Origin of the sequence: Sphingomonas sp. (assembly GCF_041661885.1) — a bacterium.
Classification (GTDB): Bacteria; Pseudomonadota; Alphaproteobacteria; order Sphingomonadales; family Sphingomonadaceae; genus Sphingomonas.
In genome coordinates this window covers 168374-283716 of the sequence record NZ_JBAZTL010000002.1, presented here as the reverse complement: position 1 = coordinate 283716, position 115343 = coordinate 168374, and the positions used below count along the sequence as shown (strand labels likewise).

Annotated in this window: 89 protein-coding genes and 1 pseudogene (2 of these 90 running past the window's edge); 46 read left to right on the top strand and 44 right to left on the bottom strand. The window is 63.9% G+C overall.

Translation table 11 applies throughout. The annotated features are described in order from the left end of the window. The 12 genes and pseudogenes from WC704_RS05380 to WC704_RS05325 form a co-directional block, all read left to right on the top strand. Positions 1 to 36 (top strand): annotated as a pseudogene (locus WC704_RS05380) (DUF2285 domain-containing protein); its annotated part reaches 78 nt to the left of the window's first position; the annotation flags it as partial. Between the two features lie 63 nt (positions 37 to 99). After that, positions 100 to 477, top strand: coding sequence for a DUF2285 domain-containing protein (locus tag WC704_RS05375; protein WP_372888912.1), 378 nt, complete (start codon positions 100 to 102; stop codon positions 475 to 477). A 90-nt stretch (positions 478 to 567) separates the two neighbouring features. Next, entirely contained in the window at positions 568 to 825 is a 258-nt protein-coding gene (locus WC704_RS05370; RefSeq protein ID WP_371421260.1) for a helix-turn-helix transcriptional regulator, read from the top strand. A gap of 24 nt (positions 826 to 849) precedes the next feature. After that, positions 850 to 1716, top strand: a complete 867-nt coding sequence (locus WC704_RS05365) for a replication initiator protein A (RefSeq protein WP_310066601.1) — start codon at positions 850 to 852, stop codon at positions 1714 to 1716. A 211-nt stretch (positions 1717 to 1927) separates the two neighbouring features. Further along, the gene (locus tag WC704_RS05360) at positions 1928 to 2698 is read left to right on the top strand and encodes a site-specific DNA-methyltransferase (RefSeq protein ID WP_209516647.1); all 771 of its coding nucleotides are present in this window, start codon (positions 1928 to 1930) and stop codon (positions 2696 to 2698) included. Then, a complete protein-coding gene (locus tag WC704_RS05355; protein WP_310066599.1) occupies positions 2695 to 3213 on the top strand; it encodes a DUF2840 domain-containing protein in 519 nt (172 codons plus the stop codon). The genes WC704_RS05360 and WC704_RS05355 overlap by 4 nt, the downstream gene beginning before the upstream one ends. Beyond that, complete coding sequence (locus WC704_RS05350) at positions 3210 to 3794, top strand: S26 family signal peptidase (RefSeq protein ID WP_209516644.1); 585 nt, start codon at positions 3210 to 3212, stop codon at positions 3792 to 3794. Before WC704_RS05355 ends, WC704_RS05350 begins: the two co-directional genes overlap by 4 nt. 2 nt (positions 3795 to 3796) lie before the next feature. After that, complete coding sequence (locus WC704_RS05345; protein ID WP_209516641.1) at positions 3797 to 4132, top strand: DUF736 family protein; 336 nt, start codon at positions 3797 to 3799, stop codon at positions 4130 to 4132. Between the two features lie 48 nt (positions 4133 to 4180). Continuing rightward, on the top strand, positions 4181 to 4894 hold the full coding sequence (locus WC704_RS05340) for a lytic transglycosylase domain-containing protein (protein WP_209516760.1): 714 nt from the start codon (positions 4181 to 4183) through the stop codon (positions 4892 to 4894). 244 nt (positions 4895 to 5138) lie between these two features. Further along, complete coding sequence (locus WC704_RS05335; protein ID WP_209516638.1) at positions 5139 to 6884, top strand: DUF3363 domain-containing protein; 1746 nt, start codon at positions 5139 to 5141, stop codon at positions 6882 to 6884. Between the two features lie 34 nt (positions 6885 to 6918). Then, positions 6919 to 8964, top strand: a complete 2046-nt coding sequence (locus tag WC704_RS05330; protein ID WP_209516635.1) for a conjugal transfer protein TraG — start codon at positions 6919 to 6921, stop codon at positions 8962 to 8964. Then, positions 8961 to 9392, top strand: coding sequence for a ribbon-helix-helix protein, CopG family (locus WC704_RS05325; protein WP_209516632.1), 432 nt, complete (start codon positions 8961 to 8963; stop codon positions 9390 to 9392). The genes WC704_RS05330 and WC704_RS05325 overlap by 4 nt, the downstream gene beginning before the upstream one ends. Positions 9393 to 9440: 48 nt before the next feature. On the opposite strand, the gene WC704_RS05320 is transcribed toward WC704_RS05325, so the two are convergent. After that, a complete protein-coding gene (locus WC704_RS05320; protein ID WP_371421261.1) occupies positions 9441 to 10097 on the bottom strand; it encodes a hypothetical protein in 657 nt (218 codons plus the stop codon). A 208-nt stretch (positions 10098 to 10305) separates the two neighbouring features. On the opposite strand from WC704_RS05320, the gene trbB reads away from it, so the two are divergent. The 14 genes from trbB (at position 10306) to WC704_RS05250 (ending at position 22758) form a co-directional block, all read left to right on the top strand. Next, positions 10306 to 11292: a P-type conjugative transfer ATPase TrbB gene (gene trbB, locus WC704_RS05315; protein ID WP_209516625.1), complete on the top strand. Its 987-nt coding sequence runs from the start codon at positions 10306 to 10308 to the stop codon at positions 11290 to 11292. Continuing rightward, on the top strand, positions 11289 to 11624 hold the full coding sequence (locus WC704_RS05310) for a TrbC/VirB2 family protein (RefSeq protein WP_209516622.1): 336 nt from the start codon (positions 11289 to 11291) through the stop codon (positions 11622 to 11624). Before trbB ends, WC704_RS05310 begins: the two co-directional genes overlap by 4 nt. Further along, positions 11624 to 11896: a VirB3 family type IV secretion system protein gene (locus tag WC704_RS05305; RefSeq protein ID WP_209516619.1), complete on the top strand. Its 273-nt coding sequence runs from the start codon at positions 11624 to 11626 to the stop codon at positions 11894 to 11896. The genes WC704_RS05310 and WC704_RS05305 overlap by 1 nt, the downstream gene beginning before the upstream one ends. After that, positions 11893 to 14358, top strand: coding sequence for a conjugal transfer protein TrbE (trbE, locus tag WC704_RS05300; RefSeq protein ID WP_209516616.1), 2466 nt, complete (start codon positions 11893 to 11895; stop codon positions 14356 to 14358). The genes WC704_RS05305 and trbE overlap by 4 nt, the downstream gene beginning before the upstream one ends. After that, a complete protein-coding gene (trbJ, locus tag WC704_RS05295) occupies positions 14355 to 15077 on the top strand; it encodes a P-type conjugative transfer protein TrbJ (protein WP_209516614.1) in 723 nt (240 codons plus the stop codon). Before trbE ends, trbJ begins: the two co-directional genes overlap by 4 nt. A gap of 1 nt (position 15078) precedes the next feature. Continuing rightward, entirely contained in the window at positions 15079 to 15321 is a 243-nt protein-coding gene (gene trbK-alt / locus WC704_RS05290; RefSeq protein WP_209516611.1) for a putative entry exclusion protein TrbK-alt, read from the top strand. Beyond that, entirely contained in the window at positions 15318 to 16619 is a 1302-nt protein-coding gene (trbL, locus tag WC704_RS05285; protein WP_209516608.1) for a P-type conjugative transfer protein TrbL, read from the top strand. The genes trbK-alt and trbL overlap by 4 nt, the downstream gene beginning before the upstream one ends. A gap of 3 nt (positions 16620 to 16622) precedes the next feature. Further along, complete coding sequence (gene trbF, locus WC704_RS05280) at positions 16623 to 17306, top strand: conjugal transfer protein TrbF (RefSeq protein WP_209516606.1); 684 nt, start codon at positions 16623 to 16625, stop codon at positions 17304 to 17306. Beyond that, a complete protein-coding gene (gene trbG / locus WC704_RS05275; protein ID WP_209516604.1) occupies positions 17303 to 18322 on the top strand; it encodes a P-type conjugative transfer protein TrbG in 1020 nt (339 codons plus the stop codon). Before trbF ends, trbG begins: the two co-directional genes overlap by 4 nt. Further along, positions 18319 to 19563: a TrbI/VirB10 family protein gene (locus WC704_RS05270; RefSeq protein WP_209516601.1), complete on the top strand. Its 1245-nt coding sequence runs from the start codon at positions 18319 to 18321 to the stop codon at positions 19561 to 19563. The genes trbG and WC704_RS05270 overlap by 4 nt, the downstream gene beginning before the upstream one ends. Continuing rightward, positions 19560 to 19784 carry a DUF2274 domain-containing protein gene (locus tag WC704_RS05265; protein ID WP_209516598.1) on the top strand — a complete coding sequence of 75 codons (225 nt, stop codon included), beginning with the start codon at positions 19560 to 19562 and terminating at the stop codon, positions 19782 to 19784. Before WC704_RS05270 ends, WC704_RS05265 begins: the two co-directional genes overlap by 4 nt. A gap of 314 nt (positions 19785 to 20098) precedes the next feature. Further along, complete coding sequence (locus WC704_RS05260; RefSeq protein ID WP_209516595.1) at positions 20099 to 20233, top strand: benenodin family lasso peptide; 135 nt, start codon at positions 20099 to 20101, stop codon at positions 20231 to 20233. A gap of 108 nt (positions 20234 to 20341) precedes the next feature. Beyond that, positions 20342 to 20920: a lasso peptide biosynthesis B2 protein gene (locus WC704_RS05255; protein ID WP_209516591.1), complete on the top strand. Its 579-nt coding sequence runs from the start codon at positions 20342 to 20344 to the stop codon at positions 20918 to 20920. 68 nt (positions 20921 to 20988) lie between these two features. Continuing rightward, positions 20989 to 22758 carry an asparagine synthase-related protein gene (locus tag WC704_RS05250; protein WP_209516588.1) on the top strand — a complete coding sequence of 590 codons (1770 nt, stop codon included), beginning with the start codon at positions 20989 to 20991 and terminating at the stop codon, positions 22756 to 22758. Here WC704_RS05250 and WC704_RS05245 read toward each other — a convergent pair. The 4 genes from WC704_RS05245 to WC704_RS05230 form a co-directional block, all read right to left on the bottom strand. Further along, entirely contained in the window at positions 22664 to 24727 is a 2064-nt protein-coding gene (locus WC704_RS05245; protein WP_371421263.1) for an Atxe2 family lasso peptide isopeptidase, read from the bottom strand. The two genes, WC704_RS05250 and WC704_RS05245, sit on opposite strands and share 95 nt — an antisense overlap. A 3-nt stretch (positions 24728 to 24730) precedes the next feature. Continuing rightward, entirely contained in the window at positions 24731 to 27304 is a 2574-nt protein-coding gene (locus tag WC704_RS05240; RefSeq protein WP_372888911.1) for a TonB-dependent receptor plug domain-containing protein, read from the bottom strand. Between the two features lie 126 nt (positions 27305 to 27430). Continuing rightward, the gene (locus tag WC704_RS05235; RefSeq protein ID WP_209516579.1) at positions 27431 to 28423 is read right to left on the bottom strand and encodes a FecR domain-containing protein; all 993 of its coding nucleotides are present in this window, start codon (positions 28421 to 28423) and stop codon (positions 27431 to 27433) included. Beyond that, on the bottom strand, positions 28420 to 29025 hold the full coding sequence (locus WC704_RS05230; protein ID WP_209516576.1) for an RNA polymerase sigma factor: 606 nt from the start codon (positions 29023 to 29025) through the stop codon (positions 28420 to 28422). Before WC704_RS05230 ends, WC704_RS05235 begins: the two co-directional genes overlap by 4 nt. 444 nt (positions 29026 to 29469) lie before the next feature. Here WC704_RS05230 and WC704_RS05225 point away from each other — a divergent pair, with 444 nt between their 5' ends. Beyond that, a complete protein-coding gene (locus tag WC704_RS05225; RefSeq protein WP_209516574.1) occupies positions 29470 to 29742 on the top strand; it encodes a hypothetical protein in 273 nt (90 codons plus the stop codon). A gap of 212 nt (positions 29743 to 29954) precedes the next feature. On the opposite strand, the gene WC704_RS05220 is transcribed toward WC704_RS05225, so the two are convergent. Next, positions 29955 to 31340: a M48 family metalloprotease gene (locus WC704_RS05220; protein WP_209516572.1), complete on the bottom strand. Its 1386-nt coding sequence runs from the start codon at positions 31338 to 31340 to the stop codon at positions 29955 to 29957. Between the two features lie 21 nt (positions 31341 to 31361). After that, positions 31362 to 31946, bottom strand: coding sequence for a LemA family protein (locus tag WC704_RS05215; protein WP_209516569.1), 585 nt, complete (start codon positions 31944 to 31946; stop codon positions 31362 to 31364). A gap of 197 nt (positions 31947 to 32143) precedes the next feature. Between WC704_RS05215 and WC704_RS05210 the strand changes: the two genes are divergently transcribed. After that, positions 32144 to 33160 (top strand): hypothetical protein, encoded by a 1017-nt coding sequence (locus WC704_RS05210; protein WP_371421264.1) that lies wholly within the window; start codon positions 32144 to 32146, stop codon positions 33158 to 33160. Positions 33161 to 33487: 327 nt separating this feature from the next. On the opposite strand, the gene WC704_RS05205 is transcribed toward WC704_RS05210, so the two are convergent. The 11 genes from WC704_RS05205 to WC704_RS05155 all read right to left on the bottom strand — a co-directional run bounded on the left by WC704_RS05205 (position 33488) and on the right by WC704_RS05155 (position 44605). Further along, complete coding sequence (locus tag WC704_RS05205) at positions 33488 to 34420, bottom strand: HEPN domain-containing protein (RefSeq protein WP_372888910.1); 933 nt, start codon at positions 34418 to 34420, stop codon at positions 33488 to 33490. A 55-nt stretch (positions 34421 to 34475) separates the two neighbouring features. Further along, a complete protein-coding gene (locus WC704_RS05200; protein WP_371421266.1) occupies positions 34476 to 34703 on the bottom strand; it encodes an EexN family lipoprotein in 228 nt (75 codons plus the stop codon). Between the two features lie 52 nt (positions 34704 to 34755). Then, on the bottom strand, positions 34756 to 35361 hold the full coding sequence (locus WC704_RS05195; protein ID WP_372888909.1) for a GntR family transcriptional regulator: 606 nt from the start codon (positions 35359 to 35361) through the stop codon (positions 34756 to 34758). After that, positions 35358 to 36242 (bottom strand): phytanoyl-CoA dioxygenase family protein, encoded by an 885-nt coding sequence (locus WC704_RS05190; RefSeq protein WP_372888908.1) that lies wholly within the window; start codon positions 36240 to 36242, stop codon positions 35358 to 35360. The genes WC704_RS05195 and WC704_RS05190 overlap by 4 nt, the downstream gene beginning before the upstream one ends. Further along, on the bottom strand, positions 36239 to 36862 hold the full coding sequence (locus tag WC704_RS05185; RefSeq protein WP_371421269.1) for an acyl-homoserine-lactone synthase: 624 nt from the start codon (positions 36860 to 36862) through the stop codon (positions 36239 to 36241). The genes WC704_RS05190 and WC704_RS05185 overlap by 4 nt, the downstream gene beginning before the upstream one ends. Before the next feature lie 86 nt (positions 36863 to 36948). Continuing rightward, a complete protein-coding gene (locus tag WC704_RS05180; protein WP_371421270.1) occupies positions 36949 to 37710 on the bottom strand; it encodes a LuxR family transcriptional regulator in 762 nt (253 codons plus the stop codon). Between the two features lie 371 nt (positions 37711 to 38081). Then, positions 38082 to 39638, bottom strand: a complete 1557-nt coding sequence (locus WC704_RS05175) for a TolC family outer membrane protein (RefSeq protein WP_371421271.1) — start codon at positions 39636 to 39638, stop codon at positions 38082 to 38084. Positions 39639 to 39641: 3 nt separating this feature from the next. Next, positions 39642 to 40148: a hypothetical protein gene (locus WC704_RS05170; protein ID WP_371421272.1), complete on the bottom strand. Its 507-nt coding sequence runs from the start codon at positions 40146 to 40148 to the stop codon at positions 39642 to 39644. Positions 40149 to 40192: 44 nt separating this feature from the next. Further along, on the bottom strand, positions 40193 to 41656 hold the full coding sequence (locus tag WC704_RS05165) for an HlyD family type I secretion periplasmic adaptor subunit (protein WP_371421273.1): 1464 nt from the start codon (positions 41654 to 41656) through the stop codon (positions 40193 to 40195). Further along, positions 41653 to 43836 carry a type I secretion system permease/ATPase gene (locus tag WC704_RS05160; protein WP_371421274.1) on the bottom strand — a complete coding sequence of 728 codons (2184 nt, stop codon included), beginning with the start codon at positions 43834 to 43836 and terminating at the stop codon, positions 41653 to 41655. The genes WC704_RS05165 and WC704_RS05160 overlap by 4 nt, the downstream gene beginning before the upstream one ends. Before the next feature lie 142 nt (positions 43837 to 43978). Continuing rightward, positions 43979 to 44605, bottom strand: a complete 627-nt coding sequence (locus tag WC704_RS05155) for a toxin-activating lysine-acyltransferase (RefSeq protein ID WP_372888907.1) — start codon at positions 44603 to 44605, stop codon at positions 43979 to 43981. A gap of 770 nt (positions 44606 to 45375) precedes the next feature. Between WC704_RS05155 and WC704_RS05150 the strand changes: the two genes are divergently transcribed. Continuing rightward, a complete protein-coding gene (locus WC704_RS05150) occupies positions 45376 to 45690 on the top strand; it encodes a hypothetical protein (RefSeq protein ID WP_371421276.1) in 315 nt (104 codons plus the stop codon). Beyond that, positions 45677 to 46414, top strand: a complete 738-nt coding sequence (locus WC704_RS05145; protein WP_371421277.1) for a hypothetical protein — start codon at positions 45677 to 45679, stop codon at positions 46412 to 46414. The genes WC704_RS05150 and WC704_RS05145 overlap by 14 nt, the downstream gene beginning before the upstream one ends. 391 nt (positions 46415 to 46805) lie before the next feature. Here WC704_RS05145 and WC704_RS05140 read toward each other — a convergent pair whose 3' ends face one another. Further along, positions 46806 to 47144: a hypothetical protein gene (locus WC704_RS05140; protein WP_372888906.1), complete on the bottom strand. Its 339-nt coding sequence runs from the start codon at positions 47142 to 47144 to the stop codon at positions 46806 to 46808. A 3-nt stretch (positions 47145 to 47147) separates the two neighbouring features. Here WC704_RS05140 and WC704_RS05135 point away from each other — a divergent pair, with 3 nt between their 5' ends. From WC704_RS05135 to WC704_RS05115, 5 genes are all read left to right on the top strand, one after another. Next, a complete protein-coding gene (locus WC704_RS05135; RefSeq protein ID WP_372888905.1) occupies positions 47148 to 80042 on the top strand; it encodes a tandem-95 repeat protein in 32895 nt (10964 codons plus the stop codon). A gap of 168 nt (positions 80043 to 80210) precedes the next feature. Further along, on the top strand, positions 80211 to 80681 hold the full coding sequence (locus tag WC704_RS05130) for a helix-turn-helix transcriptional regulator (RefSeq protein ID WP_371421280.1): 471 nt from the start codon (positions 80211 to 80213) through the stop codon (positions 80679 to 80681). A 51-nt stretch (positions 80682 to 80732) separates the two neighbouring features. After that, on the top strand, positions 80733 to 81116 hold the full coding sequence (locus tag WC704_RS05125; RefSeq protein WP_371421281.1) for a hypothetical protein: 384 nt from the start codon (positions 80733 to 80735) through the stop codon (positions 81114 to 81116). A gap of 27 nt (positions 81117 to 81143) precedes the next feature. Continuing rightward, the gene (locus tag WC704_RS05120; RefSeq protein WP_371421282.1) at positions 81144 to 81671 is read left to right on the top strand and encodes a hypothetical protein; all 528 of its coding nucleotides are present in this window, start codon (positions 81144 to 81146) and stop codon (positions 81669 to 81671) included. Next, positions 81622 to 82077 carry a winged helix DNA-binding protein gene (locus WC704_RS05115; RefSeq protein ID WP_371421283.1) on the top strand — a complete coding sequence of 152 codons (456 nt, stop codon included), beginning with the start codon at positions 81622 to 81624 and terminating at the stop codon, positions 82075 to 82077. The genes WC704_RS05120 and WC704_RS05115 overlap by 50 nt, the downstream gene beginning before the upstream one ends. A gap of 233 nt (positions 82078 to 82310) precedes the next feature. Here WC704_RS05115 and WC704_RS05110 read toward each other — a convergent pair whose 3' ends face one another. From WC704_RS05110 to WC704_RS05100, 3 genes are all read right to left on the bottom strand, one after another. After that, positions 82311 to 83576, bottom strand: a complete 1266-nt coding sequence (locus tag WC704_RS05110; RefSeq protein ID WP_371421284.1) for a tyrosine-type recombinase/integrase — start codon at positions 83574 to 83576, stop codon at positions 82311 to 82313. Between the two features lie 110 nt (positions 83577 to 83686). Then, complete coding sequence (gene trmB / locus WC704_RS05105) at positions 83687 to 84385, bottom strand: tRNA (guanosine(46)-N7)-methyltransferase TrmB (protein ID WP_372888904.1); 699 nt, start codon at positions 84383 to 84385, stop codon at positions 83687 to 83689. 77 nt (positions 84386 to 84462) lie between these two features. After that, positions 84463 to 85158 (bottom strand): EAL domain-containing protein, encoded by a 696-nt coding sequence (locus WC704_RS05100; protein ID WP_372888903.1) that lies wholly within the window; start codon positions 85156 to 85158, stop codon positions 84463 to 84465. A 511-nt stretch (positions 85159 to 85669) separates the two neighbouring features. Between WC704_RS05100 and WC704_RS05095 the strand changes: the two genes are divergently transcribed. Continuing rightward, positions 85670 to 86185: a hypothetical protein gene (locus tag WC704_RS05095; protein WP_372888902.1), complete on the top strand. Its 516-nt coding sequence runs from the start codon at positions 85670 to 85672 to the stop codon at positions 86183 to 86185. A gap of 18 nt (positions 86186 to 86203) precedes the next feature. On the opposite strand, the gene WC704_RS05090 is transcribed toward WC704_RS05095, so the two are convergent. The 5 genes from WC704_RS05090 to WC704_RS05070 all read right to left on the bottom strand — a co-directional run bounded on the left by WC704_RS05090 (position 86204) and on the right by WC704_RS05070 (position 93058). After that, entirely contained in the window at positions 86204 to 87283 is a 1080-nt protein-coding gene (locus WC704_RS05090) for a hypothetical protein (protein WP_372888901.1), read from the bottom strand. A 69-nt stretch (positions 87284 to 87352) separates the two neighbouring features. Continuing rightward, positions 87353 to 88570: a methionine adenosyltransferase gene (gene metK, locus WC704_RS05085; protein ID WP_372888900.1), complete on the bottom strand. Its 1218-nt coding sequence runs from the start codon at positions 88568 to 88570 to the stop codon at positions 87353 to 87355. A 76-nt stretch (positions 88571 to 88646) separates the two neighbouring features. Then, a complete protein-coding gene (gene lnt, locus WC704_RS05080) occupies positions 88647 to 90203 on the bottom strand; it encodes an apolipoprotein N-acyltransferase (RefSeq protein ID WP_372889106.1) in 1557 nt (518 codons plus the stop codon). A 154-nt stretch (positions 90204 to 90357) separates the two neighbouring features. Beyond that, the gene (locus WC704_RS05075) at positions 90358 to 91362 is read right to left on the bottom strand and encodes a LacI family DNA-binding transcriptional regulator (protein WP_372888899.1); all 1005 of its coding nucleotides are present in this window, start codon (positions 91360 to 91362) and stop codon (positions 90358 to 90360) included. A 70-nt stretch (positions 91363 to 91432) separates the two neighbouring features. Further along, positions 91433 to 93058, bottom strand: coding sequence for an alkaline phosphatase (locus tag WC704_RS05070; RefSeq protein WP_372888898.1), 1626 nt, complete (start codon positions 93056 to 93058; stop codon positions 91433 to 91435). A gap of 86 nt (positions 93059 to 93144) precedes the next feature. Between WC704_RS05070 and WC704_RS05065 the strand changes: the two genes are divergently transcribed. Next, on the top strand, positions 93145 to 94593 hold the full coding sequence (locus WC704_RS05065; RefSeq protein WP_372888897.1) for an ArnT family glycosyltransferase: 1449 nt from the start codon (positions 93145 to 93147) through the stop codon (positions 94591 to 94593). Here WC704_RS05065 and WC704_RS05060 read toward each other — a convergent pair. The 13 genes from WC704_RS05060 to coxB form a co-directional block, all read right to left on the bottom strand. Further along, complete coding sequence (locus tag WC704_RS05060) at positions 94580 to 95782, bottom strand: glycosyltransferase (protein ID WP_372888896.1); 1203 nt, start codon at positions 95780 to 95782, stop codon at positions 94580 to 94582. The genes WC704_RS05065 and WC704_RS05060 overlap by 14 nt on opposite strands. A 4-nt stretch (positions 95783 to 95786) precedes the next feature. Continuing rightward, complete coding sequence (locus WC704_RS05055) at positions 95787 to 96314, bottom strand: DUF2141 domain-containing protein (RefSeq protein WP_372888895.1); 528 nt, start codon at positions 96312 to 96314, stop codon at positions 95787 to 95789. A 2-nt stretch (positions 96315 to 96316) separates the two neighbouring features. Continuing rightward, positions 96317 to 97291 carry a hypothetical protein gene (locus WC704_RS05050; RefSeq protein WP_372888894.1) on the bottom strand — a complete coding sequence of 325 codons (975 nt, stop codon included), beginning with the start codon at positions 97289 to 97291 and terminating at the stop codon, positions 96317 to 96319. Between the two features lie 146 nt (positions 97292 to 97437). Beyond that, on the bottom strand, positions 97438 to 98304 hold the full coding sequence (locus tag WC704_RS05045; protein ID WP_372888893.1) for a class I SAM-dependent methyltransferase: 867 nt from the start codon (positions 98302 to 98304) through the stop codon (positions 97438 to 97440). Then, the gene (thrC, locus tag WC704_RS05040; RefSeq protein ID WP_372888892.1) at positions 98301 to 99701 is read right to left on the bottom strand and encodes a threonine synthase; all 1401 of its coding nucleotides are present in this window, start codon (positions 99699 to 99701) and stop codon (positions 98301 to 98303) included. The genes WC704_RS05045 and thrC overlap by 4 nt, the downstream gene beginning before the upstream one ends. Before the next feature lie 11 nt (positions 99702 to 99712). Then, a complete protein-coding gene (locus WC704_RS05035; protein ID WP_372888891.1) occupies positions 99713 to 100351 on the bottom strand; it encodes an SURF1 family protein in 639 nt (212 codons plus the stop codon). After that, entirely contained in the window at positions 100348 to 100755 is a 408-nt protein-coding gene (locus tag WC704_RS05030; protein WP_372888890.1) for a DUF983 domain-containing protein, read from the bottom strand. The genes WC704_RS05035 and WC704_RS05030 overlap by 4 nt, the downstream gene beginning before the upstream one ends. 10 nt (positions 100756 to 100765) lie before the next feature. Then, complete coding sequence (locus WC704_RS05025; RefSeq protein ID WP_372888889.1) at positions 100766 to 101623, bottom strand: cytochrome c oxidase subunit 3; 858 nt, start codon at positions 101621 to 101623, stop codon at positions 100766 to 100768. Between the two features lie 32 nt (positions 101624 to 101655). Continuing rightward, positions 101656 to 102195 carry a cytochrome c oxidase assembly protein gene (locus WC704_RS05020; RefSeq protein WP_372888888.1) on the bottom strand — a complete coding sequence of 180 codons (540 nt, stop codon included), beginning with the start codon at positions 102193 to 102195 and terminating at the stop codon, positions 101656 to 101658. Continuing rightward, entirely contained in the window at positions 102195 to 102335 is a 141-nt protein-coding gene (locus tag WC704_RS05015) for a hypothetical protein (protein ID WP_372888887.1), read from the bottom strand. Before WC704_RS05015 ends, WC704_RS05020 begins: the two co-directional genes overlap by 1 nt. Beyond that, on the bottom strand, positions 102332 to 103237 hold the full coding sequence (locus tag WC704_RS05010; protein ID WP_372888886.1) for a heme o synthase: 906 nt from the start codon (positions 103235 to 103237) through the stop codon (positions 102332 to 102334). The genes WC704_RS05015 and WC704_RS05010 overlap by 4 nt, the downstream gene beginning before the upstream one ends. Positions 103238 to 103381: 144 nt before the next feature. Further along, the gene (ctaD, locus tag WC704_RS05005; protein ID WP_372888885.1) at positions 103382 to 105043 is read right to left on the bottom strand and encodes a cytochrome c oxidase subunit I; all 1662 of its coding nucleotides are present in this window, start codon (positions 105041 to 105043) and stop codon (positions 103382 to 103384) included. A gap of 3 nt (positions 105044 to 105046) precedes the next feature. After that, entirely contained in the window at positions 105047 to 106075 is a 1029-nt protein-coding gene (gene coxB / locus WC704_RS05000) for a cytochrome c oxidase subunit II (RefSeq protein ID WP_372888884.1), read from the bottom strand. Positions 106076 to 106281: 206 nt separating this feature from the next. Here coxB and pyrE point away from each other — a divergent pair, with 206 nt between their 5' ends. The 6 genes from pyrE (at position 106282) to maiA (ending at position 110838) form a co-directional block, all read left to right on the top strand. Then, on the top strand, positions 106282 to 106863 hold the full coding sequence (gene pyrE, locus WC704_RS04995) for an orotate phosphoribosyltransferase (RefSeq protein WP_372889105.1): 582 nt from the start codon (positions 106282 to 106284) through the stop codon (positions 106861 to 106863). Continuing rightward, on the top strand, positions 106860 to 107588 hold the full coding sequence (locus WC704_RS04990) for a pyridoxine 5'-phosphate synthase (RefSeq protein WP_372888883.1): 729 nt from the start codon (positions 106860 to 106862) through the stop codon (positions 107586 to 107588). The genes pyrE and WC704_RS04990 overlap by 4 nt, the downstream gene beginning before the upstream one ends. A 208-nt stretch (positions 107589 to 107796) precedes the next feature. Further along, positions 107797 to 108222 carry a holo-ACP synthase gene (acpS, locus tag WC704_RS04985; RefSeq protein ID WP_372888882.1) on the top strand — a complete coding sequence of 142 codons (426 nt, stop codon included), beginning with the start codon at positions 107797 to 107799 and terminating at the stop codon, positions 108220 to 108222. After that, positions 108219 to 109133: a signal peptidase I gene (lepB, locus tag WC704_RS04980; protein WP_372888881.1), complete on the top strand. Its 915-nt coding sequence runs from the start codon at positions 108219 to 108221 to the stop codon at positions 109131 to 109133. Before acpS ends, lepB begins: the two co-directional genes overlap by 4 nt. Continuing rightward, positions 109130 to 110203, top strand: coding sequence for an AI-2E family transporter (locus tag WC704_RS04975; RefSeq protein ID WP_372888880.1), 1074 nt, complete (start codon positions 109130 to 109132; stop codon positions 110201 to 110203). The genes lepB and WC704_RS04975 overlap by 4 nt, the downstream gene beginning before the upstream one ends. Continuing rightward, on the top strand, positions 110200 to 110838 hold the full coding sequence (maiA, locus tag WC704_RS04970) for a maleylacetoacetate isomerase (protein ID WP_372888879.1): 639 nt from the start codon (positions 110200 to 110202) through the stop codon (positions 110836 to 110838). The genes WC704_RS04975 and maiA overlap by 4 nt, the downstream gene beginning before the upstream one ends. On the opposite strand, the gene WC704_RS04965 is transcribed toward maiA, so the two are convergent. The 3 genes from WC704_RS04965 to ccmA all read right to left on the bottom strand — a co-directional run bounded on the left by WC704_RS04965 (position 110822) and on the right by ccmA (position 113334). After that, positions 110822 to 111925, bottom strand: coding sequence for a glycosyltransferase (locus WC704_RS04965; protein ID WP_372888878.1), 1104 nt, complete (start codon positions 111923 to 111925; stop codon positions 110822 to 110824). The two genes, maiA and WC704_RS04965, sit on opposite strands and share 17 nt — an antisense overlap. A gap of 111 nt (positions 111926 to 112036) precedes the next feature. Beyond that, on the bottom strand, positions 112037 to 112681 hold the full coding sequence (locus WC704_RS04960; protein WP_372888877.1) for a heme exporter protein CcmB: 645 nt from the start codon (positions 112679 to 112681) through the stop codon (positions 112037 to 112039). After that, positions 112678 to 113334 carry a heme ABC exporter ATP-binding protein CcmA gene (ccmA, locus tag WC704_RS04955; protein ID WP_372888876.1) on the bottom strand — a complete coding sequence of 219 codons (657 nt, stop codon included), beginning with the start codon at positions 113332 to 113334 and terminating at the stop codon, positions 112678 to 112680. The genes WC704_RS04960 and ccmA overlap by 4 nt, the downstream gene beginning before the upstream one ends. A gap of 51 nt (positions 113335 to 113385) precedes the next feature. Between ccmA and WC704_RS04950 the strand changes: the two genes are divergently transcribed. Next, entirely contained in the window at positions 113386 to 113679 is a 294-nt protein-coding gene (locus WC704_RS04950; protein WP_372888875.1) for a 4a-hydroxytetrahydrobiopterin dehydratase, read from the top strand. On the opposite strand, the gene WC704_RS04945 is transcribed toward WC704_RS04950, so the two are convergent. Further along, the gene (locus tag WC704_RS04945; protein WP_372888874.1) at positions 113668 to 114468 is read right to left on the bottom strand and encodes an SDR family oxidoreductase; all 801 of its coding nucleotides are present in this window, start codon (positions 114466 to 114468) and stop codon (positions 113668 to 113670) included. The two genes, WC704_RS04950 and WC704_RS04945, sit on opposite strands and share 12 nt — an antisense overlap. Positions 114469 to 114519: 51 nt before the next feature. Between WC704_RS04945 and WC704_RS04940 the strand changes: the two genes are divergently transcribed. Next, complete coding sequence (locus WC704_RS04940) at positions 114520 to 115302, top strand: ATP-binding cassette domain-containing protein (RefSeq protein WP_372889104.1); 783 nt, start codon at positions 114520 to 114522, stop codon at positions 115300 to 115302. Further along, a protein-coding gene (locus WC704_RS04935) for an ABC transporter permease/substrate-binding protein (RefSeq protein ID WP_372888873.1) crosses the window boundary here: on the top strand, positions 115299 to 115343 show its 5' end (the start). 1488 nt of this gene lie beyond the right edge of the window; the window shows 45 of its 1533 coding nt (coding positions 1-45); the start codon lies at positions 115299 to 115301; its stop codon lies beyond the right edge, outside the window. The genes WC704_RS04940 and WC704_RS04935 overlap by 4 nt, the downstream gene beginning before the upstream one ends.

Genomic DNA, 115343 nt, shown 5'->3' with positions numbered 1-115343 from the left:
CGCGCGCTGTCGGATGGGCGCCACCTCGTGTTGGGCGACGTCGATGGTCCGCATCATCTCTGGCTTCGCGACACTCTTCCCGGGCAACCGCTGGCCTTTATGATCGTGCGCGACGCAGCCATCGAAACCCGCCGGAGCGCCGCCTCGCGGCTCGACCGGCGCCTGGCCGGCGCACCGCCATCGCGCAAGCTGCGCGGTTTCCGACCCACCGCGTTCCAGCGCCAGCGTCTCAACCTCCTGCTTGATATCCTCGACGCGCTCGAAGGCGCGCATCGCGCGCCGACCTCGCACGAGATCGCCCGCCGCCTGGTCTATCCCGGCATGACGCTCGGGCGCGGCATGGAGTGGAAATCCTCGACCGAGCGCCGTCGCACCCAACGCCTGATCGGCGAGGCGCTCGCGCTCATGCACCGCGGATATCGAAACCTGCTCCGCGGAACGCTCGGGGGGGCGACAAAAACCAGCGCGCCAAAATAGCCGCTCCGGGGCGCCGGTTGTTCTCCGCCACGGTCCTCCCAATGGCTCTGCAAAAGCCGGGGCCGGCACCGTCAAGCAAGGAGGACGATCGTGCAGCCTGACCTATCCGCCGTGCGCCCGCGCTATCTCAAGACACCCGACGCTGCGACCCACCTCGGACTCAGCCCGCGGACACTCGAAAAGCACCGCTGCTACGGCACTGGCCCGGTCTATCGCCGGCTCGGCGGTCGAATCGTCTACGCGATCGATGACCTCGACGCCTGGGCAACGCGGGGCACGCGCAAATCGACGTCCGATCCGGGCATCGGCGTCGTCTATCCGGCCCGGCGCCGCCCTACCGAAGACTGAGCGCCCCCCGTGCGAAACACTTCCTTGCGCATCGGCGAGCGCGCGCAGCTCGACCTGTTCAGGTCAGTGCCCGGCGACATCGCGCCGCGCGATGCGCAGGATCTGATGACGTGGCCCTTCTTCAGCCTCGCAAAGTCGCGGCGCATCGCGCCAATCGACTTCCGCATGGGCGAAACATGGATCTCGGTAGAGGCCGTGCCTGAGCATGGCATGGCCACCATCTGGGATGCCGACGTCCTCATATGGGCGGCGAGCCAGCTCATCCAGGCACGCGACGCCGGCCGGCCGACCTCACGGCTGATGGCGACTACGCCACACGAAATTCTCGCTTTCACCGAGCGCGGCACCGGCAAGGCGAGCTATGATCGCCTTAAGGCGGCGCTCGACCGGCTGCAGTCGACCACGGTCGCCACGTCGATTCGTCAGCAGCATCAGCGCCGTCGCCACCGCTTTTCCTGGATCAACGAATGGCGCGAACTCGCCGACCATAACGGCCGCGCATTCGGCATCGAGTTGATCTTGCCCGACTGGTTCTATGCCGGCGTCCTCGATCGCGCGCTCGTGCTGACGATCGACCGCGCCTACTTCGCGTTGACCGGCGGACTGGAGCGCTGGCTCTATCGCCTCGTTCGCAAGCACGGCGGCCGCCAGTCAGGCGGCTGGAGCTTCGATGTCGAGCACCTCCATCTCAAGTCCGGCGTGCTGTCGCCGTATCGGCGGTTCGCGTTCGAGCTGCGCGGCATCGTCCAGCGTCAGCCGCTTCCCGGTTATGCGCTCAGCATCGAGCACCAGCTCGGCCGCGAGCGGCTGATCTTCGCGCCATTGCCGGCTGATTCGTTCGACCGTGCGATGCGCCGCGTGCGTCTTGCGTCTGTGGATAACCGGCGATGAGACACGGACTATCGGGAACAGCCGGGTTCGGACCATCGGGAACGCGATGTTCGGACTATCGGGAACGCGGGGGCCGTGTAACCTCAAGAAAACGCTCGGCGAATCCTGCTCTCTCTAACTGTCCTAATAGAGAAGAATCCTTCGGATTCTTGCTAACGGATGGTGCGTCTGTGGACAGCGCCGCTCGGCTGCTCGACGCGCGGAGGTCGCGATGAGCGTGCTCATTGGTGACTGCCGCGCTGTCATGCCGGCGCATGCGCCGTTCGACATGATCCTTGCCGATCCGCCCTATGGCGACACGTCGCTGGGATGGGATCGCCGCGTCGAAGGATGGCTCGCGCTGGCACGCCAGGCGCTCGCGCCGACCGGCTCGATCTGGCTATTCGGTTCTCTGCGGAGCTTTCTCGGTATCGCCGGCGACATTCGCGCGGCGGGTTTGCGCTACGCCCAGGAAATCGTCTGGGAGAAGCAGAACGGTAGCGCGTTCCACGCCGATCGGTTCAAGCGCGTCCACGAACTGATTGTTCAACTCTACCGCACCGATGCGCGCTGGGACGATGTCTATAACGACGTTCAGACCACGCCCGATGCCACCGCGCGCACCGTTAGACGCAAACGCCGCCCGCCGCATACCGGCCATATCGAACGGGGGCATTATGCCAGCGAGGATGGCGGGCCGCGGCTGATGCGCTCAGTCATCTACGCGCCGAATTGTCATGGCCGAGCGACCCACCCGACCGAAAAGCCGGTCGGTATTCTCGAAATCCTGATCCGCACCAGTTGCCCGCCTGACGGCCTGGTCGGCGATTGGTTCGCGGGTTCAGGTGCTGCGGGCGAAGCCGCCCGCGCGACCGGAAGGCGCTATCTTGGGTGCGAGATCGACGCCGATATGGCCGCGCGCGCCGACGCCCGCATCGCGGCCGTCCTGCCGTTCGGCGGGGTGCCTCTCGCATCGGACCCTCATTTTGGAGACCTACCATGAAGCAGCCGCCGCCCGGCGAGCGCGTGAGCACTGGCGTCGTTCCACCGCTCCGCGACGCCATGACCGACGTCGAACTGATCTGGATCGAGAAGCGTCTTGAGCATTGGATCCGCTTCGGGCGGATAGCCGCCGAACGAATCGTCAGCCGTCGAACCCGCGTCGTCTCGTTCCGCGCCAATGCGGTGTTCTCGTTCGTTCGCTGGGCTTCGAACGACTATGGCACGGTCCATTCACGGATCGACGTTCTGCGCGCCGTTGGCGCGCAAGAGGGCTATACGACGGTGCCGTTCGTGCGGCCGGGCGGCGAACTCCTGCTTTCGATCCAGGGCTGGCCGAAGGTCCGCGCCGTGCTCGCCGCGATCGACGCGGTGGAAGCCGCCGGCGTCGATCCGTGCGACGCCTCGCCTGATCACTGGCGCCATATCCAGAACCGTCTCTCCGCAGGCGAGCGGCCGAGACTCTATACCGCCCAACGCCATGCGGCATGGCTCAAGCGCAAGGCGATCGAGTCATGAGCCGGCTCGGTTATGTGCTGGTGACGCTGCTCGTCGCCGAACTTTTCACGACGCTGTTCGTCGGCGTCGCGTTGCTCGCGCCGCGTCCCCGGCTCATCTGGAACGCGAGCGCCAGCGCGCCGATCGGCCTCTATCGCCTGACGGCCACAGCGCATCCCGCTACCGGCGACCTGGTTGCGATCAAGTTGCCCCACGCGCTCGCGCGCTACATGGCGGACCGCAATTATCTCGCGATCGGCGTGCCGCTATTGAAGCATGTCGCGGCACGCCCCGGCGCGCGCGTTTGCCGCACCGGCCCGCGCGTGACCGTTGACGGCCGATTGACGGCGACGGCCTTGCCTCGCGACAGCCATGGCCGGCCGCTGCCGGTCTGGCATGGCTGTCACATCGTCGGCGGCGACCAGCTCTTCCTGCTGAACGACACGCCGGACAGCATGGACGCCCGATATTTCGGCCCGATCCCGGCCGCCGGCCTGCTCGGTCGCGCGACGCCGGTCCTCACCCGCGATGCTCCCGACAAGCCACTACACTGGCGCGGCCTTGGCGGCAGCGCGGCTTCCACCCCCAGCAAAGGACATTGATCATGCAGATTGGCCGCTTTCACCGTGTCGGCGACGTCTATGTCGGCCGGCTCCAGACCGCGCTTCTCGACGTGCCGCTCCGGCTTGTTCCCATCGCCGAACGTGCAAGCGACAAAGCCCCTGACTGGCGTGTTCATCTTGATGGCGACGAACCGGCGCTGGAGGTCGGTTCGGGCTGGACACACCCGCGCGAGGGCGGCGGCAGCTTCATCACCGTGCAGATCGACTGCCCGAGCCTTGCCCAACCACTGCGCGCGAATCTGCTCCCGTCTCGCGACGGGGAGGATCAGTATCTTCTGCTCTGGTCACGCGTGCCGCGCCGCGCGCGGGAGCAGTGAGCGATGACTCCGGTACGCGGGCGTCGGCGTGCGTGCTTGCTCCGCTCGATGCTGCCGATGCTCCTTGCCTGCGCCGCTACTGCGTTTGTCCCGGCAGGAGTCATGGCAAGGACCGGACCATCGGCAGCCGCAGACGCGCCGTCCTACGTCGCCATCGTTGCCGAAGCGGCGCGGCGCTTCGGCCTATCCGAAGCCTCGATCTGGGCGGTGATGCGCGCCGAAAGCGGCGGCAACCCGCGCGCGATCTCCGCAGCCGGTGCGATGGGTCTGATGCAGCTTATGCCGGCGACCTGGCGCAGCCTCACGGCGCGCTATGGTCTCGCTGCAGACCCCTTCGATGTCCATGCGAACATCCTGGCCGGCGCGGCCTATCTTCGCGAGATGCTCGATCGCTACGGCGATCTGCCGACCGCGCTGGCCGCCTATAACGCGGGACCGGGCCGCGTCGACCAATGGCGGTCGGGGACGAAAACGCTTCCGGCGGAAACGCTTTCCTACGTCGCGCGCATCACCCCATCGCTGGGCGCATCGGACACCGCATCGCTCGCTGCATCGACCGTACGCGCTCTTCCGATCGCCCCTACTTGGCGCACCTCCGTCATCTTCGTTGCGCGCAACGACCGGACTTCCGTCTCTGCAGCGCCCTCCTTCGGCGCCCAACCTGGCAGCGGCGAAACCGCGCCCCCGTCCAGCGCTCGCACCCCCTCCATCCCTTCAGCAGGCTCCCTCTTCATCCCGCTTTCCGGTCGGAGCGAACAATGAACGTCCACAGCGTCTTTTCGCGCGAGATGGGACGTGGCGGCGTAGTGCAGCATAGGGAGCAGGCGATTGATTCCGAAGGCAAAAATCGATGGCGAGATAAAAGGCGCGCCAGCCTGTGGGGCGCATGTGGTTGTGAGATAAAGGTTTTTTCGTCTGGCTCGCGGGAAGGCCGTCTGGCACGATTTTCACTTTATCCCGTCTTTTCAATGCGTCGCCGTCTGGCATCGGCCATGGGAGGCCGGCGGTGACCTCCGACGACAACGATTTCACGATCCGGCCGGGAAGGAGCGGGGATGCCGGACAGGCATCCGGGCGTCGGGCGCAAAGCCTCGCCGCACAGGTGCGGCGGGCCGCGGCCAGGGCAGGTCACGCCCGGCGAGGACCGTCGAGAGGCCGAGGCACCGGCAGTCGAGGACGCGGCCGCATTGCCCGGCTGCGCACGACGGGCAGCGTCACCAACCGTCGCGTCGTCATCAAGGCACGGGTCGTTCGTCACACGGGCGCACGGTTTCGCGCAGCACCGCTCGCCCGGCATGTCGCCTATCTGAAGCGCGATGGCGTCACACGCGACGGGCGCGATGCCGACCTGTTCGACGTGCGCTCGGACCATGCCGATGGCGATAGCTTTGCCGGACGCTGCGAGGATGACCGGCACCATTTCCGCTTCATCGTCAGCCCCGAGGATGCCGGCGACCTCGCCGACCTCAGGACCTTCACCCGCGAGCTGATGGCCGATGTCGCGCGTGATCTCGGCACCGAGCTTGATTGGGTCGCCGTCGATCACTGGAACACCGACAACCCCCATGTCCATGTCCTCGTGCGCGGTGTCGCCAGCGACGGATCGGACCTTGTTATCGACCGCGACTATATCCGGGAAGGCATGCGTGCCCGCGCCGAGGAGCGGGCCACGATCGAGCTGGGGCCGCGCAACGAGCGGGATATCCATCAGGCAATCGAACGGGAGGTTGAGGCCGAACGCTGGACCAGCCTGGATCGATCTCTCCAGCGCCTCGCCGACGAACTGACGGGCACCATCGACCTCCGTCCCGATACCGGCGACGATCCCCAAATGCGCCGGCTGCTGGTCGGGCGGGCCGCCAAGCTCGAGAGGCTCGGACTGGCCGATCAACAAGGGCCGGGGGTATGGGCGATCCGACCGGACGCCGAGCAGGTCCTACGTGACCTTTCGATCCGCACCGACATCATCAAGACCATGCACCGCGCCATGGCGGGCGAAGGCCGCGCGCCGGATCCTGGCGCGTTCGCGCTCCATCGCGATGCGCCCCCCGAACCGATCATCGGGCGGCTGGTTGAGCGCGGTCTGCACGATGAACTCGCCGGCACCGCCTATGCCGTGATCGACGGTGCCGACGGCCGACTGCATCACCTGACCTTCGACGATATCGACATGACCGGCGACGCCCGGCCAGGCGCCATCGTCGAACTCCGGTCGTGGCAGGACGCGCGCGGGCGTCATCGTCTCTCGCTGGCGACACGGTCGGATCTGCCATTGACCGCACAGGTCGAGGCACAGGGCGCAACCTGGCTCGATCGCCAGTTGATCGCGCGCGATCCGGTCGCGATCGACAACGGGTTCGGGATCGAGATCCGCGACGCGATGGAGGCCCGATCGCGACATCTCGAAGGCGCTGGCCTCGCGCGCCGGCAAGGACAGGGCTTCCTGTTCGCCCGCGACCTGATCGACACCCTCAGGACGCGGGAACTTGAGGCCGCGACCGAAGCGATCGCCGCCCGCACCGGCCTTGCGCACCGTCCGTCCGCAGCCGGCGACTATGTGAGCGGCATCTATCGCGAGCGCGTGACGCTCTCGTCCGGCCGCTTCGCCATGATCGACGATGGCTTGGGCTTCCAGCTCGTGCCCTGGCGACCGGCGCTCGATTCGCATCTTGGCCAACACATCGCCGGCACCATGGGACCCGGCGGCGGCATCGACTGGTCGCTCGGCCGCGGCAGGGGGCTTGGCCTGTGACGCCCACCCATCAATCCGAACCGGAGATCACCGCATGAACGCTACCAAGATACTCTGGGGCCAGGTCCTGACCGTCATCACGATCGTGCTCGGCACGGTCTGGGGCGCCACCCAATGGACCGCCCACGCGCTTGCCTACCAGCCCGAACTCGGGCCGCCCTGGTTCGTGCTTGCCGGCATCCCCGTTTATCCGCCACCCGCCTTCTTCTGGTGGTGGTTCGCCTATGACGCCTATGCGCCGAAGATCTTCGTGCGCGGGGCGTTCATCGCCGCCTCGGGCGGCATCCTTGCGATCATCGTGGCGATCGCCATGTCGGTGTGGCGCGCCCGCGAGGCGAAGAAGGCCGAGACCTATGGCTCGGCACGATGGGCAACAGCGGCCGAGGCTAATCGTGCCGGACTGCTTGGCGATCGCGGAGCGGTGCTGGGTCTTCTAGGACCACATTACCTCCGTCACGACGGGCCCGAGCATGTGCTGTGCTTCGCGCCGACGCGATCGGGCAAGGGTGTGGGGCTCGTCGTGCCCACGTTGCTCGCTTGGCCGGAAAGCTGCATCGTCCATGACATCAAGGGGGAGAATTGGCAGCTCACCGCCGGCTTCCGTGCTCGCCACGGCAGGGTGCTGCTGTTCGATCCGACCAATCCGGCGTCGGCGGCCTACAACCCGCTGCTCGAGGTCCGGCGCGGCGAGTGGGAGGTGCGCGACGTGCAGAACGTCGCCGACGTATTGGTCGACCCGGAAGGCAGCCTCGAGAAGCGTAACCACTGGGAGAAAACCAGCCACGCATTGTTGGTCGGTGCGATTCTCCATGTCCTTTACGCCGAGGCCGACAAGACGTTGGCCGGGGTCGCTTCCTTCCTTTCCGATCCCCGGCGGCCGATCGAGACGACGTTGCGCGCCATGATGACCACACCGCATCTGGGCGAAGCCGGCGTGCATCCGGTGGTCGCTTCGGCCGCGCGCGAGCTGCTCAACAAGTCGGAGAACGAACGCTCGGGCGTGCTATCGACCGCAATGTCCTTCCTCGGACTCTACCGCGATCCGGTCGTGGCGCGGGTGACGAGGGCTTGCGACTGGCGGATCTCCGACCTGGTCAGCGGCCCGCAGGCCGTGACGCTCTATCTGGTCGTACCGCCCTCCGACATTAGCCGGACCAAGCCGCTCATCCGTCTGGTCCTCAATCAGATCGGCCGACGCCTGACAGAGGAACTTCATCCGAAAGGCAATAGGCACCGGGTGCTGCTGATGCTCGACGAGTTTCCGGCGCTCGGCCGGCTCGACTTCTTCGAGAGCGCGCTCGCCTTCATGGCGGGCTATGGGCTGAAGGCTTTCCTGATCGCGCAGAGCCTCAACCAGATCGAGAAGGCCTATGGGCAGAACAACGCGATCCTCGACAATTGCCATGTCCGGGTGAGCTTTGCGACCAACGATGAGCGCACCGCCAAGCGGATCTCCGACGCGCTCGGCACCGCGACCGAGATGCGCGCGATGAAGAACTATGCTGGCCATCGGCTTTCGCCGTGGCTCGGACATCTGATGGTGTCGCGTACCGAGACCGCGCGGCCTTTGCTCACGCCCGGCGAGGTCATGCAGCTCCCTAGCGATCAGGAAATCGTCATGGTGTCGGGCGTGGCGCCCATTCGGGGAACCAAGGCGCGCTACTATCTTGATCCACGGTTTTGCGAGCGGCTATTGCCTCCACCAGCACCACAGGCCATCGTGCCGAAATATCGCGCGCGCGACGACTGGTCCGACATGGTGCCCGTTGCCGCACCGCCAGCCCCCGAGCCGGCGCCGCAGCAGCCGTCCCCTCCGGGAACGGAAGCTTCTGCTTCGGACGGGGCCACAAAACCCACCGACACGATCACCGACAATGCCAATGCCGGCATCAGGCGGGAGCCGGAGCTTGGCGTCCATGAGGACATCGCGCCAACACCTAAAGCCCCCGAAGGTGAGTTCGATTTCGATGGCGACGCGGCGCAAGAGGATGCGGCGCAGGCTCGTCGCGCCGCGGACCGCCTCGCGGCAGGCAACGCCAGGCGGGCGTCGCTCGATCCCAATGATGGTATCGAGCTATGAGCGGGCCGCGGGTCAAATATACCGTCCGGCTTCCGGCGGATCTGACGCGACAGCTTGCCGATCATGCGCGATCTCGCCGGGCCTCGCAGACCGCGATCATCGAGGCCGCATTGCAATCATTCCTCTCGCCCGATGGCGCCGACCGGCTCGAAGCCGCGGTCAGCCGCCGGCTCGATCGACTGACCCGGCAACTCGAGAGACTGGAATGGCATGTGGAGCTGTCGAACGAGACGTTGGCGCTGTTCATTCGCTTCTGGCTGACGAGCACGGCACCGTTGCCTGATACGGCGATGAAAGCCGCCCAGGCGATGGGCAGGGAGCGGTGGGAACGGTTCGTGGAATCGCTCAACCGACGAATGGAGAATGGCCCGCGCCTGAAGACCGAGCTGTCAGTGGATGTAGCCCGTTCAAACGGTGACGGTATCTGACTCGAATCAGAACGGCCGATCTGGCGTTACCGAGGCTCCCGGGCGAGCTCAAGATATCGGCGTCCAGAACAGATATTTGTGCAAGATATCGGTGGCGGACATCAGGACGTCCAAGTCGGACCGCCGATCAATATAGCACTCGCGAAGTTTGGACAGCGCAAGCGATATCTGGTCGGTGAAATAGCGCGGATTGACCAGGGTGAGAGTATCGTCGCCGAGGTCGCCCGATGAACCATCCCAGGGTCGCTTGGCGAGCTTGATCGAGGCTGCCATCTCTCTGTCATATCGGAAAATATACCAGTCGCCAGACTTGGTACGACTGGTCAACGATGCGTCATGAACCAGTCCGTTGCGGAGCGCGTAGAGTGCCTTCACCTCATCGCTCATCGGTGCGAGACTCATGAAATAATAGAGCGCCCGATGAATTGACGCTCCGCCGATAGGGTGGTGCGGTTTGCTCTTGTCGCGATAACAGGAGCCGATTTGGTCCAAAATGGCGAAGCCTGCCAGGAGTGGAGCATAATTGGACGTGAGCTGGATGCCGCGGGACTGTCGCATCTCGTGCTCAATCCCTTCGAGACACGACGTCACTCGAAAGTCCTTGGTCCTCTCCGGCTGTCGCGAGGAGAGATGGCAATACACGATGTCGTCCAGCATCAAACTCTGAAGGCGCTTGGCCGACAAGTCGCGAACTCGATTCGACACGACAAACTCCCCTTCAACAATCCATTGTCATTGCCGCGCGGAAGGGGTTGACGCAATCACCGTTGAAGCAGGCGCCTACGCCATCCCCTGTATTACTTCGCCACGCTGCTACGCCGCTAAATATCTGTTGAACTTCGACTTTTCCTGCGTCTCTTAATCATCCCCATCGCGCCAACGGCATCGTGCCTGCGCCGGAACGGGGATCAAGATGGGCGCGGAGCCAGTCCGATCGGAAGCTACCTTGCGCGGCGCGCGTATGCTGCGCACGGCGATGGGTGCGTCGATCTCCGCCTGGCTCGCCGAGCCTGACGTCATCGAGGTGATGCTCAATCCCGACGGCCGCCTCTGGGTTGATCGCCTGGGCCAGGGTATCACCGATACTGCCGAACGTCTCGCGCCCGCCGACGGTGAGCGCATTATCCGGCTTGTCGCCCACCATGTCGGTGTCGAGGTTCATTCCCGATCGCCGCGCGTGTCGGCCGAACTGCCCGAGACAGGTGAACGGTTTGAGGGGCTGTTGCCTCCGGTGGTGACGGCGCCGGCCTTTGCCATTCGCAAGCCCGCTGTCGCTGTGTTCAGTCTGGAGGACTATGCGCGCAACCAGATAATGTCCCGGCTGCAGGCCGCGGTCTTGCGCAAGGCCGTCGCCGATCGCGCGAATATCCTGGTCGCGGGCGGCACCGGTACCGGCAAGACCACGCTCACCAACGCGCTGCTCGCTGAGGTCGCCAAGACCGGCGATCGCGTCGTGCTGATCGAGGACACGCGAGAGCTGCAATGCGCGGCACCCAATCTTGTCGCGATGCGCACCAGGGATGGCGTCGCCTCGCTGTCCGATCTGGTCCGCTCCAGTCTCCGCCTGCGTCCTGACCGCATTCCGATCGGCGAGGTGCGTGGTGCCGAGGCGCTCGATCTCCTGAAGGCCTGGGGCACCGGCCATCCCGGCGGTGTGGGCACGATCCATGCCGGCAGCGCGATCGGAACGCTCCGGCGCATGGAACAGCTTATCCAGGAGGCGGTGGTGACGGTGCCCCGCGCGCTTATCGCTGAGACGATCAACCTCGTCGCGGTCCTGGTTCGTGATGGCTCCGGTCGCCGTCTCGCCGAACTGGCGCGCGTCGACGGGATCGACCCGGCGACCGGCGATTACCGCCTGACTTTGCTTCCCGCCTTTCAAGAAGGAGACGTTTCATGATCGCTGTTCTTCGGCGTCGCCTCGTGCGCGCCCGTCATTTGGGAATCGGCCTGGCGCTTTGCGCCCCGCTGTGGACGAGCCCGGCTTATGCTTCGGGTTCCTCGATGCCGTGGGAATCGCCGCTCAACTCGATCCTTGAATCGATCGAGGGGCCGGTCGCCAAGATCATCGCGGTGATTATCATCATCGTGACGGGCCTGAGCCTTGCCTTCGGCGAGACCTCGGGCGGCTTCCGCCGGCTGATCCAGATCGTGTTCGGCCTGTCGATCGCGTTTGCGGCCTCGTCCTTCTTCCTCTCCTTCTTCTCGTTCAGCGGCGGAGCGCTGATCTGATGGAGGGCAGCGGCGACATCGTGCCGGGCTATTACGCCCCGGTTCACCGCGCGCTGAGCGAGCCGATTTTGCTGGGCGGGGCGCCGCGCGCGGTGGCGATCCTGAACGGGACGCTTGCCGGCGCGATCGGCCTCGGACTGCGGCTTTGGTTCGCAGGGCTCGCGATCTGGGCCATCGGTCACGCGCTCGGCGTATGGGCGGCGCGGCGCGATCCGCGCTTCGTCGATGTCGCTCGCCGCCATCTGCGGTATCCGACCTGGGTGCGGCCATGATGAGCTTGCGCGAATATCGCAGCCACGCCGCCTGCCTTGCGGATTTCCTTCCCTGGGCAGCCCTTGTCGCGCCGGGGATTATCCTCAACAAGGACGGCAGCTTCCAGCGCACCGCGCATTTCCGCGGCCCCGACCTCGACAGCGCGACGCCGGCCGAGCTGGTCGCGGTGACTGCCCGCCTCAACAACGCGCTGCGGCGGCTCGGCACGGGCTGGGCGATTTTCGTCGAGGCGCAGCGAACGCCGGCGCTTGACTATCCCGGCGGCGACTTTCCCGATCCGACATCGGAGCTGGTCGATCTCGAACGGCAGGAGCAGTTCCGCGAGGAGGGCGCGCATTTCGAGAGCCGCTATTATCTGACGCTGCTGTGGATGCCGCCTGCTGAGGATGCGGCGCGCGCCGAGAATTGGCTCTATGAGGGCCGCTCCAGCACCGGCATCGATCCGAAGGAATTGCTGCGCGCGTTCGACGATCGAACCGACCGCCTGCTGCACCTGGTCGAAGGATTCATGCCCGAGATCGGCTGGCTCGATGATGCCGCTACACTGACCTATCTGCACAGCACGGTCTCGACCCGGCGCCAGCGCGTTCGCGTGCCGGAAACACCGATGCACCTCGACGCGCTGCTCACCGACGAGCCGCTGACCGGCGGCCTCGAGCCGAAGCTTGGCGCGCACCACCTGCGCACGCTCACGATCACCGGCTTCCCGACCGAAACCTTTCCGGGCCTTCTAGACGAGCTCAACCGCCAGGCCTTTTCCTACCGCTGGTCGACCCGGGCAATCATGCTCGACAAGACCGATGCGACCAAGCTGCTCGGCAAGATCCGGCGGCAGTGGTTCGCCAAGCGCAAGTCGGTCGCGGCCATCCTCAAGGAGGTGATGACCAACGAAGCGTCGGTCCTCACCGACAGCGACGCCGCAAACAAGGCGGCCGATGCAGATCTCGCGCTTCAGGAGCTGGGCGCCGACCAGGCCGGCATCGCCTATGTGACGGCCACCATGACCGTCTGGGACCGCGACCCCGCGCTCGCGGCGGAAAAGCTGCGGCAAGTCGAGAAGGTCATCCAGGGCCGCGATTTCACCTGCATGGCCGAGGGGCTGAATGCGGTCGAAGCCTGGCTCGGCAGCTTGCCAGGGCAGGTCTACGCCAATGTCCGCCAGCCCCCGATCTCGACCCTCAATCTCGCCCACCTGATCCCCCTGTCAGCTGTATGGGCGGGGCCGGAACGGGACGAGCATTTCGGTATGCCCCCCTTGCTCCATGCACGGACCGAAGGCTCGACCCCGTTCCGGTTTTCCCTTCATGTCGGCGATGTCGGCCACACGCTGATTGTCGGGCCAACCGGCGCCGGAAAATCGGTATTGCTGGCGCTGATGGCGCTTCAGTTTCGGCGCTACCCCGACAATCAGATCTTCGCGTTCGACTTCGGGGGCTCGATCCGCGCCTCGACCATCGCCATGGGCGGGGACTGGCAGGATCTTGGCGACGCCCTTGGCGACAGCGAGGCACAGGCACCGGTCGCCCTTCAGCCGCTTGCCCGCATCGACGAAGCCGGCGAACGCGCGTGGGCCGCGGAGTGGCTTGCAGCGATCCTCGCCGGCGAAGGCATCCGCATCGATCCCCAGGTCAAGGAGCATCTCTGGTCGACGCTGACGTCGCTCGCGACAGCGCCGACGGCCGAACGGACACTGACCGGCCTTGCGGTCCTGCTCCAGTCGAACGACCTGAAGCAGGCGCTGGCACCCTATTGTGTCGGAGGGCCTTGGGGCCGGCTGCTCGACGCCGAGTCCGAGCATCTGGGGGCCGCCACGGTCCAGGCTTTCGAGACTGAAGGGCTGGTCGGCGCGGCATCGGCCGCGGCGGTGCTCGCCTATCTCTTCCATCGCATCGAAGGCCGCCTTGATGGCCGGCCGACGATGATCATCATCGACGAGGGCTGGCTGGTGCTCGATAGCCCGGCGTTCGCTGCCCAACTGCGCGAGTGGCTGAAGACACTGCGCAAGAAGAATGCAAGCGTGGTCTTTGCGACCCAGAGCCTCGCCGACATCGAGACGAGCAGCATCGCCCCGGCGATCATCGAGAGCTGCCCGACGCGCATATTCCTGCCCAACGAGCGCGCTGCGGAGCCCCAGATCGCCCGGATCTACGAGCGCTTCGGGCTCAATGCCCGACAGATCGAGATCCTCGGACGCGCCACGCCCAAGCGCGATTATTATTGCCAGTCGCGTCGCGGCAACCGGTTGTTCGATCTGGGACTCGGCGAGATCGCTCTCGCATTCGCCGCTGCCTCTTCCAAATCGGATCAGCGGCGTATCGCCGAGCTGGTCGCCGAGCACGGCCATGCCGGCTTCGCCCGCGCCTGGCTCCAGCATCGCGGGCTCGAGTGGGCCGCACGGCTCCTTGCCGAGATCCCGGACACGGCATCCGACCACCCCCAACACGAGGAGAATTACCCATGACCATCTTTCGCACGCCCCGACGCCTGAGGATCGTCGCGCTCGTCTTTGCTTCCGCCAGCGCGCTATCGTTCAGTCTGCCGGCCCACGCCCAGTTCGGCTTCGGTGGGATCGTCTATGATCCGACCAACTACGCCCAGAATGTGCTGACCGCGGCGCGTAGCCTCCAGCAGATCAACAACCAGATCCGGCAGATCGAGAACCAGGCGCAGTCTCTGATCAACGAGGCGAAGAACCTCACGAGCCTGCCGGTATCGACCCTCTCGACGCTGCAATCCCAGATTCAGCAGACCCGTCAGCTTCTCACCCAGGCCCAGCGCATCGCCTATAGTGTGCAGGACATCCAGAGCGCGTTCACCCAGCGCTACAATGGCGCCAATCTGACCGCGTCGCAGTCCCAGATGGTGTCCAATGCCAATGATCGCTGGCAGGACAGCGTCGGTGCGCTCGAAGATGCGCTGCGGGTCCAGGCCGGTGTGGTCGGCAACATCGACGGGGCAAAGGCATCGATCGACACGCTGGTATCGGCCAGCCAGTCGGCAAGCGGCGCGCTCCAGGCCTCGCAGGCTGGCAATCAGCTTCTCGCGCTTCAGTCGCAGCAACTTGCTGACCTGACTGCGGCGATCGCCGCTCAAGGGCGGGCTCAAGCGCTACAGGCAGCGAACAACGCCGCCACCGAGGCCGAGGGGCGCGAGCGTTTCCGGCGGTTTCGCGGCAACTGACATGAAGCCGGGGCGCAAGATAATGTTCGGCGTGGGGCTAGGCGGGATCATGCTCGCCCTAGCTGTCGCATCGGCGCTGCGGCCTCCATCGGGCGCCCCTCCGCATGTCGCCAGGCGGGCGGTAAACGCCATGCCGGCTGATGCGATCCCTGACCGATGCCGCAGCATTACCATGCCCGATAGCGGTTGCGATGCCGCCTGGGAGGCGCGTCGGCGCCATTTCTTCACCGGAGAGAACCGATGAACGATACAGGGGTGATCGACACCTTCCTGTCGGTCTTCACCAGCTATATCGACAGCGGCTTCGGCCTGCTCGGCGGCGAGGTCGGATTCCTGTCCTCCACCCTGATCGCGATCGACGTGACGATCGCAGCATTGTTCTGGGCATGGGGTGCGGACGAAGACGTGCTCCAGCGCTTGGTCAAGAAGACGCTCTATATCGGGGTCTTCGCCTATATCATCGGCAACTTCTCGAACCTCGCCAACATCCTGTTCCAGAGCTTCGCCGGCCTTGGTCTCAAGGCGGCCGGCAGCCCAATGTCAATCGGCGATTTTCTCAAGCCCGGCACGGTCGCCGCGACGGGGCTCGATGCGGCCAAGCCGTTGCTCGACGCCACGGCTGATCTGCTTGGCCCGATCGGGCTGTTCACCAATTTCGCCCAGATCCTGATCCTGCTGCTCGCCTGGGTGATCGTCGTGCTCGCCTTTTTCGTACTCGCGATCCAGGTCTTCATCACCATCATCGAGTTCAAGCTGGTGACGCTCGCCGGCTTCGTGCTGCTGCCCTTCGCCTTCTTCGGCCGTACCGCGTTCATGGCCGAACGCGTGCTGGGGCACATCATCTCGTCCGGCATCAAGCTCATGACCCTCGCGGTCATCACCGGTATCGGCACGACGCTGTTCAACCAGTTCACCAATGCCGGGCTCGGCACCGAGCCGACGATCGAGCAAGCGATGTCGATCGCGCTCGCAGCGCTCACGCTTCTCGGCCTTGGCATCTTCGGACCTGGTATCGCCAACGGCATCGTCAGCGGCGGCCCCCAACTCGGCGCTGGTGCGGCGGCCGGAACCGCACTCGCCGCCGGCGCGACCATTGCGGGGGGTGCTGCGGTCGTCGGTATTGCCGGGGGGGCGGCCGCTGGCGCAATCGGCGGGGCTGCCATGGGCGGCGCCCGCACGGCCGGCGCCGCATCCGCCGCCTATCGGGCCGGTGCCGCCGGCAAGAGTGGCGGCGCTGCTGTTGCCAGCGGCCTTGCCAATGTGGGCAGGAACGCAGGCGGCGCCGCGATCTCACCGCTACGTCGGGCGGCCGGCGCGATGCGATCGAGCTTCGCCAGCGGCGAGGCTGGCGGCTCTGCGACTGCCGGTGCACCCCAGGGTGCAGGCGCCAGTGCTGGCGGCACCGATGGCGCACCGTCCTGGGCAAAGGCGATGAAGCGGCGGCAAGCGATCAGCCACGGCGCGACCATTGCCTCCCAAACCCTCAAGTCCGGCGACAGCCATGGTGGTGGTGCCGGCCCCGACGTTTCCGACAGGAGCTGAGCCATGTTCCGACGACCCTCGACCCGTTACGGGAAGACGCCCGAGCCCGTTACGCCCTATCAGCGCGCGCAACAGATCTGGGATGACCGGATCGGCTCCGCGCGCGTACAGGCGAAGAACTGGCGCCTGGCCTTTTTCGGTTGCCTGGCGCTGTCCGCCGGGCTTGCCGGTGGCTTGGTCTGGCAATCGGCACGTGGAACGATCGTGCCCTGGGTGATCGAAGTCGACAAGCTAGGCGAAGCACAGGCGGTAGCGCCGGCGAGCGCCGATTACCGGCCGAGCGATCCCCAGGTAGCGTTCCATCTGGCGCGCTTCATCGAAAATGTGCGCTCAATCCCGGCCGATCCGATCGTGCTGCGCCAGAACTGGCTGCGGGCCTACGACTTCGCAAGCGATCGGGGTGCCCTCGCGCTCAACGATTATGCCCGTAACAACGATCCATTTCCCCAGGTCGGCAAGGTGCAGGTGGCTGTGGACGTAGCGAGCGTCATTCGCGCCTCGCCCGACAGCTTCCAGGTCAACTGGACCGAGCGCCGCTATCAAGACGGCTCCCTCGCTTCGACCACACGCTGGTCGGCGATCATGACCGTAACGATCCACACGCCCCGCACGCCCGATGAGCTTCGCAAGAATCCCCTCGGCCTCTTCGTCGACGCCCTCAACTGGTCAAAGGAACTCAGCCAATGACACCGTTTCATCCGCCTGGCCGCGCCCGCTCAGCTCCCCTTTCCCTGCTTGCCGCCATTCTCGCCACGGCGGCCTCGACATCATCGCTCGCACAGAGCGCGCCGTCGACATCCTCGCCGGCATCGCCGACGCCATCGGACCAGCCATCGCCCAGGATTCAGATCGTCGCGATCCCGACGCCGCTCCCGTTGCCCGGCCAGCTGAAGCCGATCGATCCGCCTGCAGCGCAGCCCGCTCCGCCCGGCGACCCGAAGGATCGGGTCGGTCGCGCCAACGCCGCCGCGCGGGTCGAACCCGACCGAAGCGCCTGGCTGAACGCGATCCAGCAATTTCCCTATGCGGACGGCGCGCTCTACCAGATCTACACCGCTCCCGGTCGCGTCACTGACATCGCACTCCAGCCGGGCGAGCAACTGGTTGGCCCTGGGCCAGTCGCAGCCGGCGATACCGTGCGATGGATCATCGGCGATACGGTGAGCGGCAGCGACTCGGCGAGGCAGGTCCATATCCTCGCGAAGCCCACCCGCGCCGATCTGGTCACGAATCTCGTCATCAATACCGACCGGCGGACCTATCATCTCGAATTGAGGGCCACATCCGGGGTCTATATGGCGGCGATCTCCTGGACCTATCCGCAGGACATGCTTGTCGCGTTGCGCACCGCCCGGGCCGAGAGCGAGCGCGTCGCACCGGTCGCCACTGGCATCGACCCCGCCGCGCTGAACTTTCGCTATCGCATAGAAGGCGACACGCCAGCCTGGCGCCCGGTTCGGGCATTCGATGACGGCCGCCAGACCTATGTGGAATTTCCGGAAGGGATCGCCACGACGGAGATGCCGCCGCTGTTCGTCGTCGGTGCCGACGGCAAGGACGAGCTGGTCAATTTCCGGGTGCAAGGCCGCTATCTGGTGGTCGATCGCCTGTTCGGCGCCGCCGAACTGCGGCTGGGTGCCAGGAAGCGGATTCAGCGCGTCCGGATCACGCGCGATGATACACGCCGCCGGAGGCAATCATGACCGACGGGCAGGACAAGACCCCCCCGGAGCAGCCCGCCTCTCCCGAGCGCGACGATACATCCAATATGGAGGCATTTCAGCTGCGCGGCCCGACGCCGCGCGTGACACGGTTATCCCGAAAGACGCTGGCCGTGATCGGCGCAGCCGCCGGCATGGGGATCGGCGGGTCGCTCATCTATGCGTTGCAGCACCAGAAGCCCGCCTCGCTGCCACCAAACCTCTACAGCAACGAGCACAGCGCCAAGGCTGCCGCAGTCACCGGTGCACCGGCCGATTATTCCAGCGCGCCGAAACTCGGCCAACCTCTTCCGGGCGACCTCGGCAGACCCATCCTGAACGCGCAGACCAACGGCCAGCCAGTCTCAGCTCCGCCGATGGGCGCCGGTGGCTCCGACCCTCGCGCCGTCGCTGCCGAACAGGCCCGCCAGCATCTAATGCAGGAACGAGATTCAGCACGCACCAGCACGCTCTTTCTCGCTGGACAGAATGCCAGCGCTGTAGCCGGTCCAGCCACATCCGCAGCAGCCGTCCAGCCAGCGGCTCTCACCGGCTCGGTCGGCCTGGCCACGTCGGGAGATACGCCGCCCACCACCGGGCAAGCCGGTAACCGGGCGTTTCTTGCGGCGTCGCCGAACCGCGTGAGCGTAAGCGCCGAGCGTTTGTCGGCGCCTGTTTCACCCAATGTCCTACAAGCCGGCAGCATCATCCCGGCTGCACTGATCACCGGCATCCGGTCCGATCTTCCCGGCCAGATTACCGCGCAAGTGACCCAGAATGTCTTTGACAGCCCAACCGGCCGCATCCTGCTTATCCCGCAGGGATCGCGACTGATCGGCGAATATAGCAGTGAGGTGTCGGCCGGGCAGAACCGTGTGCTGCTTGCTTGGGATCGCCTGATCCTTCCCGATGGCCGCTCGATCCTGCTCGATCGCCAGCCCGGTGCCGACACCGCTGGTATGGCCGGTTTGCAGGACCGGACGAACTACCATTGGGGCAACATGCTGCGCGCGGCGCTCATCTCGACATTGCTGGGGGTCGGGAGCGAGTTCGCGACCGATAGCGACGACGAGCTGACGCGCGCGCTTCGCTACGGGACGCAGGACACGATCAATCAGACCGGGCGGCAACTCGTCCAGCGCGAGGTCGGTGTTCCACCGACCCTCACAATCCGCGCCGGTTTTCCATTGCGCGTGATCGTGACGCGCGACCTTGTCCTCGAAGACGTGGGAGGCAGGCAATGACCAAGCTGCGGCTGGGACGCATCGAGGATGACAGACCCGTCAAACTGACGATCGAGCTTCCGGGAGCCGTCCATCGTGAACTGCTTCGCTATGCCCAGGAGCATGCCCGCGAAACCGGGCTGGACCGGCCACTTGCGATCGAGCGGCTTGTGCCCCCTATGCTGGAGCGTTTTATGGACGCGGATCGTGGATTCGTCAGGCGCAAGCGCGGCCAGGCTTGATCTTTCGCGCAAATGACACATTCGGCCCCTTGAAGCGGCAAGGCACTCTTAACACATGGAATCCGGTCTGCGGGCTACGTCCAAAACGGCGCGACCGGGCGACTGGTGCGTATGTCCAGGCCCAAAGCTAAAGGTGCCAGTGCGTGCCCCAATGCACGTTCTCACTGCTCGGTCACCCAGGACCATTTTGCAGATAATGATCGCGCGGATGAGCGCCCAAGCGATTATAATTGGATTATAAAATAGTCGGCGCGGTGCGCCGTTCATAGCCTTCCAAAGCGGCAATCGAGTCGCGTATTCGGAAGGACGTCATCATGACACAGCGCAATGAAGTGAGCGAGGAACTCATCGACCTCGGCGACGTCGTCGTCGAGACCAAGGGGCCGGTCGGCATCGTCGCCGATAGCCTGACGTCGCTGCAGCAGCCGTTCGGCATCTCCAACGACTGACGGCAACGGGCGCGCGTGGCTTGGCCGCGCGCGCTTCGCCGAGGCATTATGTCCTTAGGAATCCGCGAGGGACTCTCATACTGCCTGTGCGACGGGCGCCCGATCTTCATGGATCTGGATTCGCGTCGCTATTCGACGCTGCCTGCGCAACTTTGCGGTCCGTTCGTGGCGTTCATGGCTGGCGAACAGGCGATTCCCCAAACCGACGTTGATCGGCTGATCGCATTGCGGGTGATCCAGCCGGGAACGGGGACGCATCAACCGCGCGAGATCCTTCCTCTCCCTACTCACGAGATAATGCCCGCGAGGCAGGCCAGCTCTACGGTTGTAGCACTGGCCGCGCAGGGTGTCGCTACCTGGCAGGTTCGGAGTATCTCCCTTCGCCGCCTTCTTACTGACGAAGCAGCACGACGGCCCAGCGATCACCAGGATGCCAATGAACAGGATCTTGGACGGTTGCGCAGAGCCTTCGAGCGTATCGCGAGTTTGTTCGGCGAGGCGAACGAATGTCTCCCACGATCGCTGGCGTTTCGGCGTCTGGCGCTCCGCTACGGCCACCGGCCGTCGCTAGTGATCGGGGTCAAGATCAATCCATTCGGCGCGCATTGCTGGGTGCAGTCCGGAGCACGTGTCGATAACGACAGCCTTGAGCGCGTCCGCCTGTTCACGCCTATCCACGTCGTCTAATGGGACTGAGATACCTCCTTGTTGTCGCGAGGGCCGGGCAAGTCTGCCCGGCCTCTCTGGACGCTATCATGGCGACCGCTGGACTGGTCGCGGCGGTACGGACTTCCCGATATTGTCTTTATCTCAGCGAGCCGGATCATTGGGCTCGGCTCGACGGCGGGCGCGGTATCGTTGTCGGCGATCTCTTCGCGCGTGATGATGTAGCGGACGTTGCGGCACTTTCGGGCGGCCGGGTGGCCGCCTCTGCCGGCGACTTTGCCGGGCTCTTGCGAAACTATTGGGGTGGCTATGTCGCTATGTCCCAGGAGGATCGGCATATCCAGGTCTTGCGCGACCCATCGGGCGCGCTTCCGGCCTATTATGTCGAGCGCGACGATGGCTGGTATGTGGCATCTGACGCGCCGCTCCTGGCGGAGGCGGGGTGCTACTCGCCTGTGATCGACTGGGATGAGATCGCGTGGTTCTTCTACACCAACGGGTTCCCGGGCGAATCCACCGCGCTCGCCGGGCTTCGGCAAATTATTCCCGGTACGGCGGTTTCGTTGCCGCCTGATAAGCAGGGCACCAGCCTGTTGTGGTCTCCCTGGACGCATATCGCCGCGCCCGACAGAGGGCCGGACGCCCTGCGATATGTCGCGACGCAGTGCATGCGGGCCTGGCAGATTCGCCATGGCCGCATCGTTGCCGGCGTTTCCGGCGGACTCGACTCGTCGATCGTCGCCTGCGGCCTTGACCGGGAAGAGGTGACGGCGCTGACGATCTCGACCGGGGACGCGCAGGGCGATGAAACACCGTATGCGGAAGCTCTTTGCAGCGTGCTCGACATTCCGCTCGAGCGCGCCCGCTACGCATTAGAGGCGATCGACATTGCTCGTCCGAGCCTTGCACATCGCCCTTTTCCAGGCGGCATGGCGCAACTGCAAGCCTATGACGCCGTCGTGATCGAGAGCGTGCGCCGACAAGGCGCGGCGGCATTCTTTTCGGGCGTAGGCGGGGACAATATATTTCAACTAACCCAGTCGGCTCGGCCTCTGGTCGACCGCCTGATGACCGACGGGCTGACTAGCGGGCTTTTCTCGACCCTTCAGGATATCTGCAAGCTGACCGGCGCCAGGACGACAACGGTGCTGCGAGAGGCTGCTCGCGTGCCGCGGCGACCCGGCCCGAAGTACCGATGGCCAACCGATCGGCGATTGCTGACACCTGAAATCACCGCGCGCCTCAATGCGCGTCCATTCGATCACCCATGGCTGGAGGCGCCGCAAGACTGCCTTCCCGGCAAGCACGCGCACGTCGCGATGATCCTTCGCGCGCATGCCTATCTGGAATGCCACGACCGCCGCTGGCCATTTGCGTCCGTACACCCGTTGATGTCGCAGCCTATCCTCGAACTGGCGCTTGCCACGCCAAGCTGGGTGGCCTGTGAAGGCGGCGTCGATCGGGCCCGCGCAAGGCGCGCGTTCATGGACGTCATTCCCGCCTCAGTGCTGCATAGGCGTCTCAAGGGCGGCCCAGATGGTTTTGCATCGCAGATCATGCAAATCCATCGCGAGGCCATTCGTGAGATCCTGCTGGATGGCCGATTGGTCCGCGAGCATCTGGTCGACCGCGATTCTCTGGAGCAAGCATTGACGGAAAGTGCCCTGATGCGGGGCCACAATTATGCCCGCCTGCTCCAACTTCTCGATGCCGAGGCTTGGGCACACCATTGGCTGTCAGTGGCGAACCGATCGAAGGCCATGTTCAGCGCGTGGCCCCCGATTTCATCGCCGCCCATCGCTTCACCTCAGCCTCGCGCCGCGGATCCTCCGGTCGCTTGTCCCGTAACCAGAACATGAACCAGTCGAGACCACGCTGATACGCGGCAAGCCGGTGCGCGGGTTGCCATTTGAGGTGGAACTCGCCCGGAAATACGAAAAGGTCGGCGGGCTTGCCGGCCTCGCGAAGGGCCGTGACGCTGTCGACTGCCGCGCGCAATTCGTCATCCGCCGCCTCGAATAATAGCGGCATATGCACGCGGTGCGCGTTCTGGATGAGCGACATCTGCCGCCAGAAGGCCGGCACCTCTGTCGAGACGCCTGGCCAGCCGATCGCGGCGAAGCGGGCGGTGTAAGCGGGACCGACCCAGCCGCTCTGCTGGGGCTCCCAACAACAGCCGCTCAGGATACCCGCCGAAAACCGGCTGCTGTTGACCGCCGCATATTGCACGGTCGAGGAGCCGTCGCTCAGCCCGGTAATGCCGATCGCACTGGGTTCGACGACCCCGCGCGCAATCAGTGCATCGATTCCTTTATCGATAACGGAGAGCACGTTGCGGCGATCGGCGAAGCCGATGAGATTGCGGCGATCGATGTCGATGGGGTCGGTCGCGTCGGCGACGGCCCCGGCCGGGGCCGGGCGTTGAAGGCTGAGTACCGCAAAGCCGTTGTTCGCGAAGAGCTGGATCGGGAATTCATCACCCACCCCGCCGCGCAGGAATCCGCGTGACTGATATTGGACGACGATAAGCGGATAACGCTGGCCGGGCTGGTAGTCGGTCGGCAGGACCGTATCGACATAGGCTGGGATACCGAGGCTGCTGGTGAGCTTGATCCGCTCGACTGCGCCCAAAGTGAGCTGGGCGAATTCGGGATTCGGGTCGGCGATTTCGCGCACTCGGCCCCGCGCAAGGTCGATGGCGACCAGATACCGCGGGCGTAGGGACGTCTCGCGCAGACAGATCAGGTCCTGCGTCTGGCGTGGCTGACAATCGATCAGGGCGTCGCCGGTCGAATAGAGGCGGCGAACGTGAGCGGTTCCCGGCCACCACTCATAGATAGCTGTGGTCATATGCGCCCAGCCTTCGCGTCGAATGAACCGCACGCGCTTGCCCGAAAGCCAGAGTGGACCATAGCTATCCTGACATGCTGTTGCATCGCACAGGAGCGGCGATGCACCACCGCAGCGCAGCTCGATCCGGGTAGGCGCGATGAATCCTTGGCCCGCAGGCGACCGGAACGGTGTGCAGGGTTCCCCGGTTGAGACACTGCCTACGCGTGCATCAAACAGCGCAATATCCGACTTGCCTGCCTCGCTCTGCCGTCCTGTTGCACTGTCGAACACCGCAAAGTGGGCCTCGGTCTTGCCAAGGATCGGCACGCTGGCGCGCATGGGCACGAAGCGCTCGTCATAATGATAGCCGGTGCGGCTTTCCGCATCGAACTCGGTCGTCACGGCAGGCGGAAGCGTCACGAACCGAACGACAATCCTCGCATTGTCGATGATGCGGAAATCCGCGACATCGAGCCCTTCGGGCGTGACCGGCGCGCTGCGTGCGCCTGCGATATCCGTGCGCCAGACGCGATCGCCACCCTTGGTCCGCTTGAGGAAGGCGATGGCGCGTCCATCCGGGAACCAGCGCGGCGTGATCGTTCTGGCCGTGCCGATGGCGGTTGCGGGGACCGTCGGCACACCGTCGGGCGCGAGCATGAAATCGCCGCCCTCATCGACGAACCGCGCCTCGCCACCGTCAAGCGGCTGAACGACCATCGCCAGGCAATAACGATTGGCGACGGGGTCAGCCTGACGAATCTGGAACGCGACCCATCGTTCGTCGGGCGACAGCGTCATGACGTGCTCGGCCGGTTCCATGTCGCCGGCCTGGCCGATATCGCGAAGCCGGACGAGGTCTTCGGCCGTCAGGGCGCGCTTGACGATGGATTGCTGTGCACGGCGCCAGTCGAGATCTTGGCACGCATCCGTTGCGTGCGCAGACGCGATAGGTGCGGCAAGGCCTGCCAGTGCGAGGGCAATGCGAAGATTGCGCATGGCTCACCAGCGCTTGGCGACAGTGAGGGACAAAGCCCGGCCGACCGCGGAATAGTTGGTTGAATCATAGGTCGGGTCGATAACCGTCGACTGCCGGATCGCCGCGGGTTTCTCATTCAGGAGGTTCGTCGCGGCGATCGTGAATTCGAGGTTGCGCATGAAGCCTAATCTGCCCGGCGGAGCGAAGCGCAGTGCGAGATCGACGGAGGTGAAGGAGCCAATATGCGTGAAGGGCAGCGCCCGCTGGTCTTCGACCCCGCCGACATAGTTCACGAAGGCGGACAGCGACGTCGAGTCCGTGTCCCAGGTGACACCGCCCCGCGCACGCCAGTGCGGCGGCATGAAGATGACACCAGAGGCCGGCGTGGTCGGCTGGCCAGCGATGAGGCGCCGGTTGCTGTCGAGATAGCTGCCAGCGGCATTGATCAGGATGCGATCGCCATCGCCCAGATCGAACCGATACTGGCCGGAAAGGTCGACGCCCTCGATCGTCTGATAGGCAGTATTCTGCGACCGCGCGTCCACAACCGCATAGACCCTGGACGGGTCGTAGGGTTGGCCCGTGACGTTCTGAAGCCCAAAAGCGCCGACGGCCGGGGCAATCAGTTGATCGAGCAGCGCCGGGCTTGGATTCACCGTGATCAGGCTGCTGTAGATCGGGTTGGTGAAGAGCCCGAGGACCGACGTGATCGGGTTCACAACGCGGTTGCGATAGCGGATGTTGAAGTAATTGGCCTCCAGCTTGAGTGCCGGAATCGAGGGCGGCGCATAGGCGACCGAGATATTCCAGTTGGTGGAGCGCTCGGGCTTCAGGTCCGGATTGCCGCCGGCGAGATAAAGAACCGGACTGGCGGCTATGGCACCGGTCCCGCCCAAAGCCCCGGCGGGCAGCAGGATCGCCTGATATACCTTGTAGCGCTGGTAGAAGGTCGGCGCCTTGAACGATTTGCCCCAGCCGCCCTTGATCGTAATCGAGGGGATCGGCCGATAGATCATTCCCAGCTTGGGCGAGGCGACGTCGGCGAGGCCCTGATAGCGCTCGTAGCGCACGGCAGCGGAGAACTGGAGCAGATCGGCGAACGGCTGGTGGTTGCCTTGGCCGAAGACCGGCAACGAGAGTTCGCCATAGGCAAAGGATACATTCTCGGTGTGATCGATGTTGAGCAGCGTCGTGCTCGTCCCGGCCGCGTTGATGAAGGATTTGGCGCGAAGCGAGAAGCCGCGATATCCTGCGCCGACTGCAATCCCGAGATTGCCGCCCGGCAGGGTCAGGAGCGAGCCGTCGCCCCGAAGCTCGACCGCGCGCAGGCGATTGTCGTAGAAGCCCCCGGTCGTCGAGGACAGGGCGCCAACGGTATAGCCTTGGGACGTCACGCCGGTTTTGCTCCGGCCCGCCGTGCCGGAGAGTTCGACACGCCAGTCGCCGGCGAGGTCGAGTTTCGCCGAAGACGTGATCGACCAGCTCGTCACCCGCTGCTGATAGAGCGACCCGTTGATCCGAACATCCGAGGTCGCTGTGGTGGGCAAGGCCGTGTCGCTGTTGCGCCGGCTATATTGCGCATCGAGATTGAAGCTGAGCCGCGACGACACATCCTGATGGCCGCTCAGCACTCCGCTGATCTGGCGCTGGGCCGGAATGAGGCTGGTCGAGCCGTCGATCGTCTGCGTATAGGAGCGGTCGCGCGCCAGAAGCGCGCTGGAGCGATTATAGTCGCCGGCGACCATGACGCCGCCGCCCTGCCATTTGCCGCCGGTGACGGCGTTATATTCCTGCTGGAAATCGCCGCCATCGGTCGTTCCGGCGATCCGGGCCGACGTCCATAGGCCAGTATAGTCCTTGCGCAGAAGGACGTTGGCGACACCGCCGACCGCGTCAGAACCATAAAGCGCCGACGAGCCATCCGCGACGATCTCGATACGATCGAGCGCGGCGAGCGGTATCGCGGAAATATCGACGCCCTGGACCGCGCCGTCATAAGCGACGCGGTGGCCATTGATCAGCGTCAGGGTCGCATCAGGGCCCAGCCCGCGCAGGTTGAGCGCGGAGGTCGATCCCAGATTCTCGTTGCCGCCCTGCGAGCCGCCGCCGGCGATCCCCGGATTCTGGCCCCCGCCGAAGTTCTGCGGCAAATCGCGGATATAATCGCCGAGATTCGAGAGACCGCTCCTCTCGATGTCTTCGCGCGAGGCGCTGATCACCGGTGTCGTAGGCTGGCTATGGCGAATGTGCGTGCCGGTCACCACGATGTCGGCTTGGACGTTGTCCGGGCTGCTTGTCGTCGCCACGGATGATCGCCCCCGGATGATGACCGCTCCCTTCGCGAAGTGCGCCGAGAGGTTGGTGCGGGCGAGGAGTTGTTCGATGGCCTGGCGCGCGGTCAGCGCCCCTCGCAAACGCGGTGCGGCGATGCCGTTGATGTCGTCCGCGGATGCATAGAGTTCCCAGCCTGCTCTTGCCGCGACGGCCCGCAGCGCATCGCCCAGATCCTGCGCCGGCAGGTCGAATTGATAGACCTCACGATCCTGTGCCCAAGCTGGCGATGGTGCCACGGCGACCACCGCGCATGCCAGCACCATGGACGCCCCGAGATTCCGCTTCCCCACCATCTTGCCCCCAATGTCGTTCAACGGCGGGCCTGGCTGGCTCGCTCATGGGGTGCTGCTGACGAGGAAGAAGGGGCGACCTTAGTCGCCCCGGCAAAATTATTTGCGCCTGAGGTGAATTCCGTCCGGACGGCGCTCAATCTTGAGGTCGAACAATTCGGCAATGCGGGAGACAAACGATGCGGTGTCGGTCAGCTTGAAGCGGCCGGATACGGTCAGGTCGCCGACATCATCGCCATCGATGAGGATCGGGCGACCGGCATAGCGGTTGGCCTCCGCCACCAGGTCTCGCAGCGCGATCGATCGATACTCGACCCAGCCGCTCGGCCAGTCTTTCCGGTCGATGCTGCTATCGGAGACGGTTTCCGGGCCATAGTCCGTGGCGGAATATCGAACCGGCGCGCCGGTCAGAAGTGGTTTCGTCGTGACCGTGAAGACGGCCGGTTGCAGATTGGACCGGATATCGGCGGTTCCCGACAACAGCCGCACCTGGATCACCCGTTGCGGGGAGGAACTGACGTCGAAGACGGCCTGATTGGCGCGGATCGCGCCGGCACCGGCCTCGACGACGAATGGCCTGGGATCGGTCGCCACCGCGAAGCGGGCATTGCCCTTGCGCAGTTTTACCCGGCGCTCGACCTCGGACATTGCCACCTCGACGCGACTGTCCGAATCCAGCGTGACATCGGAACCGTCCGACAGGCGGTATGTATGGATCTCCCCATGACGGGTTGCCAAAGGCGTGCCCGCCATGACTTTCGTGCCGGGTGGTCCAATACCGACCAAATCTGGTCGCAGCGCGACCCCGGCTATTGCGGCTGCCGCGGCAACGGCAGCGGCGAGTGCCCACCTGTTTGGCGCCGCGCGCCGCCAGCGCGGCATGTGGCGAGAATTCCTGACAATCCCGGCGTTGGCGAAATTCCGCTCGACCCGCCGATACGCTTCGGCATGGGCCGGAGACGCGGCAATCCATGCGTCGAACTCATGTTTAAGCGACGCATCATCCTGGCGGCGCAATCGGATGAACCACGAGATCGCCTGTTCCTCGATCGCATCGCGAGCGCCGAAATCACCATATTCATTGTCGTTCATCGGGAGCTGTCCACCGCGCGCGCGATGTGGGCGAGTGCCTTCATCATATGATATTCCACGGTCGCGACACTGATCCCCAGTTGCTCATGGATCTCGCGATAGCTCAATTCGTCGATGCGGTGCATCAGGAACACGCGCCGTGTCTTCTCGGGCAGCGTGTCGACCGCCTTCTCATAAACCCCGTGCAGATCCTCGGCCTCCAATCCCCATTCCTGCTGTGGTGCGGTCGGAATGTCGCGATGCTGATCGATCGGGAACAGCATGACATTGTTCTTCTCGCGCCAGCGCGCGCGGTCGATCAGCAAGTTACGCGCGATCCGACGCAGAAAGCCCGCGGGATTGGCGAGGCTCGCCACCTGTGGGCTTCCGGCCGCTCGTGCGAACACTTCCTGCACCAGGTCCTGCGCCTGATCGTGCCCGGCGCGCCGGCCGAGATAGGCCATCAGGTCGCGCCGTTCGGTCCGATAGGCATCTTCGAGCGTCGGCGCCGGGAGCGGATCTGCCTCGAGCAGAATGACCGGCGAGGGGCTATTGTGACAGCCGGACGAGACCGACAGCGGTGGTCGGCCAAGCGGGAAAGGCGGGTTCGAAGAGGACGACACGCATCAACCTCGCGCGGCATCGCAATCGCACTGGCAAGCCAGCCCGACGCGTTTTCCAGCGCTACGCCGCCGTCAGGCTGCCTGACGGCTTGCCCTTGTCCGGTACGGCCGCCTGTCCCTCATGGACCGGCGCTCATAATGCCTGGCGGATCATTCCGATCGCGCGGCTGCCAGATAATCACCGCGCAGGTCGAATCATGGCCGTAACGGCAAGCGATGACAAGGGGAGGGCGGATCCTGAGGTGCTGATTTGAAGCATTCGACCGCCAGCGGCGCTACTCGACGGTGACGGTCGGCAGTCGACCCACTTCCCGACGATTATGAACCAATGCGCGATGCTCAGAAGCGGACACTCGCAAAAAAGACACCTGATGGGTGTGCCGCCCTCCGTTGCGTTCGATTGGAGGAACAAGATTTTAACTCCGCCATTTTACGCCGCTAGTCATGATGCGCCTTCTCGCCATAGTCGAAGGTCTCTTCCTGTTCGCAGCGGCGGCCACATACGGCTCGGGTTCGCTCGGGATAGGGTTTATTCTTATGCTCGGTGCATATCATTGGACAACTTTTGCACTCATCGGCGTCTTCGCCGCTGCCGCCGTGGCTTGCATTGTGATTGCAGTTCAACTCCTGATTAAACCGCATCAAAACTTGATGATCGCCGGTCTGCTTTTTCTGATGCCAGCTGTTATAATCAGTTCGAAATTGGTGAAAATCTGATAGATTTCAGGTTCCCATCGATCTCAAATTAGCATCTTTCCAACAGGATTTTTCTACGCGGTGAAGTGATCGCTATCGCCTAGGCGGTCCTGTGAGGATCCGGCCCCTTTCCCACCAGATTTCACTATCCATGCGAGCTTTTGTATTTCTCGAAAATCAACATTCGTTCTTGGATCGGCACGAGATCTATCAAGATCGCCGCTGCTCCGACACTATTTCACCGGAGACCCGGCGGCCCCATCCTGGTTATTCTGATCCTTGTTCACGCTGGCGAGCCAGCCAGCGAGGGTATTCTTCTGTCCTTCGAAGTCGCGATAGCTTCTGCTATCCAGGCTTTTCGTGCAGGTTTCTCCCTTTGGGAAATACTGGCAGGCGAACGGCATCCCCAGCACGAGACCGAGTGGTCGAACGTCGAACTTCGCCGCGATCGCGCGAGGATTGTCGAGTTCAGAGGCATGGATGCACATCAAACTGAAAAGCGTAGCCGCCGCCAACAGTACGCCGTTGCGCGTCAGTCCCGTGAAGTTCTCTCGCGCCTGAGCTTGCACGCGGGAGATCGCCCGTGTCGGCGGCAACCGGCGCAGCAACGCCGCGGCCTCCGCTTGTTCCAGCGTTGCAGAACGCGCCACGCGACCGAATCCCCGCGAGGCGGATGGAGCATTGAACACCATCGATCCCGTCGTGCGCGCAAGTGCTGTGACGCGCTGGACGACCGTCGGGTGGGTCGCATTGCTTCCCTCGGTATCACCGGCGATCATCATCGCATCGTCTTCAGTCCGGGCACCCTCGACGTGATAGTCATGCTCGACCTTGACCAATGCCGCCGCGAGCGCGGCCGGATTCTTGGTGAGCTGGACAGCCTCCGCATCGGCGATGAATTCGCGCGATGACGCGATGAGTAATCGCGAGACCTGCCCTACTCGCAGCGCCAGATGGCCGACGAACGTCGCGGCGAGAGCGAGTGGCAGGATCGCCGGCACGGCGATCGCCATGAGCGCATGGACGACGGTGAGCTTGAGCGGGTTGTTTTGATGAAGCCGCGTCAGCGCCGACATGAAGATGTTGGCCGCCGCCATCAGTCGGATATCGCCGTTCTTGATATGGCTGAGCTCGTGCGCGAGGACGGCGGAAAGCTCGTCGTCGTCGAGGCTGTCGATCAGGCCTCGCGTCACCACGACTACGGCTTTCTTGCGCCCGATGCCGCAAGCGAAGGCATTCAGAGCCGGAGACGCGATCACCCCTACATAGGGGATGGGCAATCCCAGCATCATGATCAGCGGCTCGATCAGCCGGCATAAGCGCGGCTCCTCGCTGTCGTCGATAAATTCGAAGCCAATGGCGCGCTTTACGGTCTCGATATGCCAGAACATCTGGCAAGCGAACCAGATGACCGACGCCAGCGCGACCAGGAGCATGTAGCGCGTCGCATAGCCAGTCCAGTCGAGGAATGGCGCATGTTCCGGGTCGACGAGAGCCAAAGGCAGGAACAGCGCGAGTGCCGCGATCGGCTGGATCGCGAGAAGGAAGCCGACGAACAATGTCGTCGACCGACCATCGTTGCTCCGGATCCAGCCATAAAGCCCTGTCGGCTCGCTCACGCGAATTGCCCTGGCATCAGATCAGAAAGCGATCGCGACGGGCTTGTCGACCGTAGTTCGTTCGACGCCCAGGCCAAAGGCTTGGCGGCCGCTCATGCTGCGCCTCTGCGCGACAAAACTGCCGGGGAACTGGCGCATCACGGTATTATATTCCTCGATCGCCAGATTGTAGAACCGCCGAGCCGCCGTAATCCGGTTTTCGCAGTCCACAAGCTGCTGACGGAGCTGCGTGAATTCCGGGAGCGCGCGCAGGTCTGGATACTTCTCGACTGCGGACAAGAGCGTGCTGATCTGCGCGGTGAGATTGCCTTCTGCTTCCAGGCGCACGGCCGGCGCTACCATGCCGAGCGCCTGGGCCCGTGCGGTCGTGATGCCGAGGATGATCTCCTGCTCGTGCTTGGCGACGCCCTTCGTTACCTCCACCAGACCGGGGATCAAATTATGGCGATGCTTCAGATGGACGTCGACGTCCGCCAGAGCGGTGTCACACCGCTGATCCAGAGCGATCAGCGTGTTGCCCGTCCTCGTATACACCCGGAAGATGATATAGGCCGCGAGACCGATCACGACGAATGTGCCGCCTAGCACCCACCAAAGCATATCCATATTTGGTTTCCTCCCTTTGATATGGGAGGACCGATAAGGCGCGTTGCTTTATAAAACTTTGACGGGAAGACGCTTAACGGTTTTACGTCATTTTAAGTCTCGCCGACGAAACCGATCCCAAGTCGATTTGTGCAAGCATCGTGTTCGAACCGGTTTTCCAGCGGATGCGGCACCGCGATCCGACAGGGAGAGTGCCAATGATCCGCAAGCCGACAGAGAAAGACTTCCGCGAGGGAGCTGCCGTCACCGCCCTTCGCGAGACCAGAAAGGTTGCCATCGAGGGCAGCAAGGGGATCGGTCAGGGCGCAAGGAAGGTCCTCCACACCTACCTGATGATCATCTTCGGGTTTGGTCTTCTGATGTCACTGCTCCCCTATCTCGCGGGCAACCGTTGGATGTGGGTCCTGGGACTGATCGCCTTGGTCGCTGTCGGATGGAACCGGCGGGCTCGTGGTCCCGAGAAGCGAGAAAGCCTGCTTCACGACCGCAAACCCCAACCAGCCCAGCCATTGCGGGGTGTGGGCTTGCAATCAGGCACCTATGAATGCTCCATCGAGGCTCTTGGGCGGCATGCAGCGACGCTCGCGATCCCGGCATTGCTCATGTTCGTGTTCGCAAACGCCTTCGGCGGTCTCCACGTCCCCGTGACGGTCATCGGCATCATCCTCTTCGCGCAAGCCGTGCTGCTTGTCGCGCGGATCTTCGGCGACCGGACCGTGGTTCGTTTCGATGCGGAGGCGGTCGTCGTTCAAGGCCTCCTAGGCGAAAGCCGGATGCTCTGGAACGATGCCGACGACATTTACGTCCACACGAGTTCGATGTTCGATCTCAAGGTGCGCTTCGCGGCGGGGACGCGGCAAAACGTCGTGATTGAGGCGACGCGGAACAGCATGGGTGGTCCGACGCGTCTGCTCGTCCCCATCGGACTGCTCGGACTCGACGAGGAAGAACTCACGGCGCTCATCACCAAGCTGGTCAGTTGTCGAGCCGCCGGCGGGGTCACCGTGCCTTCATGGCGGCAACAGGCGGCGCCTGCCCCATCGCCAATTCTGCCCAAGGTCACGCCGGGGGGAGATCCACGCGACGGATTCGATCCGGACGCGATAATCGCCCGTCACCTGGCCGAACGAGAACAGATCGTTGCAGTGACCCGTCCCGACTTGCAGTCCGACCAATCGCCGCGCAAAGGGTTCGGACGCAAGGTCTCACGATAGGGGAACTTGCTACCGGGAATCACGTCCCGTGAAATTTTTGGAATCGCGCTAACGCCCATCGGATGCCGAGCGTTTCAGGACGAGGCGCAGTACGGCCCAGACCCCCGCGCGCCTTGCGGATCTGGCAGCTATTGTCATCGATCTCCCGAAACCTGCCCGACCGCACCCCACCAGCTATCGCCATTTGCTCCGTTGGTTGTCCCCCAGTACGTGGAGGGTCAGGATCGTTAAATCGTCGCGAGGATGAGTCGTCACCTTGTTGAAAACCACCTCAATTTGAAGGCGCATTCAAACGGGATCGGGCTGTTTCCGCATCCCAGCCGAAGCCTACGGTCCCTTCTCCGCGACCGCCTGCTCGAGCGCGGCAAGGCGCTCGGTGCAGATCGCAAGGACGATCCCGCCCAGCATTTCCACGCGGCTGGTGAGCCACTCGAGTTGCTCGGTCGTGATTTGATAGTGCCGGAAATAGCGGGCTTTCACATAGGCTTCCTGCAACTTTCCGAACAGCAGCTCGTCCGCCTTTGTTTCCCTCGGCCACGCCTCTACGAGACGCCGATCAAGGGTCTCGGCCCGGCCGCGTAGCGCCTCAATGTTGTGAACGTGCGGCGTATAGAAGGTCACCGTCAGCAAGACGCAGTGATACAGGCGTTCGGCAGTCTGGTGCAGGTCGAAGGCGGCGTCTCGCAGATATTCTTTATCGAGATAAAATTTTGCGCCTTCGAAGCGCTTCATTGCCGAAGGAAACCACACGTCGAAATACTCCCGTGCCATGTCGAACGCCTGCTGGGGCGTCTTGGGCTTGGGGGTATGCAGTTCGCTATCGTCAATCTGATAAAGCGCGATCCCGTCCTGCCGCACGTCCATGAAGAAATAGCGGCCATGCGCGAGGCCGTCATTCACCTCCTGGAGTGTGTGAACGATGAAATTGACCGGCGTGCGCAGGCTGTGTGTGATCGTCAGCTCGCGGATCAGCCGGTCCTGCAGCTTCAGCCAGTAATCGACGCGGGACGTGAGCCTCTTGTCGTTTACGATGATCAGGATGTCGAAATCGGATTGATAGCCTTGGCGGCTCGTCGGCTCGTCGCGGAACTCGCCCCGCGCATAGCTCCCGTACAGGATGATCTTCTCAATCCGCCCACGCTTCTTCCACTGGTGCTTGGCCAGCGCCAGCGCGTCCTCGAACTCCTCGAAGATCATCCGAACGACGCGTTCGAGCTCGCGCTGTTTGTCAGCCGACAGATGGTCAAGGTCAGTTCGCATCGGGAACAGCCTAGCAACCCTTGTCGGTCGATGCATCCGCCAATGAGGACCCGCATCACTTTCCAACGAAGCGCTTGAACCGTTCTTTCGCGTCCGCTTCCTGGACGGCAATGCTCGCATTGCCGCACTCGTCACCACCTGCCGAGCCACTTCTGCACGCGGCGTCCACCCGCCGCGCCTCATCGATATGAGCCTCGAAAAATTGCGTGCTGCGCGAAGCCGGCTTGGCGCATCCAGCAAGACCTGCGGCGCAGATAAGCCCGATCCACAGAACGGATTTCATTTCTTCTCTCCCAAATGCGGGTCCACCGCAGCCGATGCCGGTCGACCCGGCGTCAAATGATCTGGCCGCCACGTGACGCCGCGATAAGCTGATCGACTGCCGATCGGCGGCGATCATGATGATAATCGATGGCCGCGCGCAAGCCGGGACTATCCGCCTCATCCATCATTCGCTCGATTGCACCGACATCCTTGTCCGCCTCGGCAAGCACCGCCGCCTCGTGGTGGCGAAAACGCCCCAGCCTCGCGGCGGCATTCTCGATCGCCCAGTCAAGCTCCTCGTCCCTCGCCCGGGCAACCAGCGAGGCGAACAGGTGGGCACTGCGCTCCGGCAGATCACCGCCTGTGAGCTGAAATTCGTCCGGACGCCCGGCCCGTTCACGGCCGAGCGCCATCGTCACGATCGCATGGTGCCAGTCGAGCAATCCGCGCAGGCCGGCTTCGTCCAGCCTCGGCACATGGAAGCCATCACCCGGCTGGGAGACGATCAGCCGTTCCCCGGTCAGGCGGTTAAGGCTGTCGCGAACGGGTGTGATGCTCACGCCCAGATCAGCCGCCAGGCGCGCGGCTTCGAGCCGCTGCCCGGCGGGCCATGCCCCCATCAGGAGACGGCGGCGCAGCGTGTCATAGGTGGGCTCCAGCACATGGGCGGGGCTCATCCGGATTGCTCCGCGACGACATCGGCGTAGTCCGCCAGCATTGCTTCCTGATCCGGGCGCAACGCATCGACGGCACCGATATGCTGGGGGACGTCGTCCCGGAGCAGCAGCGACGGGCACTGGCCTTCATAATTGCCGAGATTGGGGCGATGCTGTCGATACCCCGCCAGCCCCGCGATCTCCGGCGGGAACGATCGTGCGATGTCGGGCGGATAGGCCAGCCATTGATTCTCATAGGGTTTGAGCCATCCGAGACAATAGCCGACGACGATGCCACGTCGTGCGAGCGGCGTTTCATTGGCGCCGGCACCATGCGCTGTGGACCCGAGGAAGCAGATGGCCGACCCCGGCCCGCATTCGGCCGCGACCGGCGCCCCCAGATCGTCCTTCGCCATCCCGTCTCGACCATGGCTGCCGGGGTAGATCTGCGTCGCGCCATTCTCGCGCGAGAATGGTGTGAGCGGCCAGATGACATTGATCAGATACTCGTGGTCGCCCTTTGCGCCCTGCCACATATCATGATCGCGATGAGGAAATTGCCGGACCTCGCCGGGATGGATCTCGATTGCCTGGGCGACATTGAGCTGAAGGCAGTCGCACGCGTCTCCGAGCAATTGCTCGGCCAGCGCGATGATCGTCGGGTTCGCGATCAAGGCCGCCGCATGGGGCGACCGGCGCAGCAGGCTCGCAAAGCGCTTCGTTCGCGCGCCGTAAAAGCGGCCCTGGCAGAAGGGCGTTGCGGCGAAATCCGGCTCCAGATCCCGTTCAAGTTCCCGGATCGTATCGCCGGGTACCAGATCCGGGATGATGCAATATCCTTCCTCCCTCAATGCTTCAGCCCACGACCGCGTCGCGCTAGCGCCAGTCTCTCGGCCGGTCATTGCATCGCGCCTTCGGTGGCGAAGAGCGTGAGGGTCGCCGGCTCATAGATGCCGGTTTGGCGAAGCCGATCCGGCGTATCGTCACCGATCACGATGTGCAGGGCAATCAGCCACTGGCCGCCATGCAATAGAGGCTTTCCGAGTGGTTCGCAGTCCCATCCGAACTGTTGGATCTGCTCGAACCAGCCAATATCGGCGACGCCGGTATAGTCCGTGATGTCATTGCGGAGCGCGTGGTCGGTGAGTGCGGAGACCAGCTGATTGCGAGCGATGCGTCGCTCCCCGGCACGCTGATGCCGGTCGAGGCAGAAACGCGTGATCTCTCGAATGGTTGGGCCACTCGGCACCGCATTGGCGCAGAGATAGGGATAGATGCCGCCCAGGAGGTGCTCGCGATCGGTGTGCAATAGCCGGGCCGATGCGCGATGCGCCCCATCGGGCGACGTCAGGATAAGATAATCGGCCCAAGGGTCGTCGAACTGATCAACTTCGAACTCGCCGGCCAGTACCGGCAGGTCCCAGCCTAGCAGATCGACGAACACCTCCTTCCGGGCCTTGAACATGGCGCGGATCGCCGTCGCCTCGCTCAGCGCATCATGCTCGCGGGTCGCTAAGAGCATCTGATTTCTCCCGTTGGAAACGACGGGAGAAAATCACGAACACGCGAGCTGTACCCCTACCAAGAAATGGGGAGGGGGTGACGCCTTCAGCCGCCGCCCTGAGTGTACCACCATCGGAAAATGTCGGAGAAACTGATCAACCCGTCAAAAAGCGCGCACACGACCAGCGAAGCGCGCTTACGCGTATTATAGCGCTCGCGCGCCTCCTTGAGGTGCTGGATCACCGTGCCGTGGCTGATGCCCAGGATCCGCGATATCTCCCAATCGGTCTTGCCGCGTGCGGCCCACAGGATGCAATCACGCTGGCGGTCGGTTGGTCGTCGCCAGCGTGGGACGAAACCGTGACGAGCGAGGCGCCAGGTTGCCGCCAGAGCCGCCGCACCCACCAATTCCGCGACATCCAGCATGGCAACGGGCAGCCGGCCATCGGGACCGAGCGCGAACGTGCAGGTGCCGGAGGCCTGACCCGGCAAATGTCTGGGGATCGTGTAGCCGTCGACCAGGCCATGATGTTGGCCGGTCCTGAATGTCCTGACTTCGCTGCTCGTCAGGGGGATGATGTCGGACACGTTCGACCAGGGGAAGCCATGCATCCGCTGATCGCCGGCACGGCGGATCGGATCCGTTTTACCAAGGTCGAATGCGACATAGGTTTCGGCCCAGGCGGATGGATAGTCGTGGAAAAGGAGGCTCGTACCCTCCTCGGGCCCGTGGGCGAAGTCCAGGTTCAAGGCGAAATGGTCGAAGCCAAGCTCGCGCGCGCCCCGCGCCAGCATCTCTCGAATATCGTCTACCGCCCGTGAATCGGCCAGCGCGCGGATGATAGGTTCAGCTACAGCAAGACGCATACTCCATCGTTCGGCGGCGAGGGCCGTCCCAATCCGCTGGTCTCGCCAGCCGCCTTCCGTATCGAGGGCTACCGGCGGCGATTCTCACGGCGCTCCGGTAGCCAGCTTGTCGCCGGCTCGATACTGCATCTGAACGCCGCAGCCTGCCGACGGTCGACACAGTGTCGACGCTTATGGGGAAGCATGCCTCCCTGATTTGCTTTTTCCGTTCAACGCTCTCTGAGGGTGCAGCACTTTCCCCGGAACGGTTCTTTCGCATCTCAAGCGTGCGCCCGGGGCGGCGGGGCGGCGGGGCGAGCCTGGCTGAAGCCGGTTGAGCAAATGAGGTGGGCTTGAGCATCATGATATGTGTCATGGGGTCCATGGCTGGTTCAGGGCTTGCCGGTCGCAGGATCAGCCGACGCCCGCGGCAAAGACCGCGAAAGCCTGGGCGTGTCCCTCGCTCCACTTGAGATCGGCGCGATGCGTGGCGTTCGACCGGTGGTCGGCGGCTGTTTGCGCAAACGTACCTTGGCCGATGGCTTTCCGGCTCTGTCCAGGCCCGCGAGTAGCGCCTCCCAGGGCACGCTGTTTCGGTTCTCCACGCGCCGCAGATTCTTCGCCGGATCGTGCAGCTGCACACCGCTCATGATGGCGCGGATCTCGAGCATCCCGGCCTCGCGCAAAACGGTGGCCTGGGCGATGTAGCGGTCACGGTCGGACGCCAGCAGCGACACCTGCGCGTCGCGAAGTTGCTGTTGTGCATAGAGGACGTCGAAGGTCGAACGGTCGCCGATCCGATATTCGTTCACCATTCCGTCGAGCTGGGTTTCCGCGAAGCGGAGCTGTTCCTCCTGGAGACTGGAGACGCGGTCGGCCGTCACCATCTGATTCCAGGCGTTTGCGACGGCGCGGTCCACCTCGCGGCGAGTTGCTTCGATCCTGACGCGTGCCGAGCCGTTGCGGGCCTGGGCTTCGCGGACACGCGAGGCAACGAGTCCCCCCGCGCTCAGCGGTATCGAAAGGACGAGGCTGCCCGTATAGCTTTGGTCCTGGTCACGCAGCCTATAGGGCACCGCGTCCCCATTTAGGGCGGCACTGCCGCGCAGGGTGACGGTCGGGCTCCCTTGTGCCCTGGCCGCAGCGATATCGGCGCGTGATTGCTCCTCGGTGAAGACCGCCCGGCCAAGCTCCGGGTTCTGGCGTTCGGCCAGCGCAAAGGCATCTTCGACACGGCGCGGCAGATTGGGCAGGGCAGGCACCTCGGCCAATTCGCCCGGTTCACGGCCGACCAAGACTGCATAGTCCGTTCGTGCAGCCTCCAGTGCCTGCTCGGCCGTGACAATCTGCTGTTTGGCAATCGCCAGCTGCGCCCGGGCTTGCGACACGTCGGTCAAGGTGAGATCGCCGACATCGTAGCGATCCTGGATCTCCTGGGTGATCTTCGTCAGCTCATCCGTGCTCGCACGCCAGATACGCAACGATTGTTCGTACCGGCGGACATCCACATAGGCGGTGATCACGGCGAGCACGAGGTCGCCTTCCGCGCCGCGCAATTGTTCGCGGCTCGATCTGATCGCGGCAATCGCGGAGTCGCGGGCGGCTGTTGCTCGCCCGCCGGTATAGAGCGGCTGCGATACCGTGAACTCGGCCCGGTTCGTATCCCGGTTCGACGATTCCGGACTAAACGGATTCGAACGCCGTGATGCGCGACCTTCTATCGAGCGCTCAGAGGTGCCGGTGACGTCGATCTCTGCGCTTGGCCGCAGTTGCGACTTCGCCTGGGGCAAGCCTTCGTCGGCAGCATCCAGGTCGTATCGGCTGCCCTCGATCGTCGGATTCGTGCGATAGGCTTCGGCGATCGCCTCGGCGAGCGTTTGACTATGAGCTGGCGCCGCGACCGCGAGCGCAATGGCCGAAGCGAGGAATGCCGTAGATCCGATCCGCATCGGTTATAACCGGAAGATATCGTTGGAGCTGCATCCAAGACGGGTTGCTGCCTCGCGCATGGCGGCAAATCCTCTCAGATGGAAATGCCGGGTGCGCGCCCTGTCGCCGGGACGGATAGCCACGAGGCTTGCGCGTTGAACCTCGTCGACCGGGATCCATATCCAGCCGCCCGTCACGTCATCGAGGTCAGGGCTGTCGATCTTCACGCCTGCGGCGATCAGTGCGGCGCTGCGATCCTGCCAACGAACCGGCGCCCCGCCGTCTACACGATACCATGCGGCCAGCGTGTCGTGACGATGACCGACGAAGAAGCCAACAGCGCCGGGCTGGTAGCGCATATGATGATTGGTCGAGGAGAGCCGGCAAGCGATCTGGCCCGTGAAACGGTCATCCCTAATTACAAGCCGCCACCCATCCTGGCTGAACGCACGCTTGGCGAACGCCGGCGACGGCGCAAGCGTTGCCGCCGCAACCAGGATGAAGCCGAACGGGATCCCTGCAATCTTCACCTCGTGCCTTTCCTCCGATGTTCCTGACGCTTGCCGATCCGTCGTCAGCGTTCCCGCCCTGCCTCATCCAGTGCCTGGGTCACTGGCGAGAGCAGATATTTGATGATCCGGCGTTCGCCTGTCTTGATCTCGGCCTGGACGGCGAGGCCCGGTCCGATCGGTTGATCGCGGCCAGCGATGCGCAGCGTCTTCTGGTCGAGCCGGATCCGTGCCGCATAGACCAGCGACGGCTGCGGGGCTCGTTGCGGCGGCTGGCCTGGCGCGGGTTGCTGCGAGTTTTGCTCGATCGCATCCCTGCTCACGCTCTCGACCCGACCCTGGATCAAGCCGAAGTCGGTGAAAGGGAACGCCTCAAGCTTGATCCGGACCGGCTCGCCCTCATGGACAAAGCCGATATCCTTGTTCGCGATCATCACGTCGACCGCGACTTCGCTGTCGTCGGGTACGATCACCATCAGCGGTTGGGCCGGCTGCACGACGCCGCCGACTGTTGCGATCGCAAGCTGCTGCACGGTGCCGTCGACGGGCGCACGCAACTGCTGAAAGATTCGGCGCTGTCCTGCCTTACGGAGATCCTGTGCGGCCAGCGCGGATTTGTCGCTCGCGTCGCTGAGTGCGGTGACCGCGTCCTTGCCGAAGGTTTCGCGCAGCTTCTGTATCTGCGCATCGATATTGGCGATCGCCGCGCGCGCTTTGGCGGCATTGGCCTGCTGGACGTCGATATCCTTGACGTGTTCGATGCGCGACTGCTGATATTCCGCGAGCTTCAGCCTGGAATAATAGCCCTTGGCGAGAAGTTGCTCCCGGGCATGGATCTGCTCGTCGATGAGCGGCAAGGTTTCCTGGAGCTTCGAAACCTCGGCGAGCGCGCCGGCCAGGTTTGCGGCTTCCTCGGCGCGGTTCTGCACGAGGCCTGCGCGCTCCGCTTCATATTGAGCGATCGCGGTTCGCACGAAACGGTCCTGGGTTCGCACCACGTCCGCCGGCGTGCCGGGCGGGGCCCGGAACGTGTCGGACCCGTCGGTGAGATGGGCCAGCAGCGCATCGTTGCGCGCAGCGATGATGTCGGCCGACAGCCTGGCGCGACTTGCCTGCGCCTCATCGGCGCGAACCAGCGTCGGGTCGAGCTCGACCAGCAACTGGCCCTTGCGGACGTGCTGCCCATTGCGGACATAGATCGCACGGACCGAGCCGATCTCGAGTGGCTGGATGACCTTGACGTTGCTCGCCGGCACGACCTTGCCGCTTGCCACCGCGACGACATCGACCTTGCCGATACAGGCCCACACGATCGCGATCGTGAACAGGCTGCACAGCATCCAGAGCAGCACGCGCATGCCCGGGCTTGCGGGCTTCTCGATGATCTCGAGCGCGGCCGGCAGGAATTCATGATCGGATCGCGGCCTGACCTGCTTGTCCGCCTCGTTCTGCCGGGACCAGGATTCCCTCAGGATCGACCAATGGCGTGCGAGCGTCGGGAAGCGCCGGCCGATGGCCTCGCCGATCATGCGGCGATTCCCATCTGCTTGGCGTACAGCTGGGCATAGCGACCGCCTGTCCGGAGCAGTTCGTCATGATTGCCCTGTTCGGTGATCTCGCCGGCCTCGACGGTCACGATGCGGTTGCACTGGCGAACCGCGGACAAGCGGTGGGCGATGATGATCACCGTGCGGCCGGTGGCGATCTTGCGCAGATTCTCCTGGATGATCTCCTCGCTCTCGGCATCGAGCGCGGAGGTCGCTTCGTCGAGGATCAGGATGCGCGGATCGCCGACCAGCGCGCGGGCGATTGCCATGCGTTGGCGCTGACCGCCCGACAGGTTGTTGCCGCGCTCGTCGATGATCGTGTCATAGCCATGAGGAAGGGCGAGAATGAAATCATGCGCACCCGCGAGCGTGGCGGCGGCCATGACCCGTTCCATCGGCAGCGTGGGGTCGCTGAGCGCGATATTCTCCCGCACCGATCGGTTGAAGAGTATGTTCTCCTGGAGCACCACGCCGATCTGGCGCCGGAGCCAGGCCGGATCGACAAGCGAGAGGTCGACGCCGTCGACCAGCACTCGTCCTTGTTCGGGGATGTAGAGGCGCTGGACCAGCTTGGTGAGGGTCGATTTGCCGGAGCCGGACGGCCCGACGATCCCCAGCATCTCGCCGGCGGCGATGTCGAGGCTGATCCCGCGCAGCGCCTCGGGCGCGTCGGGACGATAGCGGAAGCGGACCTTGTCGAACTGGACGCGGCCCTTGATCGGTGGAAGCGCCGCGCGGTTCGGGTTGTGTTCGGGTTCGGTCGGCGTGTTGAGCACGTCGCCCAGCCGATCGACCGAGATCCGGACCTGCTGGAAATCCTGCCACAGCTGGGAAAGGCGAAGGATCGGGGCGGAGACGCGGCCCGACAGCATGTTGAAGGCAACCAGCGAACCGACGCTCAAATCTCCGGCGATCACCGCCTTTGCCCCGAAATATAGGATCGCGACCGTGGTCAGCTTCGAGACCATCTGAATAAGGTGGTTGCCCCATGTCGCGAGCGTCGCGACCTGGAAGCCGGTACCGGTATAGCCCGCGAACTGGCGTTCCCATTTGTCGCGCATCTGTGGCTCGACCGCCATCGCCTTCAGGGTACCGATGCCGGTAACCGTCTCGACCAGGAACGCCTGGTTCTCCGCGCCGCGCTTGAACTTTTCGTCGAGCCGCCGGCGCAGGATGGGGGTGATCACGACCGAGATGACGACATAGACCGGAATGGATAGCACCACGATCAGCGTCAGCAGCGGGCTATAGAGGAGCATCACGGCGAAGAACACGATCGTGAAGAACAGGTCGAGCACCACCGTGACCGAGTTCGAGGTCAGGAATTCGCGGATGCGGTCAAGCTCGCGCACGCGTGCGACGCTGTCGCCCACGCGACGTGCCTCGAAATAACTGAGCGGCAGGTTGAGCAGATGACGGAACATCTGCGCGGAGAGTTCAGCGTCGACCCGGTTGGTTGTGTGGGCGAACAGCCAGTTGCGCAGGCCCGAGAGCATCGTCTCCCAGGTCAGCACGACGGCGAGACCGATTGCCAGCACGTCGAGCGTCGTCATTGACTGGTGGACCAGCACCTTGTCGATGACCAGCTGGAAGAAGATCGGGCTGACGAGCCCCATGACCTGAAGAAAGAACGAGGCCACCAAAACGTCGCGCAAGGGGCGGCGATACCTGACGAGCGCCGGGATGAACCAGCTGATGTCGAAGGCGCGAGAGACGCCGGCGATCTTCTCGCGCGAGGTGAGCAGCAGGACTTCCCCGCTCAGCCGGTCGCGGGCCTCAGCCTGGCTCCAGATGTCCGGCCGCTCGGCGCCTGGCCGTTGGACAAGGAACCGTGGTTCATCGCCTTCGGTATCTGCCTTGAGCAGGATGATCGAGCTGCCGTCCGCGCAGGCGGCGATCGCCGGCAAGGGGAGCTTGACCAGGTCGCCTGTCGTTGCGAGCCGGGTCTTGGCTACGAGGCCGAGTTTCCTGGCCGTGCGTGTGAGGTCGGCATAGGTATAGGGCGCATCACCCTTGCCACGGTCGTGTGCGATCTGCTGCGGCTCGGCGGAGACACCGAGGAACTTCGCCAGCAGGATGAAGCAGACGAGCGCGGTATCGAACGACGGCTGAACCGGGACGGGATCGCCCTTATCCTGTTCAGCTTCAATGGTGATCGTCATGGAGCGCCAGCACGGAAAGCGATGAGGAGAACCGGGAGCGCCGGCATTCGGATCGAACGGCCGGCGCCCGGGGAGGGGGTAGGGCGCCGGCCGGCCGGGCGGCGCGCTAGCCTGCGCGAGACAAGGCTAGCGCGCCGTCGGCTTAGTTGACCGTCTCTTCCTCGCGCCTTGCTTCCGCGACCTTTTTGGGCGCCATGCGGGCGAGCGTCTCGGAGTCGACCAGTCTGGTGATGATCGGATGGAGCCTCAAATCGCCATCCTTCACGACCTGCCGGAAATTGGCGATCACACTTGTCGTTGCCTTGGGGTTGGGTGCGATCACATCAAGGAGCCAGTTGATGCTCCCCGAATTCCATTCCTCAGCCTTCAGGCGGATCGGGAAGACGCCGGCCTTGATCTGGTCGCGGATCGTCGCATCGACCGACTCCGATACGCTGGCCCAGATCGCGACGCCGGCGACATCGGCAAGCACATTTTGCGCCGCATCGGATGGATAAGCGATCGCGATGCGATCGGCGATCAGCGGCTCGAGCACCAGATGCTGGAGATCGTCGAGCGACTGCCGCCGGTAGCGCGGCAGCATCATCATCGCCATCACGACCTTGCCGAAACTCTCGCGGACATGGGAGCGCATCGTCGCGATCTTCTTCGCAACCTCGGGATCGAGCTGGGGATTGGCGGGCGACTCGACGCCATTGGCGCCGCCGTTGAGCATCGGCGATTCCTCCGATTTGGATGAAGTTACTTTCGCACTCGTTTCTTTCGACACCACACTACCCCCTAAATCATAACAATAACAGCAGACAAATCTGAAATTGCCATCAGACCGCCCGTGGGACCGCAGGATAAATAGCAATTTAACTTAAGTGTCACAGCTCGCCGAGCACTCTGTGCGTCATTCGATTCTCCCTAGAGTGTTGCTGGTTTCAAAGGGAAATCAAGCGCAATCTCAATATAAAGCCAAATTGGCATCAATATACTGGCTTGCGGCAGTCGGCGCTCGTGATAGCGTGTGCGATTGAGGGGGCTCGGAATGACGGCACTAAGAGATCGCTGCGGCACGCTTTTCACGCAACAACGTTTGCAACACCGAGGGTCGGCTCGTAGCCATGCGTCATCTAATCGTGGACTCATCCCTTTGCGGCGCAAAGTCTCCCGTGGGTTCACGGCTTGATGTCACGGCGCAGACTGTTAGGCGCGGCGACCCGAGGAAGTACTGCGCTGCTGGTGAGCGGCGGCGTCGCTGCCGTGCTCGGCGGATGTTCACTTTTACCCGCCTCGTATCGTTTCCGTATGAGGGTCGACGCAAATGCGTCCACGGGCTCTGTGTCAGGATCCACTGTATGTGAGGTCACTGCATTCAAGGTCGCGCGTGTCCTTTCAGAAGAGCGGGCAGGCGGCGGAGGCCTGCGCGGCGAGGCATTGGTGCTGGATTTGCCAGGGCGCCGAGTGTTCGTCCTGTTAACTATTAGTGGCGAAGGCTTCGACCTAGAACCCGCTGTAACCAGAGCACTGTCTGGCGGGAAGCGGCCGGCCAACGTGGACGAATATGTCGCGGCAGTGCGCTCGTTAGGCAGTTGGTTTGGCAGCGCCAAAGCTGACCTACCGCGTGTCGATTGGCCACTTATGGTCGCTTTTCGAGATGCCCGCGACGCGAGAAGCATGGAGCGAGTCAATCCTGCAGAGATTGGCGTACGGCGGATTTCGCTCGAAACGACCAACGATGCGATCACGACCGGCATCGACGAAAAACTGCCGTGGCTCCAGGCGGCTGAGAAGTTTCGGTACAACGGAACACCCGCCGGAGAGCTTTATCCGCTTCCGGCGTGGGACTTCAGGAGTGGCACGAAATGAGCAACGACAATCAGAACGCGGAAGCGGCGATGACATGATGGCGCGTCGGGAAGCGTTTTGGGCCTTGGTCGGTGGGTTGACGATGCTCACCGGCTGCGGCCCGCTGTCCCCGCCGCAGTATCGCTTTCGCATGACGGTAGAGGTCGCGACGCCGCAGGGGATGAAAACGGGTTCATCAGTATATCAGGTTTGGGCTTACACCAATACCGCCAAGGTGCTGCCCGAGGAACATGCGCGCGACTGGGGCGTCAAGGGCGAGGCGGTGGTGATCGATTTGCCGACGGGCCCTGTGTTCGCGCTGATGAAGACCGGGGATCCGCTCCGGAGTGATCTGGCGCAGATGTCCATGGCGGCGCTCGATCCGCAGTTCAAGAATGACATCGTTGAAAGCGCGGGCCGGATTGCAGGGCGCTGGACTAAGGCGCGGGCCGACGTGCGCCGTGAGGATTGGCCGGTAATGGTACGTTTTCGGGACATTAACGATCCAAGGAGCGTCGAAAGAATCGATCCTGTGGCAATTGGGGTGAAACGCGTTGTGGTCGAGACCACGAGCGACCCGGTGACCATCGGGATCGAGAAGCGGCTTGATTGGCTCAAGGGTATTGATGGCTCGCTTACGCGCCGATTGTCGGCGCCAGATCCAACTAATCCTCCTTTTAGTGCTCAAATAAACACTCAATTTTTTTCTACGGAGATCAGTCATGCCCAACGATCCAAAGACTGACTTGATCTATGCCATTATGGCGATGGACGCCTATAATCGCGGCTATGGGGCAGGCATCAAAGGTCTTGGGGAAATTGGGTCGCTCGGAAACTGGGATATCTTAACGACTTCAACGGATGAGTTCGGCCAAAGGGCGCTCAACGCCGGTTTCTATGCGGTCGCTTACCGGAACGCGGTCACGGGTGAGACAATAATCTCGTATCGTGGGACAGATGCGAACATCGTTAATCCGCTTGGCGATGAAGGTAGTGATATCCTTAACGGCTACGGACTTGCGGTCGGCGACATCAATGCGCCGCAGGCGATACTGGCCGCACAATTTTACGATTCGGTCGTACAGGCTGCGGGAGGCGGAACAGTCACGACGACTGGGCACTCGCTTGGTGGTGGGTTAGCCGGTTACGTAGCTGCTGTCGCCGGCGGTCGCTCCGTGCTCTTCGATAATATGCCGTTCGGTATTGCCGCAATGCTGAAGGCTCAGCAATTGGGTATTACCGCACAGATCGGCAAGGCTAGCAGCTATTCTGTAGAGGGCGAATTTCTCTCCGATGCGCGGTCGGGGGATCTTCAAAAAGCGATTGGAAGCGATCTCAGTCTTTTGCCATTCAATGATGCTTGGCAACAACTCGGTAACGATATCGGCGACCTGACACGACAGTTTGAGCAGCCAATTAGCAAATATCCGGCATTTGACCCGGGGGACGATGCGCTTGGCATGTTTCAACGTCACTCCATGGATCTTCTCGTCGCACTGCTGTGGGCAAAAGCCGAGAACGAAACCGATTGGCAAGGTGCCTCGGAGGGGCTGTGGACCGCATTCTTTGATGCGCACATCTCCAACACACTTTCGAGTGCACAGGATATTAGCGGTCGTAGCGATGCGAACGCAGTTCTGCGCGATGCTATTGCGTATTCGGCGATTGGCCCATCATCGCAGTCAGATGCCAAACCCTTCGGCGACACCGCAATTTGGTCGATGTTCAACGACGCTGGCGAGTTGGGTAGGATTTTATCCGATCCCCATTCCAGTTTTTTCGAGAATACGGTTACGTTTCGGAGCAACGGGTTCTTCTCGGATCCGACGAAGATTGATGTCAAGCAATGGCTTGCCGACATCTCTGTCCAATATGCCGGCGCGCTGGCCCTCAATGATGTGGAGCAGGTGGAAGGAGGGAGGGTTTCGACTCCGTCCGGTGCCGTCGACGTGCGCCAGGGGGTACTTGCTCTCAGTGAGAACGACAGCATCCTTTCAATCGATCTGTCGAGCGTGCTCTGGAAGGATGCGCTGAAGGGAAAGGATCCACTGGAGGCAAGTGCGGTTGATCCCATCGACGCTGGCAAGTTTCGGGAGTTGTACTTCAAGCAGGGGGTGGGTGACACTCTCGATGGAATTCTCAACCGCCTCGGAGTGTCGACTCCTGACGAATTAGCAAAGAAATTCTGGAAGGCCACCGATGGTCATGTGATTGATCGGTTCACGGTTTTGACCACGGACCAGCAGGGTGGCGATTTCACGATCGCGCCTCGCAGCTATGACGCGCCCGTAGTCTTGGGCGACCAGGCGCACGTCGACATGTTCGTGGCCTCGACGGGCGATGATCACATTACCGGAACATCCGGACACGATATCATCATCGGCAATGGCGGATCGGACGACATCGACGCCGGCGCGGGCAATGACATCATCCTCGCGAGTGGCGGCATTGGATCCTCGGTTCGTGGTGGCATTGGTCGCGATTTCATCGTCAACACTTCAATCCGCGGCGAAATCTGGGGTGACACTGAAAGCGGCTACTATGAAAAACTGCTATTCGATGCTGACGGGAATCCGTTGCTCAATGCCGACGGGAGCCAACAAACCGCGCTCGCCAAGGTTGAAGATAGCGAGGCGAATTCGGATCTCTTCTGGTTTGCACCCGACGTTACGATCAAGGATGCCCAGGTTCACGATCGCCTCGTCTTTCAGGGTATTGCCCTGACGGGCGGTGATCGCAACCCCGCTTATAGCTTTGCTTTGGGTGGTGCTATCTCGTCCGTGGCAAGTGGGTCGCTCAATGCGTTCGGCTTTGGAAATGCTTTGGCAGGGGCTATTGGCGGTGCCGCAGCGGCGGCGGGAATATTCTTCGATAAGCTGTTACCCTTTATCGTCTACCAGTTCACACCCACCGGGGTCGACGAAGACGGAAATCAGGTTGGTACGCTCAAGATCGGGAACATCTTCACCGGTCTCGACAGATTGATCAACGGAACCCCTTCCGGAGGCGCATCGAACCCTGATCTACAAGGGGTTATGGTCGTCGAAAACTTCAAGATGGAGAAGAGCTTCTGGGGTTATGAGCAGGCCGCACTTGCCGAGAATGGCACACTTGGGATGTCGTTCAAGGAAGTAAACCCGCTGGACCTTGCTCTGGCGGTAACGGGGCCGCTTCTTCGTGCGAGCCTATTGACCGCTGGCCAAGCTATTGTTCTGCAATCTCTGCTTCAAATTGACTATATAGTTGGTTTCACAAGTGCCCTCGCCAGCAGAGCCAAAACCGCTCGCTGGTTTGAAGATGGCGATCCGCTCATCATCGATCTTGACGGCGATGGCATCGAGACGACGAGCCTGGATGGATCGAAGGTCTACTTTGACGTCGACGGAGATGGGTTCGCCGAGCGCACTGGTTGGCTGAAGAGCGATGATGGCTTCCTGGTTCTCGACGCGAATGGCAACGGTCGGATCGACAGCATCGCAGAAATGTTCGGCGGTGTCGGCGCATCTGGATTTGCCGAGCTCGCATCCTACGACACCGATGGCGACGGTCGGATCACTGTCGCCGACGCTGTTTGGGGAAGCTTGCAAGTTTGGCGGGATCTGAATGGTGATGGCATCACCGAAGATGGCGAACTCAAGTCACTGAATGATCTCGGCATCGTTTCCCTTGGCGTTACGAGTAATTCCCTTGATCTTACCACGCCGCAAGGCACCCGGCTGACCGGCTATGGCGACGTCACATTGTCAAACGGCAGCGTTCGGCGAATGTTCGACGCGGCCTTTGCCTCGAGCGATGTAGATACACGCTATGCTGGTGAGAGCGGCCAGGCCGCTTGGCAGTCGGACCAGACGATCGATGCCAAAGGTTTCGGCACGATCACCAACCTCTCAGTCGCGACGGCCAACGATATCAGCCTAGCCAAGCTGGTGGCAGATACGGCCGCGGGCATGACCAGCACCAATCTGAAGGACTTGGTCGGCCAGGCCGGTGCAGTGCTCGGCGCGTGGGGCCAGGCGCTCGAACAGACGCGTGAGTTGATGCCCGTGCTAGTGGCCGTCGATGCGCAGGGGAAGGCGACTCTCGTGGACCGCGGTGTCTACGTCGAGGACGCTCAAGGTGGCTATTGGACGCTCGCCTCGGGTGCGCCGGTGCTCGATGCACAGGGGCACGCGATCACGCGGGCAACGTTGCAGGACGTGTTGGCCCAAGGTGCTGGCTGGCACCTCGAACAGACCTGGTCGCCCTCCGATCGCGCCTCCGCGCTTCAGTTCCGGGACGATGCGCCCTATCTGGTCAAGATCGTGGACGGCCGTGCGGTCGTGCTCGATTATGGCATCAAGCAATCCGACGGCAGCTGGAAGCTCGCCTCCGATCCGAACACCAGCTACGCCTCCAAGAACGATATCCTCGCGCTCGGCCACCCCACCGGCACGGAGTGGCGCAGCGAGGAGATCGGCTTCAACCCCTATGCGAACCTGCCTGTCGACCGGATCGGCGTCCGCATCACCGACGGCGTGGTGGTGGATTATACCGTCCAAGTCACCGACCAGGATGGCACCTTCTATGTCTGGGCACGCAATCTCGACCGCGCGCTCCAGCTCGAATGGAAGACCGGCGACAGCCGCGAGTTCAACCTGCGCAACTACGCGGTCGATTTCGACCACCTGGATGAAGTCGGATCGACCGACGATTCCGCCTATCGCGTCGAGATCATGACCCCTGGCGAATTCCAGTTCGCGACGTCGCTCGGGGGCATCGACTTCCGGCCGGAGATCCTCTCGGCGACGCTCGATAACACGACTGGTCATATCGACTATGCCGTCAATCAGACGGGCAGCGCCAATCTCTCTACCGATCCTAACAATTATATTTCGGGCATCAGTGCGGTCATCGACCTGCTCCAGCCGGTCATGCAGCAATATATCACGGCAAGTAGGCGCTTCGCGGTACGCCTAGCGCTTCAGGGTGGCCTAAAGGGCTTCGCGCAGGGCATCACCTATGACGTCGCGTCCGACAGCTATCGCCCGACGACCAATCGCGAACTCGCACCGCTCTTCGAAGCCATCTTCGCCAGCGCGCCGACATCGAACACCAACGATGCGGTCCTCGACTATCTGACTAACTGGAACGAAATTCTCTCGCAGATCTACCCTGATTACCATCCCTCGGGCGACGGCAATGTGCTTGGCGGCGCGCTTACCGTCGACCAAGCCTTCATCTTCCAGATGCTGTTGCCGGCGTTCGAGAATATCGGCGTCGACCTCGACATCCAGGGCGTAGCCCATGCGCTCTCGATCGACGAGACCAGGATCATCACCCACGGCGCCGGTGATACCACCGTCAACGGTACAGGTGGCACAGACTTCTTCTACATGACGGGCGGCGACCAGACGCTTCAGGGTGGGTTCGGGGCGGACTATTATTTCGTCGGCAAGAATTCCGGCAACGATGTCATCTACGACCAGGACGCCGGCGATGCGGATGAGCTACGCTTTACCGACGTGATGTCGACCGATGTTACGGCCCGGCGCGATGGCCAGGACCTGATCCTGACGTTCGGCAATCGCACTATCCGCGTGCGTGACCAGTTCCTGGGCGAACTCAACGATTATCTCACCAACGGCACACAGCTGGATAGCGGAGTCAACGCGATCGTCTTCGCTGATGGCGTGGTCTGGGATCGCACGCGTCTCGCTGTTGAGGTTGTCGACAAAGCTAGAGCCGCGGGAGCCTACGACGATCCCATCATCGGTTCAGGCACGGGGGACGTGCTCTGGGGTGGTAAGGGTAATGATTATCTGTCCGGCGGCGCTGGCGGCGACTTCTACATCTACGAACGCGGCGATGGCCAGGATGTCATTGATGATGAGGGCACGTTCTCGTTCGGACCGGTCAAGGCGGGCATCGATTTCCTGCAATTCAAGGGCGATATCACGGCAGACGACCTCCGCCTGATCCGCGATGGCGCAAGCGAAAATCTCAAGATCGTTATCCTCGACAAGGACGGCAATCCGACCTCGGACACGATCGAGATCGTCGGCCAGTTCGGCGGCGTGCGGCTCAATCTCGGGATTTTCTCGGATGCGCTGGGCGGCAATGCCGGGCTCGATTATGTCGCGCCCAATCTCATCGAACGCTTTGTATTCGATGATGGCACGAGCCTCGACTTCACCCAGATCGTCGAGCAGGTGCTCGCCAATGCCAAGACCGATGGCAACGACGCCATCTATGGCATGCTCAACGACAACACCCTCGATGGCGGCAAGGGCGACGACTACCTGACCGGTCTCCAGGGCTTCGACACCTACATCTATGGCAAGGATTACGGCCAGGATGTGATCGAGGATAACGATCTCTCCTCGTCACTTTTCGGTCCCAAGGACGACCTGCTCAAATTCACTGACGACCTGCGCTGGACCGATTTCGACTTCCTGCGCGCCGGCGCGTCCGACACGCTGACCCTGCAGGTGAAGGGCACCACCGACCAGGTGATTCTCAAGGATTTCCTCGAGGAAATCTTCCTCGTCGGCTATGTGAACCTCATTGAGAACATTCAGTTCGCCGACGGCACGCAATGGTCGTACCTGCAACTGCTCCAGCACTATGTCGACATCGCCAAGACCGCCGGCGACGATCATATCTATGGCTTCGAGGGCATCCGCGATGCGATCGACGGCGGTGCCGGCAACGACATCCTCGAAGGCCTGAGCGGCGACGATCGCTACGTCTTCTCGCGCGGCTATGGCCATGACACGATCATCGACACGTCCGGCGACGAAAGCGTCCAGATGCTGGGCCTGTCGTCGAGCGACGTCACCTTCACCCGCACCGCGCTAGACCTTATCATCACGATCAAGGATACCGGCGAGCAGCTGGTGCTGCAGAACCAGTATGTGCGCGACGACGGCCAGCATGACGCCGTCGAATATTTCGAGTTCACCGACCGCACGATCAGCTTCACCGACGTCAACCCGGAGGACCTCGACCTTGTCGGGACCAATGGCGACGACACGATCACCGGGTCCGACTTCGGCGAGCTGCTCGATGGCCGCGGCGGCAACGATACGCTGATCGGCGGCGATGGCGGCGATCGCTACAAGTTCGACATCGGCTATGGCGACGATGTCATCGTCGACCATCGCAAGCGCGCTTATTGGCCGGATCGGCCTGGCGCCAACGTGCCCGTCGATGATGTCGTCGAGTTCGGTCCCGGCATCACCCGCGACAACATCGTCTTCACCAAGAGCGGCAACGATCTCGTCATCACGGTGTTGAGTGAGCAGGGCATCGCCTTCCCGGATAGCTTGCGGATCCGCAACCAGTTCCTGAGCGTCGAGGATGCGGTCGAGAAGTTCAAATTCTACGACGGCAGCGTCATTACGCTGCGCGATATCGAACAGCTCCTCCAGATCGAGGGCGGGAACAGCGCCGATAACATCATCACCGGCATTCTCGACCAACCCAATGTCCTGGATGGCCGCCAGGGCGACGACACGCTGATCGGCGGCAACAAGGCCGACACCTATGCCTTCAGCGCGGGCTACGATCTCGACCGGATCGAGGAGCGTCCCGATCAGGCCGGCGTCATCGACAAGGTCGTGTTCGGATCGTCGGTCGAGCGCGAGGATGTCCGCTTCCGCCGCAACGGCAACGATCTGATCGTCGATCTCGGCAACGGCACCGATGCGCTCACCATCGTGGGCGGTCTCGCCAACACGCGCATCGAGGAATTCCTTTTCGCCGACGGCTCGACGCTCAAGCTCGACGAAGCGACCAGCTTCACTGGCGACGATGGTGTCACCGTTTCGCTCGCCTCGGTCTATGATCGGCTGCTGACCGGCACGGCCGGCGACGATGATCTGGTCGGCTTCGATAATCGCGACGATACGATCGCCGGCGGCGCCGGTTCCGACGCGATGGCGGGCGGTCTCGGCAACGACACCTACAAGTTCGGGCTCGGCGACGGCAGCGACAGCGTCTACGACACCGGCGGCATCGACCAGATCGTCTTTGGTGACAATGTGACGCAGGATCGCGTCACCTTCGCGAACGTCGATGGCGACCTCATCATCACGCTCGCGACGGGAACCGACAAGCTCGTGATTCTCGGCGGCTACAAGAATACGCCGGTCGAAAATTTCGTGTTCGCCGACGGCATCAGTCTGTCGATCACCGACATCCGCACCAATCTTGCGACCTCAAGCGAGAATGGCGGTCAGGATATCCTCGACCTGCGCGATCTTGCCGCCAATATCGAGATCGGCGCCGGGCGCGGCAACGACCGTATGATCATGGCGAATGGGAGCACGCTGCTCATCAATCCCGGTGACGGCTTGGACCAGGTCGAAATGCCGGCTGGTGTCACCGATGCGATCGTCAGCTTTACCGGCGCCGGGGCGTCCGGCGCGAAAGTCCGCCTGTCGACGCTCAATAGCAACGACCTTATCATCACCTTCCCGGCCACCGGCGACCAACTGACCGTTGTCGGTGCTTTGGGGTCTGGGGCGACGCCGCGCTTCCAGTTCGCCGACGGCAGTATCTGGGACAAGGCCGCGCTCGTGCAGCATGCGGTGGACGACCAGGCGAGCGACAATGGCGATATCATCCTCGGCAGTTCGCTGGCCGACATCATCACCGGCGGCCGCGGCGACGACCAGCTGCGCGGTGGCGCGGGTGACGACACCTATGTGTTCACGATCGGCGACGGCCGTGACGTCATCGATGACGCGAGCGGCAACGACACGCTCAGGGTCGTCGGCTACCGCCCGGACGAGATCAAGGTCGCGCGCACCGCGCCCGATCGCCAGGAACTGGTCCTCCTGCTCGGTGACGAGGGCGATCAGGTCGTGCTGCGCTACGATAATGGTTCGGGCGTGGACTCCGTCCTTTTCGGTGACGGCACGCGCCTGTCGCGCGATGCGCTGTTCGCGCTTGCCGATGCGTCTGGCCACGATGGCGACGATCGCGTGGTCGGAACTGGCAGCGGCGAGACGCTTGGCGGAGGACGCGGCGACGATGTGCTGATCGGCAATGGTGGTGCGGACGTCTTCCTGTTCAATCGCGGCGACGGAATCGATCGCATTGAGCCCGGCAGCAATGTCGACGGACTTGCCACCTTGCGCTTCGGCGATGGGATCGCCCTTGAGGACGTGGTCGCGAAGCGCGATGCGGACGGCAATCTCGTTCTCTCGATTGCAGGCACGCTCGACCGCGTGGTGCTGGTCGACCCGGCAGGTGACCTTGATCCCATCGTCGGGACCATCCAGTTCGCCGATGGACGCACGAAGACCTTCTCGGCCTATGCGCTGGAGGCGCTCGCGACCGATGGCGACGATCACATCGTCGTTCCCTCCTCCAAGGCAGCGAACGGCAGTTGGGTCGGTGCCGAGATTTATGGCGGGCTTGGGAACGATCATATCGAGGGCGGCCGCGGTGCGGATGTCATCACCGGTGGCAAAGGCGACGATCTCCTCGAAGGCGGGGAAGGTGTCGACACCTATTGGTTCGAGCGTGGCGATGGACAGGATGTTGTGTCCGATCGCGGAGCCGGTAGTGACGGCGCCGACCGGTTGCGGTTTGGCGCGGGGATCACGTCTGCCGAGATCCATGTAGCGGCCTCGGGCGCCGATCTTGTCCTGACGCTTGGCTCGACGGGCGACCGTGTGACGCTGAAGGATATGCTGGCGTCCAATCCCGGCGGGCAGGATCTGGGCATCGAGCAGGTTGTTTTCGCCGATGGTACGACCTGGTCACTCGCTGATCTTCTCGCACGTGCCGGCGTGGGCAGCGACGGCGATGACCGTCTCGACCTGAGCGCGGTCGGCGACACGCCGCTGACCATCATCGGCGGGCGCGGCGATGATTATCTCGCCGGGAGTTCGGGCGACGATGTCTACCGCTTCAACGCGGGCGATGGCCGCGACACGATCGCAGAGGTCAACAACGGAGCCTCCAACGACACGATCGAGCTCGGCGCGGGCCTTGGCCGTAGCGATCTGGTTGTCGTTCAGTCGGGGAACGATCTGATCCTGCGTTTCTTCGGTCGCGATGATCGGATCACCATCCTCGACGGCGCGCGCGCCGATCGTTCGCCGATCGAGCAGATCCGGTTCGCCGACACGACGCTGCTGAGCGCGGCCGACCTGCGGGCGGCAATGGTGAGCGCGACCGCTGCGGAAGCGTTGCTCAGCCCGTCGACCGGCACCGATCCCTTTGCAGCGCCGATCTTCACCGGCGGGGATTTCGGGGATAGCGGCGGCTCCACCGGAACGGGCGGAGGCACTGGAGGGTCCGGTGGGACCGGGGGCGGCGGCGGCACTGGTGGGGAGACCGGCGGCGGCACGTCGACCAATCCGCCGTTCCCGATCACCGGTATCGATTGGACCGGCACCGAAGGCGAAGACGTCGAATATGGCACCGACGGTAATGACCGCCTCGATGGCGGTGCGAGCAATGATACCTTGTATGGCGGGCTCGGTGACGATGTTCTGATCGGCGGCACCGGCGACGACATTCTTGACGGTCAATGGGGGAAAGCCGTTGTCGACGGGGGCGACGGCAACGACCAGATCATCATCGGCAATATCGCCTATTACAGTTCGATCCTCTTTGAAGGCGTTACGGCAACCGGAGGCAGCGGGCAGGACACCTACGTCATTCGGCCGCCCTATGATGTGGGCGCCAACCCGTTCGGGCTGCCCACGCAATATGACGCGGCGGCAACCAGCGTTGTCACCGACTTCCAGGCCGGCGCCGGCGGCGACCTCATCCAGTTCCAGAATATCGACGAGTGGCTGAACGAGACCCAGCGGGTCCAGATCGACTTTCCGATCGATCAGGTGTTCGCGATCCAGGATGGCGCTGACGTGGTCATCCGCTTCTATTATGACGATGGGCGCACGCTCGATCTGCTCCGCCTGACCAACGTCGACGGAGCGGACCTCACCACCGGCAATCTGCCGCAATTCGCCGGGCGCGAAGAGCTGGTCTCGGTCGTCTATAATCTGACGGGCACCAGCGGTGACGATATCCTGACCGGCGGCGGGCTTGCCGACCGCCTCGATGGCGGCGCCGGCAACGACCAGCTGTCAGGCGGTTCGGGCGGACGCGACGTGCTGATCGGTGGCGACGGGAACGACATCCTCACGCCTAGCCAGACGGGTTCGAACACGCTCGACGGTGGCGCAGGCGATGACGAGTTCATCCTGTCGAACACCACCGGCGATAACGTCGTCACCGGCGGTGCCGGAAGCGATACGATCCGCGTCGCGGTTGGAAGCGGCAGCTATCCCTTCAACAGCGTGACGGACTTCCAGGCTGGTGCCGGCGGCGACCGCATCGCGGTCGACCTCGCGCCCGGTGTCTCGGGCGCGCTTCAGCTGGTCCAGCAAGGCGCCGATACGCTCATTGTCTTCGCCGGCAATGAAGGGCTCTTCGAGCTGTTGCGGCTCGACGGAGTCGATGCGACCAGCCTCACGGCCGACAATTTCTCGGGCGTCGATTTCGGGCCGGCCGTTCCGCTGAACCTGACCGGCACCGACAGCGCCGACACGCTCACCGGCGGCTATGGCGATGACACGCTGATCGGCGGTTGGGGCGCGGACGTCCTCGATGGCGGCTTCGGAAATGATCACCTGGTGGGCGACGCGGCAACCGGGGAGCCGCCGTCCGCAGACGGTCCGAACCCGCTGATCGCGTATTTCGGTTCGGTCTCCAACGCCCTCGTGAATGGGCTGGGCGGCGATGCCGGCTTTGGCGAATTGGCCCAGGATGTTGCGGACGATCTCAACACCGATTTTGACATTCCTGCCGATTTCATGGGCGGGCAGATCGTCATCGACGGCGTGGCGGTCAGTTCGCTCACGGTCAATTCCAACGGCGTGCTCACGCTGGGCTCGCTGCAACTGGGCGTCTGGCCTCACGATGTCGACGAAAATGGCGGGCCGCTGACGCCGAGCGACGGCGGCAACAGCACGGGTGCCAACCGCGTCTGGCTGGACTTTGATGCCGCGACGGGCACGATCACCGTTACGTGGGACGACGTCGGCGCATACCCGCAGGGAACCGACCCCAACGCCTTCCAGATCCAGCTCAAGGCGCTGGGCGATGGCGATTTCGACGTGCTCTATCGCTATGAGCAGATCGACTGGAGTAATCCGTATGTGGCGAACGGCCCGTTCATTTCGACGGGCTTGGGCCAAATCTACCTGCCTTTCCCGACAGGCGGGGATACCGAGTTTGACACCGCCGACGGCAATCTCGGCGTCGCCGGCGTCTGGGGCGCGCAAATCCGCGGAGGCGTCGTCAATACCGGTGTACCAAGCGAGGACGATGTCCTGCTCGGCGGCGATGGCGACGATCTGCTCGAAGGCGGGCTTGGCGCGGATATTCTTTCCGGCGGCGCGGGCAACGATGTCCTGCGAGGCGGCGACGGTAACGACACCCTGTTCGATTCGGAAGGAGCGAACGATTTCGACGGCGGTGCCGGGGATGACCTGCTCTCGGGATTCTCGGTCAATGGCGCGGTTGATCAGCTGACGGGCGGTGAAGGCCGGGACACGTTCAGCCTGGTCGCCGACCAAGGCGGGGCGGTCCCTTCCGCGTTCAATGCGGCGATCGACGTCATCACCGATTTCACCGCAGGCGATGATGGCGACATCATCGACGCACCGTTCAACAGCGGCAACGGCAACCCCTTCCCGGGCAACACGGCTTTCCTCGTCTATGTCGAGCAGGACGGCGCGGATACGCTCGTCTCGATCGACCAGAATGACGGCAACGGCCGTTTTGCCGTTCTTCGCCTGACCGGCGTGGATGCCACGACGCTCACCCAAGCCAATTTCGGTGGTGCGAGTTTCGAGCTCATCGCGCCGCGCAATATCGCCGGCACGGACGGCATGGACCTTCTGACGGGCGGCGTCGCCGGCGATACGATCAATGGCGGCTACGGTGCCGACACGATCCGGGGCGGCGATGGCAGTGACCTGCTGATCGGCGATGACGGGGTCGCCAACCCGTCACCCATCGATCTCGCATCCTATTTCGGGTCCGTTACGAGCGCCCTCATTTCCGGCCTCGGCGGCACCGCGGGTTTTGGCGAGGCGGCGCTTGTGCCGTCGAGCCCCTATCAGAACGTCTATGTCGGCATCCCATCGGACTTCAACGGTGGTTCCTTCAAGGTCGGCAATAACTTCGTCGGCGGCCTGAACATCGACAGCTATGGCACCGTAACCATCGGCGACATGCGCCTTGAGGTCTGGCCGAACTATGCCGTCGATACCAGCGGCGGCGCGTTGACGCCGACGCCCGGAGGCAACAGCCAGGGCAGCAACCGCGTCTGGTACGATTTCGACCCCGCGACCAACACGATCACCGTGACCTGGGACGATGTCGGCAATGCGTCATCCAGGTCGACGCCGAGTGCCTTCCAGCTTCAGATCAAGCTGGTCGGCGAGAATGAGTTCGATGTCCTCTACCGCTATGAAGACCTGAACTGGTCCTCTTCTTACAGCGTTCCGCGGGTCTCGTTCGGGAACGATCTCGCCGCCGCCCTACCGATCGCTGACGGCACGCTTTCCCAGATCGATACGCTTGACGGCAATACCGGCACTGCCGGCGTCTGGGGCGCGCTCATTCGCAACGGATCGATCATCGGCGTCTCGACGAGCGAAGACGACACGATCTATGGCGATGCCGGCAACGACGAGCTGCGCGGCGGTCTCGGCAATGACATGCTGGATGGCGGGGCCGGCGATGACCTGCTCCTTGGCGGTGATGGCGATGACAATCTCCGCGACGACCAGGGCGCCAACATCCTCGACGGCGGAGCCGGCAACGATACCTTCTCGGGCTTCACCCTCAACGGCGAGAAGGATCAGCTCACCGGTGGCAGCGGCCAGGACAGCTACGTGCTGGTCGACAATGGCGGAGGCGGCGGACCGGTCGGCGTCGCAAGCATCGAGGGCGTGGCAGCCTTCTCGGCAAGCTTCACCGCGCAGGATCTCGCCGATGTTGACGTGATCACGGATTTCGAAGCCGGTGCAGATGGCGATGTTCTCGACGTGCCATATTCGGGCGGCGAGGTCGGGATCAGCTACCCGGTCTATGTCCAGCGTGATGGGGCGGACACGATCGTCTTCATCGATCGCGAGGATGGCAACGGCATCGTACCCGCTGTGCGCCTTGTGGGCATCGACCCCGCAGACCTGACGCGAGCCAATTTCAACGGCGCGCCATTCCAGTCGCTCGATCCGCTCAATCTCACCGGAACCGAGGGCGTGGACGTTCTCTACGGCGGAGGCGGCGACGACGTCATCAATGGCGGCTATGGCGCGGACACGCTCTACGGCCAGAATGGTGACGACACGCTGATTGGCGACAACGGCACACCCAATCCCTCGCCAATCGATCTCGCGGCCTATTTCGGTCCGCTGTCGAACGCGCTGGTCTCGGGGCTTGGCGGCGACGCCGGCTTCGGCGAAGCAGCGTTCCCGGCCTCGGCGCCCTATCAAAGCGTCGACGTCGACATTCCGTCCGATTTCAACGGCGGCAGCCTGATGATCGGGGGAGAGGCCGTCAGCCAGATCCATATCGACAGCTATGGCCCCTTGAGCATCGGTTCGCTCGGGCTGCAGATCTGGCCCTATTATGCGGTCGATACGAGCGGCGGTCCTCTGACCCCGACGCCGGGCGGCAACAGCCAGGGCAGCAACCGCATCTGGTACGATTTCGACGCGACGACTAACACGATCACCGTCACCTGGGACGACGTCGGCAGCTATTACGGGCATTCGACGCCAAGCGCCTTCCAGGCGCAGATCAAGGTTCTCGGCGACGATGATTTCGACGTCATCTATCGCTACGAGGACCTGAACTGGCCGGGCGGAATCTATTCTCCGCCAGCCCTTTCGATCAACGGGCTGTCGGTCAGCCTACCCATCGATCCGTCGCTCGCGACACAACTCGACAACCTGAACGGCAACGCCGGCGCTCCGGGTGTCTGGGCAGCGCAAATACGCAACGGTTCGATCATCGGGGTTTCGCAGTCCGAAGCCGACATCCTCTGGGGTGGTGCAGGCGACGACATTCTTCAGGGCGGACTTGGCAATGACACGCTCGATGGCGGCGACGGCGACGATACGCTGGTCGGCGGTGTCGGGGACGACGTCCTGCGCGACAGCGTGGGTGCCAACAGCTTTGACGGTGGTGCCGGCAACGACACGCTGAGCGGCTTCTCCGGAAATGGCTATGTCGATCGCCTGAAGGGCGGCGATGGCCAAGACACCTTCATCGTCAATGACAATTATTACGCGCCCGATGGCTCTGGCGGGCGCGCTGTCGACGTCATCGAGGACTTCACCGCAGGCGCGGGCGGCGACAAGCTCCAGATCAACTACGCCTTCGGGGGCCTGGCTTATGCCAGGGACGGGGCCGACACGCTCATCTACGCAGACTATAACGACGGAAAGGGCAAGGTGCCCATCCTGCGCCTCCAGGGCGTCGATCCCGACACGCTGGTCGCCGCCAATTTCAGTGGCCAGACCCTCTATCGCCTCGATCCGATGATCGTCAGCGGCACGGCCGGCGACGACATCATCCAGGGCGGTTACGCGAACGATGAGCTGAGCGGCGGGCCGGGCGCAGATACCATTCATGGCTATAAGGGCGACGATCATCTGGTCGGCGATGACGGCAGCGCTGGAGAAGCGTCACCCGACCTTGCTGCTTATTTCGGCCCGATCGACCGGAGCCTCATCAACACGCTCGGCGGTGCGCGCGGCTTCGGCGACGTGGCGCTTGGGCGTGCCGACGATACCGGGACGTCGATCGCGCTGCCCTCGACTTTCCACGGCGGATCGGTTGTGGTTGGCGGCGCGGCCGTCACAAGCGTCGGCATCGACAATAACGGTTATGTCGAGATCGGCGGGCTGCACCTTGGCATTTACCGCCACGACGCAGATACGCGCGCGGGCGAGCTGAATCCGAGCCCAGGCGGAAACAGCGCCGGGTCGAATGAGGTCTGGTACGACTTTGACGACGCCACCAACACGATCACGATCACTTGGGACGATATCGGCCGCTTCAGCAGCGGCACGGCGCCGAACGCTTTCCAGCTCCAGGTCCATATCCTCGGCGACGATCAGTTCGACATCGTCTATCGCTACGAGCAGTTGGTCTGGAGCGGGGCCTATCCTGATCAGTTGCCGAGCATCGTTATCGGCGGTCAGCGTTTCGATATTCCGGCGCCGAACAACGACCCCACGCTGCTCGACAGCGAGGCGGGCAATATCGGCTCTTCGGGTGTCTGGGTCGCCCAGGTTCGCGGTGGCGCCATCACTGGCGGGCCGCTCGCCATCGACGACCGCCTCTACGGCGAAGAAGGCAATGACCTGCTGGACGGCGGATCGGGCAATGACATTCTCGATGGTGGTGTCGGCAACGACACGCTTCGGGGTGGGGCCGGCCACGATCAGCTGACCGGTGGCGCCGGTGCCGACATTCTCGATGGCGGAGCGGGCAACGACCGCTTCTTCGGCGTGGCCGACGATGCCAGCGTGGATCAGTTCACCGGCGGCTTGGGCCGCGACGAATATAGCGGCATCAACCTTGCCACGATCGGCACCATCGCGGTCGAGGATGTCATCACCGACTTCGAAGCCGGGGCGTCCGGCGACATCATCCACATCGCGGGTGTCGCGGCTGGCAGCAATCCGTTTACCGACAATGTGCTGTTCGTCCGCCGGTCCGGCAACGATACTGTCCTTGTCTATCGTGGCGCGGATGGCCATGAGCAGTCCATTGTCCGGCTTCAGGGCGTGGATCCGGCCAGCCTCGTTCCCGCTAATTTCGACGGCTATATCTTCCCGCAGGTATTCCCCGTCGTCATCGACGACGGGGATGGCGACTCGGTCCTGACAGGATCGGGCCAGAACGACCTCATCGACGGCAACGGCGGCAACGACACGATATTCGGCTATGCCGGTAATGATCGTCTCGCGGGCGGTACCGGCGCGGACATCCTGGACGGCGGCGAGGGTAATGACTGGCTGTCGGGTGAGCAGGGCGACGACCGGCTGACCGGGGGACTGGGCGACGACGTGATCGCCGGCGGCTCGGGCAGCGACCGCATCTTCGGCGGCGCCGAGGGCGTGGATCTTGTCGGCAACGATGTGATTTCGGGTGGCCAGGGCGATGACGAGATTCATGGCGGCCTTGGCAACGATACCTATTATTTCGACCGGGGCGATGGCCGCGATACGCTCGTCGACGCGGGCGGCACTGACCGGATCGTGTTCGGCGCGGGGATCGCTGCGACCGACGTGTCGGTGGTGCAGGTCGGTGGCGACATCGAGCTGCGCATCGCTGGCGACGGTGACCGGATTCGTCTGGTCGGCGCGCTTGGTGGCGACGACACCAGCATCGAGACCATCGAGTTTGCCGACGGGACGACCTGGGACTGGCAAGCCACGGTTGCGCGATCGATGGCAGCTACGGACGGCGACGACGCCCTGCGCGTCGCCGACAGCGTCGCGGGCCTGTCGGCCAACCTGATCGTCAATGGCAGTTTCGAGCAATTCGATCCGGCATCCGGCTCGGACCAGGGCGGCTGGTGGAACGTTGCGTCCATTCCGGGCTGGCGCGAAACCCAGGGGGCGCTCTTCGAGATCGTCTATTCGAACGATCAGGTCCAGCCGTCTGAAGGCAGCAACTGGCTCGACCTCGACGGACAAGGCTATAACAAACACATCGCCCAGACGATCGGCGGTCTGACGGCCGGTGAGCAGCTGTTGCTGCGCTTTGACTATGCCAACCGGACGACGCCGGAGTCCGGCTCGTTCGATGTGATCTGGAACGGTGCGGTCATCGCCTCGATCAACGACGGCACCCTGGCCATGCGCACGGCGGGGCTTCTGGTCACGGCGATTGCCGGGGACAATGTCCTCCAGTTCGTCTCGACCGGCATCACCGACACGACCGGTGCGTCGCTTGATAACGTCCGCCTGCAGGCGGTCCAGCCGGGCGGTGCTGGCGGTGCACTCTCCGGTGGTGCCGGCAATGATCGCCTGACCGGCAATTACGCCGACGACACGCTGACCGGCGGTACCGGTGACGATCTGCTGGCCGGTGGTCTTGGTAACGACATTTACGTTTTCGCCCCGGGCGACGGTCAGGACAGCATCGATGACCGGGACGGGCTCAACCGGATCCAGTTCGCGAGCGGCATCGCCGCTGACGACGTCCATCTGATCCGCAGTGGCGACCATGTCGCGCTCGAGATTATCGGCACCGGCGACCGGGTCGACCTCGGCCAGTTGCAGGCCGCTGGCGTGCCCTTCGAAGTATCGTTCGCCGATGGCACGCTGTGGAGCGCGGCGACGTTGACCAGTCTCGCGCTCGCGCCCACGAATGGCGACGACCTGATCTATGGCACTGCGGGCAACGATACGCTGCAAGGCGGGGCAGGCGACGATCATCTGATAGGCCGCGGCGGCAATGACATCCTCGACGGGGGCGCCGGTGTCGATCGTCTCGAGGGTGGCGCAGGCAATACGACCTATCGTTTCGCGGCGGGCAGCGGCCAGGACGTGATCGCCGACGCCGGTGGCGCCAGCGATGTGCTGGAGCTCGGCGATGGTCTCACGCCTGATACGGTTCAGGTTCGCCAGAGCACTGACGGAACCCGGTTCACCCTGATCGCCGGCGACGATCGCATTGCGATCGAGGATGCTTTCGGAGCCGGGCGGATCGAGCAGATCCGGTTCGCCGACGGCACTGTCTGGACGACGGCCGATCTGCTCGCGCGCGCCGCGAGCTTCGACAATGACGTGCTGCACGGCGACGATAGCGCCAATATCCTGGCCGGCGGTCTCGGCGACGACACGCTGGTCGGTGGCGGGGGTAACGACATCTATCGCTTCGCGCGGGGTGATGGCCGCGACACGATCCGGGACGGCTCGAATAGCAATGGCGACCGCCTCGAGATCGCCGGCTATGCTGCGGCCGACCTCAGCTTCCGGCGCCGGGGCGTCGGCAGCAACGATATCGTGATCCGTTTTGCCGGCAGCGATGACGAGATCGTCGTCATCGACGCGCTGTCCGGCGATCCGGGCGTAGAATCCATCGTGCTGACTGACAGCGGCACGACGCTCGGGGTCGCCGACATCACCGCGTGGCTGCTCGCCAATGCCGCGACCGATGGCGACGACAATATCGACGGAACGCCGGGCTCGGATACGCTCGGCGGCGGCAAGGGCGACGATCTGGTTGCCGGTGAAGGCGCCAACGACGTCTATCTGTACGCCCGCGGCGATGGTGACGATCGTATCGATGCCCTGACTGGCGGCCAGGACCTGGTCCGCCTGGTCGATCTTAACGTCAGCGATATCGCGACGGCCGTGCGAGCCGGTGCCGAAAGCAATGACCTCGTCGTGACCTTCAAGTCGAGCGGTGATCGCCTGTTGCTCCGCGATGCGCTCAGTGCCGCGAACAGCGGGGGCACGACGCTTGCCCTCCAGTTCGCCGACGGCACGCTCTGGGACCGCGATGCCATGCGCGCCCGCGCGCTCCAGGACATCGTGACGTCGGGCAACGATGCCATCTACGGGTTCGAGGGCGCCGACAGCCTGCACTCGGGCGCAGGTGACGATCTGATGTCGGGCGGTGCCGGCAACGACAGCTACAGTTTCGCGCGCGGCGATGGCCACGACACCGTCCTCGACGCGGCGACCGGTACCAATACCGACGTCGTGACCTTTACCGGTCTCAATTCGTCCGATGTTGTGGTGGAGCGCTTGTTCCGCGGCAGCGACACGATCGTGTTCCGCTTCGCCTCGTCGCCCGATGACAGCCTGACAGTGGTCGATGCGCTGGCGACCGACGGCCGTGGCGCGGAGCAGTTCGTGTTCGCCGATGGCGTGACCTGGACGCGCGATTCGATCCTGACGGTGCTCGACAACCGGGCGCCCGTCGCCAATCCCGATGGCTATTATTCGGTGACTACCGGGCAGCCGCTCGTCATCCGCAAGTCCGACCTGCTGCGCAACGACCTCGACGCGGACGGTGATCCCATCTCGATCGTCGCGGTCGACGGCGGCGAACACGGCACCGCCTCCCTCGACGCCAATGGCGATGTCGTCTTCACCGCGACGGGCGGTTACGCCGGCCCGGCAACGTTGCGCTACACGCTTTCGGACGGTCGCAACGGCTTCGCTTCGACCGATGTCGAGATTCGCGTGCGCCCGGTCGCCACCGCGATCGACGATACCGGCTTCACCGTCGCGGAAGACGACGCGCTGACGATCCGCGTCGAACGCCTGCTGTCCAACGATCTCGATGGCGATCGCATGATCGTGGGCCAAGTCTATGGCGCGGTCGGGGGCGTAGCGGCGCTTTCGTCCGACGGCAGCATCAGCTTCACGCCAACCGCCAATTTCAATGGCCGGGCGTCTTTTACCTATGTCGCCAACACGCCGGAGGGCGGCCGCGCCGAGGCGAAGGTTTATATCGACGTCACGCCCGTCAATGACGCGCCGGTCGCCGCAAACGATGCTGGCTTCGTGACCGCGGAAGGTTCGGTCCTCACGATCGATCCGGCCGCCTTGCTCGCGAACGACACCGACATCGACGGCGACCGGCTGAGTATCCAGTCGCTGATCTCAAGCGCCAACACGAGCGTTTCCTTCGACTCCGACGGGCAGATTCAGGTCCGTCCGCAGGACTATTTCTTCGGCGACGCCTGGTTCGATTATGTCGTTGCCGACCCGTCCGGAGCGACCTCGACGGCGCGCGTCCATATCACCGTCACGCCGGTCAATGATCCGCCCGAGGCGCATGACGACCGCTTCGAGACCAATGCAGCCGGCGACCCGATCCTCGAAGACAATCCGATCGTCATCTCGGCCGAGCAGCTGCTGGCCAACGATATCGAGCGCGATGGCGATCCGATGCGCCTGGTGGGGGTCGGCCAGAGCTTTGGCGGCAGCGCACGCCTGCTGGAGAACGGCACGGTCCTGTTCGAGCCGGCGGCCGACTTCAACGGCGACGCCTGGTTCGACTATCAGATCACCGATGACCAGGGCGGGTTCAGCTGGGCGCGGGCGACCATCGCCTACACGCCGGTCAATGACCGCCCGGTCGCCAATGACGATAGCTATACCAGCGACCAGCTCTACGTCTTGCGTGGGCAGGAGGATACGCCGCTCACGATCCCGATCTCCGAGCTGCTCAAGAACGACTATGACCCGGAAGGCTATGCAGTCCATTTCGAACAGGCAGGCGAGGCCGTCCATGGCAGCCTGACGATCGAGAACGGCAATATCGTCTTCACGCCGGACGCCGATTTCTGGGGCGACACGACCTTCGCCTATACGGTGACCGATCCCGACGGTGCAGTCGATGGCGCGATCGTCACACTCCACTTCGACAATGTTGCGGACGGTCCGCCCGTTGCGACCGACGACACCGTCTATGTCGACGAGGACGTGCCAACGGTCATTCCGATCTCAGCCCTGCTCGGCAACGATTATGACATCGATCGCAATCCGCTGACCTTCCTCGACTGGGCAACCCAACACGGCTTCAACGGCACGCTTGAGCTGAACGAGAATGGTGACCTGCTGTTCACGCCCAATCGAGACGCGACGGCATCGAGCGGTTTTGACTATCGCATCACCGATGGCGTCGATGGCGAGGCGAGTGCGCACGTCAACATCGTCATCCGGCCGTCCAACGACGATCCGACCGTGGTCGATGACAGCGGTTTCACCACGCCGTTCGACATTCCGATGGTCATCCGGATCGGCGACCTTCTCCGGAACGACTTCGACATCGAGCAGATCGACCATGACGGCGACGGTTTGCCCGACGTCGATCTCGATCAGCCCGACCGCCCACGTCCGACCTTTGTCGGGGTCGATGGTGTCTGGGATCCTGTCGCCCTTGCCCAGGGACAGCGCGTATCGATCGGCACAGCGCGCTTCGTCACCGTGAACGGTGAACAGTTCCTCGTGGTCGACTATGCGCCGGGCTTCACCGGGGACGTGACGATCGAATACCGTATCGCCGACACGGATGGCGCGCAGGATACCGGATTCGCCACCGCTCATGTCGACAGCAGCTATTCGGGCACGATCAACGGCAGCATCCTCACCGATTATGTGGAGGGTGGCGCACTTGCCGATATCATCCGTACCGGCGCCGGCATCGACCGTATCGTGGCGCTGGGCGGCAACGACCGCGTCGAAGCGGGCGCGGGCGATGACCTGATCGACGCCGGGGATGGCGACGATGTCATCGACGGCGGCGACGGGGCCGATAGCATCAATGGCGGAGCAGGTTTCGATACCGTCATCTTCACTGGCGCGACCGTCGGGATCCGCGCCGACCTCGAATCGCGCGTCGGTCAGGCCGGCCCCGCCCAGGGCGATGTCTACACCTCGATCGAAGCGCTGGTCGGTACGGAGTTTGGCGATATCCTCGCCGGCAATGCCGTCGCCAACCGTCTTGAAGGCGGCGACGGCAGCGACCAGCTGACCGGTCGCGCGGGCGACGACACGCTGATCGGCGGCGCCGGCAATGACACGCTCGACGGCGGCGCGGGAGCGGATATCCTTGATGGCGGCGACGGGATCGATACCGTCACCTATTTCTCGGTCGACGGGACGAGTCCGTCCGGCGTCAATGTCTCGCTCGCTGCCGGTACTGCCTCAGGCGGCGATGCAGCAGGCGATGTGCTGACCGGCATCGAGAACCTTATCGGCACCGACTTCGCCGACACCCTGACGGGAGATGCAGGCGCCAACGTCCTCAACGGTGGGCGTGGCGACGATATCATCGATGGCGGCGCGGGCGATGACACGCTGATCGGCGGTCGCGGGGCTGATACGCTGATCGGTGGAGATGGCATCGATATCGCCGATTACAGCCTGTCAGACACGGGCGTCACCATTGACCTCGCCGATGGCTCGGCCGGAAGCGGCGATGCCCAGGGCGACGTGCTCGCCGGCATCGAGATCGTCCAGGGCTCTTTCCATGACGATGTGATCCGCGGCGACGAGGCCGACAACCGCCTGCGCGGTGGGCTGGGCGCTGACGTCATCGACGGGCGCGGCGGCTTCGACATCGCCGATTATTCGACTGCCGACGAGGCGGTAACGGTCAATCTCGGTACGGGCCTCGGCTCGGCCGGCGAGGCGGCCGGCGACCAGCTCATATCGATCGAGCAAGTCACCGGATCGATCTTTGCCGACACGCTGATCGGCGGCGCTGGCGACGATTGGTTCGATGGCGGCCGAGGTAACGACGCGCTGCAGGGCGGGGCGGGATCGGACACCTACCTGTTCGGTTTCGACCGTGACGACGATACCATCACCGAGAATGGCGACGCGGCGGATACCGATCGTGTCGTCATGCTGTCGGGCACGCTGCCCAAGGACGTCTCGCTGATCCGGCAAGGCGACGATCTCGTCATCGAGCTCGAGAATGATGGCGGCTTCATCACCGACCGGACAACGGTCACGAACCATTTCCTCGGCACTGCAACCGGCATCGAGGAGATCGTGTTCGGCAATGGCGTGACTTGGGACCGCACGCGCATCGAGCAGCTGGTCCAGGCCGGCCGCCTCAATGCGGCGGACGACATCTACTTGTTCGGCCAGGAAGACGTGCCTGCGGTCATCGATCCGGCGACGCTGATCGCCAACGATTATTCGGAAGGCTATACGGGGACGCTCACCCTCGTCTCGGTTGGGAACGCCCAGCACGGCACGGTGTCGCTCGGCCAGGATGGCAAGATCACGTTCCTCGGTGCGCCCAACTTCAACGGCGATGCCTTCTTCGACTATACGGTTCGCGATGATTTCGGCCGGGAGTCGACGGCGCGCGTCGAGGTCGACTTGGCAGCCGTCAACGACGCGCCGACAGCAGTCGACGATGCGCTGATCACCGGCACCGAGGACACGATCCTCAGGATCCGGCTCGATACCCTGCTGGCGAACGACTTCGACGTCGATGGTGAGCTTGAGGGGCTGCACATCATCGGCGCTCAACCCCTCCAGGACGAGAACGGTAACGATCTCTATCCCTATTTCGACCGTCAGAACTATCAGGGCGCTGCCACCAACGTGACCTGGAAGGTTGACGGCGAGTATCTCGAATTGAAGCCCGCGCCGGACTATTTCGGCTTCGCGGGCTTCGAATATATCCTGGCCGATGCCTCGGGCGCGACCTCGACCGCCAAGGTCGAGCTTTACATCAACCCGGTGAACGACGCGCCGCGCCTCGCCGACCAGAAGCAGACCGTCCGCCTGGAGACGACCACCACCGTCAGCGTCGCCGACCTGATGGCGCACGTCTACGATATCGAGGGCGATGGTTTCTCCTTTGTCGGCTTGCATTACGCCGCCAACGGCAAGGCGACCGACAATGGCAATGCGATCTGGGATGCCGCGACCCAGACGGTCGCCTATACACCCGACGCGCTCGGCAACGCCACGATCAGCTTCGACGTGATCGATGCGCGGGGCGCTGCCGCCACGCTCAGCTATCAGATCCGCGTCCGGCCGCTCAACGATCCGCCGGTGGCCAACAACGACTATGGCCTGCGCACTCTTGAGGACACCGTGATCGTCATCGATCCGGCGACCTTGCTTGCCAATGACAGCGACGAGAATGGCGATACGCTGACGCTGACCGGCGTCGCTCGCTTCGCCGATAACGGCAAGGTCCGCATCCGCGAGGATGGGATGATCGAATTCTCCCCGCGTGCCGACTATAACGGCAATGCGGGCTTCAGCTACACGATCAGTGACGGGCATGGCGGCACCGCGACCGCCTATGTCTCGATCACCGTCATGCCGCGCAACGACGGGCCCGTGTTGCGTGACGACCTGGTCTCGGGGACCGAGGATCAGCCGCTGTTCGTGATCCCGGCCGAGGCGTTCGGCAACGATTACGATCTTCAGGGCGATGTCCTGTTCTTCCACGACGCGACCGTGCTCGGCGTCCTCGACAAGCGCTATCTGTCGAGCGGCTATACGGTCGAAGCCAAGGCGGCGGACAACGAGCCGCTGCCCGACTGGCTGACCTTCGACCCTGAGACGATGCGCTTCAGCGGCACGCCGCCGGTCGGTACGACGTCGATCGAGGTCGCGCTGTTCCTGCACGATCCGTCCAATGGCGCGACCTATGCGCACCATCTGACGCTGAGCGGCGGTCAGATCGCCTCCGGCGTCTCCGTCTCGAACGATGTGTTGTCGGGTTATATTGTTCGCCAGCCGATCGACGTGTCCTACGAGTTCGGCGACAAGCCCTTCGCGGAGGGCACCAGCGTCACCGCGACACTCGGCGATGGCTCGGCGCTTCCTGCGTGGTTGGCCTTCGACGAGGCCTCCCGGCGTTTCGTCGGTACGCCTCCCGCCGGAACGACTGCGCCGGTCGATGTCGCGCTGTCCTTCAGCTGGGTGAATCCCTCCAATCCGGCGGCGGGTGCCGTCACCTGGACCGATCATGCCGTGGTCGAACCCGCCCAATTGGCTGCGACTGGACACCAAGCCTATGACAGCGACGTCGCGCTCTTCGACATCGCGCACGGAGCCTTCTCGGCAAGCGTTCAGGGCGGGCGGCCATTGCCGGACTGGCTCCGGTTTGACGCGGCGACCCGCAGCTTCTCGTTGACCGGCTTCGAGCCCGATGCCGACGCGCAGCCCTTCCGCCTGCAGGTTACCTTCACGCCGGATGCCGAGAGCCTGCCGGCGGACGACGTTGACGTGGCCAAGAGGGGCTTCACGCTCGAATTCCTGATCGACCCCTCGAAGCCGCTTGATCCGGCGATCAACGCTCTGCTCGCCGGGGATTCCTATTTCGCCGCCCAGGGCCTCTTCGCGCTCGATCTCGGCGCGGCCGGTGGAATCAACGCAGCGCGCGAAAGCCAGGCGCCGCTCCCATCCTGGCTGCATTTCGATCCCGAGACGCTAAGCTTCACGGGCACGCCGCCGGCATCCTTTGTGGGCGTTGTGCCGGTGAGGCTCGACGTTACCGGCAATGGTTCGTCGCTTCCCACCATGTCGGTCATCACCGAAGTGGCGGTCGACTCGACCTATCACCTGACGAGCGGTGCCGGCGTGTCGGTTTCGACCGGGGCCGAACGGCTCGATGTCAGCGTGCCCGTCGACTTCAACGGTGCGGTCGCCATCCAGTACAACGCCAATGACGAGAAGGGCGGGATCTCGAGCGATCCCGCGACGATCGTCTACAATGTCGGTGCCGCTGCCGACCGGCCGGTTGCCGGTGCAGACGCCTTCGAACTGCGCGAATCGGAGACGGTCAGCTTCCGCGTCATCGATCTCCTTGCCAACGACCGCGACAGCGATGGCGACCGGATGCGGATCACCGCGCTCGGGTCGACACTCAACGGCAGCCTGTCGATCGCGCTGGCGACCGTCACGATTGATGCCCCTGCAGGGCTTGCCGCTGAGGGTGCCACCTGGTCGGCGACTCTCGCCAATGGCGATCCGCTTCCCGAATGGATGACGATCGACAGCGCGACTGGCCGGGTTACCGCGACCGTGCCGCTGGCCATTCGGCAGGCTCTCGACATCGTCTGGACCCGCACCCTGGGCGGGGCCAGCCAGGCCGCGTCGGCCAGCCAATATTTCGACGGCAACCAGGCCGTGGTCACCTATGACCCGAACACAGCCTTCTCGGGCGCCGACGGCTTCACCTATACGGTGACCGATGACGCGCAGGGCGACACGACCGGAGCGGTGACGCTGAACGTCAAGTCCCGCTTCGACGCGCCCAACGCCGCCACCGATCATTTCACCACGCTCGAAGCCACGCCACTCGTCATCAGGCCTGAAGACCTGCTGGCCAATGACAGCGACGTGGACGGCGATCCGATCCGCTTCCTGGGGGTGCTCAATCCCGTCAACGGTACGGTCACGTTCGACGGCACCAACATAATCTTCACGCCTAACGCGGATTGGGACGGCGTCGCTGGGTTCGACTATAGCGTCACCGACGATGCGGACGGCACCAGCGTCGGCCATGCCGAGATCGCGGTCCAGTCGACCAATCAGGCGCCGATCGCGGTTGCCGACGTCTTCTCCGCGACCGAGGATACGCCGTTCGAGTTCACCGCTGCCGATCTCCTCGCCAATGACAGCGATCCGGAAGGGCGGGCGCTCCATTTCGTGTCGCTGTCGCCCACCGCGAATGGCGGCAAGATCATCACGCTGCCGAACGGCCGCTACCAGTTCGTACCCAACGAGAACATCAACGGACCGGTGTCGTTCAACTATGCGGTCTCGGACGGCCGCAAGACGAGCACGGGCACCTTCACCTTCGACATCGCCCCGGTTAACGATGCTCCGATCGCCAATCCGGATGGCATTTTCCTGGGCGACCAGGACCAGCCGCTGGTCATCGACTTCGCGACATTGCTTGCCAACGATCGCGACGTCGAAGGCGACGCCTTCCAGATCGTCGATGTCTTCGACGGCGATAACGGCACGGTGACGCGCGTCGGCGATACCGCCGTGTTCCAGGGCTATGCCGGCTATTATGGCGACGCCGGCTTCTATTACCGAACGACCGACGAGCATGGCGCGACCAGCACCGGTTATGTCTCGCTCATCATCAAGCCCGAGTTCGACCTGCCCATCGCGGTCTCCGACCAGGGCTTCGAGATGCTCGAGGACGGCTATATCGACATCGATCCCGCCGTTCTCATGGCGAACGACTATATCCCTGAGGGCACGACGCCCATCTTCCTGGGCCTGACCGGCGGAGGGGTGACCGACCTCGGCAACGGCCTGTGGCGCTTCACGCCCGACAAGGACTTCTTCGGCACCGCGACGCTGAGCTACGCGATCACCAACGAGAGCGGCTTTGCGATCCCGACCACGGTCACGATCAACGTGCTCCCGGTCGAGGACAACCCGGTGGCGGTCGGCGACGCGCTCTCGACGGTCGAGGATACGCCCCTCACCATCTTCATTTCCTCGCTGCTCGCCAATGATTACGACGTCGATCGCCAGGCGATCACGCTCAGCCGCATCGTCGGCACGAACCTGGTCTCGGTGGTCGACAACGGGATCGGCCAGCTCGTCATCACGCCGGACACCGATGCCAACGGGGATGGCTGGTTCGACTATGAGATCACCGACTCGACCGGACGGACGTCGGTCGCGCGGGTTGCTGTCTCGATCTCGCCGGTCAATGATGCGCCCACGATCGCGGTGGTGCCGGTGCTCCAGGGCATCGAAGACCAGCCGTTCAGCGCGACGCTCAACCCCAATCTCATCGCCGATGTGGATGGCGATGCGCTGTCGATCGAGTTGCGCGTTGTCGGCGGCAGCGCGCTGCCCGACTGGCTGCATTTCGACCGCCAGACCCGTAATGTGTCGGGTCAGCCGCCGGCGAATTTCAACGGCAGCGTGACGCTCGAACTGGTGGCGGCCGATCAGGCGACCGAGACTGTCCGCCAGGTCGTCGTCTCGATCGCGCCCGTCAACGACGCGCCCGCGCTTGTCCAGCCACTCGCCGACTTCGCGGCGCAAGAGGACGCGCCGTTCAGCTTCGCCCTGCCCACCAGCGCCTTCGCCGATGTGGATGGCGATGCGCTGAGCTACAGCGTCACGCTGGATGACGGCAGCCCGTTGCCGACCTGGGTCCAGTTCGACGGCGCGATGTTCTCGGGTCAGGCGCCTGCGGATTATAATGGTACGCTGACCCTCAAGGTGACGGCGTCGGACGGTGCGCTCAGCGCCAGCGATCTCGTCAATCTCGTGATCGCCCCGGTCAACGATGCCCCGGTTGTCGCGGCGCCGATCGCGGACAGGACTGCGCAGGAGGACACCCTTTTCCAGTTCACCGTGCCCGCCGACACCTTCTCCGACGTGGATACGGGCGATGTGCTCACCCTCTCGGCGCGTCTCGCCAATGGTGATTCGCTGCCGGCCTGGCTCACCTTTGACGCCCAGAGCGGCTCCTTCTCGGGAACACCGGCCAATGGCGATGTCGGCGCGCTTGCGCTGGTCGTCATCGCCACGGATCAGGCAGGCGCGAGCGCGACCGCCGCGTTCACGCTCAATGTCGACAATGTGAACGATGCGCCGACAGTCGCGGGCTCGGTTTCCGATCAGATGACGCTGGAGGATGCGGCGTTCAGCCTGCAGCTCCCCGCCGGCCTGTTCAACGACATGGATGCAGGCGACGTGCTCGCCATTGCGGTGACGCTTGAAACGGGCGCTGCGCTCCCGGCCTGGCTCCATTATGATGCGGCGACCCGGACCTTGTCTGGTACGCCGGCCAATGGGGATGTCGGCGCCCTTGCGCTCAAGGTCATCGCGACCGACCTCGTAGGCGCCAGCGTATCGACCGGCTTCACCCTGACCGTCAAGAATGTGAACGACGCACCGACCGTCGATCTCGGCATGACCTCGGTGACTGTGCCGGAAGATACGGCGATCGACTTCGCCTTGCCCGCGACGGTGTTCAGCGATCCCGATGGTGATGCGCTGGTGTTGACCGCCAAGCTAGCCGATGGTTCGGACCTGCCGGCCTGGCTGGCGTTCGATGGCAACCGCTTCACCGGCACCACGCCCGCGAACTTCAACGGCAGCCTGGCGATCAACCTGACCGCCAGTGACGGTCTGGCCAGCGTGTCGACTGGCTTCGCGCTGGTCATCGCGCCGGTCAATGACGCGCCGGTCGTGGCCGCGCCGCTGGGTGACGCGACCGCCACGATCGGCTCGCCGATTGCGATCGCGGTGCCGCAGGGGACCTTCGCCGATGTCGATGGCGATCCGCTATCGCTTAGTGCCACCCTCGACGATGGCACGGCGCTTCCGGCCTGGTTGAGCTTTGCGAATGGTGTGCTCACCGGCACCGCGCCGGCCGGCAGTGCTGGAAGCTACGCTATCCGCATCACCGCCAATGACGGGCAGGCCACGGTGTCCGACAGCTTCCAGCTCACTGTCGGCGGCGGCGGCGGGTCTAACCCGCCCGTCGTGTCGACGCCGCTGGCCGATGTCTCGGTCTACCGCAATGCGGCGATCGACATCGCCATTCCCGCCGGCACCTTCACCGACGCCGATGGCGACGCACTCAGCCTGAGTGCGACCCTTGCCGACGGCTCGGCGTTGCCGTCCTGGCTGGCACTGGTCGATGGCCATCTGGTGGGGAATGTGCCGCCTGCTGCGCTGGGCATCCTCGATATCCGGATCCTGGCAAGCGATGGCACGGCGGTTGCCAGTGATATTTTCAAGCTCTCTATCGGCATCCAGACGGGGCCGATGCTGACGGCGGCTGATTGGGATCAGATCGGTGACGGCAACGACCGGGTGGTGGGCCGTGGTGCCGCCAACACCGGAATCGACAGCTTTGGCGGCGATGACTGGCTGACGGCCGATAACTGGAACGTGCATCTCTCCGGTGGCGACGGGAACGACGTCCTCGAACTGCTCAGCGACGACGATGTCGGCGCGGGCGGCGCGGGCGCCGATTATTTCATCTTCGACGGCTTCTCGGTGATGCGTACTGCCCCATGGGAAACCCAGTGGGGCACCGTCGAGGACTTCGAGGAGGGCACCGACAAGATCGGCATCGTCAACGGCACTGCCGGGGTTCACAACTTTGCCGACCTGCAGCCCTTCATGATGCAGAACGGCAGTGATGTGGTCATCAACCTTCCCGGGCTCCAGCAGATCACCATCCAGAATGTGACACTGGGATCGCTCAACGCCGACGACTTCTGGTTCGGCGCCTGGGCAACCGACGGCGGTTTCGGCCCGGCGCCGGCGGCCGGCAGCGTTCCCTGGCCGACGACGACAGTGACCCTGCCGCTGAACAGCGGCGCGATCGGTGATGCCAGCGAGCGGATCCTCGGCAATGGTCTGGCCAACACCTATGTGAATGCCCGCGATGGCAACGACTGGATTACCACGGACAATTGGGGTGTGTCGGTCTTTGGCGGCCGCGGCAACGACATCATCGAACTGGCCGGGCCGGAAAATTATGCCGAGGGTGGACCGGGCTACGACTATTTCGTCTTCGATGCCTTCAAGCTCGAATATGACGAGACCACGGTCGATTGGGCGCATCTCGGCGATTATCAGGACGGCGTCGACAAGATCGTCTTCCTGAACGGGACAGGGGGCCTCACCAGCTTCGCCGGCCTCGCGCCGTATATGAGCCAGGTGGGCGACGATGTCGTGATCGCGCTGGCCGGCCTGCCGGCGATCACGATCGAAACGACCAAGCTCACGGACCTCGATGCGAGCGACTTCCTGTTCGTGAACCAGCCCGCGGCGCTCGTTGCCGGCATGAACGGGCAGGCGATGCGAATGGGCTCGACGGTCGGTCTCGAGACGGTGTCGTCGGGCGGTTATTCGAACGTTTCGATCACCGGAACGAATATGAGCAATTCGCTCGATTTCACGGGCGTAACGCTCACCGGGATCGCCGCGATCAACGGCCTTGACGGCGACGACACCATTATCGGCTCGGCGGGTGCCGACACCATTCAGGGCGGCGTTGGCAACGACGCGCTGAACGGTGGCACAGGCAACGACATCCTGGTCGGTGGCGCTGGTGACGATCAGCTGGCTGGCGGCATCGGCGACGACCTCTTCAAGGTGACCGGAACCGGCGAAGGCTATGATGCGATCGATGGCGGCGCGGGCACCGACACGATCGCGGCCCAGGCCAACAACACCGCGATCGGCCTGACCTCACTCACCGGCGTCGAGACGATCAGCGCGGGCAGCTTCACGGGCGTCTATGTTCGCGGCTCGGCTGGCAATGATACGCTCGACTTCACCGGCACCAGCTTGACGGGGATCGCCCGGATCGACGGCGGCACCGGCAATGACGCCATCATCGGTTCGGCTGGCAATGACATCATCCTGGGCTCGGCTGGCGACGATACGCTCTCAGGCGCCGCTGGCGATGACGTGTTCCAGTTCACCGGATCGGCCGCCGGTAACGATATGATCGACGGCGGCACTGGGAATGACAGCATCACGGCGTTGGCCAACAACACCGTGATCCGTCTTGCGGGCTTCTCGAGCATCGAGACCATCTCGGGCGGGAGCTTCACCGGCGTCACGATCGCGGGCAGCGACAATGCCGACACGCTCGATTTCAGCGCTGTCGCGCTGAATGCCATCACCAAGATCAGCGGTAATGGCGGGGACGACGTGATTATCGGCAACGCCGCCGCGAACGTCATTTCCGGCGGTGACGGTAATGACACGCTGAATGGCGGGGCCGGCAACGACACCTTGACCGGGGACGCCGGCGATGATGTCCTGATCGGCGGTGCAGGCAATGACATGCTGAATGGCGGGGCCGGCACGGATTGGGTCGACTATTCGGCTTACACGAGCAACCTCAGCGTCAGCCTGGCGGTGACCACCGCGCAGACCGTCACCGGAAGCGAGAGCGACACGATCTCGAATGTCGAGAATGTGCGCGGCGGCAGCGGCGGTGATACCCTGACCGGATCCAGCGTGGCCAATGTCCTTGATGGTGGTGCCGGAAACGACACCCTGAACGGCGGGGCTGGCAATGACACGTTGATCGGTGGCCTGGGCAACGATGGCCTCAATGGCGGCGACGGCAACGACAATCTCGACGGTGGCGATGGCGACGACGTGCTCAACGGCGAAGCTGGAAACGACACCATCTACGGTGGAACCGGAAACGATCAGCTCAACGGAGCTGCCGGCCTGGATACGCTCTACGGTGGAGACGGCGACGATATCCTCACCGGCGGCGATAGCGCGGATACGCTGTCGGGCGGCGCAGGCGTCGATCAAATCTATGGAGGCATCGGCGACGACATTATCGACGGTGGTGACGGCAACGACACGATCACCGGTGATGCGGGTGCGGACCAGATCACCGGCGGAGCCGGGAACGACAATATCTATGGCGGTGACGGCAACGACATCATCTATGGCGATGACGGCAGCGACACGCTGACCGGCGATGGCGGCGACGACTTTATCGCGCCCGGCACAGGAAACGACATGGTCTATGCTGGCGTCGGCACGGACACTGTCTCTTATGCCACCGCGACCACGGCATGGACGATCAACCTCGCAGCCAATTCGGCGACTTCTGGCACGGAAGCCGACGGCATCTATGATTTCGAGAATGCCGAAGGCGGGTCCGCCAATGATGTGATTACCGGAAGTGCTGTTGCCAATGCCCTGAACGGCGGTGCCGGCAATGACCGGATCACCGGTGGAGCCGGTAACGATACCATCATCGGAGGGGCGGGGACGGACACCGCGGTATTCGCGGGGCTCTCGTCCACCTATTCGATCGCGACCGTCGCTGGGAACGTTCAGATCGTCGACAATGCGCCATCCCAGGATGGCAATGACGGCACCGATACGCTGATCGGAGTCGAGGTCGCCGAGTTCAAGAATGGTGTCCAGATCGGGCTTTCGGCACCGGTGCTCCTCGACCTTGACGGGAACGGTGTCCAAACGGTCTCCATCGGCGCGAGCCAGGCGCGATTTGATTTCAATGGCGACGGCGTCGCAGAACGGACCAGCTGGTTCGGTGCCGGCGACGGTATGCTGTTCCTCGACCGCGACGGAAACGGCACGGTCAGCAACGCGGCGGAGTTCTCGTTCACCGGCGACCTTGCCGGCGCGCGCTCGGATCTCGAAGGCCTGCGTGCGTTCGACAGCAACGGCGATGGCATCCTCTCGTCAGCCGATGCGCGCTTCGGCGAGTTCCGTATCTGGGCAGACAATGGAGACGGTGTCGCTGCGGCGGACGAGATCCTGTCGCTCCAGCAGGCCGGTATCGCCGCGATCTCGCTTTCGGCCAAGAGCCTTACAGGCAACTGGGCGTTGGGCGATGTTGCAGTGGTCGCGGATGGCTCCTTCATCCGGACGGATGGGACGTCGTCCGCCCTTTCGGATGCGGTCCTTTCCTACGACATATCGGGCGGCACGCTGACCCAGCTCCGGCCGCGCCTGCCTATGATCAGGGACTTCTGGCATGGGCCGCTACAGGTGCGGTTCCCCGAGGATGGGGAGGTACGGGAAGGCGGGCCGCAGTCCTACGCTCGACTTCCTGGCGACACGCGCGAGCTTATTCGTTCCGCCCTCGACTCCACCGGATCGATTGCCGATGCGCTCAAGCCGGTCCCCAATCCGATCGAGAAGGCCAATATTGGCTCCGAAGCCGGGGACACGCAGGTGGAGCAGGACAATGTGATCGCGCTTCCGCTTGATCACACCCTGGCGCTGATGCGCCAGCACATGGCGGCGTTCGGCGCGGAACCGATCGACGCACTCGATCTGCGCAGGCGCGACGGTGAACAGCCTTGGCCAATGCTGGCGCATGGGTAATCTGGGCTGCTCGGGAGAGGGATTGTCGGGACGTTTTTTCCCTCCCCGAGCAGCAGGGCGGCGCCAGCAATTTGCGAGTTCCGCATCAGGCTATTGAATTTGCTGACGAATTATCGAGCTAAAATGGCTTAATCTACGATAGCGCACCCCCTATATTGGCGGTGCGCCATGTCCATCGATCTGCTCACCAAAAGAGAGAAAGAGTGCCTCCGATTGCTCCTTGTACCTATGCGGGCCAAGGAGATCGCGGATACGACGGGTCTGTCGGTCCACACCGTGAACGAGCATCTGAAGTCTGCACGACGCAAGCTCGGCACGAGCGACAGCCTGAGCGCGGCTCAGATGCTCAGGAATGCCGAGGACACCCCCAAAAAATCGGATACCAACGAATCGGTATGGCGGGGCGAGGTGGTTCAGCCCGAAACAAGCCCTGCCGAAGCCACAGCATTTGAGGCGGCTTTGACGACTGGATCGATCAGCCTTCCCGTCGCAACGCGAGGAAGACCCTGGAACGATCTGAGCTTGGGGTGGCGCTTGTTGTGGCCGCTTCTCGTCCTTGGCCTCGTGGCCATCGGCGGAGGCGCGATCGTAGCTGGCGCGTCTGAACTCTCCCAGCTTGTCGTCAAGCTCTCGCACTGACTTCGGCCCGTCATGCAAGGGCGGCCGTCTGGCCGCGGGGGGTCGTTCATTATGTCGTTCATGGAAAAGCGTCGCACGCAGATTACCCGTCACGAGATCGCGGGTGAGATAGTTTGTCAGCTTAGAGCTTTCGAAACCGATCTCGACCGCGCATTGGCGAGTGGGTCGCGTCTCGTTGGCCTGCTACCCGATGCACGCGCGCGGGCCAATGTTTCGGGTGTCGTCGGTCAGGACGCGATAAGTCATTTTGTCGCGTCGATCGCGTTCATCTCCCAAGCCATGGAGAAGGCGGCCGGCGGTCACTTGCGCCTTGACGCGACACGACGGGATCTGCGCATTCCCGAGATCGCGGGCGGCGACAAAATTCCGCTGCCGACCATCGCCAGCACGAGCGATCGCACCGTCGAGAATATGCCGGATGCAATTGCCGGTTGACGGAGGGCGCTCCCATGAAGATCGCCAATGCCAATGCTCAGGATTCTCATCTTCGACTTGCTCTATGTCGGCTGCTGCCTGTTCGCGCTCATCCGCGGCGGCGCACCCGAGCGGCTCGGCGCACTTATCCTGATCGCGGATTTCGAACTCAGCCTTCTTGTTGTCGAGCCGATGAGCGGCCGATTCAGCGGAGTCGAGTGGTCGGTTTTCTTCGTCGATCTCTTCGCATTCTTCGCCGTCTATCTGCTCAGCATCCTGTCCGCACGTTACTGGCCAATCTGGGTGGCAGCCGTGCAAGGGGCAGTTACAATGTCACATCTGACCGGGCTGCGCTCCGATATCGTGCCTTGGGCTTATGGGAGCATGGTTGCGATCTGGTCGTATCTCCTGCTGATTATGCTTGCCGTCGCCACCTGGCGCCATCGACGACGTTTGAAGCGCTACCGAATGGATCCGGCGTGGTCCTGGCAACTTCCCTCTTGGTATTTGAACGGAGGTCGCGTCGATGACCACATCCGTTTCATCAATCGAGCCGTCGGCCGTCCGGGCGAATAACACCGCTCAACGACCGCACCCTCCGAGGGAAGGCACGGAGACCGACCATGCCGCTGTGGCGAGGGCACTCTATCTCGATCGCAGGGAGCGGACCCGGCTCTTCGACAATGCGCTCTTTGGCGAGCCGGCCTGGGATATCCTGCTGGACTTGAGGGGCCGCTATGAAGGTGAGGACATGCCATCCAGCTTGTCGATATGCGCGGGCGCGGACTCACCATCATCGACCGGGCTGCGGTATATACGTGCTTTGGAAAAAGCGGGATTGGTCGAACGCTTGAACGATCCCGGGGATGGCCGTCGGCGTGTCGCCCGCCTTTCGGAAAAGGGCGTGCAACTGATAGATCGCTACATCGATCAAATTCTGAATCGCCGCTCAAAGCAGGGCAGCGATCGGGCACGTACATGATTTATTTGGGCTGTAGCGCTGTTCGCCGCTAGCGCCTTCTTGAGATGTGTGCTCCAGTCCCGCTCATTCGTCTTATTCTACCTTCCAATCGTGCCGTTGGCAGATGACGACGACGACTGATCGCGACGCCTCGTGCCCCTTTTTCCGAAATCACCGTAACGGCAATTGCTTCGCCAAGACCTGGCGCGACTGATTGTCACGCCAGGTAAGCGCCGGCCTTCAGTCGAAGCCAATTAGGCGACCAGTCTCAATGCTGGCTTCTGCCGCTGCCCGGTGCACACCGGATCAGCCTGCGGTGGCGGTCCCGCCAACAGCGCCGCAATGTGGTTGCCCCAGTCGCGCAGCGCTTCCTCTTTTTCGGTTTTCCAATTGTGGCGCTGGTAGATTCCCGCGACCCCTGCGCGCGATCCGCTGACATGGTTGAGCACCGCCTCTGTCACCTCGAACCGAACACCTAGACGTTGAAACCCCGTCGCGACCGTTCGCCGAAGATCGTGAAGACGCCATGCCGGCACCGCGTTGCCGCCATCTTTCGCGAGCAGTCGATCGATCTTCAATTTGCTCTTGTGATACCCCGTGTACCGGGCGCCGGTCGACGTCGCGAAAATGCGGCCTTGCCGCGGCCATTTTTCGCCGCCCGCAAGATCGTCCAGAACACCGATGGCCAGGTCGTTGAGGGGAACCCGGTTGGGCTCGCGGTTCTTCGTGCGCACTCCCGGAAGGCTCCATAGCCTGCCGAGCCGATCGACCTCGGCCCACGACATATTGTTCACTTCTTCCTTCCGCTGCCCGGTCAGCATCAGCAAGCGTATGATCGGCCCGAAGCATGGGTGGGTCTCGGGGGCGTGCAGCCAGATACGCCGAAGCTCGTCGTCCTGAAGCCAGCGATCTCGCGGTTGGACTGCCGGCGGCGTCTCCATGCCCTCTAGCGGACTGCGGTCGATATCGCCGCGACTCACCGCCCAGCGGAATAAGCGTCGCATCACACCGAAGACATTTCGGCGATTGCCGACTTGTTCGTCGGGCATGCGATCCAGGACGGCCACGATATCGGCCCGCGTGATCTTGGTTAGAGCCTTGTCACGTAAGACCGGCTTTACGTGCAGCCGCAGACATTGATCGGCCAGCTTTCGCCAGCCCTCGCCCTTGCAGGACTTCGCAAACCGATCGGCGAAATTTGAGAAGGCGAGATCGACAGCTTCGCGGCGTTGCTGCTTTGCCGCTTCACCGGGATCGATACCTTGTGCGACGAGGATGGACAGGCGTTCGGCTTCCATCCGCGCGGTCGTCGGCGCCCAAGGCGAGCCGTGCATGCCGATCGTGTAGCGTCGCGTCTTCGCCTCTGCGCCACCCATCCGATATTGCAGGATGTAGTTTGCTCTGCCCGTGGGAAGAATCTTGACACCGAAGCCTTTGAGAGAGTCGTCCCAAAAGAAGTCTGCTTTACCGGCCGACATCAGCGCATCGACCGTCCGCTTGGTGATTTTTCCAGTCGCCATGACCATACCTTTCCTCTGCTCTCAGCAATCAGCCAGCAATCATCGTGGCGGAAACCGAGGGTTACGTTAGGAAGTGTATGTCGAGGTAAGTTATTGATCTAGGATGACAATTATACGCCAGGGTTGGCGGCTGTACGCCTAAAAATAAAATACCAGACCTCGCGCCCCTGACGGCGCGCCTTGCGTTCGTAGCGGGTCTCGGGCCAGTCCTCGGGGCGGTTCAGGAAGTCGGCGGGCTCCCGCGCGGTCCACACGAAATCGCGGCGTTGGCCCACCACCATCATCGCCCAGCGGCAATAGGTCGGGTCGTCGGTGCCGAGGCGGAACTCCATGCCGGGCTTCAGCTTGGCCGCGATCAGGTCGAGCGGGCCGTGATTGACCATGCGGCGCTTGGCGTGGCGTGCCTTGCGCCACGGATCGGGGTGCAACAAATAGACGCGCGACAGCGATGCATCGGGCAGCCGTTCGAGCACGTCGAGCGCATCGCCCATGTGCAGGCGGACATTGTCCAGTTCTTCGTCGCGAACATGCCCCAAGGCGCCGACCACGCCGTTGAGGAAGGGCTCGCAGCCGATGAAGCCGGTGTCGGGTCTGGCCATCGCCTGACCTGCAAGGTGCTCGCCCGCGCCGAAGCCGATTTCAACTTCGAGCGGACGGTCGTTGCCGAACAGGCGGGTCGCGTCGAGCGGTCCCTCGGTCGGCACGCTGATTTGCGGGAGCAGCGTCTCCACCAGATCGGCCTGGCCCAGGCGCAATTTATGGCCCTGGCGACGGCCATAGAGGCGGCGGGTGGTCATCGGATCGGTCATCCGCGCAGGCTCTAGCGAGCGCGCACGCGCCTGCAAAGCGCCGCTGTCGGTGTTTTTCCCGCGCGGCGGGTGCCGGGTCAGGCCGCGTGCGCCGTTTCGGGGCGAACCAGTTTTCCGATCTGCGGGCGCGCGAAATAATAGCCCTGCATGTAGCGCACGCCGATGCCGCGCAACTTGTCATATTCGGCGCGCGTCTCAACGCCCTCGGCAATCACCTTCACGCCCAGTCGCGAGACCAGATGAAAGGTTTCCTCGACCACCAGCCGTCGCGCCCAACTGCCGCACAAACCCCGCACCAATTCGGGTTGCAGCTTGATCGCATCGGGCAGGAAGCGCCCCATCAGCGCCAGGCCCCAGTCGCTCGATCCGAAATCGTCGATGATCGTGGCCATCCCCATCTTGCGATAGGCACGCGCAACGCGCTCAAGCTGAGCGTCGTCGAGCCGGTTGCATTCGCTGAACTCAAAGGTCAGCCGTTCCGGGGGAAACCCCGTTTCCCGCGCTGTGTGCAATGTGCGTTCGCTGTCCGCGACTGGGTCCTCAATGGCTTCTGGCAGGAAATTGATCGAGAGCAACGCGCCGGTCGAGATGATTCCCGCAGTGACGGCCTGGCGTATCGCCGCCACACGACATTGCTGGTCAAAGGCATAGCGCGTTTCCGGCGTTACCTGCGCCAGCATTTCGAGGGCCCCCTCCCCATTGGGACCGCGCACCAGCGCCTCATAAGCGCAGGTACGGTTGGCCACGACATCCATGATGGGCTGGAAGGCCATGACGAGTTCAAAGTCATGCTCCTGCTCATCGTTTGGACGTGCGTGTTGACCGGACAAGAGACGCTTCCTTTGGTGACCCTTGTCTATTGATAGACGCTCGGACGCCCGATGGGGTGCGCGGTGCGATGGTTATTTTGGGGGTAAGCTAAATTCGGGCGCGCTGCAGACACGAAATGCCGAAAGGCGCGGCGCGGAATGGGCCCGTTACCGCCGGATTGGAGCGAGCCCGGCGATGGCGGCCATCGCCGGATATTATCGACGATCACGCGGGATGAACGGCAGGGCGAGCACATGACGATGTGCTTAAGGCAGTATTTATCTCAAATGCTAAATATTGGTATTATAAAAGAAGTATAGAAGCATCGGTATCGGCAATAGGGGTGTACTGATGAAATTTACACATTGGGCGGGAATTCTACTCGCGTCTTGCACACCAGCAATTGCTGGGGCGCAATATACTGTACAGTGGGCGGCTCCGGCTGCGGTAACGTCTGCTACGGCATATTTCCCGATGGGGACGGCCCTGCAACTGACCACGCGCACCGAACTCAACACCAAGGACAATCACGCCGGGGACCGCTTCTATCTCGAAGTGGCCGAACCGCTCGTCTATCGCGGTCAGGTGGTGGTGCCGGTCGGGTCAATCGCGGTGGGCGAAGTGATGCGCGCCGAACGCAACGGCCATTTCGGCAAGCGCGGCCAGCTCGATATTCGGCTGGACTATGTGCAGACGCCGAACGGACCGATCCGCTTGTCGGGTCGCACCGCGCGGCAGGGCAACGGGCAGGGCGTGCTGGCAATTGGTGGTGCGCTGTTCATTTCCTGGCCGATGCTGTTCATTCACGGCACCAGCGGTCGCCTGCCCGCGGATACCGCCGTGACCGCATACCTCGCGGACGACTTGCGCTTCAATGTCCAGGCAGCCTCGACGCAGGCGGTGGCAGTCGTATCGGACGGCGAACAACAGACCCGCCGACCGCCGCCAGCGCGCTTTGATCCATCGGCTTTTTCGTCAAACCGTCCGTAACGGTCTCCGCCAGGGGTACTATTTCAGCATACCGCCATCGATCTGGATGTCGCGTTTTTCGCCCCAGGTCGTGGCCTTGCTGGCATAATGTTCCGCGCGGACGATGGTGAGCGCTTGGTCGGGCGGCGGCAAGCGGTCGCGCGGGATGTAGCTGCCCGCCGCGCCAACTTCATATTCGGTAAGCGACCAGGATGGCTTCGCCTTTTTGTCGAGTAATGCCGATAGCGTGTCGGGCTCGACCATCAGGCCGCGTCCGGCATCCTGATAGGCGATGAGATAGCGGTCGCTGGTGCCAAGCGGGCGATACACGCCGCTGCTGCCCATGCCGATCGAGGCGGCGATGTCGCGGCACCAGGTTATGGGCGGGGCCGCAGGTTCGTCCTTTGCGATCTTCTGCTTCTCGTCGGTCGATGCGCTCGACAGCAAGGCGCCGAACAGCAGCGCGCTGCCCACCGCCTTGTCCCGCCGGAGCGGCTTGGCCTCGCCAGACAGGGCGAGCGGGGTCGTGCAATTTTCAACCGGTATGGCGGCGGGTTGCGGTGTGATCGTTTGCGGCCAGCCGATCGCCGCGACGACCGCGCGCACATGCGTTTCCAGCGTCGCGCCGTCGAGGGTTTTCGATGAATAGCGCACCGACACATACCAGTCGGCGCCGAGCGGCAGGAAGGCGATTGCGGTGCTGCGATACGGGCCCTTTCCGACGCTATAGCTGCCGATCAGGCCGCTTGCATTGCCCTGGCCCGTCGGCGTGAAGGCGGCGGGCGCGTGCAGCGACACCAGCCCGCCAAAAATGTCGCGGTGGCTCGCAACCCAGTCGATCCGGTCGAACCACAGGGGCACCGATCCGGTGACGTTGCGGAACAGATAGACCGTCAGCGTTTCGCTGTTGGCGGGATTGTCGAAACCCAACGCTTCGTCGAGATCGGGAACGTAGGCGACTGCGGAAGTGCGTTGCAAGCCATCGAGCGTGGTCGGAACCATCAGGCCTGTGGGTTTGTGGCGATAGGGCTCGGTCGCGCCGAGCTTCAATTGCGGGGGCTGTTGCGCGATCGCGGGAGCCGCCAGACAAAGCGCAATTACAGCTAAAAGCAGGCGCATGAAAAACTCCCCCGGAATCGCCAAGCGATACCGGGGGAGCCTAAAGTCCCAGCAGTTTAGCGCAAGCTGTTACGCCACGGCTGCCTTCAGGGCGTCGACCAGGTCGGTCTTTTCCCAGGTGAAGCCGTCGGCATCGGGCTCGCGACCGAAATGGCCGTAAGCGGCGGTGCGCTTGTAGATCGGGGCGTTGAGCTTCAGATGCTCGCGAATGCCCTTCGGCGTCAGGCGCACGAGCTGCGGCAGCACTTCCTCGATCTTGGCTTCGGGCACGGTGCCGGTGCCATGCAGATCGACATAGAGCGACAGCGGCTCGGCAATGCCGATCGCATAGCTGAGCTGGATCGTGCAGCGGCGCGCAAGGCCGGCTGCAACCACGTTCTTCGCCATGTAGCGCGAGACATAGGCCGCCGAGCGATCGACCTTGGTCGGATCCTTGCCCGAGAATGCGCCGCCGCCATGCGGGGCAGCACCGCCGTAGGTGTCGACGATGATCTTGCGGCCCGTAACGCCCGCATCGCCGTCCGGCCCGCCGATTTCGAAGGCCCCGGTCGGGTTGATGTAGATCTTGGTCGCGTCGGTGACGAAGCCCTCGGGCAGCGTCTCGGTCAGCACGCGCGAGACATAGGCGTGCAGTTCTTCGTATAGCGCCGGGTTAGCATTGTCGCCCTGCAGGCAATAGCCGGCCTTGTGCTGGGTCGAGACGACCAGAGCGGTCGCGCGCACCGGCACTTCATTCTCATATTCCAGCGTGACCTGGCTCTTGGCGTCTGGCTCCAGGAACGGCGCTGCGCCCGAATGGCGGTCTGCCGCCATGCGCTCGAGGATCTTGTGGCTGTAATACAGCGTCGCGGGCATCAGGCCCGGCGTCTCGTCGGTGGCGTAACCGAACATGATGCCCTGGTCGCCAGCGCCTTCGTCCTTGTTCGCGCCTTCATCCACGCCCATCGCGATTTCCGCCGACTGGCCATGCAGATTGTTGTGGAAGGCGAAGGTTTCCCAGTGGAAGCCCGACTGTTCGTAGCCGATTTCCTTGACCGTGTTACGCACGGCAGCTTCGATCTCGGCGAGCGCGCCCTCGGCCCATGCGCCATTCTCATACACGCCCTTGCAGCGGATTTCGCCGGCGAGCACGACCAGATTGGTGGTGGTCAGCGTCTCGCACGCGATGCGCGCATAGGGGTCCTTGCTCAGGAACAGATCGACGACGGTGTCGCTGATCTGGTCGGCGACCTTGTCGGGATGGCCTTCGGAAACCGATTCGGAGGTGAAGAGAAAACTGGAACGCATGTGTTGAGATCCTCAATGGTTGAGGAGAGCTTTGGCCGTTGCCATGCCTGATATAAAGCTTTCCTTATATGACGCCCTATCGCGCGAACCGGCGCAATGCAATTGCCGAAGCGAGAAAGCAGAGGCCGACCAACAATGCCATCAGGTTGCCAAGCCGCGAAAACACGGTGGGTGGAGCCGCAGGCGGGATTGGCAGTTCGATCGCGCCTGCCTTCTCCGCCGGGATCGATGCGAGCACGCGGCCCTGCGCATCGATGATTGCGGAAATGCCCGTCGGCGTCGCGCGGATGACGGGCAGGCCCTCCTCGATCGCGCGCATCCGCGCTTGCGCCAGATGCTCGGCCTGGCCCCAATAGCCGTACCAGCTATCGTTGGAGGGCTGGAACAGGAAAGCGGGGCGGTGCCCGCGCTGGACGACGTCGCCCGAAAAAATGATTTCGTAGCAAAGCTGAAAGCCGACGCGCCCGAAGGCAGGCAAGTCGAGGCCATTGGGGCCCTTGCCGGGCGCGAAGTCGAAATCACCGGGCACGAGTCGCGACAACCCGATCGCCGACAGTAGCGGGCGCGCCGGGAGATATTCGCCGAACGGCACCAGATGCGCCTTGTCATACCGGGCCAGAATGCGCGCGTGCGCGTCGAACGCGAAGATCGAATTGGTCGCGCTGATGACGTGGTCTTCGGCATCGAAATTGAGCGCATTGCCACCGGTCAGCACCACGTCCTTCGGGCCCAACAGCGCCGCGATGCGATGGCGCGTTTCGTAAGGCGTCGCTTCCCAATAATATTGGCGGGGATAGCCATCCTCGGGCAGGAAGCGCAAAGCGCCCTCGGGCCATACGATCAAGCGCGGGGCGGGGCCGGGCTTTCCGCTTAGCCGCGCGAGCTGGGCCAGGTTCGCCTCGGCATAATCGTCACGCGGGCGTTGTTCCTGGTCGAGGTCGGGCTGGACGACGCGCACGCGCGGCGCGAGCGGGCCCGGTGCGACCGACACCGGCGGGGCGATCAATCCTATCACGATCAAGCCGCCAATCGCCATTGCGGCTCCGCGCCATTCTCGATGTAGTGCGCCCACGCCCATGCCCGCGATGGCCACGGTTAGCCCCGACAGCGCGTATGTGCCGATCCATGCGGCGCTGTGGGATAGGCCGGGAAGTGGCAGCCAAATCTCCGACAGCGGGTTCCACGGATAGCCGGTAAACACCGTCCCCCGCAGATATTCGGTCGTGATCCACGCGGCGGCGAAGCTCAGTACATAAGCGGTATCCGGTCGCGCCCCGCGAAAGCGCCACGCCACGCCCGCCGCCGCCATCGGGAAGATGCCGAGATACAGCGCCATCAGCCCGGGTGCGACCCAGCCGAGCGCGTGCGGTACGGCGTCCTGATAGGTGAAGGCCTTGGCGATCCAGTTATTGCCGATCAGGAAATGCGCAAAGCCGAACAGCCACCCGCGCCACAATGCCGCGCGGATGCCGGGGGCAGCATGGACGATCCACAGCCATGCCGCCACACAGCCAAGCGTCACCGGCCATAGCGCCAACGGTGCAAAGCCGACCGTGGCGATGCCGCCGAGCAGGAAGGAATAGAGCGCGGGGCGATCGGTTACGGTCAGGGTGGTTACGGTCGGGGCGGTCATGGTTGGGGCGATACTCGTTGGGGCAGAATCGTCCACTCTCCTTTCCTACGTTACGCCGGGCATGTCGCACCTGGCGCACGAGGGCCGTGGAGCCGTATGCAGACAGGTGCCGCCGGGAACAAGTCCGGGCGGGGCAGCGGCGTCAACCCGGCCATTATCCCGCAAACGGCCCGGTCGATTCGCGCACGATCAGTTCGAACGGGATTTCGCGGCGTTGGATCGGGGCATGGACGGGGGCGAGCAGCAAGTCCGCCGCTTGATAGGCCATCTGTCGGGTCGGCTGGCGGATGGTGGTGAGCGGTGGCCAGACAAACCCCGCCAGCGCGGTGTCGTCAAAGCCCGCCACCGACAGATCCCGCGGGATCGACAGCCCGCGCCGGTGCGCGGCGGTCAGCGCACCCGCCGCCATGTCGTCGCTCGATGCGAAGATCGCACTCGGCGGTTCGGCGAGCGTGAGCAGCGCCTCGGCTGCCGCTGCGCCCGACGCAAAATCGTAGCTGCCTTCGCGCACCAGCACCGGATCGACCGCAATGCCCTCTTGCCCGAGCGCGCTGGCATAACCCTGCATCCGCTGGCCGCTGGTCGCATAGCTTGGATGCCCGGCGATGAAACCGATCCGGCGATGGCGGAGCGACAGCAAATGTGCGGTCATCGCCGCCGCCGCCGCCATATTGTCGATGAAGGTCGAAGGGGCGAGGTCGGGCGCGCTGCCCGGCGATACCCGCACGAAGCGGACCCCGCGCCGTTCGAGCAAATCGAGCACCTGTGGATGGTCCGATACCGGCGGGGTCAGGATCAGGCCATCGACATGCGTGGCATCGACCAGATTTTCGATATCGTCGAGCAAGGTCGTCGAGTTGCGATCATAGGGCTGGGCGATCATCCGCACCCCGTCCGCCGCGCAGCGATCGCGAATGCCCGATTGCATTTCATAGACATAATAAGGGCTGGGATTGTCGCAGATCAGCGCGATCTGGAAACTGCGCTTTCCCGCCAGCGAGCGTGCCGCCACATTCGGGCGGAAGTTCAACTCGGCAACCGCCGCCTCGACCTTGGCGCGCGTTTCCGCACCGACATAGCGCTCCTTGTTCAGGACACGCGAGACGGTCTTGATCGATACCCCGGAAACGCGTGATACGTCCTTGATCGTTACGCGCAAAGTCGCCGCTCCCGAATGCCCTGCTGGTGTGGCGCACTGGTGTGCCGCACCAGCGAGGACTCGGCAACCGTCATGCCATGCTGTTGCGACCGCGCTGAATCGTGGCGCTGTGGCCGATGCTGGCGGCAGGGGTGTGCGCCTTGATCGTGTCGACCATGATCCAGTCGTTGCTGGCGCTGCTTGGTGTCAGCGTCATCGCCATATAGCCGCGGCGCGACGTGTCGCACCATTTGAGTTCCTTATTGGCGCGCACCAGCGTGTCGGCGATCACCTTTGGGTCGGTCTTGCTGGCCGATTCATAACCCGGCGACGTCACCGAATGGCCGGCGAATTCAACCCCGGCGGGCTTGCCGTCCTGCGCCAGATCATAGGCCCAGGCATTGTGGCTGTCGCCCGACAGCACGATCAGATTGGCACCCAGCGCCTGCGCGCCCTTCAGGAAGCGCGCGCGGGCGGCGGGGTAGCCGCCCCAATTGTCGTAATTGAACGGCAGGCCGAGCTTGGCCGCGGCAACGCCTGCCAGAATGTAATTCTTGGCGCGCGCGGGCGCATCGGGGGTGATCCAGCTCAGCGCGTCTTGCGGCATCACCGTTTCGCCCATGATCGTGCCGAAGCCGACGACTTGCCAGCGCTGGCCCTGGCGGACCGATTGCGCGATCGCATGGCTGAGCCAGCTTTCCTGCTGCGATCCCATCATCGTCATCGCCGGGTCCTGCCACGCACCGTCGCGGAACGTTTTCAGTGCGGCGAGCGGGTCGGCGGCCTTGAACAGCGGGGCGACATCGGGCTGCTGGGTGCGCGCGAGCAGGCGGGTTTCGGTGCGGAACAACGTGGCCAGCGTGCCGATTTCATAGGCCTTCCACGGCTCGTCTGACACCGGCATCCATTCGCGATAGGCCTGGATTGAGGCGGCGCGGCGGGCATTCCAGTCGCCTTCCTCGGGCTGGTGATTTTGGGCGCTGCCCTCCCAGCTATCGTTCGCCGATTCGTGATCGTCCCATTGCACGATCATCGGCAATTTGGCGTGCAGCGCCATCAAATCAGGGTCGCTGCGATAGCTGGCATAGCGGATGCGATAATCGGCGAGGTGGAGCAATTCGGTCGCAGGCAGCGGGGTGCGCCCGGCGACCTGATCCTTCAAAGCGGGATAATCGCCGGTGCGATATTCGTACAGATAATCGCCAAGGTGGATGGCCAGGTCGAGATCATTGCGCGCGGCTGCATGGGCATAGGCGTTGAAGAATCCGAACGGCATGTTCGAGCAGGAGAACGTCGCCACGCGGAAGCGATCGACCGGGCCGACCGGCAAGGTCTTGGTGGTCCCGACCGGCGAGAAGCTGCCATCGGGCGCAATGAAGCGGTAGTGATAGGTGCGGGCAGGCGCGAGGCCATCGACGGTGATCTTCGCCGTGAAATCACGCCACGTGCCCGTGATCTGCGATCCGCCAGCGACGACATGCGCGAAATCGGGGGTTTCGGACAGTTCGACGCGCAGTTCGGCAGTGTCGCCGGTGGCGGGGACATAGCGCGTCCACAGCAGCATCGAATCGCTGGCAGGCTCGCCGCTCGCGACGGCGTGGGTGAAGCCACGGCCGCTCGCGACCGTGGGGCTCTGTGCGAAGCCCGGCACCGCAAAGGCACCAAGCCCGAACGTGCCCGTCAGCAGGAAGGAACGGCGGTCGATACGGACGGTCATGACAATCTCCAACTGGTCGTTGATCTCCTGCGCCATCGATATGGCGTCTGCGTGACAGTGCGCGCCGTGCTGGCTAAGGCCCCGTGATGGTTGAGTGTAAGACCGATCCAATTGTGTTCCAATGGCGCTATTGCGCCGTGGTTCTGGCCTTTTTCAGCTTGTGCGCGGTGATCCGTTCGATCGATCATGACGAGAGCCAATATGTCGCGGCGGCGGTCCTCACCGCGCACGGCTTCCTGCCCTTTCGCGATTTTGCCTATTTGCAAACACCGCTCCAGCCGTTCCTGTTCGCGCCGCTGGTGTGGATCGCGGGGCCGTGGGTTTGGCCGGTTCTGCGGCTGATCAATGCGCTGCTCGGAACGGGGATCGTGCTCTGCGTATGGCGCGCGGCGCGGGAAGCGGGGGCTTCCTCCCGCGCCGCCTTGACGGCGGCGGGTTTGTTGTCGGTGTGCGACATTTTGTTGTTCAGCATCGGCACCGCGCGCAACGATGCTTTGCCTGCGGCATTGCTCGCTGCCGCGCTGGTGTTGATCGTCCGCGCGCAGCGAGGGCGGGGGAGTGCGGGCGCGGCGATGCTGGTCGGGCTGTTGCTGGCTGGTACTGCAGCGGCGAAGGTTTCTTATGCGTTGCCCGCCGCGGCTTATGGCGTTTACGCGCTGGTGGATCGCCGCCACCGACCGCTGGCGCTACTCGCCGGGGCGGCACCGATGCTGGCCTTTGTCGCCTGGACCTGGGCGATTGCACCCGATGCTTTCGTGTTCGGCACGCTGCGCTTCCCGGCGCTGGCACCTGCGGAATATTATGCGAGCCGCCCGTGGAAGATGTCGCTTGCTGCCAAGGCAATCGACGCGCTCAAGTTTTTCGCGCTCGGGCCGGCTTTGGTCGCGTTGGTGGCGGTACGTCGTCGCTTGGCGCGCCCGGCGGCGATCGAAGGGATGTTGATCGCGGGGCTGGCGGCGGCGTTGCTGCCTTTCCCGACCTGGCGGCAATATCTGCTGCCCGTGCTGCCGCCACTGTTCGTGCTGCTGGCGCTGGAATGGGACCGGGCACCGCCTGCGCGCGCGATGCGGATCGTCACGGCGGTAACGGTCTTTGCCGGGCTTGCGCCGACGGTCGCGACGGCGGTGCTGACGCTGAAGGGCGCATCGATGCCGGTGGCACTGCGCGAGGGAACGGCGATTCGCGCCGGTCTCGATGCCGCGCAGGTGCGGGGCAGCGTTGCGACCTTATCTCCGCAATTTTTGGGTCGTACCGGGCGCTTGCCCGACCCGCGCTTTGCGGCGGGCCCGTTTTATTTTCGTACGCACCGCGTCATCGATCCTGCGGCGGAAGCGAAATTTCACGTTGTATCGGCAGACAGGACCAGCGATCTGGAGCGCAACCCGCCCGCCGCGATCCTGATCGGGGGTGAAGCTCCGTGGACCGGCGGGAATAACGCCATCGATGCCGTGCTCGAAGCCTGGGCGACCAGTCACGGGTATCGACCGATCGCGATCCGGAGTGCGCGCTTCCGCCTGTACGTCAGGCGACCTTGAGCGCTTTCCCCGCGCGCTTGGTGTCGACCAGCCGCTGATAATAGTCCATCAGCTCGATTGCGTGATCGCGGTCGCTACGGACCTTGGTCGCTGCCACCACCGCCGCGCGGCGCAGCACGCGTTGGTCGCGCGCGAACAGGCGGTGGATCGCCGCCGCCGCGCTTTGCGCGTCGCGCGCGGTGTAGAATTCCGAAGTGCGTGGATCGGCCACTTCGGCGCAACCACCGGTATCGGGCACGATCAGCGGCAGTCCACCCGCCATTGCCTCCGATGCGACCAGCCCGAACGGCTCGGCTTCCGATCCGTGGATCAGCGCGTCGCAACTGGCGACGATGCGCGCCAGCCGCTCACGGTCATAAACCGGGCGGAACATGCGGATGTGGGGGCTACCCGCGATCCGCGCCTCAATCTGGCGGCTTTCGACGCCGGTGCCGAGCAGGATCAACCCGACCGGTAAATCGGAGCCCGCGCGTTCGACCGCGTCGATCACCAGCCGCCAGCGCTTTTCGGGATGATGGCGGCCAAGCCCCAGCAGCAAATGCCCGCTCGGTGGCAACGCACACTGCGCAAGCAATGCGGCGCGCAGCCGATCGTCGCGCAGGTCGGGCGAAAAATGGCCGCGCTCGATCCCCAGCGGCATCGCCGCGTCGATCCGCACGCCGCGCGCCTTCAGCCGCTTTTCGAGCGCGGGGCCATTGGTGACGACCGCATCGAAATGCTGGAGGAAGCCGCTCATGTAGCGGCTGTACCAGGAAAAGGCGCGCTCGATCCGCTCCTGCGGGGCGAGGCCTTCGAACCAGCGCAGCGCATAAGCGGCCATATTGTCATTGTGCATGAAGAAGCTCTTCACCGCACCGCCCTCATAGTTCGGTTGCCACTTGCCGACCACCCAGGGCAAGCGCCAGGGCGAGGAGGTTTCGACGACATCGGGCTGCAATTGGTCGAGCATTTTCAGAATCGGCGCCGATTCCCAGAACAACCCGTAATTCTGGTCGAGCGGCAAATGTCCGGTCTGAATCCAGATGACCTTGCCGCCGCCCGGGCGCTCCTCGACCGCATTCTCGCGGCCCGGCGCGAGCACGATCAGCTCGTGCCCGAGATCGGACATGATGCCCATCTTGCGGTCGATATAGGTGCGCACACCCCCGCCGGTTGGCGAGTAGAATTCGTTGACGTCGACGATACGCATAACGTTACTCGTCCTTGATCGGCCCGAACCCGCCGAGCCCGCGCAGATATTGCGCGCGAATTTCGGTGGAGACCACCCCTTCGGGCACCACGATCCGCGCCATTGCCAATTTGGGGCGTGACCGACCGAGCCGCACGTTGCTGGGGAAGCCAGCGCCATCCTGCCACAGGTTGAACTTGTTCTTGCCGTCGCGATTATGCGTGAACAGCAAGGCATAGGGCCCGGGGGTCGGCACGCGAATACACAGGACGATCGGGCCGGTCGGCGGGGTGGGCAGACGTACGCGGCGGAAGAACTTGCCTTCCTTGATGAGGTCGCGATCGTCCTTCAGGAAATCGGCATCGTTGGCGGGGAAGAGTTCAAGCTTCAATTCGCCCGTGCGATCCTTCAGCCCATCGACGGTCACGCGAATCGCGGGGCCACCCGATTCGCAGGCTGCCGCGTCGCTGCCCAGCACGGTCGCCGCGCTTGCCGTCGTCGGGAGCAAGGCCGCGCCCAACACCGCTGCCGCCATCAATGCCTTACGCGCCATCTTCAATTCTTTCTCACCAGATCGACCAGCCCGAAGATCGCGATCAGCACGACATGGACCAGCAACGGCAGCGCCGCCGTAACCGCGATCAACACCGACAGGGCCGCATCCTGCCCGATCAATAGGGTGGCGAAGGTGGCGAAAAGAAGGTCCTTGTTCGGCACAAGTGGCAACCGCCCGACAATCAGCCGCGCGGCCGACAGCAACAGCCACATGCCCAGCGACACGCTCGGCAAGCCGTAATGCCAGGCAAAGGCGATCAGCACCGATCCCGCGATCAGCCGCAGGCAGTGGATGCCGAAAATCCACCACAAAGTGGCGCGCGGCAATGAGAAGACGCGCTTGGAAAAAATCAGGAAAGGTAACGACATCGCGAACACCGCGACCACCGACCAGATGGCATTGTGCAATTGCTGCTCGGTCAACAGGCCGATGCCGAGCGGCATTGCCACCGCAATCATCGCCAGCGTGACCATATTGCCGGCGATGGCCGACAGGATGCTGACGTCCTTCACCGCGCCGAAGGGAGCCGCCACCATTGATGAGCGTTGTCGCGCCCAGGCGTAGAAATAGGCCTCGCCCGAATAATTGAGCACATCGTTGGCGATGCGCTTCTTGGTCAGCGCGACGAAGCCCGCCGCCGGAATCCCCCATAATTTGCGGAAGATGATGAAGTCCCCCGTGACGGGGGAGATATAAAGCAGGCCGAAGAAGATGTAGAAAAGCGGGTTGGTCGGCAGCGCCGAAACCAGGCTGTCCACGCCCAATGCGCGCAATTTCAAGCCCAGCCACACGATCATCACCACGGTGACGGCGGCACCCAGATAGGAAGGCCAGCGCCGCGTCAGCGGTGCCATCGGCTCCAGACCGGCAAGATCGGGTGCCCCGGATAAGCCGGGCATTGGCGGCAAGTTTATGTGCGCGGTCACGCTCTGCGTCGAAACGCCGATCGTTGGCCCAGTCGTAATGTTGTCCACGTGGCGCGTTTATCCGCTTCTTGACCGGTTCCGGCGGCCCTATTGCCGCGCATTAGCGGCATAAGTGTGGCGCGGCAAACGCCAAGAACAGTGCCCAAGCCGCGGTTCCATCCATTGTAATGACGCGTGGCCGCGCTTTCCGGCGGTTAGCGTGACCAGCGCGCGAAGATCGCGGTCGGCAGCAACAGCCCGCGCGCTTCCTCGCGCACCGCCATTTCACCGACTTCCACCGTGCCGCCGAGATCAGCGAGTGCTTGACGCACCACCTCGCCGATCGCCAGCGCCGACATGCGCACGGCATAGACCGTCAGCACCAGGAACTTGCTGTCCTGATCGAGCAAGCGGCGGCAATCGGCGATCAGGCCGGGCAGGCCTTCCTCGAGCCGCCACACTTCGCCATCGGGCCCGCGCCCGAATTTGGGCGGATCGAGGAAGATCCCGTCATAGCGCTTTCCCCGCCGGACTTCGCGCGCGGCGAATTTGGCGGCGTCGTCGACCATCCAGCGAATCGGGCGGTCGGCCATGTCGGACAGGAAGGCGTTGGCCTTGCCCGCCTCGACCGACTTTTTGGAGGCATCGACATGCGTCATCGCCGCCCCCTTGGCAGCGAGCGCGAGCGTGCCGACCCCGGTATAGCCGAACAGGTTGAGCACCTGATCGCCCTCGGCGACGCGCCCGCGCATCCACTGCCATTGCGGCGCCATGTCGGGGAAGAAAGCGAGGTGGCGAAAGGGGGTGTTCTGCGCGAGGAACAGCACTTCCTCCCAGCGGACATGCCAGCCGCCGCGCGGCACGTCGCGCGACAAATGCCAGCGCCCGCCGCCTTCCTCGTCCGACGCGCCGATGAAATCGCCATCGGCTTCCCAACTGTCCGACGCGGGGGCCCACATCGCCTGCGGTTCGGGGCGGATGAAGCGGAAACGGCCATAGCGTTCGAGCTTGCGACCGTGGCCTGAGTCGATGAGGCCGTAATCGGGCCAGGGTTCGGTGATGAGGGTGATGAGGTCGCTCACCGCGCGCTCGCGCGTTCAGCGATATAGGCGGTGACCGCGTCGAACGTGCCTGGCAGCGAGGCATAGCGTTCCTCGCGGTCCATCAGATCGCCGATGCGCGCGGGAAGCGCCGGGCGCTGGCCGGTGGCGCGTTCCACCGCATCGCCGAATTTGGCGGGGTGGGCGGTGGCCAGTGTCACCACCGGCACATCGGCGGGCAGCCCGGCGCGGCGCGCGGCGGCGAGGCCGATCGCGGTGTGCGGATCGATGACTTGCGCGCTCGCTTCATACGCCCAGCGCATCGCGAGCGCCATGTCGTCGAGATCGACGCGGTCGCTGCCGAACAGAGCGGCGGCACCTTCGCGCTGCGCATTGGTCAGCCGCATCGCCTTGGTCGATTCGAACCCGCGCATCTGTTCAGCCAAAGCGGCACCGTCGCGCCCGCCGAGATCGAACAGCAGGCGCTCGAAATTGCTCGACACCTGAATGTCCATCGACGGGCTCGGCGTCGGCACGACGGTGCCTTGCGAATAATCGCCTGCGCTGAGCGCGCGGTGGAGGATATCGTTGACGTTGGTCGCGACGATCAATTTGGCGACGGGCAGGCCCATTTTGGCTGCGACATAACCGGCGAACACATCGCCGAAATTGCCCGTCGGCACCGAAAAAGCGACGGGGCGCTCGGGCGCGCCCAAACGGACGGCGGCGTAGAAATAATAGACCACCTGCGCCATCAGCCGCGCCCAGTTGATCGAATTGACCGCCGACAGCGCGAATTTGCCCGAAAACGCGTCGTCGTTGAACATCGCCTTCACCAGCGCCTGCGCATCGTCGAAGCTGGCATCCTCCAGCGCGATATTGTGGATGTTGGGGGCGATGACGGTGGTCATCTGGCGGCGCTGCACTTCGGACACGCGGCCCTTGGGGTGGAGCATGAACACATCGACCCCGGCACGGCCCGCCAGCGCATCGATCGCAGCCGAGCCGGTGTCGCCCGAGGTCGCGCCGATCACGGTGACTTGCTGGCTGCTGCCGGTGAGGAAGCGCTCGAACAGCAGCCCGAGCAATTGCAGCGCGACGTCCTTGAAGGCGAGCGTGGGCCCGTGGAACAGTTCCAGCAGCCAATTTTGCGGATCGAGCTGAACCAACGGCACAACGGCGGCGTGCGCGAAGCGGCCATAGGCCTGGGTGCAGAGTTCGCGCAGATCGGCTTCGCTGAGCGTGCCCGCGACGAAGGGCAGCATCACCGCGACGGCGGTGTCGACATAGGACAGGCCGCGCAAGGCGGCGATCTGCTCGGTCGAAAAGCTGGGCCAGCTTTCGGGCAAATAAAGGCCGCCGTCCTTGGCCAGGCCCGCGAGGGTGACGTCGCGGAAATCGAGGGTGGGCGCGGAGCCGCGCGTGCTTATGTAGCGCATGACGCCTGCGGTTAGCGAGGTGGAGCCGCCGGGGCAACCGTCCGCCGCCGGAGCGCCAGCGTATAGATGATCGCGGCGAGCGCGGCGAAGATGAACCACTGCACCGCATAAGCGAGGTGATTGTTGGGCACTGCCGACAGATCTGGCGCGGGATTGGGGTCTAGCCCGGCGGCGGGAGGATCGGCGACGAGCATCAGCATTTTGGGCGTAGTGCCAAGAGCGGAGGCGATCAGCGGGGCGTGGCCGGGGACGTGCGAGATATAGCCGCGCACCGGGCCGCCCTTCCAAATGGGCTTGGCGTGCGGGTCACGGCCAAAGCCGATCTGCACGGTGAAGCCGGGGCCTTCCGCGCCGGTGCGACATTCGGCGATTTGCCGCCAGCCGGTGCCACCGCGTGCGTTGCGCCCGCCTTCGATGCGGAAGCTGACCGGTTGCAGGCAAAAAGCGCTGGCGCGGCGGAACAGCAGGCTGCCATCCTCGTCAATCGGAATGCGCGGGAAGGCGACGGGCGGTAGCGTGATGTTGCGCGCATATCGAACGAGCTGCGCTTCCTTTTCGGCGCGGCGCTGCAATTGCCAGACGCCAAGCGCCATCATCGCGGCAATGGCGATGCCGACGAGCACCGTTGGCAGGACGGGTATGCGTTTCATGGTGTGGGGTCGACCGGGGCTATGCGCCCCTCGCGCGCGGCGGTGCGATATTCAGAACCGAGCAACGCCGCCTTGGCGACACGCAAAGCCCCGATGACGGCGGCGATCGTCACCGGCACCCACAGGAGGAGTTGCAGCCAGATTGGCGGCGCAAGCGTCAACTGGATGGCGATCGCCGCGCCGACCACGATCGCCCCAAGCAGCAGCACCAGCAACGCGGCGGGCCCGTCCCCCACATTGAAGCGGGTGTAATCGAGCCCGCAAGCGCCGCAGCGATCGGCAAAGGCGAGCCAGCCCTTGAACAAGCCCGGTGCGCCGCAGCGCGGGCACAGGCCCTTGAACGCGGCGGGCAACGGGGCCGGCTCGGGCGTCGGCGTTACGGCCTCGGCCCGCACCTCGGTCATCGGACGGCGATCAGCCGGCGTGGATGGGCGCGCCCCAGCCACCCCAGACATAGATGGAGACGAACAGGAACAACCACACCACATCGACGAAATGCCAATACCATGCCGCCGCTTCGAAGCCGAAATGCTGCTGCGGGGTGAAATCGCCGCGATAAACGCGGATCTGGCAGACGATCAGGAAGATCGTGCCGATCATCACGTGGAAGCCGTGGAACCCGGTCGCCATGAAGAAGGACGCGCCATAGTTCAGGCCCTTGAAGGGGAAGGGCGCGTCGGCATATTCATAAGCCTGGATCGAGCTGAACAGCAGGCCCAGCAGGATCGTTACCCACAGCCCCTTTTTCAGGCCGTCACGGTCGCCGTGGATCAGCGCGTGGTGCGCCCAGGTGATCGTGGTGCCGCTGGTCAGCAGGATGATCGTGTTGAGCAGCGGGAAGCGGAAGGCATCGATGACTTCGAGGCCCTTTGGCGGCCATTGCGCCGCCGTATCTGCAACGACCGAAGCCGTTCTCGTCACCGAATCATAGACGATGTGCGCCGGGAAGAGCGAGAAATCGAAGAACGCCCAGAACCAGCCAACGAAGAACATCACCTCGGAGGCGATGAACAGAATCATGCCGTAACGCAAATGCAACTGGACGACGGGGGTATGGTCGCCCGCATTCGCCTCGATGATGACCTGGCGCCACCAGCCGTACATCACCGCGAGCACGCCTGCGAGACCGGCGAAGAACACCGTGCCGCCACCGGCTGCCGAGTGCATCCACATGATGCCGCCCGACGCCATCGCGAGCGCCGCCATCGCCCCGGCCAAGGGCCGGATGCTGGGGGGAAGGATGTGGTAATCGTGGTTCTTGGCGCCGGCCATCTGTCCCTCGTCCTCTATCTTGTCGTTTAGTTCTAGCTCTTGGCTTTGGTGGAATCCACCGGGTAAAAGGTGTAGCTCAAAGTGATCGTCTGCACGTCGTTTGCGTCGGGATCAGCAAGGATCTTCGGGTCGACGAAGAAGATCACCGGCATCCGCGCGGTTTCGCCCGGTTTCAGCGTTTGCTGGGTAAAGCAGAAGCACTGGATCTTGGTGAAATATTTGCCCGCTTGCGCCGGGGTGACGTTGTAGGTCGCGGTGCCCGTGATCGGATGGTTCGATGTGTTGGTCGCGGTGAAGAATGCGAGATCGCGCCCGCCGATATCAACGGTTTCGGACGGATGTTCGGGCGCGAACTTCCACGGCATGTGCGGTGCGACATTGGTGTCGAAATCGATGCGGATCTGGCGGTTGACCGCGCCCGGTGCGGTGAGCCCGCGCTGCGTCGTGCCGTTGAGGCCGGTCGCCTGGCAGAACAGGCGATAGAGCGGAACGCTTGCCCAGCCGAGCCCGCTCATGAAGCAGATGCCCGCAACCGCGAACAATGCCGTGCGCAGTTTGCGGTCGATCGCCATCAGTGCGGCATCCCCGCCTGGATCTTGGCGATGCTGATCGCGAACACCAAAATAACGAAGGCCCCGAGCAGCAACGCGAGCGCGGTCGCGCGGCTGCGCTGGCGCTTGCGGACAAGGTCGCTGTGCGGGTCCGGGGTCATGCGGTGAGCCGATCGACTGCAAGTGAGAGGAAGATCGCGAGAATATAGCCGATCGAATAGACGAACAGGAAGCGTTCGGCCTTCATTTCGGCGGGCGTACCCGCACGCGCCGCAACGACCCACAGCGTAAGGCCGAGGAACACCGCCGAACCGATTGCGGCGACCACACCATAGGTGATCCCGGCCAGCCCCAGCGCCCAGGGCGACACGGCGGCGGCGGACATCAGCACCGCGTAGAACAGCATTTGCCAGCGCGTCGTCGCTGCGCTGGCGACCACCGGGAGCATCGGCACGCCGCCCTTGGCGTAATCGTCGCGGATCAGCAGTGCGAGCGCCCAGCTATGCGGCGGGGTCCACAGGAAGATAATCGCGAACATCAGCAGCGGCAGTGTCGAAATACTGCCCGTTGCCGCAACCCAGCCGATCAGCGGCGGGAAGGCCCCGGCCGCCCCGCCGATGACGATGTTCTGCGGGGTCAGCCGCTTGAGGCCGACGGTATAGATCAGCACGTAAAACAGGATCGACACCGCCAGCAGCGCGGCGGCGAGCACGCCGATAGCAAGACCCATCAGCAGCACCGAGAAGACGCCGAGTCCGACGCCGAAATGGAGCGCGGTCTCACGGTCCATCTTGCCGGCGGGGAGCGGGCGCTTGGCGGTGCGCTTCATCAGCGCATCGATATCCGATTCATACCATTGGTTGAGCGCGCCCGCCGCCCCCGCCGCGAGCGCGATGCACAGGATCGCGGTGAAGCCGAGCGCGAAGGGCAAATGCACCGGCGCGGCCAACATCCCGCACAGCCCCGTCAGCACGACCGAGCGCATCACCCGCGGCTTGGTCAGCGCGAAGAAATCGCGCCAGTCGGCGGGGAGGGTGGTGGTCGGCATGGTGGCAGTCGTCATGAAATCAATCCTCCCCTCCCGCAAGCGGGAGGGGTTGGGGGAGGGCTGTGTCGGGGTGGGCGTTCACTGCCCTCCCCTAGCCCCTCCCGCACGCGGGAGGGGAATAAGAAACGCCCCCTCCCGCACGCGGGAGGGGGGATGAAATCAATCGATCTTGGGCAGCGTTTCGAACTGGTGGTACGGCGGCGGGCTCGACAGCGTCCATTCGAGCGTCGTCGCGCCTTCGCCCCAGGGGTTGTCGCCCGCCTTCTTGCCTGCGAACAGCGACCAGATCAGGTTGACGAAGAACACGCCCATACCGACCGCCATCACCGCATAGCCGATGCTGGCGACCCAGTTCCAATGCGCGAGGCCATCGGTGTAATCGGGGATGCGGCGCTGCATGTTCTGCAGACCCAGGAAGTGCATCGGGAAAAACAGCAGGTTCACGCCGATGAAGAAGATCCAGTAATGCACCTGGCCGAGAAATTCGTTGTACATCCGACCGGTCATTTTCGGGAACCAGTAATAGAAGCCCGAGAAGAGCGAGAACACCGCGCCCAGCGACAGCACATAGTGGAAGTGCGCCACCACATAATAGCTGTCCTGCATATAATCATCGATGCCGCCATTGGCGAGCACGACGCCAGTGACGCCGCCGACGGTGAACATGAAGATGAAGCCGATCGCCCACAGCATTGGCGTCTTGAAGGTCAAGGAGCCGCCCCACATCGTCGCGATCCAGGAGAAGATCTTGATGCCGGTCGGCACCGCGATCACCATCGTCGCGGCGGTGAAGTACATCTTGGTGTTCACACTGAGGCCCGTCGTGAACATGTGGTGCGCCCACACGACGAAGCCGACTACGCCGATCGCGACCATAGCATAGGCCATGCCGAGATAGCCGAAGACGGGCTTTTTCGAGAAGGTCGAGATCACCTGGCTGACGATGCCGAAGCCCGGCAGGATCATGATGTACACTTCTGGGTGGCCGAAGAACCAGAACAGATGCTGGTACAGGATCGGGTCGCCACCACCGGCAGGATCGAAGAAGGTGGTGCCGAAATTGCGATCGGTCAGCAGCATGGTGATGGCAGCCGCCAGCACCGGCAGCGACAGCAGCAGCAGGAAGGCGGTGACCAGCACCGACCACACGAACAGCGGCATCTTGTGCAGCGTCATGCCCGGCGCGCGCATGTTGAAGATGGTGGTGATGAAGTTGATCGCGCCGAGAATCGACGAGGCGCCCGCGAGGTGGAGCGCGAGGATCGCCATGTCGGTCGATGGGCCAGGCTCGCCATAGGTCGAGAGCGGCGCGTAGAGCGTCCAGCCGTTACCGGCACCGCCGAAGAAAGGTGAAGCGAGCAGCAGCGTGAAGGCGGGGATGAGCAGCCAGAACGATATGTTGTTCATGCGCGGGAAGGCCATGTCGGGCGCGCCGATCATGATCGGCACGAACCAGTTGCCGAAGCCGCCGATCATCGCGGGCATGACCATGAAGAACACCATGATGATGCCGTGCGCGGTGATGAGCACGTTCCACAGGTGGAGCGAATGGTCGAGGCCCTGTTCGCCGCCGGGCAGGAAGGTCGCCCAATAGCCGAGATATTGAATGCCGGGCTGGGCCAGTTCGGCGCGCATCAGGCCCGAAATGCCGCCACCGATGATCCCCGCGACGATCGCGAAGATCAGGTACAGCGTGCCGATGTCCTTGTGGTTGGTCGACATGAACCAGCGCGCGAAGAACGACATTTCATGCGTGTCATGCGCATGGGCGTCATCATGATGCGCCTCGAAGGCGCTCGGGGTGAGGGCGGTGTCGGTCATGGCTTATTGTCCAGCGGTGGCGACGGCGGCGGCGGGAGCCGCTGCGCCGGGGGTGGCAATCGAAGCGGTGGCGGTTGCTGGGGCTGCGGCGGGCGCAGGGGCCGTACCGGGCATGGTGCCGCCCTTGGCCTTGATCCACTGCGCGAACACCGCCGGGCTAACCGCCTCGACCGTGATCGGCATATAGCCGTGACGCGCGCCGCACAGCTCCGAACAGACACCGAAATAGACGCCGGGCTTGTTGATGGTGAAGCTGGTCTCGTTCAGGCGACCTGGCACCGCGTCAAGCTTGATCCAGAAGGCCGGGATCGCCCAGCTATGGATCACGTCATTGGCAGTAGTGATAAGGCGAATCGGCACGCCGACCGGCAGCACCACGCGATTGTCGGTCGCAAGCAGGCGCGGGCCGTCAATCGCGGTACGGGCGCGTTCGCCCTTGCCGACTTCATTCGCTTCCTTGAGCATGTTCGAGGTGATCTCGAACCCGCCATGATCGGGATATTGATAGGACCAATACCATTGGTTGCCGATCGCCTTCAGCGTCACCGCATTTTTGGGCGCGGGCTTATACTGCGCCTGCAACAGCCCGATCGAGGGCAAGGCGAGGCCAAGCAGGATCAGCACCGGAACCCCGGTCCACAGCACCTCCAAAATGGTGTTGTGCGATGTCTTGGAAGCAACCGGATTGGCCGCACGGCGGTAGCGCAGCGCGACCCAGCCGAGCAGGACGAGTACCAGGACACAAATCGCTGTGATTACCGGCAACAGCAGCGCGTCGTGAAACCAGCGTGCCTGCTGCCCATTGGGGGTGACTTGCGGCTGGATGGTGATGAGACCGTCGACCGGTTGGCCCACTTTGGGGTCGATCGCCATTGCCGGTGCACCATCGACCGCAAGCATCGGATCGGTCGAGGCACTGGCCGGCGCGACCGCTGTTGCGACCGGTTTCGCGGCGGTCGGTGCTGCCTGCGCCGCTCCGACGCTCAGCATCGCTAGCCCCGCGGCCAGTACGATCGATTTGATCCCGATCATTTGCATCCCCTGATTCTACCCCTATCGATCGCCCCGATCATGCGGAGCCGGACGGGGCAGGTATATGCCCTCTGTCCCTCGTCTATACGCAGGCAATGCCGGTGTCTCAAGACACGCGGCACCTTTTTTGGCGCAATCGTTGCGCCGGGGCCCTGGCGACCCTAATCAGGCATCCCTTTCCGCAGGACGACAGGATGACCTCCACGATGACGGACGATGATGTTCTGGCCGAATTCCGCGCCGCCGAGGCGTTGTTGGAGGGGCATTTCATCCTTTCGTCTGGTTTGCGCTCGCCGCGCTATTTGCAGTGCGCGCGCGTGTTGATGGACCCGGCACGTGGCAGTCGCCTGGCGACCGCGCTGGCCGCCCGTCTTCCCGTGGGGATTCGCGAGAGCATCGCCGCGGTGGTGTCGCCCGCGATGGGCGGGGTGATCGCGGGGCATGAAATGGCGCGCGCGCTGGGCGTGCCCGCGATGTTCCTCGAACGACCCGAGGGCGTGTTCGAGCTGCGGCGCGGTTTCCGCCTGGCCCCTGGCACCAAGGTGTTGATGATGGAGGATGTCGTCACCACCGGCCTGTCTTCGCGCGAGGCGATTGCCGCGATTGCGCGCGCAGGCGGCGAGACGGTCGCGGCGGCGGCTCTGGTCGATCGCTCGAATGGCACCGCCGATCTGGGCGTGCCGTTCTTCCCGCTGATCCGGCTCGACGTGCCGACCTATCCCGCCGACGCCCTCCCACCCGAACTCGCCGCGATCCCCGCGATCAAGCCGGGGAGCCGCGCGGCGTGAGCGCTTCCCTCCGCCTTGGCGTCAACATCGATCATGTCGCGACCGTCCGCAATGCGCGCGGGTCGGGCTATCCCGATCCGGTGCGCGCGGCGTTGCTGGCGGCGGAGGCAGGGGCGGACGGCATCACCGCGCATCTGCGCGAGGATCGGCGGCATATCACCGATGATGATATCGCGCGCCTGTCGGAGCAATTGACGATCCCGCTCAATTTGGAAATGGCGGCGACCGAGGAGATGTTGGCGATCGCGCTGCGGCATCGCCCGCACGCCGCGTGCATCGTGCCCGAGAAGCGCGAGGAGCGGACCACCGAAGGCGGGCTCGACGCGGCGGGGCAACACAATCACCTCGCTTCGCTGGTGGCGGAATTGAGAGGCGCGAACATCCGCGTTTCGCTGTTCATCGAACCCGATGCGCGGCAGATCGACGCGGCGATTCGCCTGGGCGCACCGGTGGTGGAGTTGCACACCGGCCGCTACGCCGAACTCGAGGGCGAGGAGCAGGCCGCCGAATTACGCCGCCTGTCCGATGCGGCGGCACTTGCGGCGCGTAACGGCATCGAGGTCCATGCCGGGCACGGTCTGACCTATGCCAATGTCGCGCCAATCGCGGCAATTCCGCAGGTGCGCGAGCTCAATATCGGGCATTTCCTGATTGGCGAGGCACTGTTCGTCGGGTTGGCGACAAGCGTGCGGCAGATGCGCGCGGCGATGGACGCGGCGCGGTGAAGGAGAGAAGAAGGTTGGTTCGCGCGGAGGCGCGGAGACGCGGAGAAGAAGAAAGCAAATTGCGCTGCGCGCGGCTCGTATCGGGTGCAGCGCGCCCTTTCCAACGCCGCGCGCACCGCAACACATTGGCTTTTCTTCCTTCTTTCTCTTCCTCTCCGCGTCTCCGCGTCCCCGCGCGAACAAACCTTCTTCTTCAGAGCACCGAGGCATGATTATCGGGCTCGGTTCAGACCTGTGCAATATCGAGCGGATTCAGGCGTCGATCGACCGCTTCGGCGACCGTTTCGAGCAGCGCGTGTTCACCGATGTCGAGCGCGCCAAGGCGGGCAGGCGTCCCTTCACCAAGGCAGGCACGCTGGCCAAGCGGTTCGCCGCGAAGGAAGCCTTTTCCAAGGCGGTCGGCACCGGATTCAAGCGCGGCGTGTTCATGAAGGACATTGGCGTGGTCAACGCCCCCTCGGGCGCGCCGACGTTGCTGCTGACCGGTGGTGCCAAGGCGAGGCTTGACGCGTTGACGCCTGACGGCCACGTCGCGGTGGTACATTTGACGATGACCGACGATCATCCCTGGGCACAGGCGCTGGTTGTCATTGAAGCGCGCGCAGTGGCTGAGCGCCCGAAGGACGAGACATGAAGGACGACTTGGCGCTGAGCACGACCGAAGCCGGGGAACCCGGTGAAAAGGAGCGGGCCACCACTTCGCCTGCCAAGCCGGGCAAGACCGATTGGGCGTCCGAGCTGCGCGGCATTCTGTGGCTGATTCTGGCGGTGCTCGGCTTCCACACCTTTATCGCCAAGCCCTTCTATATCCCGTCGGAATCGATGCTGCCGGGCTTGCTGGTCGGCGATCAACTGGTGGTGAGCAAATTCCCTTATGGCTGGTCGTTCGTCTCGCCGACCTTCCACGTTTTGCCGTTCCTTCATGGTCGCTTGCTCGGGCGCTTGCCCGAACGCGGTGACGTGGTGATCGTCACCCCGCCGGGCACCGAGACCGATTATATCAAGCGGCTGATCGCCTTGCCGGGCGACCGAATCGCGGTGCGCGACGGCATCGTCATCCTGAACGGCGTGCCGTTGAAGCGCGGGCCGCTGCATTATGTCGATATCCCCAATTATGGTGGCGCGCCGCTGGTGTCGGAACCCGGCATAACCTGTGATCCGCTGCAATATCCCGGTGCAATCCACACCGGGGCGGACGGCAAGAGCTATTGCCGTTTGCCGCTCTATACCGAAACGCTGCCGAGCGGGCGGCATTATGAAACGGTCGATCTGGGGCCGTCGCAGGGTGACAATTATCCCGAAACGCTCATCCCGCCGGGGCATGTCTTCCTGATGGGCGACAATCGCGATCGCAGTGCCGACAGCCGTTTCAGCCTGGCCGAACAAGGGCTGGGTGGGCCGGTGCCGTGGGAATATCTGGGCGGTCGTGCCGAATTCATCACCTTTTCCAAGACCGGGCTTGGCACGTGGAACCCGCTGAGCTGGGGTCAGTCCTTCCGCGGCGGACGTGCAGGCACCTCGCTCCACGCCGAGCGCGATAAATGAGCGAGGGCGCCCGCCCCGAGATCGTCAGCGAACCCGCCCCCAATGAACTGCGCGATCCGTTCGTGCGGCAGGAGTTGAAGCGCGCGACGATCTGGCTTGGTCTGGCGGGTGCGATTGGGTTGGCAGTGCTGCTGATACAGCCGCTGCTCATCATTTTTGGCGGGCTGGTGTTCGCATCGATGCTCGATGGTGGTGTGCGGCTGCTCCGGCGCATATTGCCGATCGGGCGACCGTGGCGATTGCTGATCGTGGTCGTGCTCACGGTCGCGTTCATCGTCGGCGTGCTGTATCTGACGGGTGCGGGCATTACCGAGCAGGTCCAGCAATTGCGCAGCACGTTGATGACGCAGGCGACGCGGCTGATGGACTGGGCCTCGCAGATCGGCATCATGCCGGGCAAGGCCGATCTCAACGGGCTGGCGCAGCAGGCGCTGGGGTCGTTCGGCAAGTTGACCTCCTATCTCGGCATCGCCTTCGGGGCCTTTGCCAGCCTGGTAATGGTGCTGGTGATCGGCCTGTTCATCGCGATGGAGCCGCGTTTGTACGAAAGCGGGCTGCAATGGCTGATCCCGCGCGACCAGCGCCCGCGCTTTGCCGGCACGATCGAGCAGATGGCGACGACGATGCGGCGGCTGCTTGCGGGGCGGCTGTTCGGCATGGCACTGGAAGGCGTGATGACGGGCATTGCGCTGGCACTCGCGGGCGTGCCGATGGCGCTGGTGTTGGGCATCATCACCGGCATCCTGGCGTTCGTGCCCAATATCGGCGCGATCACCAGCGGCGTGCTGATGGTCGCGGTCGGGTTCAGCGCGGGGATGCACACCGGTTTCTGGGCGATCGCCATCTACGTTTTCATCCAGACGCTCGACGGCTATGTCGTGATTCCGATGGTCGCGCGGCGCACGGTGGACCTGCCGCCCGCGCTGACGCTGTCGATGCAGATTCTGGCGGGGACGCTGTTTGGCGTGCTCGGGCTGACGCTGGCCGATCCGCTGACCGCGATGATCAAGGTCGCGCTCGAACGCAGTTCCGAAGCCGAAGGGCAGGATGACGTGGTGGCGGCGCCGTGACCCCGGTCCTCTATGAGTATTGGCGATCGTCGGCGGCTTACCGCGTGCGGATCGTGCTTGAACTCAAGCACATCGCGTATGAGCGCGTCGCGGTTGACCTGACGCAGGGCGAGCATCGGTCGGCGGCTTTTCTGGCGCGCAATCCGCAAGGGCTGGTGCCCGCGCTCGACATCGGCACGGCGGTGTTGACGCAAAGCCTCGCGATCATCGACTATCTCGACGCGATCCATAAGGCACCGCCAATGGTGCCAGCCGACCCGGCTGAGCGAGCGGCAGTGCTGGCGCAGGCGCTGGTCATCGCCGCCGACTTGCACCCGATCGACAATCTGCGCGTGCTCAACCGGCTGACCAGCCAGTTCGGGGCGGATCAGGCCGCGCGCGAGGCGTGGTATGCATATTGGATGGTCGAAGGCCTTACCGCGCTCGAGGCGATGACCGCGCATTTGCCGGGGCCCTTTCTGGGCGGAGATACGCCCAACCTTGCCGACGTCTGCCTGGTGCCGCAGCTTTACAATGCGCGGCGCTTTTCGGTGCCGCTCGATGCCTTTCCCCGGCTGCTGGCCGCCGATGCCGCAGCTTCAACCGTGGCCGAAATTACCGCAGCGCATCCCGATCGCGTCAAGCCGCAAGCTTGATCCGTCGATCCAGCACGACGCGGTCGAACAAATTAAGATAGGCGGCGGCGGCATTTTCACCGGGCTGGGGGACAGGCGTCGGGCGTGCGCGCTCGGGAGCCAGCCAATCGTCGAGCGCGGCCACCAATGCCGCCTTGTTCCCCGGCGGAACCACGCTGCCGAGCGACGGGTGGGTTACGATTTCGCGCACGGCGACGCTCGAATCGGTGGTCACCACCGGCGTGCCGACAGCGAGCGCTTCACGCAGGACGCCCGGCACCCCTTCGAAATCGGACACCAACGCCAGCGCCGCCGCGCGCGCCAGGATCGGCGTTGGATCGGCAACATGTCCGGGCAGCAACACACGGTCGTGCAAGCCAAGCTGCGCGACCTGTGCTTCGAGCGTCGCCCGTTCGCCACCTTCACCGATAATCATCAGCGTCAAATCACGGTGTGCCATTTGGCCAAAGGCGTCGATCAGCCGGTCCCAGCGTTTTTGCGGGGCGAGCCGCCCGACCCCGAGCAGAAAGCGTCCATCTGGCAGCGCCGGGATGGTCGCTCCCGCCACCGGGCGGAGCGGCGGATTGGGGATGACGTGCAGCATTTCCGGTCGTGCGCCCATTTCGATCCGCGCCTCATCGGCCATTGCCGGGCTCATCGCGACCAATTCGTCGACAAAGTGCGGATGCCAGCGCAGCCAGGTGCGGTACGCGGCGGCGAAGGCGGCGCCATGATCGCGCCGGACCAGCGCGTTGGAGATCTTCGCCACAATCGGCGGGCAGCGCCGCCCAAGCCGCATCTTGGTCCATGCGGCCAGCGCCGAATAATGGTTGCCCGGGCAAAACAGGATGTCGGGCGCGATTTCCTCGGTCAGCGTGGCAATCGCCCCCATGCCGAGCATCGAATGCCGACCGAGGATGCGCGTTTCGATGCCCGTGGGGAGATCGCGCGAAAGTGGTCCGGTAACGTCGCCGAGTATCAGCGTCACGCGTCGCCCCAGTTCGCTCCAACTCCGGGCCAGCCGCAGCAGCGCCTTTTCGACCCCGCCCCCGTCAAGCGTCTGGGCGTAGGCCAGGATGTGCGATGCGGGAGGGCGGGGGCTTAACATCGTTGGGGTTTGGTAACGTTGCTTTGTCGCAAAAGTTTCCCGACCCGCCGTACCGGACAGCTTTTTCAGAATTTTTTGTGCGGGGTGATCGCAAGACGGTGGTTGCGCGCCTTATTCCAGCGCACTGCGCATCGCGGCGCCCGCGACAAAGGGTGCGCCCGCCAGCAGCATCAGGCTGACCGCGCCCAGCAGTTTGAGCGCGCCGACCCCGCCATCGATCGAGCCCGCGCCGAAGATGAGCAGCGGTACGGCAAGCGGCAGCATCACCAGCCCCGCGACCGAGCCCGCGCCGCGCAGCCCCGTCACCAGCGCGGCGGTCGCCACCGCCAGCGCCGCCAGCCCCGGCGTGCCGATCAGCAGCCCGAGCTCGACCGCGCCGAGCGTTTGTGCGGACAGGCCGAGCAAGCCTGCCGCAACCACCGTGGCGAGCATCAACGGCGGGCCGAAACCGAGCCAGTGCGCGGCGATTTTCGCAGCGGCGACCGTCGGCATTGAAAAGCCGCGCACGCTCAACTGATCGAGCACCCCGCCCTCGGCATCGGGGCCGACCAGTCGCTCGACCGGCATCAACGCGGCGAGCAGCGCCGCTGCCCAGATCACGCCGCCGCCAATCCGCGCCAGCAACGCCGTATCTGGCCCGACTGCGAAGGGGAACAGGATGGTGACGAGCAGGAAGAAGGCGAGCGCATTGACGATGCCGCCGCTCGCCCAGGCGATGCGCACGTCGCGGGTGATGAGCGCGCCGAGCCCGGTCATCCGAGCATCACCGTTTGCGCATCGGGCAAGGCGATCGGCAAATGCGTCGCGATCAGCACCGCGCCGCCGCCTGCGCGATGCGCCGCGATCAGGCGTTCGAGCATCGCCACGCTTGCCACGTCGAGGCCGTTGGCGGGTTCGTCGAGCAGCCACAGGCCTGCGCCGCTCGCAACGACGCGGGCGAGCGCGGCGCGGCGGCGCTGGCCGGTCGAGAGCAGGCGCACCGGCACTTCGGCGATATGCGACAGGCCGACCGCATGGAGGGCGCGTGCAACGCGGGCCTGCGGGTCGGTGGGTTCGGCATCCAGCGCAGCCCAGAAAGCGAGTGCATCGCGCAAGGGGCGCACCGAATCGAGCGCGGCGGCTTCGCCCATCAGTGTGCGCACCGCCGCCCCGCCAACTTCGCCGCTTACGGGCCGCAACAGCCCGGCGGCGACGCGGATCAGGCTCGATTTGCCGATTCCGTTCGGGCCAGTAACCAACGCCGCGCCGCGCGGCGGCACCGCGAAAGACAGGCGTTCGAACAGCACGCGCCCGCCGCGCACGCAAGTGACGTCGCGAAAGGCGAGCGCGGTGCCCTCGCCGAGCCCGTCGGCAGCGGGGGCGGGGACGGGGCCAAAAGACGGGCCCGAAGGTTGATCGGCCTGCACCATCGGCTATGCCTTACGGTGTCGGCGCGCGGTGCGCCAGCAGGAGAGCGATCCGTGACGGTAGAACCGCTGAACGACGAAGATCGGGCCGAGGCGCTCGATGCGCTCGACGAATGGGATTTCGACGAGGCACGCGACGCGATTACCCGCACCTTCACCTTCGCCGATTTCAGCGAGGCGTTCGCCTTCATGACGCGCGTCGCCTTGCTGGCGGAAAAGGCCGATCATCACCCCGAATGGTCGAACGTGTGGAACCGTGTCGACGTGCTGCTGACCACGCACGATGCGGGCGGGCTGTCGCACAAGGACGTGGCGCTGGCCGAGGCGATCGATCTTTTAGTCGGCTGACGCTGTCATTCCGCGGCGCATCATCTTGCGCAGGCGACCGGGCAGCCAGCGTGCGGCAAAGGCCATGCGCTCGGCGGTCTTGCCGACATAGCTGTGGACCTTGTCGCCATGTACCGCATCCCACGCGGCTTGCGCCACGGCATCGACCCCGGTGAGTTCGAGTCCGGCATTGGTGACGACCTGTTTGATCGAATAATTGGTGCTGCCCGCTGGCGCTGCCAGCAAAGGCGTGTCGATGAAGCTCGGCACCAAATCGCGCACCTTGACGCCCGCGCCATACCATTCGCCGTCGAGCGCCTCGGTCAACGCGCGCACCCCGAATTTGGTCGCCGAATAAACGGGCAATCCGGACGTGCCATAGATGGCCGAAGCCGAGGCGGTGTTGAGCAAGCAGGATCCGGGCGTGCGTGCGAGATAGGCGTAGCCGATCTTCGCGCCGTTGAGCACGCCGACCAGATTGATCGCCACGACGCGGTCGAGATCGTCGAAGGACATGTCGACGATCGGCCCGCCAGTGCCGATCCCGGCATTGTTGAACAGCACGTCGAGCCGCCCGCCAGTGGTCGCGGTAAACGCATCGAGGTTGGCGACCCAGGCGGCGCGGTCGCGCACGTCCATCTGATAGGTCTCGACCATGCCGGACGGCAGCATCGCCGCTGTTTCGCGCAAGCCTGTCGCGTTGACATCGGCGAGGCCGACGCGCCAGCCGCGCGCGGCGAACAGACGCGCGGTCGCCTGACCGATGCCCGAGCCGCCACCCGTGATGAAGATTGCCTTTTGTTCGGCCATGTTGGTCTCTCCCTTTGACGTAAAGGGTATCCTCCCCCAGTGTCCTCGTCGATGCCGGATTCGCACATATCAGGGCCGAGCGTGTCGTTTGAGAGCGTGACCAAGCGCTACCCTGGCGGGGCGGTCGCGGTGGACGATGTGTCGCTGGAGCTTGCGCGCGGCAGCTTCGTCGCTTTGGTCGGCAGTTCGGGTTCGGGCAAATCGACCCTGCTCAAGACGATCAACCGGCTGATCGTGCCGAGCGCGGGGCTTGTGCGGATCGACGGGGCTGATGTCGCCGAGGGGCCGGCGCACGCGCTGCGCCGTCGGATCGGCTACGTCTTCCAGAATATCGGGCTGTTCCCGCATATAACGGTGGGCGAAAATGTCGCGATCGGGCTGCGGCTGGCGGGCACGCGCGACACCGCCGCGCGCGTCGCGGCGTTGCTCGATCTGGTCGATCTGCCGCAGGCTTTCGCCACACGGATGCCAGAGGCGCTGTCGGGCGGACAGCGGCAGCGCGTCGGCGTGGCGCGCGCGCTCGCCACCGCGCCGGGGCTGTTGCTGCTCGACGAACCGTTTGGCGCGCTCGATCCGGTGACGCGCGATCAGCTCGGCACAGCGGTGCGTGCGCTCCACGATCGGCTGGGTCTCACCACGATCATGGTGACGCATGACATGGCCGAGGCGCTGATCCTGGCGGACCGTGTGCTGGTGATGGATGCTGGGCGGATCGTGGCGGATGCCACGCCGCAAGCCCTGCTCGCCGGGCAGGGCGGCGCGGTAGCCGGTGCGTTGGTGGCGGTGCCGCGCGCGCAGGCGCGGCGGTTGCGCGCGCTGGAGGAGGGGGCATGAGCCCGTTCCTCGACGCGATGTCGCGCGTGCCGCCGCTGCTC

Coding starts and splice junctions, on each gene's coding strand:
- WC704_RS05165 (WP_371421273.1), bottom strand. CDS start 41,656: ATGATCGGCGAGGCCATCGGCCGGCGCTTCCCGACGCTCGCACGCCAT.
- WC704_RS05375 (WP_372888912.1), top strand. CDS start 100: ATGATCGTGCGCGACGCAGCCATCGAAACCCGCCGGAGCGCCGCCTCG.
- WC704_RS05110 (WP_371421284.1), bottom strand. CDS start 83,576: ATGGCGACTGGAAAAATCACCAAGCGGACGGTCGATGCGCTGATGTCG.
- coxB (WP_372888884.1), bottom strand. CDS start 106,075: ATGATCGGGATCAAATCGATCGTACTGGCCGCGGGGCTAGCGATGCTG.
- WC704_RS05115 (WP_371421283.1), top strand. CDS start 81,622: ATGACCACATCCGTTTCATCAATCGAGCCGTCGGCCGTCCGGGCGAAT.
- WC704_RS04965 (WP_372888878.1), bottom strand. CDS start 111,925: ATGTTAAGCCCCCGCCCTCCCGCATCGCACATCCTGGCCTACGCCCAG.
- WC704_RS05235 (WP_209516579.1), bottom strand. CDS start 28,423: ATGAACGACAATGAATATGGTGATTTCGGCGCTCGCGATGCGATCGAG.
- WC704_RS05305 (WP_209516619.1), top strand. CDS start 11,624: ATGGAGGGCAGCGGCGACATCGTGCCGGGCTATTACGCCCCGGTTCAC.
- WC704_RS05090 (WP_372888901.1), bottom strand. CDS start 87,283: ATGCGCCTGCTTTTAGCTGTAATTGCGCTTTGTCTGGCGGCTCCCGCG.
- WC704_RS05215 (WP_209516569.1), bottom strand. CDS start 31,946: ATGGATATGCTTTGGTGGGTGCTAGGCGGCACATTCGTCGTGATCGGT.
- trbK-alt (WP_209516611.1), top strand. CDS start 15,079: ATGAAGCCGGGGCGCAAGATAATGTTCGGCGTGGGGCTAGGCGGGATC.
- WC704_RS05175 (WP_371421271.1), bottom strand. CDS start 39,638: ATGCGGATCGGATCTACGGCATTCCTCGCTTCGGCCATTGCGCTCGCG.
- WC704_RS05180 (WP_371421270.1), bottom strand. CDS start 37,710: ATGCGTCTTGCTGTAGCTGAACCTATCATCCGCGCGCTGGCCGATTCA.
- WC704_RS05035 (WP_372888891.1), bottom strand. CDS start 100,351: ATGAAACGCATACCCGTCCTGCCAACGGTGCTCGTCGGCATCGCCATT.
- WC704_RS05095 (WP_372888902.1), top strand. CDS start 85,670: ATGGGGACGGCCCTGCAACTGACCACGCGCACCGAACTCAACACCAAG.
- WC704_RS05060 (WP_372888896.1), bottom strand. CDS start 95,782: ATGCGTATCGTCGACGTCAACGAATTCTACTCGCCAACCGGCGGGGGT.
- lepB (WP_372888881.1), top strand. CDS start 108,219: ATGAAGGACGACTTGGCGCTGAGCACGACCGAAGCCGGGGAACCCGGT.
- WC704_RS05350 (WP_209516644.1), top strand. CDS start 3,210: ATGAGCCGGCTCGGTTATGTGCTGGTGACGCTGCTCGTCGCCGAACTT.
- WC704_RS05195 (WP_372888909.1), bottom strand. CDS start 35,361: ATGAGCCCCGCCCATGTGCTGGAGCCCACCTATGACACGCTGCGCCGC.
- WC704_RS05265 (WP_209516598.1), top strand. CDS start 19,560: ATGACCAAGCTGCGGCTGGGACGCATCGAGGATGACAGACCCGTCAAA.
- ccmA (WP_372888876.1), bottom strand. CDS start 113,334: ATGGTGCAGGCCGATCAACCTTCGGGCCCGTCTTTTGGCCCCGTCCCC.
- WC704_RS05100 (WP_372888903.1), bottom strand. CDS start 85,158: ATGGCCTTCCAGCCCATCATGGATGTCGTGGCCAACCGTACCTGCGCT.
- WC704_RS05010 (WP_372888886.1), bottom strand. CDS start 103,237: ATGACGACTGCCACCATGCCGACCACCACCCTCCCCGCCGACTGGCGC.
- WC704_RS05250 (WP_209516588.1), top strand. CDS start 20,989: ATGGCGACCGCTGGACTGGTCGCGGCGGTACGGACTTCCCGATATTGT.
- WC704_RS05120 (WP_371421282.1), top strand. CDS start 81,144: ATGCCAATGCTCAGGATTCTCATCTTCGACTTGCTCTATGTCGGCTGC.
- WC704_RS05205 (WP_372888910.1), bottom strand. CDS start 34,420: ATGCGAACTGACCTTGACCATCTGTCGGCTGACAAACAGCGCGAGCTC.
- WC704_RS05030 (WP_372888890.1), bottom strand. CDS start 100,755: ATGACCGAGGTGCGGGCCGAGGCCGTAACGCCGACGCCCGAGCCGGCC.
- thrC (WP_372888892.1), bottom strand. CDS start 99,701: ATGCGCTACATAAGCACGCGCGGCTCCGCGCCCACCCTCGATTTCCGC.
- WC704_RS05055 (WP_372888895.1), bottom strand. CDS start 96,314: ATGGCGCGTAAGGCATTGATGGCGGCAGCGGTGTTGGGCGCGGCCTTG.
- trbE (WP_209516616.1), top strand. CDS start 11,893: ATGATGAGCTTGCGCGAATATCGCAGCCACGCCGCCTGCCTTGCGGAT.
- trbG (WP_209516604.1), top strand. CDS start 17,303: ATGACACCGTTTCATCCGCCTGGCCGCGCCCGCTCAGCTCCCCTTTCC.
- WC704_RS05360 (WP_209516647.1), top strand. CDS start 1,928: ATGAGCGTGCTCATTGGTGACTGCCGCGCTGTCATGCCGGCGCATGCG.
- WC704_RS05200 (WP_371421266.1), bottom strand. CDS start 34,703: ATGAAATCCGTTCTGTGGATCGGGCTTATCTGCGCCGCAGGTCTTGCT.
- WC704_RS05025 (WP_372888889.1), bottom strand. CDS start 101,623: ATGGCCGGCGCCAAGAACCACGATTACCACATCCTTCCCCCCAGCATC.
- WC704_RS05190 (WP_372888908.1), bottom strand. CDS start 36,242: ATGACCGGCCGAGAGACTGGCGCTAGCGCGACGCGGTCGTGGGCTGAA.
- WC704_RS05135 (WP_372888905.1), top strand. CDS start 47,148: ATGGATCTTCTCGTCGCACTGCTGTGGGCAAAAGCCGAGAACGAAACC.
- WC704_RS05260 (WP_209516595.1), top strand. CDS start 20,099: ATGACACAGCGCAATGAAGTGAGCGAGGAACTCATCGACCTCGGCGAC.
- WC704_RS05065 (WP_372888897.1), top strand. CDS start 93,145: ATGGTTGAGTGTAAGACCGATCCAATTGTGTTCCAATGGCGCTATTGC.
- WC704_RS04945 (WP_372888874.1), bottom strand. CDS start 114,468: ATGGCCGAACAAAAGGCAATCTTCATCACGGGTGGCGGCTCGGGCATC.
- metK (WP_372888900.1), bottom strand. CDS start 88,570: ATGCGTTCCAGTTTTCTCTTCACCTCCGAATCGGTTTCCGAAGGCCAT.
- WC704_RS05130 (WP_371421280.1), top strand. CDS start 80,211: ATGTCCATCGATCTGCTCACCAAAAGAGAGAAAGAGTGCCTCCGATTG.
- WC704_RS05270 (WP_209516601.1), top strand. CDS start 18,319: ATGACCGACGGGCAGGACAAGACCCCCCCGGAGCAGCCCGCCTCTCCC.
- WC704_RS05340 (WP_209516760.1), top strand. CDS start 4,181: ATGCTGCCGATGCTCCTTGCCTGCGCCGCTACTGCGTTTGTCCCGGCA.
- WC704_RS05255 (WP_209516591.1), top strand. CDS start 20,342: ATGGATCTGGATTCGCGTCGCTATTCGACGCTGCCTGCGCAACTTTGC.
- WC704_RS05240 (WP_372888911.1), bottom strand. CDS start 27,304: ATGGTGCTGGCATGCGCGGTGGTCGCCGTGGCACCATCGCCAGCTTGG.
- WC704_RS05245 (WP_371421263.1), bottom strand. CDS start 24,727: ATGCGCAATCTTCGCATTGCCCTCGCACTGGCAGGCCTTGCCGCACCT.
- WC704_RS05355 (WP_310066599.1), top strand. CDS start 2,695: ATGAAGCAGCCGCCGCCCGGCGAGCGCGTGAGCACTGGCGTCGTTCCA.
- WC704_RS05345 (WP_209516641.1), top strand. CDS start 3,797: ATGCAGATTGGCCGCTTTCACCGTGTCGGCGACGTCTATGTCGGCCGG.
- WC704_RS04960 (WP_372888877.1), bottom strand. CDS start 112,681: ATGACCGGGCTCGGCGCGCTCATCACCCGCGACGTGCGCATCGCCTGG.
- WC704_RS05125 (WP_371421281.1), top strand. CDS start 80,733: ATGTCGTTCATGGAAAAGCGTCGCACGCAGATTACCCGTCACGAGATC.
- WC704_RS05310 (WP_209516622.1), top strand. CDS start 11,289: ATGATCGCTGTTCTTCGGCGTCGCCTCGTGCGCGCCCGTCATTTGGGA.
- trbB (WP_209516625.1), top strand. CDS start 10,306: ATGGGCGCGGAGCCAGTCCGATCGGAAGCTACCTTGCGCGGCGCGCGT.
- pyrE (WP_372889105.1), top strand. CDS start 106,282: ATGACGGACGATGATGTTCTGGCCGAATTCCGCGCCGCCGAGGCGTTG.
- ctaD (WP_372888885.1), bottom strand. CDS start 105,043: ATGACCGACACCGCCCTCACCCCGAGCGCCTTCGAGGCGCATCATGAT.
- trmB (WP_372888904.1), bottom strand. CDS start 84,385: ATGACCGATCCGATGACCACCCGCCGCCTCTATGGCCGTCGCCAGGGC.
- WC704_RS05225 (WP_209516574.1), top strand. CDS start 29,470: ATGATGCGCCTTCTCGCCATAGTCGAAGGTCTCTTCCTGTTCGCAGCG.
- acpS (WP_372888882.1), top strand. CDS start 107,797: ATGATTATCGGGCTCGGTTCAGACCTGTGCAATATCGAGCGGATTCAG.
- WC704_RS05070 (WP_372888898.1), bottom strand. CDS start 93,058: ATGACCGTCCGTATCGACCGCCGTTCCTTCCTGCTGACGGGCACGTTC.
- trbF (WP_209516606.1), top strand. CDS start 16,623: ATGTTCCGACGACCCTCGACCCGTTACGGGAAGACGCCCGAGCCCGTT.
- trbL (WP_209516608.1), top strand. CDS start 15,318: ATGAACGATACAGGGGTGATCGACACCTTCCTGTCGGTCTTCACCAGC.
- WC704_RS05160 (WP_371421274.1), bottom strand. CDS start 43,836: ATGACGATCACCATTGAAGCTGAACAGGATAAGGGCGATCCCGTCCCG.
- WC704_RS05325 (WP_209516632.1), top strand. CDS start 8,961: ATGAGCGGGCCGCGGGTCAAATATACCGTCCGGCTTCCGGCGGATCTG.
- WC704_RS05185 (WP_371421269.1), bottom strand. CDS start 36,862: ATGCTCTTAGCGACCCGCGAGCATGATGCGCTGAGCGAGGCGACGGCG.
- WC704_RS05015 (WP_372888887.1), bottom strand. CDS start 102,335: ATGACCCCGGACCCGCACAGCGACCTTGTCCGCAAGCGCCAGCGCAGC.
- WC704_RS05330 (WP_209516635.1), top strand. CDS start 6,919: ATGAACGCTACCAAGATACTCTGGGGCCAGGTCCTGACCGTCATCACG.
- WC704_RS04940 (WP_372889104.1), top strand. CDS start 114,520: ATGCCGGATTCGCACATATCAGGGCCGAGCGTGTCGTTTGAGAGCGTG.
- WC704_RS04975 (WP_372888880.1), top strand. CDS start 109,130: ATGAGCGAGGGCGCCCGCCCCGAGATCGTCAGCGAACCCGCCCCCAAT.
- WC704_RS05020 (WP_372888888.1), bottom strand. CDS start 102,195: ATGGCGATCGACCGCAAACTGCGCACGGCATTGTTCGCGGTTGCGGGC.
- lnt (WP_372889106.1), bottom strand. CDS start 90,203: ATGACCGCCCCGACCGTAACCACCCTGACCGTAACCGATCGCCCCGCG.
- trbJ (WP_209516614.1), top strand. CDS start 14,355: ATGACCATCTTTCGCACGCCCCGACGCCTGAGGATCGTCGCGCTCGTC.
- WC704_RS05210 (WP_371421264.1), top strand. CDS start 32,144: ATGATCCGCAAGCCGACAGAGAAAGACTTCCGCGAGGGAGCTGCCGTC.